Origin of the sequence: Sphingomonas sp. SORGH_AS_0789, assembly GCF_031453055.1 — a bacterium.
Classification (GTDB): Bacteria; Pseudomonadota; Alphaproteobacteria; order Sphingomonadales; family Sphingomonadaceae; genus Sphingomonas.
This window is the reverse complement of the sequence record NZ_JAVIYV010000001.1, coordinates 1,607,501-1,721,101: the sequence shown is the minus strand read 5'-3', so window position 1 is coordinate 1,721,101 and position 113,601 is coordinate 1,607,501. Positions and strand designations below refer to the sequence as shown.

Genomic DNA, 113,601 nt, shown 5'->3' with positions numbered 1-113,601 from the left:
GTCGCTGCGACCGGGATGACGTCCGGGAGTCGACGTCAGTCCGAATCGGACGCTCAGCCGAGCGCCTTGACGATCTCTTCGACCATCTTCTTCGCGTCCGCCAGCAGCATCATGGTGTTGTCGCGATAAAATAGCTCGTTATCGACACCGGCATAGCCGACGCCGCCCATCGACCGCTTGATGAACAGCACCGTCTTGGCCTTTTCCACGTCGAGCACCGGCATGCCGTAAATGGGCGAGGACGTGTCGGTCTTGGCCGCCGGGTTGGTCACGTCGTTCGCGCCGATGACGAAGGCCACGTCGGTCTGCGCGAATTCGGCATTGATGTCCTCCAGCTCGAACACCTCGTCATAGGGCACGTTCGCCTCGGCCAGCAGCACGTTCATATGGCCGGGCATCCGCCCCGCGACCGGGTGGATGGCATATTTGACGCGCACGCCCTCCTTCTTGAGCAGGTCGCCCATCTCGCGCAGGACATGCTGCGCCTGCGCCACCGCCATGCCATAACCGGGGACGATGACGACCTGTTCGGCCTGGCTCATCAGGAAGGCCGCGTCCTCCGCGCTGCCGCGCTTCCACGGCCGGTCGGTCGCCGCCGCAGCCGCACCCCCCGCATCGCTCGCGCCGAAGCCGCCCGCGATCACGCTGACGAAGCTGCGGTTCATCGCGCGGCACATGATATAGGACAGGATCGCGCCCGAACTGCCGACCAGCGCGCCGGTCACGATCATCGCCGTATTGTGCAGCGTGAAGCCCATCGCGGCGGCGGCCCAGCCCGAATAGCTGTTCAGCATCGACACCACGACCGGCATGTCCGCGCCGCCGATGGGCACGATCAGCAGGAAGCCGATGACGAAGGACAGGAGCGTGATCGTCCAGAAGATCCACGGCGCCTGGTCGCGCGTGAACATCGCCACGAGGAGGACGATCGCGCCCAGAAGCCCCGCATTCAGCGCATGACGACCCGGCAGCAGGATCGGCTTGCCGCCCATATTGCCGTTGAGCTTGAGGAAGGCGATCACCGAGCCGGAAAAGGTGATCGCGCCGATCGCGACGCCCAATGCCATCTCGACCCGGCTGACGACATGGATGCTGGCGAAGGGCTGTCCGATCATCGGGACGACCATGTCGGCGATGTCGAAGGCGACCGGGTTGAGGAAGGCGGCACAGGCGACCGCCACGGCGGCGAGGCCGACGAGCGAGTGGAAGGCCGCGACCAGCTGAGGCATCGCGGTCATCGCGATGCGGCGTGCCGTGACGATGCCGATCGCCGCGCCCAGGCCGATGGCGGCGAGGATTTCAAGGACCGCCAGCGTGTCGACACGAAACCGCTCACCCGAGAGCTGAGGATAGCCCTCGATCACGACCGAACCCATGTCGATCATGGGCACATGCGTCACCAGCGTCGTGACGACGGCAATCGCCATACCGATCATGCCGAAGCGATTGCCCCGCTGGCTGGTCGTCGGGCTCGACAGCCCGCGCAGCGCCAGGATGAAGCACACCCCCGCCACCAGATAGGCGAGCGAAACCCAGGGGTTCGCGGCAACGGCCTCGACCGCAGGGGCGAGCGGCGCGGGCGGCACGGGGGCGATCACGAGCGCTTCTCCTTCTTGCGGTACATGGCGAGCATCCGCTGCGTCACCGCGAAGCCGCCGAAGATGTTGATGCTGGCCAGCACCACGGCGCCCAGCCCCAGCCACTTGGCCACGCCCGAACCCGTCGCCCCAGAGGATGCGGCGGACGCGATCAGCGCCCCGACGATGATGACCGAGGAAATCGCGTTGGTCACCGCCATCAACGGCGTGTGCAGCGCGGGCGTCACCGACCAGACGACATAATAGCCGACGAAACACGCCAGCACGAAGATCGACAGGATCGATACGAAGTCCATCTTATTCCTCCCCGAGGTGGCGATTGGCGGCGGTGGCGAGGATATGGCCGGTCACGCCCTCGATGTTTTTCCGGATGTCGATCGCTGCGATACGAAGGGTAATCAGGCCGCGATGTGCGAACCAGCGATCCCTGACCTCGTCGCGTGCCGGTCGATCGCCACGACCATGCGCTTCGCCATCCACCTCAACGACCAGTCTTGCCTCGTGACAGTAGAAATCGGCGACATAGGGGCCTGACGGATGCTGACGCCGGAATTTGAAGCCACCGGGACGTCGGCGGAGCACCTGCCACAACGTGACTTCGGGTGCCGACATCGCCCGCCGCAACCCCCGCGCCCGACCGTCGATCCCTTCGTCGCCCTGTAACACCCTAATTCCTCCCCTTTGAGGGGAGGTGGCGCGCGCAGCGCGTCGGAGGGGTGTCCCCCTCTCGATAACGCGACACCCCTCCGTCAGGGCTTCGCCCTGCCACCTCCCCTTGCAGGGGAGGAATGGGGGTCACGACTGCAACCTCGGGTTCACCACCTGCCCGCCCCGGGTCAGCCGGATCGCGTCGCCGATCTCCGCGTCGAGCACCGGGCACCCGGCATCCTTGTCCCAGAAGGCGGCCAGGAAATTGTGCAGGTTGCGCGCGAACAGCGCGGAGGCGTCGGCGGCCAGGCGGCCGGGCATGTTGCGGTGGCCGATGATCGTGACGCCGTGGCGCGTCACCACCTCGCCCGCCACCGCGCCCTCGACATTGCCGCCCGCCTCGACCGCCAGGTCTACGATGACGCTGCCCGGCCGCATCGTCGCGACCTGCGCATCCGTCACCAGCCGCGGCGCGGGGCGGCCGGGGATCAGCGCGGTGGTGATGACGATGTCCTGCCTGGCGATATGCCCGGCGACCAGTTGGCCTTGCGCCGCGCGATATTCCTCGCTGGTCTCGCCCGCATAGCCGCCGGTGCCTTCGCCCTCGATCCCCGCCACGCCCTCGACGAAGATCGGCTTGGCGCCCAGCGACTGGATCTGTTCCCGGGTGGCCGAGCGGACATCGGTGGCCGACACCTGCGCGCCCAGCCGCCGCGCGGTCGCGATCGCCTGGAGCCCCGCGACGCCCACCCCCATCACGAAGACGCGCGCCGCCGGGATCGTCCCCGCCGCCGTCATCATCATCGGCAAAGCGCGGCCATAGGCGTTCGCCGCCTCCAGCACCGCCTTGTACCCGGCCAGATTGGACTGGGACGACAATATGTCCATCGACTGGGCGCGGGTGATGCGCGGCATCAGGTCCATCGCCAGCGCCTCCAGCCCGGCAGCGGCATAGCCCGCGACCGTCTCGTGCCGCCGGAACGGATCGAAGGCCGCGACCACCCAGGCACCCTGGCCCACCCCGCGCAGCCCCTCGACCTCGGGCGCCTGGACGGCCAGGACGATCCCCGCCCCCGCCAGCACCTCGCCGCGTTCGGCGACGGTCGCGCCCGCCTGTTCGTAATCACTATCGGCGATCCCAGCCGCCTGCCCCGCGCCGCGTTCGACCGCCAGCGTCGCGCCCAGCGCGGTCAGCTTGCGCACCGTCTCCGGCGTGGCGGCGACGCGGCTCTCGTCCCCGGCCGTCTCCCGCAGCACCGCGATATGCACGCCCATCACATCACGCGATCAGCCAGAGGACGATCGCCACCAGAATGGCGACGCCGATCGATCCCCATTTCAGCATTCCGATCATTCGATCATAGGTCGCGACATGCGCCTTCATGTCGCCGGTGCCGGTCTCGTTGGCCGCCATGATCCTCACCCTTGCTGTCGGCATGCGAAAGTGGGTCCTTCCGCATTCACCGGATCAGGAGCTTATTCACCGGCACAGGCGGATCAACCCCGAAATGGCCCATGGGTCGTAACGGCGCAAAATCGAACGCTTGGGTCGCAATATAAGACGTGCCTTTGCGTCGTGTTTCGGACATTGTCCCGAATTAACGCAGATTTTAACAAAGTTGCGCCATCCAGGGGGCAACGGGGACTACGGGACGGTTTATGACGCGCAACGGCCAACGTTTGCTGCTGCTGATCGACGACGAACCTGCGCAACGGCGACTGATTGCCGCTTTGGCGCAGCGCGGCGGCTGGCGCACGCTGTTCGCGACCGATGCCGATATGGCGGCCTCCGTCCTGGGTTCGGTACAGGGGCGCGAGTTGGACGCCGTGCTGATCGATCACTGGGCACCCGGCGCGGATGCCACCGCCCTGATCGCCGATTGCCATGCGCTTCGCCCCGAACTGCCCATCCTGATGCTGACCGCCAATGACTCGGTGGCACAGGCGGTGGCGGCGATGCGCGCGGGTGCGACCGACTTCCTGGTCAAGCCGCTGGCCCCCGAGCGCCTGCTCGGCGCGCTGGAGGCGGCGGTCGCCGCGCAGACCAGCGGCGAGCTTCGCCCGCTGACCGAGAAGATCCCCGCGCTGCTCGCCTTTGACGATATCGTCGGCGACGCGCCCGAATTCCGCGCCGCGCTGGCCGTCGCCGCCAAGGCCGCGCGCGCCCGCGTGTCGGTGCTGCTGGAGGGCGAAGGCGGCGTCGGCAAGGAATCGCTGGCCGAGGCGATCCATGCCGCCTCCCCCCGCGCCGATCGGCCGATGCTGCGCGTCAACTGCGCCGCCACCCCCGCCAACCAGCTCGACAGCATCATCTTCGGCCATGAGGAAGGCGCCTTTGCCGGCGCGTTCGAGCGGCGGATCGGCAAGATGGTCGAGGCGGACGGATCGACCCTGTTCCTCGACGAGATTTCGGGCATGCCGCTCGACACGCAGGCGCGGCTGCTCGACATGCTCCACACCGGGGCGATCGTGCCGCTGGGCGCCCGCCACGCGCGCGAGGTCGATGTCCGCGTCATCGCCGCCTCCGACGGACGCCTGCTGGAAGCGGTCGAGGCGGGGCGTTTCCGCGAGGACCTTTATTACAAGCTCAACACCGTCCATGTCGCGATCCCGCCGCTGCGCGACCGCGCGGACGACGTGCCCGCGCTAGCAAGGCATCTGCTCGACCGGATCGCGCAGCAGCCGGGGCTGCGCTGGCTGGGCATCACCGAGGACGCGCTCGACCTGCTGCGCCGCTATGACTGGCCGGGCAATGTCCGCCAGTTGCAGAACGCGCTCTTCCGCGCCGCCGTGCTGTGCGAGGGCGATGTGCTCAACGCCTCGGATTTCCCGCAGATCGCCTCGCTCGGCGACCGGCCCTCGGCGACGACCGGCGCGGCGAACGGGATGCACAATGGCGGGATCAACCTGTTCCGCCCCGACGGCAATCTGCGCCCGCTGGAGGATATCGAGGCCGATGTCATCCGCCTGGCGATCGGCCATTATCGCGGCCGCATGACCGAGGTCGCGCGGCGGCTGGGGATCGGGCGCTCGACACTCTATCGCAAGCTGGGCGAGCTGGGCATCGACAACGCCGCCTGACCCCTCCCGCGGCGCGGCCGGAGGAGGAGCGCAGGGATCTTACCAGAGCACGCCGTCGACCGGCTTCATCGGTTCGGGTGCGGGGTCGCCGATCGCCTGGAGCAGGTCGATCTCGATCGTCCGGCACATTGCGCTCAGCGGCAGGTCGTGGACCGTATCGGAAAAGGGATCAACCAGATCGTCGCCGATCTGCAACGCGGCCAGGAACATCAGCCCCGCGATCGACGAGCCGACCGGCGTGGCGAAGCCCAGCGTCTCGACCAGCCCGATCGGCAGCAGCACGCAGAACAGCCGGGTGAAGAAGGCCGGGATGAAGCGATACTGGTTGGGCAGCGGGGTGTTCTTCAGCCGCTCCATGCCGCCCTGCGAATTGGCGATGTCGACCAGCACTGATTCCATCTGGGTCTGCTGGATGGTGTCGATCCAGCCCTTGCGGCGGGCATCGTCGATCCGGCGGCCGGTGCCGTCGAGCAGCCCGTTGGCGGTGTTGGTCCGCGCCAGCGCGGGCTCCGCCTCGCCGCGCGACAGGAAGCGCAGCACCTCGGTATCGACAGGCTGCTTGCGCAACTGGCAGCGCAGGGCGTTCACATAGGCGATCTGGCGCAGCACGATCGATCGCTTCATGTCGTGCGCCTCGGGATCGGGCAGGAAGTTGCGCGCGCTGCGTGCGATGTTGCGCGAGGCGTTGATCATCAGGCCCCAGAGCTGCCGCCCCTCCCACCAGCGCTGATAGGCCGAGTTGGTGCGAAACCCCAGGAACAGCGCGAGCGCGGTGCCGAACAGGGTCAGCGGCAGCGACGGCGCCTTGAACGGCAGGACATAATAGGCGACCGTGACGATCACGTCCCAGATGAACAGCGCCAGCAGGGGACGCCATACCTCGGAAATGATGATGCGGGTGCGTGGTACGGCGTCAACGATCAAATCAGGTCTCCCTTGTCATCCACGATGCGCTGCAACGCGATAATGCGCCGAATGGATGCGCGTCCGAAATAAGCGAGCGCCGCGGCGGGGAAAGGGGCGCGGCCCGCCGGAAACCAAACGTCACGAACCGGCCACAGAGTCGCCGCCGTCCGGAAGGCCGTCGAAACGACGCCAAGCCGTTCTTGCGCCTTCGTTTATTCCCCGGTGCCAGGCGCAATGGAACGTCGTGCGGCGCACCGACGCTTGCCCGCCGCACGCCCGGCGGGCATGACGAAAAAATATGAGCGTCACGCCCCCGCCCCGCATCCTGATCGTCGCCGGTTCCGATTCAGGCGGGGGCGCCGGGATACAGGCGGATATCAAGACGGTGGCGATGCTGGGCGGCCATCCGATGACCGCGATCACCGCCATCACCGCACAGAACACGCTGGGCGTGCAGGCGGTGCACCCGGTGCCGACCGCGATGGTGATGGCGCAGATCGACAGCGTGCTGGCCGATATCGGCGCGGACGCGGTCAAGATCGGGATGATCGGATCGGCCGAAACCGCGCATGCGCTGGCCGACCGGCTGGAGACGCTGGACCTTCCGGTCGTGTTCGATCCCGTGATGATCGCGACCAGCGGGTCGGTGCTGGCCGATGCCGATGTCATCGCTGCCTTTCGCCGGTTCTTGGGGCTGGCCGCGCTGACCACCCCCAACCTGCCCGAACTCGCCGCGCTGGGGGGCGAGGCGATGGTCCGGCACCAGACGCGCGCGCTGCTGGTCAAGGGCGGCCATGGCGAGGGCCCGGTGATCGAGGACCGGCTGGTCGCGCCCGGCGGCGAGCAACGCTGGCAGCATCCCCGGCTCGACACGCGCTCGACCCATGGCACCGGCTGTACCCTGGCCAGCGCGATTGCGACCGGGCTGGGCCAGGGCATGGCGCTGGCGGATTCGGTCGACCGCGCCATCGCCTTCGTCCAGGCCGCGCTCGCCGCCGCACCGGGGCTGGGCCAGGGGCATGGCCCGATGGGGCATGGGCTGGGCATGGTCCCCTTCTATCACCTGCTCGCCGCGATCAGCCGCGAAGGCTGGGACGCCGCCGCCTTTGCGGCGCGCTGGGGGTAGCCCCATTCCTCCCCTGCGAGGGGAGGAATGGGCATCTTCCTATCCCGCTCGCACAACGATAAAGCCCCCGCCATGGTCGATCACAGCTTTCCCATGCCCCTGTGCGGCGTGGACGAGGCGGGGCGCGGGCCGCTGGCGGGGCCGGTGGTCGCGGCCGCCGTCATCCTTCCCGAGCGGGACTGCCCCGGCGGCATCAACGATTCCAAGAAGCTGACCGAAAAGACCCGCGCGCGCCTCTGTGCCGAGATCCGCGCCTGCGCGGTGGTCGGCGTGGGGATCGTCCATCCCGAGGAGATCGACCGGCTCAACATCTATTGGGCGACGATGAAGGCGATGACGCTGGCGGTCGACGCGGTGGTCGAGACGCTGGGCGGCCACCCCGCGCATGTGCTGGTCGACGGCAACCGCCTGCCCAAATGGGGCTATGCCGCCACCGCGATCGTCGGGGGCGATGCCAAGTCGCTGGCGATCGGCGCGGCCTCGATCGTGGCCAAGCATGTCCGCGACGAGATGATGATCGCGGCGGCCGAGCAATGGCCCGCTTATGGCTGGCACAGCAACAAGGGGTATGGCTCGGCGACGCATCTGGCGGCGCTGCGCGAACATGGCCCCTCGCCGCTCCACCGCCGCAGCTTCGCCCCCGTGGCGCAATGTTATCTGGACCTTTGATCCCGCGATCGGACAGGGCGAGGATTTTACGGGCGACCCGAGTCGCAATCGCCACACCCCGTCCCTTGGGGGCAGAGTTATCCACACCCCCAATATCTGCCACGAAATCGCAACACGTCGCCGAATCTGGCGGAATCACGCGAGTCGTGCATGCGAATCGCCTCTTGACGTGTGACTCATTCCGGGTGGATGCGAGGGTTCGAGGGTAGAAGGAACGTAGCATGGGGGTGATCCAGACGGTGGCAAAGCCGATCGGGACGCGGCCGGTATCGGCGCACCGCGAAAGCGACCTGCCGCTCGACCAGATCCTGATGGGCGACTGTATCGCGGCGCTCCGCTCGCTGCCCGACAAGTCGGTCGACATGGTGTTCGCCGACCCCCCCTATAACCTCCAGCTCGGCGGCGAGCTGTTCCGCCCCGATGGCAGCCATGTCGACGCCGTCACCGACGCCTGGGACAAGTTCGACACCTTCGCCGCCTATGACGCCTTCACCCGCGCCTGGCTGGCGGAATGCTACCGCGTCCTCAAGGACAATGGCTCGCTCTGGGTCATCGGCAGCTATCACAACATCTTCCGCGTCGGGACCGCGGTGCAGGATCTGGGCTTCTGGATCCTCAACGACATCATCTGGCGCAAGTCCAACCCCATGCCCAATTTCAAGGGCACCCGCTTCACCAACGCGCACGAAACGCTGATCTGGGCGTCGAAGGGCGAGAAGGCGAAATACACCTTCAACTATCGCTCGATGAAGACGCTGAACGACGAGATCCAGATGCGGTCGGACTGGGAATTCCCGATCTGCGGCGGTCAGGAGCGGTTGAAGAAGGACGGGCACAAGGTCCACCCGACCCAGAAGCCCGAGGCTTTGCTCTATCGCATCCTGCTGGCCTGCACCCGGCCCGGCGACGTGATCGCGGACCCCTTTTTCGGCACCGGCACGACCGGCGCGGTGGCCAAGCGGCTGGGCCGCCGCTGGATCGGGATCGAGCGCGAGCCGACCTATTGCGCCGCCGCGATCGAGCGGATCGAGGCCGCGCTGCCGCTCGACGAAAGCGCATTGGCGACGATGCAGAGCCCCAAGGCCCAGCCCAAGGTGGCGTTCGGCACGCTGGTCGAAAATGGCTATCTGATGCCCGGCATGCCGCTGATGGATGCCAAGCGCAAATGGCGCGCGACGGTCCGCGCAGACGGCTCGCTGCTGTCCGATTGCGGGCAGGCGGGGTCGATCCACCGGCTGGGCTCGCTGCTTCAGAACCGGCCGACCTGCAATGGCTGGACCTTCTGGCATTACGAACTGGAAGGCGCGCTGAAGCCGATCGACGCGATGCGCCAGACCTGGCTGCTGGCCACGCAACCGTAAAACGATCCTCCCCGGCACGGGGAGGGGGACCACCGCAAAGCGGTGGTGGAGGGGGATCGCCGCACGGGACGACCTATGTGGCAGCCCCCTCCGTCAGGGCTTCGCCCTGCCACCTCCCCGTGCCGGGGAGGATTTTAGGACAAGATCATGCACCTGCGCCCCATCCAGTTCGTCGATACCCCTGTGGGCCTGGAAGACGGCAGCGCCCTGCGTCTGGCGGGCGGGATGCAGTGGTTCTCGGCCTATGAGGTCCGCGAAGGAACCAGCCGTCGCATCGTCCCCGTTGCGCGCTTCGCAGCGGAACTGGGCGGCTCGCCCCGTGCCGACGCGCAGCACGCCGCCTTCACCGCTCCCCGTGCGCCCTGGGTGATGGGGCCGCGCACGCTGCGTTTCGACCAGCCTCAGGTCGCCGCCATCCTGAACGTCACCCCCGACAGCTTCTCCGACGGCGGCAAGCATGTCGGCGACCCCGCCGCGGCGGCGGACAGCGGCATGGCGATGGCGGCGATCGGCGCGAGCGTGATTGACCTGGGCGGCGAGTCCACCCGCCCCGGCGCGGCCACCGTGTGGGAAGGCGACGAGATCGCCCGCACCGCCCCCGTCATCGAGCGACTGGCGCGCGGCGGCGCATTGGTGTCGATCGACACGCGCAAGGCCGCCGTCATGGAGGCGGCGCTCGCGGCGGGGGCGGGCATCGTCAACGATGTCGCCGCGCTCCTGTGGGACGACCGCGCGCTGGAGGTGGTGGCGAAGGCGGGCTGCCCCGTGATCCTGATGCACTCCCCCGACCCCGACAAGGGCGGGCACGGCCGGGTCGGTTACGGCGATGTGCTGACGGACGTGTTCGACTGGCTGGAGGCGCGGGTCGCGGCCGTGGTGGCCGCCGGGGTCGATCGGTCGCGGATCATGGTCGATCCGGGCATCGGCTTCGGCAAGTCGCTGGCCGACAATCTCGCGCTGATCAACGGGCTGGCCCTGTTCCACGGCCTGGGTTGTCCGATCATGCTGGGCGCCAGCCGCAAGCGGATGATCGGTGCGCTGTCGAACGAAGCCCCGGTGGATGCCCGGCTCGGCGGCTCGCTGGCGCTGGCGCTGAAGGGGGCGGAGGCGGGGGTGCAGCTGATCCGCGTGCACGACGTGGCCGAGACGGTGCAGGCGCTGCATGTCTGGCGCGGCCTGCGCGACCGCGCCCTGATGGGATAGCACGGGGGACAAGCCCCTCGCTTTTCGCGCCCCGAACGCCCACATAGGGGCCATGCAGCGTCCCCAGCCCCAGATTATCCGTGTCATCGACCTGGAGACGACCGGACAGGCCCCGCCCACCCACGGCGTGTGCGAAATCGGGTGGCAAGATGTCGCGCTGGGCAAGGACGGCCGTTGGGAGCTGGAGGGCGAGGGCGGCAATATCCTGGTCAATCCCGGCCGCCCGATTCCGCCGATCACCCAGGCGATCCACCATATCCTGGACGAGCAGGTCGCCGACGCCCCCTGGTGGCATGATGTCGCGCGGCGCGTTCTCGACCCCTGGCCGCGTCGCCTGGCGCTGGCGGCGCACCGCGCCGATTTCGAGCAGCAATATTGCACCCCCGCCATGACCCAGTCCGCCGACTGGATCTGCACTTGGAAATGCGCGCTGCGCCTGTGGCCCGACAGCCCCAGCTTCTCCAACCAGGTCCTGCGCTACTGGCGCAAGCCCGCCGGGCTGGTGCATGAGCGCGGCCTGCCCATCCACCGCGCCTTTCCCGACGCCTATGTCACCGCGCACCATCTGCGCGACCAGCTGAACGAGGCGGGCCTGGCGCAGCTGCTGGAATGGTCGCGCAGCCCCGGCCTGTTGCCGCGCGTCCGCTATGGCCCCGATCGCGGCAAGGACTGGCGCGAGATCGACGAGGATTCGCTGATCGGGTTCCTGACCGACCGCGATCCCGATGTCCGCTTCACCGCCGAAACCGAGATGGCGCGGCGGCAGGGCGGCGGTCATGTCGGCCGCACCAGCCCGCAGCAAATGCTGCTGTAACGGCAGCGCAACTTCTCTGGTATCCACGACATTCCTCCGATAAGGCGTCGCGTCATGCAGGAGGGATCTCCCAAGCCGAGCGCCGATAATCCGATCGGCCGCATCCTGATCGCCGCGATGGTGACGGGGTTCATCGCGCTGATCATGGCCGCGATCGCGGCGGGCTATGCCATTCGCCAGACCAATCGGCATGGCGACTGGGTGGTCCACACCTATCAGGTCGAAAGCGTCCTCACCGAAGTGCGCCGCCTGGCCGAACAGAAGGAAACCGCGCGGCGCGGCTATATGCTGGCGGGAACGCCCGCCTTTCTGGCCAGCTTCGACCAGGCGCATGACCAGCTGATTCCGCGCCTGGCCGACCTCAAGCGCCTGACCGCCGACAACCCCGCCCAGGCGATCCCGATGCGCGCGGTCGAGCGCCGCCTGGCCGAGCTGGACGCCGCCCAGCGTGCGACCAACACGCTGGTCCAGGACGGGCTGGGGGCCGAGGCGCTGCGCCATTTCCGCGCCGACAGCGGGTTGCAGCGGATGCAGAAGCTGCGCGTGATGTTCAACCGGATGGGCCATGAGGAGCGGCGCCTGCTCCGCCTGCGCGACGGCGAACAGACCGCCAGCCGCCGCCTGTTCTCGGCGGTGGTCGGTGTCGCGGGGCTGTTGCTGGTGCTGGTCGCGGTCGTCTCGTTCCTGACCGTGCGCCGCTATACCCGCGACCTGACCCGGTCCCGCGCCGAGCTGGCCGACCTCAACGCCACGCTGGAGGAACAGGTCAAGGAACGCACCGCCGACCTGGCGCTGGCTAACGAGGAGATCCAGCGTTTCGCCTATATCGTCAGCCACGATCTGCGCTCGCCGCTGGTCAACGTGATGGGCTTCACCGCCGAGCTGTCCGCCGCGACCGAGCCGCTGGCCGCGCTGATCGACCGCGCCGAGGCGGAGGCGCCGCAGATCGTGACCGAGGAAGCCCGCCTCGCCGCGCGCGAAGATCTGCCCGAGGCGATCGGCTTCATCCGTACCTCGACCGCCAAGATGGACCGGCTGATCAACGCCATCCTGAAGCTCAGCCGCGAAGGACGCCGGGTGCTCGCGCCCGAGATGATCGCGCTCGACCAGCTGGCCGAACAGATCACCGACTCGATTCGCCATGTGATCGACGATCGCGGCGTCACCGTCACCATCGCGCGGCCGATGCCGGTGGTGGTCAGCGACCGGATCGCGCTGGAGCAGATCCTGTCCAACCTGATCGAGAATGCGACCAAATACCGCCACCCGACCCGCCCCGCCGAGGTGCATGTCTCCGCCGAGGAGACGCGCGGCCGGGTGATCGTCGCGGTGCGCGACAATGGGCGCGGCATCGACCCGCGCGATCACCAGCGCATCTTCGACCTGTTCCGCCGCTCGGGCCAGCAGGACCAGCCGGGCGAGGGCATAGGCCTGGCCCATGTCCGCGCGCTCGCCTATCGCCTGGGCGGTACGATTTCCGTCGAATCTCAACTGGGTGAAGGCGCGACCTTCTTCCTGTCGCTACCAGCCACCCTTTCCATCGAAAGCGCCTGAATGAACGACCATCGCTCTGTCGGCATCGTCATGATCGAGGACGACGAAGGCCATGCCCGCCTGATCGAGAAGAATATCCGCCGCGCGGGCATTCTGAACGACATCCGCCATTATACCGACGGCACCAGCGCGCTCGACTATCTGTTCAACGCGCCCGACGGCCCGGCGAAGAACGGCCCGGCGCTGGTCCTGCTCGACCTGAACCTGCCCGACATGAGCGGCACCGACATCCTGGCCAAGATCAAGGCGGAGGCCAGCCCGCTCAAGCGCACCCCGGTCGTCGTGCTGACCACGACCGACGACAAGGTCGAGATCCAGCGCTGCTACGACCTGGGCTGCAACGTCTATATCACCAAGCCGGTGAATTACGAGAATTTCGCCCAGGCGATCCGCCAGCTGGGCCTGTTCCTGTCGGTGATCCAGGTGCCTGAGGTCGAGGGCTGAGCCCCGCCCCCCGATGACGGACGCGGTCGCGCCCCACATCCTCTATATTGACGACGACGATGCGCTGCGTCGGCTGGTGTCGCGCGCGCTCGGGCGGCACGGCTATGCGGTGTCGTGCGCGGCATCGGGGGACGAGGGCGTCGCGCTGGCGGCGGCGGGCGATTTCGATCTGGTCGCGGTCGACCATTATATGCCCGGCATGGACGGGCTGGAAACGCTGGCCGCGATCACCGCGCTGCCCGACCCGCCGCCGGTCGTCTATGTGACGGGCTCGGACGAGGGGCGGATCGCGGTCGCCGCGCTGAAGGCCGGGGCGGCGGACTATGTGGTCAAGTCGGTCGGCGAGGATTTCTTCGCGCTGCTCGCCGCCAGCTTCGCGCAGGTGCTCGACCGCACCCGGCTTGAACGCGCCAAGGCCGTGGCCGAGGCCGAACTCCGCGCCTCCAATGCCCGGCTGGAGGCGATGCTGAGCGAGGTCAATCACCGCGTCGCCAATTCGTTGCAGCTGGTGTCCGCGATGATCGGGTTGCAGAAGGGCAGCCTGACGGATGCGCAGGCGCGCGAGGCGCTGGAGGATACGCAGCGCCGCATCCGGGCGATCGCGCAGGTGCATCGTCGGCTCTACACCGCCAACGATGTCGATCAGGTCGACCTGCGCGACTATCTGGGCGCGCTGGTCGAGGAACTGGGCGAGAGCTGGTCGCACCATAGCTGTCCGCGCACTTTGACCCTGTCCGCCGAGCCGATCCGGGTGAAGACCGACCGCGCGGTGTCGATCGGGGTGATCGTGACCGAGCTGGTCACCAATGCCTGCAAATATGCCTATCCCGACCGCGCGGGCGAGGTGCGCATCTTCCTGAGCCGCGTCGAGCAGGGCTGCGAGCTGGTGGTCGAGGATGACGGCTGCGGCATGGCGGTGGACCAGAAGCCGCAGGGCACCGGGCTGGGCGCCAAGCTGATCCGCGCAATGGCGCAGAGCCTGCAGACGACGCTGGATTACGACCCGAACCATGCCGGGGTCCGGGCGGTGTTGCGGATGGCGGTCTAGCGGGTCCGGCCCTTGGCCTTCGACTTCGCTCAGGCTGAACGGAGGTTGGATTTCACCGCACCTGTTCCCTCGCCCCGTTCAGCCTGAGCGAAGTCGAAGGCCACGCTCGCCCCTCCCCCAATCCGCCGCCAGCCCTGGCGCGCCGCCCGGTTCAGGGCTTGCGGAACTTGTAGACGAACTGGTCGGTGCGCCCGCGAATGGCGGGGTCGAAGACGTTCTTGCTGTGGTCGTCCTCAGGGTTGCGCAGGACGCGGCTCTCGCCGACGAAGCGGAAGCCGACCGACTGGACTTGGCGCTTCACATAGTCGGGGTCGATCCGGTGCGTCGTATTGGTGTCGGCCAGCCCCTTGCCCACCGTATCGGCGTGATCGATGATGACATAGGTCCCGCCCGACTTGAGCAGCTTGAACACCGCCTGGTCGAAGGCGCGCAGCGCGGGCTCGCCCGCATCCTTGTTGGCGACGTCATGGTAATTCTGGACGGTCCAGAACAGGTCGATCGGCTGGTCCGCCGCGGGGATGTTCACCGCCTGCACCTGCACGGTGGCGTTGGGCAGGTTCAGGGCCTGGATCGCGCCCAGCGACTTTTCGGCATAACGCTGCGCGGCGGCGGGCCAATAGGCATAGACATGCCCCTTCGGCCCGACGATGCCCGACAGGATACGGGTCCAATAGCCCTTGCCCGGCAGGTAATCGATCACCGTATCGCCCGGCTTCACGCCCGAGAAAGCGAGGACGGCGGCCGCCTGGCGCCGCGCGTCGTCGCCCGCCTGCTCGGCCCGCGCCGGATCGGCGAGCGCGGCGGTGATGTAGGCCGGGACGGCGGCAGGCTTGGCGGACGCGGCAGGCTTTTGCTGCGCGACCGCGACGGTCGCTCCCGCCGTCAGCATCAGTCCCAGTGCGATCGCCTTCATGCCTGCTCTCTCCTATGTTCTGATGCCGTCATCCCCCACCGCCGTTCAGTCTGAGCGTAGTCGAAGCCCAAGGGAAACGCGTGGCCTTCGACTTCGCTCAGACTGAACGGAGCGGGGGAATGGATAGTCCCGCTTACACGTCCAGATTCGCCACGTTCAGCGCGTTGTCCTGGATGAACTCGCGGCGCGGTTCGACCACTTCGCCCATCAACCGGCTGAACACCTCGTCCGCCGCCGCGACATCGTCCGAGGTCACGCGCAGCATCGAGCGGACGGCGGGATCGAGCGTGGTTTCCCACAGCTGCTCGGCATTCATCTCGCCCAACCCCTTGTAGCGCTGGATCGCCAGGCCCTTGCGGCCCGAGGTCAGGATCGCGTCGAGCAACTGGCTGGGCCGCGCCACGCGGGTCTCGCCGCGCGCCAGCGTGGTGCTGTGGCCCTCTTCGTCGGTCGGCACGACATCGGCCGAGGGCTCGGTCGCGGCGCTGCGCAGCGGCACCAGCTTGCCCGCCTGCGCGAAGCTCTCCGCCTGTTCGGCGGCCAGCGTGTGCAGCTTGCGCGCCTCGGCCGAGGCGATGAAGCTGGCCTCGACGATGTGGTGATCGGTCACGCCGCGCCACAGCCGCTCGAAATGGACGCCGCCATCCTCGGTCAGCCGCGCCGACCAGCGCGCCTCATGATCGCCCGATTCCAGCCGCCGCGTCGTCTCGGTGACGGTCGCCATGCGCTGCTCGCGGGTCAGCACGGGGTCGAGCGCACCGGCCAGCGCCAGCACCTCGATGATCGACGCGTCATAGCGGCGCGGCACATAGCGCATCAGGGTCCGCATCCGCCGCGCATGATCGACCAGCGCCTTCAGGTCGTTGCCCGACCGCGCGCCGCCCGGCCCCTCCAGCACCATGGTCGAGACGCCCGCCTCGACCAGATATTCGTCGAGCGCGGTGTCGTCCTTCAGGTACACCTCCGACCGTCCCTTGGTCGCCTTATAGAGCGGCGGCTGGGCGATATAGAGGTGCCCGCGCTCGATCAGCTCGGGCATCTGGCGATAGAAGAAGGTCAGCAGCAGCGTACGGATATGCGCGCCGTCGACGTCTGCATCGGTCATGATGACGATCTTGTGGTAACGCAGCTTGTCCGCGTTGAAATCGTCGCGGCCGATGCCGGTGCCCATCGCCTGAATGAGCGTGCCGATTTCCTTGGACGAGATCATGCGGTCGAACCGCGCGCGCTCGGTGTTCAGGATCTTGCCGCGCAAGGGGAGGATCGCCTGGAAATGGCGGTTGCGCCCCTGCTTGGCCGAACCACCGGCCGAGTCACCCTCGACCAGGAAGAGTTCGGACTTGGCGGGATCGCGCTCCTGGCAATCGGCCAGCTTGCCGGGCAGCGAGGCGATGTCCATCACGCCCTTGCGCCGGGTCAGCTCGCGGGCGCGCTTGGCGGCCTCGCGCGCGGCGGCGGCGTCGATGATCTTGGCGACGATCGCGCGGGCGTTCTGCGGATTTTCCTCCAGCCAGTCGGCCAGCTTGTCGGCGATCAGCGATTCCAGCGGCTGGCGCACCTCGGAGGAGACCAGCTTGTCCTTGGTCTGGCTGCTGAACTTCGGATCGGGCAGCTTCACCGAGACGATCGCGGTCAGGCCTTCGCGCATGTCGTCGCCGGTCAGCGTAACCTTCTCCTTCTTCAGAAGGCCCGACTTGTCGGCATAATTGTTGAGCGTGCGGGTCAGCGCCGCGCGGAACGCCGCGATATGGGTGCCGCCGTCGCGCTGGGGGATGTTGTTGGTGAACGCCAGGACGTTCTCGTAATAGCTGTCATTCCACTCCAGCGCGACGTCCATGCCGATCGCATCGCGCTGGCCATGGATGGCGATGGGTTCGGGGAAGAGCGGCGACTTGGAGCGGTCCAGCCACTTCACGAAGGCGGCGATGCCACCCTCATAGTATAGCTCGACGGTCTTGGGCTCGTCATGGCGCGCATCGGTCAGGAACAGGCGGACGCCCGAGTTCAGGAACGCCAGCTCGCGATAGCGATGCTCCAGCTTGTCGAAGTCGAACTCGGTGATCTTGAAGGTGGAAGGGGAAGGCAGGAAGGTGACGCGGGTGCCCTTCTGCCCCGGCTCGGCCTTGCCGACGACCTTCAGCGGCGCGACCGCATCGCCGTGCGCGAAGCGCATGTAATGTTCTTCGCCGTCGCGCCAGATGGTCAGGTCCAGGAACTCGGACAGCGCGTTGACCACCGACACGCCGACGCCGTGCAGGCCGCCCGACACCTTATAGGCATTGTCGTCCGACGTGTTCTCGAACTTGCCGCCCGCATGGAGCTGGGTCATGATGACCTCGGCCGCCGAAACGCCCTCTTCGGGGTGGATGCCGGTCGGGATGCCGCGGCCATTGTCGGTGACGCTGACCGAACCGTCGGCGTTCAACTGGATGTCGATGCGGTCGCAATGCCCCGCCAGCGCTTCGTCGATCGCATTGTCGCTGACCTCGAACACCATATGGTGCAGGCCCGAACCGTCGTCGGTGTCGCCGATATACATGCCCGGCCGCTTGCGCACCGCGTCGAGGCCCTTCAGCACCTTGATCGAGGAGGCGCCGTACTCATTCGTCTGGGGGGTATCTGCCATAGCGAGTATATAGGAATTCCGGCCCTCAAGGGGAAGCGAAATGGAAGGCGGCGGAACCCTTTCGCGCACCCCCGCACGCCGCCGGTCCGGGGGCGTCGAAACCGCCCGGCTGACGGGAATGTCACGCCCCGGTCGGGAGCGGGCAAGCCGCTCGCGCGTAGAATCCCCGCATCATCCGATGGGAGAGATATGATGACCGGCAGAACCCTGCTCCTGGCGACGGTTATGGCCGCGCTGCCCGTCTCGGCCCGACCGATGGGCCGCGACTATCCCGGCTGCGATCTGGCGCAGCAGCACCGCCTGCGCGCGCCCACCGGCGGCAAGGTCCGCGACCCGCGCCAGGCGCATGTCGCGATGCGCGCCAATATCCTGGAGGCGGACATCGGCAATGCCCGCAAGGCGCGCCGTCTGTCGCAGACCGAGGCGCAGGCCCTGTGGCACGATGTCGAGCAGGTTCGCCGCGACGCCGATCGCTTCGTGGCCCGACAGGGGTTCCTGAGCGCAGGCGAGACGGCGAGTCACGACCGCGCGCTCGACAGGGTGGCGGTGAGACTGTGCCGGTGAGGTGATGGGCTCTGCGAGGCACCATTGCCCTCCCCCATCCCCTCCCGCTTGCGGGAGGGGGGGCGTTGCGGGGCGACGTTCGGTGCACGCCGATAGCGGCCCCTGCCGTTGAACCGGAGCATGCCCCTCCCGCCAGCGGGAGGGGAGTCTCACCGAGCCTCCCGCAAATTTAGGGCGGATCGACATTCAGGTCTGCTTCTTCCCCTCTCCCCTGGACAGGGGAGAGGGTTAGCGAAGCTTGCCAGCCTGCTGGCTAGCGCAGCTTGGGTGAGGGGTTGAGCGAGCCCAAGGGCTCGCGCGCTGCGCGCATGCACCCCTCACCCAGCTCCGACTAAGCCTTTGCTTTCGCAAAGACCAAGTCTGCGCAACCCTCTCCCCTCTGCGAGGGGCGAGGGAAGGCAAGGCATTGCTGAATGCCGATCCCCCTAGAAAACGACCCGAGTCGCCTCCCCCGGCACATCGGCGAACAGCGCAGGCTCGGTCCCGGTCATCCACACCTGCCCCCGCCCGGACAACCGCTCGAACAACGCGGCGCGGCGGGACGGGTCGAGATGCGCCGCCACCTCGTCGAGCAGCAGCACCGGCGGCACCCCGCGCCGCTCGGTGACGAGGTCGGCATGCGCCAGCACGATGCCCAGCAGCAGCGCCTTCTGCTCGCCGGTCGAACATAGCGCCGCCGCCTGTCCCTTCGCCACATGCGTCACCGCCAGGTCGGCGCGGTGGGGTCCCACCAGCGTCCGTCCCGCCGCCGCATCGCGCCTGCGCCCCATTGCCAGCGCATGGGCGAAGGCGGCCGGGTCCACCGCCTCCCCCTGCAACGCCAGCGCGGCACGCGCGAACACGCTGTCGGGCACCTCCTCCAGCCGCTGGTCGAGCGCCGCGACCGCCGCGACGCGCGCGGCATCGACCGCCGCGCCATGCTCGACCATCCGCGCCTCCAGCGCGCTCAGCCAGTCGGGATCGACCGGGCCGTCGCTGGCGAGCAAGCGGTTGCGCTCGCGCATCGCCGCGTCATAGCGGGTCGCGTGCATCCCATGCGCCGGGGCCAGCGCCAGCACCAGCCGGTCGAGGAAGCGCCGCCGCTCCGACGCGGGCTCGACGAACAGCCGGTCCATCGCCGGGGTCAGCCACAGGACGGACAGCCAGTCGGCCAGCGCATTGGCGCTCGTCCCCGCGCCCTGCACCCGCACCACCCGCCGCTCGGGCGAGGAAGCGAGCGCGCCGGTCGCGATCTCGACATCGCCGTTCAGGGTCGCGGCGACGCCGAACCCGCCCTTGCCCCCCTGCCGCGCCATCGCCGACAGCGCCGCGCGCCGCAGCCCACGGCCCGGCGCGAGCAGCGACACCGCCTCCAGCACATTGGTCTTGCCCGCCCCATTCTCGCCGGTCAGCACGACGAACCCCGCACTGGGGTTCAGCGCGAGGTCGGCATGATTGCGGAAATCGGTGAGGATCAGGCGGGTGAGCATCGGGTCCGCCTTAAACGATCCTCCCCAGCATGGGGAGGTGGCAGGCCGAAGGCCTGACGGAGGGGGGCTTCCACACGGGACATCCCCCGCGGCGATCCCCCTCCACCACCCTGCGGGTGGTCCCCCTCCCCGCGAGCGGGGAGGATTTGGGTCTTACACCCGCATCGGCATCAGCACGTAGAGCGCAGGCGCCTTGTCATTCTCGCGGATCAGGGTCGGCGCGGCGGCGTCCGCCAGGTGGACTTCGACCAGGTCGCTGTCGATCTGCGCCAGGATGTCGAGGAGGTAGCGGCTGTTGAAGCCGATCTCGAAGCCCGGCGCGGTATATTCGCCCGGCACCTCTTCCGATGCGGTGCCGTTTTCGGGGCTGGTCACCGACAGGGTGATCCGGTCGCGGTCCAGCGCCATCTTCACCGCGCGGGTCTTTTCGGTCGCGATGGTCGAGACGCGGTCGACGCCCTGCATGAACGCCTTGGGGTCCAGCTTCAGGATCTTGTCGTTGGCGGTCGGGATGACGCGGCTGTAATCGGGGAAGGTGCCGTCGATCAGCTTGGAGGTCAGGATCGCCTGGCCCAGGTCGAAGCGGATCTTGGTGCCCGACAGCGACACGCCGACCGAGCCGTCCACCTCATCGAGCAGCTTGCGCAGCTCGGCGACGCATTTGCGGGGCACGATCACGTCGGGCATCCCCTCGGCGCCCTGCGGACGCTCGATGGTGACGCGCGCCAGGCGGTGGCCGTCGGTGGCGGCGGCCTTCAGCACGGGCGCGCCGTTATCCTCGGCGACGTGCAGGAAGATGCCGTTCAGATAATAGCGCGTCTCTTCGGTCGAGATGGCGAAGCGGGTCTTGTCGATGATCTGCTTGAGGAGTTCGACCGACAGCTCGAACTGGGTGGGCAGTTCCCCTTCCGCGATGACCGGGAAGTCGTCGCGCGGCAGGGTGCCCAGCGAGAAGCGCGCGCGGCCCGCGACGATGGTCATGCGCCCCTCGGCGGCGGTCAGCTGGACCTGCGCGCCCTCGGGCAGCTTGCGCGCGATGTCGAACAGCGTGTGCGCCGACACGGTGGTCGAACCCGGCTGGTCGACGGCGGCGGCGACGCTGTCGTTGATCTGGAGGTCGAGGTCGGTCGCCATCATGCGCAACTGACCCTCGGCCGTCGCCTCCAGCAGCACGTTGGAGAGGATCGGAATCGTGTTCCGCCGCTCCACCACCGACTGGACATGGCTCAATCCCTTGAGCAGCGTTGCGCGTTCGATCGTCGCCTTCATCTCGAAATCCCCCGCCGGAACGACCGCATGGTCCGATTCCGATAGTGATAAATGGCCTTGGTTCCTACCCGCGAAGAAGGGGCCGGAGCAAGGCTCCGACCCCTCCAACATTGGGGTAAAACCACCGTTAATGTGGAAAACCCGCGATCCTTTAGAAACGCAGGCCCAGGCCGGCCATCAACTGGTGGCGGTTCGGGTTGATGCCGACGCCGTCCAGTTCGTCATAATGCGAGTAGCGATATTCGCCCTTCACGAAGGTGTTCGGGCTGATCGCATATTCCAGGCCCGCGCCCAGGCGATAGCCGCCGACTTCCTGCGAATTGACGGTGGTGACGCCCGCCGTGGTGTAGCGCGCATCGAACTTGGCGTTGGTGTAACCGGCCTTCAGATAGCCCAGCGCGACCGGCGAGATCACATAGCCGACGCGCGCACCGGCATAGAGATCGCGTCCCGCGCCCAGGCGGAATTCGTCGCCCGCGACGCGGATGCCGTTGCTGCGCGTGTCCGAGCTGCTGCCCGAAATCTCGCCCTCGGCGCCCAGGATCACCGGGCCTGCCGGGATGTCATAGCCGATGCCGGCGCCGTAGAGCACGCCGTCGCTCGAACTCTTGTCCTGTCCCTGGCGGTCGTTCAGGCTGTCATAGCCGATCAGCCCTTCGACGCGGAAACCCGTGAAGGGCTGGCCCGTGGTCGTCTGGGCGGCGGCGGGGGCCGCAGCGGCGATGGCGGCCGAGGTCGCCAGGGCGGCGAGCATGAGCTTACGCATAACTTACTCCGTTACTGTACAGGCCGCCGTTACAGGTGGCGGTCGCACGCTCAATGACGGGAAAGCGCCTGCGTTGCATGAACCTCAGCTAAACAGGAAAAAGCGTTGCATACGCGCAACAGCCGCGACAGGGATGCGGCCATGGCGACCCCCGATGCCCAGCCTGCCCGACGCGGCCGCGACTATATCGCCCGGCATGGCGAAACCGTCTTCAACCGGATCGGACGCATCCAGGGCGACCGGGTCGACCTGCACACCCCGCTGACCCGCAAGGGCTTTGCCCAGGCCGATGCGATCGGCACGATGCTGCGCGAACGGCTGGGTGAAGGTCCCGCGCTGACCCTCTGGTCCTCGCCCGCCGGCCGCGCGTTGCAGACGCTGGCGGTCATCGCCGAGCATCTGGAGCTGGACTGGCACCGGACGCATCAGGACGTCCGGCTGATCGAACTGGGGTTCGGCAGCTGGGGCGGCCGCACCCTGGCCGAGCTGACCGCGACCCATGGCTCCGTCGTCCATCCGCATGGCATGGCGGTGGCCGCCCCCGATGGCGAGACCTATGTGGCGATGGCCCAACGGCTGGGGCGATGGATGGCCGATACGCACGACCATGACGGCGATCGCCTGATCCTGATGCACGGCCTGTCCAGCCGGGTGCTGCGCGGGCTGCTGCTGGGCCTGGCCGACGACGTGCATTGCGGCGTGCCGGTCGCCGAGCGCCTGCCGCAGGGGTCGATCGTGATGATCGAGCGGGGGCACGAGACGCTGGTCCACCGGCCTTCGGCATGAGACGGCTGGCGCTGATCCTGCTGTTCGCCGCCGCGCCCGCCTCCGCGCGCGAGACGATCGGCATCTACAAGGGCTGGGGCGCGTTTCGCGATCCGGGCCGCTGCTATGCCATCGCCCGACCGGTGCTGGCCAATGGGCGGACCGGCGGTTTCGCCAGCGTCGGCACCTGGCCCGCCAAGCGACTCCGCGCCTCCTTCGCGCTACGGCTCAGCCTGCCGCGCGACCGCGAGACGCCGGTGACGCTGTCGATCGGCGAGCGGCGCTTTCCGCTGGTCGGCACCGACCGACTGCTCTGGGCGCCCGATGCCGCGACCGACCATGCGCTGGTCATGGCGATGCGGTCGGGGCGCAGCATGAGCGTCTCGGCGGTCGATCCCGGCCGCCGCCCCTTCGCCGACACCTATGCGCTGGCGGGCGCGGCGGCGGCGATCGATGCCGCGACTCTGTCCTGCGTGACGCGTCCTTAGCCATCCATCGGGTGCCTCCTCGTACCAGTGGAAATGGATGCGATTTTGCGCTATGGCCACGCGATGCAGACAGTTTCGGCCGCCCCCATGCCCATCCCCGGGCACATCGATCCCGTGCCCGTGCCGCGCGGCGTGCAACCGCGCCCCGATGGCCGAGTCGACCTGATCGGGCTGACCAAGGACCAGTTGCGCGAGGCGCTGCTGTCCGGCGGCATGGAGCTGAAACAGGCCAAGCTGCGCTCCAAGCAGATCTGGCACTGGCTCTACAATCGCGGCGCGACGCGTTTCACCGACATGACCGACATCGCCAAGGCACAGCATCCCTGGCTGGAGGAACGCTTCGTCATCGGCCGCCCCGACGTGGTCGAGGCGCAGGTGTCGAGCGACGGCACGCGCAAATGGCTGCTCCGCTCGCCCGACGGGCAGGATTACGAGATGGTGTTCATCCCCGACGCGGATCGGGGCACTCTGTGCGTGTCGAGCCAGGTCGGCTGCACGCTCAACTGCCGTTTCTGCCACACCGGCACGATGCGCCTGGTGCGCAACCTGACCGCCGGCGAGATCGTCGGGCAGGTGATGCTGGCGCGCGACTCGCTGGGCGAATGGCCCAGCCAGCCCGAGGGGCGGATGCTGACCAACATCGTCATGATGGGCATGGGCGAGCCGCTCTATAATTTCGACGCGGTGCGTGACGCGCTGAAGCTGGTGATGGACGGCGACGGCCTGGCGCTGTCCAAGCGTCGCATCACCCTGTCGACCAGCGGCGTCGTCCCGATGATGGCGCGCGCGGGGGCGGAGATCGGCGTCAACCTGGCCGTGTCGCTCCACGCGGTGACCAAGGACGTGCGCGACGAGCTGGTCCCGCTCAACAAGAAATACGGCATCGAGGAACTGCTTCAGGCCTGTGCCGACTATCCCGGCGCCAACAATGCCCGGCGCATCACCTTCGAATATGTGATGCTGAAGGACAAGAACGACTCGGACGCCGATGCGCACGAGCTGGTCCGGCTGCTGCGCCATTACGACTTGCCCGCCAAGGTGAACCTGATCCCGTTCAACCCCTGGCCGGGCGCCGATTACGAATGCTCGACCCCGGAGCGGATCCGCCGCTTCTCCGACATCGTGTTCGAGGGCGGCATCTCGGCGCCGGTGCGCACCCCGCGTGGGCGCGACATCGACGCGGCCTGCGGCCAGCTGAAGACCGCCGCCGAGAAGAAGAGCCGCGCGCAGCTCGACCGCGAGGCGGAAGAGAAGTTCGCGGCGCTGGGCTGATCTTTTCCTCCCCTGCAAGGGGAGGTGGCAGGCCGAAGGCCTGACGGAGGGGTGTCGCGCTATCGAGAGGGAGCGGCAGGTCGGATTGCCCCCGGCAATCCTCGAACCTGCGGGGTAGGTTCGACCTGCCACTCCCCTCCGACGCGCTTCGCGCGCCACCTCCCCTTGCAGGGGAGGAATGCCCAAGTGCTTGCCGCCCGCCCTCGGTTGAGGCACGGAAGCTCCGCACCATGCGTTACCCGCCCCGATGATCGACTGGACCTTTCTCGCGCTTGCCGCCGCCGGGGGCTTTGTCGGGGGTGCGATGAACGCGCTGGCGGGCGGGGGGAGTTTCTCGACCATGCCGACGCTGATCGCACTCGGCCTGCCCTCCACCATCGCCAACGCCACCTCGAACGTCGCGCTGCAACCCGCCGCGATGGCCAGCGTCTGGGCCTATCGCCATGGGCTGGAGCCGGTGATGGGCGTGTCGATGCGCCGGATGGCGGCGATCACCTTCTGCTTCGCGCTGCTGGGCAGCGTGCTGCTGTTCCTGACGCCGCCGCGTGCCTTCGACCTGATCGTGCCCTGGCTGTTGCTGACCGCGACGATCGCCATTGCCGCCGGGCGCCATGCCTCGGACTGGCTGGCGCGGATCGCCCGGCCCGGCCCCCGCGCGCTGATCGGCGCCCAGGCGGTGCTGGGCATTTACGGCGGCTATTTCGGCGGCGGCATCGGCATGATGCTGACCGCCGCCTGGGGCTTGCTGTCGGGCCGCAACCCGGCGCAGCTGGCCGCGCCGCGCACGCTGATGCTGGCGACCGCCAACGCGGCCGCCACGCTGGTGTTCGTCGTCACCGGCATGGTCGCCTGGGCCCAGTGCCTGCCGATGCTGGCGGGCGGGATAGCGGGCGGGTGGAGCGGTGCGCTGATCGGGCGCAAGCTGCCCCCCGGCCTGATCCGTGGCTGGACGCTGCTCCTGACGACGGTGACGACGGCGGTGTTCTTCTGGCGCGGCTATGCCTGACTGGCTTTGAGCAGCGGCATGGCGGGCATCGACTCGATCTCCGCCACCAGCGCCCGCATCGCGACCTCTTCCTTGCGGAGCCACTGCGCGATCTCGAAGCGCAGCTCGGCGGTGGCGTGGCGATAGCCGACCCAGTCCTTGACGATCGCCTCGATCGGCCAGCGCGATACGAAGCCCGAGATACGCTGGCGATAGGCGGGGACATGCGCCTGCAAGGCCAGCCAGCCAGCGCCGCCGGGCGTATGGGCCAGCCGCTCGGCGGCGGGCAGCGCCGTACCGGTCAGCCAGGTCGCGCGCTGGCGACTGACATTGGAGATCAACCAGCGGTTGCGACTCAGCGCAACGGGATCGGGCGCGGACGCGCCGCACAGGGCGCGATGTTGGGTCATGACGCGCGTCAACTCTTCGCGCATGTGCAGCCATTCGGACAGCATAAGGGGTGCCTCGACACAATCGGGACCGCATGGCGCCCTGCCCTGGTCGAGCCCCACCCCGGCCCGGACCGCCGCAAGGAACATGCGGTGAGAAATAGAGTTTGCGCCAGGATCGACCCACCCCCGGCCATCCCGCGCCATCGCACCAGCATATTATCGAATCATCACATGCCTCCCATTGGGCAGGCATTTTTGGCTATATAATCTAAATCAACGTTTAATGGCCGCGCTGGCCGCCTCCCCCGCGGGTCGATGGTGAAGCCAGTCGCGGTGCAGCAGCCTTCTTCCCTCTCCCCTGGACAGGGGAGAGGGTTAGCGAAGCTTGCCAGCCTGCTGGCTAGCGCAGCTTGGGTGAGGGGTTGAGCGAGCCCAAAGGCTCGCGCGCTGCGCGCATCCACCCCTCACCCAGCTCCGACTAAGCCTTTGCTTTTGCAAAGGCCAAGTCTGCGCAACCCTCTCCCCTCTGCGAGGGGAGAGGGACGGACTGGCATCGCCGAATATCGATCCGCCTTAATCGGGCCGCCGCATCTCGAATCGGGCCGCCTCGGTCACCTCGAAATAATCGACCGGGCCGCCGCCGCGCAGGATCGGGCGGGCGCGGGCGGTCTGGTAGATTCCGTTCTCGATCAGATCGGCGGCGATATGGATGCCCACCGCCTCGCCGATGACCAGCCACTGGTCGAGCGCGCGCCCCTCCTTGGTCTCCAGCCGGACGAGCTGGGTCAGGCGGCATTCGAACGACACCGGGCTCTGGGCGACGCGCGGTGCGGCGACCAGCCGCCCGTCCTCCGCCGCCACGCCCGCCAGCGCGAATTCGTCCACCTCCGCCGGGACATGCGACGCACTGGCATTCATCGCATCGGCCAGCGTCATGGTGGCCAGGTTCCAGGTGAAGACCTTGGTCTCCGCGATATTGGCGACCGAATCCTTCCACCCCTGCGACGAAAAGCCGATCAGCGGCGGACGGTAGTTGAAGACGTTGAAAAAGCTGTAGGGTGCCAGATTGTTGACCCCCGCCGACGACCGGCTGCCGATCCAGCCGATGGGCCGGGGGGCGACGATCGCGTTCAGGGGATCATGGGCCAGCCCATGGCCGTTGACGGGTTCGTAGAAATGCCAGTTGTCGATCATGGATGGTCACCGAAAGGGAGTGCGAATGGAAGCCGGAACGCCGACCGAGCCGGAAAGACCCCGGGAGGGGCCCGGAACCGTCATCCGTCGTCATGGATGGGTGACGCGGGTCTGGCACTGGGTCAATGCGGTCGCGGTGCTGATCCTGCTGGGATCGGGGCTGGGCATCTCCAACGCGCATCCCCGGCTCTATTGGGGACGCTATGGCGCGAATTTCGATCACGCCTGGGCCAGCCTGCCGCATTTCCCCGGCTGGATCACGATTCCCGCGCGCTACAACCTGGCCATCTCGCGCCGCTGGCACCTGTTCTTCGCGCTGGTGCTGGGGTTCGGGCTGCTCGCCTATATGATCGGGGGGCTGGCGACCCGGCATTTCCAGCGCGACCTGCGCATCCGGTCACGCGAGCTGCGCGCCGCCGCGATCCGGGCGGACCTGGGGCGGCATCTGGCCTTCCGCTTTCATGACGAAAAGGACCCCCGTGCCTATAACCTGTTCCAGAAGCTCAGCTATGTGCTGGTCCTGTTCGTCGCATTGCCGCTCGCCATCCTGACCGGGATCGCGTTGTCGCCGGGCATGAACGCCGCCTGGCCCTGGGTGCTGGAGATATTGGGCGGGCGGCAATCGGCGCGCTCGATCCATTTCATCACCGCCAGCGTGCTGACGCTGTTCACCATCGTCCATCTCGTGCTGGTCATCCTGGCGGGTGCGGGCAACGAGATGCGTTCGATGATTACCGGCCGCTGGAGGGTCCCCGAATGAGCGCGCTGATTCGTCGCCGCACGATCCTGACCGGCGGGGCCGGGCTGTTGCTGGCCGGGTGCGACCGGATCATCGAGCAGCCCACCGCGCGCAAGATCCTGTTCGCGGGCGAGGATATGCAAAAGGGGTTGCAGCGGGCGCTGATGGACCGGGGCGCGCTGGCGCCGGAATATCGCCGCGACCAGATGTCGCCCTATTTCCGCACCAACGGCACGTGCGATCCGGGGACGCCCGAATATGCCGCGCTGGTGGCGAATCGCTTTCAGGACTGGCGGCTGAAGGTCGGCGGACTGGTCGGCACCCCCCTCTCGCTCTCGCTGCGCCAGATCGGCGAGTTTCCGGCCCGCCGCCAGATCACCCGCCACGATTGCGTCGAGGGCTGGAGCGCGATCGGCGAGTGGATGGGGCCGATGCTGGGCAATGTGCTGAAGGCGGCGAATATCAGCAGCCGGGCGCGCTATGTCGTCTTCACCTGCGCCGATCTCTATGGCGGCCAGCCCTATTACGAATCGCTCGACCTGATCGACGCCTTCCACCCGCAGACCATTTTGGCCTGGGGCATGAACGGGCGGATGCTGGACGTCGGCCACGGCGCGCCCTTGCGCCTGCGGGTCGAGCGGCAGCTGGGCTACAAGCACGCCAAATATCTCATGGCGATCGATGCGGTCGAAAACCTGTCCAACATAGGTTTGGGCAAGGGCGGCTATTGGGAAGACCATGTCGATTATGACTGGTACGCCGGAATTTAAGGCACTAGTCGGTGCCATATGGCGCTGATCGATCTCTTTCTGTCGCGCGCGGTCCGCAAGGGCCGCCTGTCCCTCACCCATCATGACGGCACCGTCCGTGAATTCGGTACGCCCGATCCCGGTTATCCCGACGTCGCGATCCGCTTCACGGACTCGCGGGTGGCGGGGCAGATCGTGCGCAACCCCGCGCTGGCGGCGGGCGAATGTTTCATGGACGGTCGCCTGCTGGTCGAGAAGGGCGATGTCCGCGACCTAGTCGAACTGCTGACCGCCAACGACAAATGGGAAGCGGGCCGGGCCAATCTCAACCCGTCCTGGCTGGTGCGGGCGGCGGGCGCGGTCAAGCACCGGGTCGACCGGATCAATATGGAGCGGCGGTCGAAGAAGAACGTCGCGCATCATTACGACCTGTCGGGCACGCTGTACGAGCTCTTCCTCGACACCGACAAGCAATATAGCTGCGCCTATTTCACCGACCCGCAGAACGACCTGGAGCGGGCCCAGCGCGACAAGAAGGCGCATATCGCCGCCAAGCTGGCGATCGAGCCGGGGATGAAGGTCCTCGATATCGGCTGCGGCTGGGGCGGCATGGCGCTGTACCTGCACCAGAAATGCGGCGCCGAGGTGCTGGGCGTCACCTTGTCCGAGGAACAGCTGAAGGTCGCGCGCGCGCGGGCCGAGGCGCTGGGCGTGTCGGACAAGGTGAAGTTCGAGCTGATCGACTATCGCCGGGTGGAGGGGCGGTTCGACCGCATCGTCTCGGTCGGCATGTTCGAGCATGTCGGCCCGCCGCAATACCGGACCTTCTTCCGCAAGTGCCGCGACCTGCTGACCGAGGATGGGGTGATGCTGCTCCACACCATCGGGCGCTTGAGCGGACCGGGCGTCACTGACGACTGGACGACCAAATATATCTTCCCCGGCGGCTATAACCCGGCCCTGTCCGAGATCGTGCGCGCGCAGGAGGGGATGCGCATGTTCCTGACCGATGTGGAGGTGCTGCGCTGTCATTATGGCTGGACGCTCGACATCTGGTACGAGCGGACGGTGGCGGCGAAGGACCGGATCGTCGAACTCTATGACGAGCGTTTCTACCGCATGTGGCTCTTCTACCTGGCGGGCGCGGGCGCGGCGTTCCGCAATGGGGGCCTGTGCAACTATCAGGTCCAGCTGACGCGCGGCCGCCTGTCGGTGCCGGTCACGCGCGATTACATGTTCGAGGGCGAACGCGCGCTGCGGGACTGAAGTCCCCCATCTTCCCCTCTCCCCTGGACAGGGGAGAGGGTTAGCGAAGCTTGCCAGCTTGCTGGCTAGCGCAGCTTGGGTGAGGGGTTGAGCGAGCCCAAGGGCTCGCGCGCTGCGCGCATCCACCCCTCACCCAGCTCCGACTAAGCCTTTGCTTTCGCAAAGACCAAGTCTGCGCAACCCTCTCCCCTCTGCGAGGGGCGAGGGAAGGAAAGGCATCGCTGAACGTCGATCTTCCCTAGCGCGGGGCCAGCCGCCGGATGTCCAGCACATCGACCCCGGCCAGCGTGACCGGCCCGAACCGGCCGCCCGCTTCGGCGATGATCCCCTGTGTGGTGGAGCGGACCCGCGTCCACGGGATTTCCTGCACCACCAGCCGACGGCCGCGCAGCTTGATCGCCGCGACCCGGCCGTCGGTCGCCACCGCCAGCGCGCCCTGCCCGTCGGCGCCGACCACCGCGCCCGACACCGCAAAGCCCGCCAGCGCCGCCTCGGCCGCCGCGGCGACCTCTTCGGGCGAGCCGACGCGCCGGTCGCGGCGGCGGCGGACCAGCCAGCCGATCCCGACGCCGCCCAGGGCCATGCCCACGCCCACCCCGGCGAGCGCCCAGCCCGCCAGCGTGCCGGTGACGGGCAGGATCATCCCGCCGCGCCCGACAAGGCTTCCAGCGTCGGGCGAAGGCCGGACAGGTCATAGCCCGCGCCCTCGGCCTGCATGACGATCAGCGTGGGATTGCGCCCCGCCTTGGCCGCCGCCAGCGCCCACAGATTGCAGCTGCGCGTGCCCGAGCGGCAAAACGCCAGCACCGGCCCCTTGGCCTCGACTAGCGCCTGGGTCATCTGGTCGACCATCTCGTGGCTGAATCCGCCCGGCGTCACCGGGATGGCGGTATAGGCCAGCCCCTGATCCTCCGCCGCGGCCCGGATCGCATCGCCGGTCGGCTGGCCGGGCTCCTCGCCATCGGGACGGTTGTTGACGATGGCGGTATAGCCTGCCGCCTTGATCGCCGCGACATCCTCGGGAAGGATCTGGGGGGCGACGGCGACGCTTTCGTTCAGAGGACGGATCATGCGGCTCACCTATTCAATGGGCCGTTTCACCGCAACATGCGACACGCCCCATTCCTGTCGAAAAGACGCATCACCGTGCGCATGGCTCCGTCGCGGGGGGAACATCCGCGCCCGCGCCACGTCTGGCCATGATGTATCGTTTGCAGGAGGCCCGTCCATGTCGCTGATCGATCGTCGCCAGGGGCTATGGGGTCTGGCCGCGCTGGGCATCGCCACCACCTTGCCGCTGGCCTGGCGCCGCGCCCAGGCCGCCGCCCCCATCCGGCCGGGCACGCTGGCGGTGGTCGAGAAGGGCGCAGGCCGCGTCGCCTTCTACGGCGTGCCCGACGGGCGCCTGCTGGGCAGCGTCGCGCTGGGCGTACAGCCGCACGAGATGGTCGCCGACCCCGCCGGCCGCTTCGCCTATGTCGGCGGCTACGGGGTCAAGGGCTGGCAGGCGGCGGGCGAAGGCGGGCATCAGCTCTGGGTGATCGACCTCCAGCAGCGGCGACTGGCGCGGACGATCGACATGGCACCCTATCGCCGCTGGCACGGCATGCGGACGGATGCGAGCGGAAGGCTCTATGCGCTGTCCGAAACCGACAGCATGCTGGCCCGGTTCGACCGCCCCGCCACCGCCGAGACGCCCGACCGGATCATCCCGGTCGGCGGCGCGCGCAGCCATTATTTCGTGGTGAAGCCCGATGGCAGCCGCGCCTATATCGCCGATACGATGAGCGGCATGGTCATCATGGTGAACCCCGACGATGCCAGCTTCGCGCCGGTCAAGCAGCATATCGGCGCCGCCCCCGAGGGACTGGCGCTCAGCCCCGACGCGCGCACCCTCTATGTCGTCGACCGCCCGGCGGGCATCCTCCATGCGCTCGACGCGGTCACGCTCCAGCCCCGCGCCCGCACGACCCTGCGCGGCGAGGCGGTGCGGGTGATCGTGCAGGGCGACGGCCGCCTGATCGTTTCGAACCAGGCCGACAAGAGCCTGACCCGCCACAACCCCGCCACCCTGGCCGAGGAAGCCCGCCTGCCCCTGCCCGCCGCCGTGCCAGGGCTGAACCTGCCCGATGGCGGGTCGATCCTCTATGCCGCGCTGGACGACGACCGGATCGCGATGATCGATCTGGCGCGCTGGCAGGTCATCGGCACCTTCGCGACCGGCGATGCGCCCGACACGGCGGTTCTGCTGTGACGTGCGCGATCCCGTCACCGGCTCTTTGCCTGACCGCCGCTTTGCGGTAGCGGTGCGGGGATGGCGGCCAAAATCTCCTGCGATGTTGCGATCATTGGCGCGGGGCTGGCGGGCGGCCTGATCGCGCTGGCGCTGAAGGCGCGCCACCCGTCGATGGACGTGCGCCTGGTCGATGCGGGCGAGACGATCGGCGGCAACCATCTCTGGTCCTTCTTCGGCAGCGACGTCGCCAAGCGCGACCGCTGGATCGTCGAGCGGGTCGTGGCGCATGGCTGGCGTAGCTATGACGTGGCCTTCCCGGCCCATGCCCGCACCCTCGACCAGACCTATTATTCGATCGAGAGCCACCGGCTCGACGCCGAGGTGCGCCGCGTCCTCCCCCCGGAAGCGCTGATCCTGGGGCGCAAGGTGCTGGCGGTGTCGGCCACCGCGGCGGTCTTCGCCGATGGCGACCGGGTGGAGGCGACCGGCGTCATCGACGCGCGCGGCGCGGGCGACCTGTCGGCGCTGTCGTGCGGATGGCAGAAATTCGTCGGGCAGGAACTGCAACTGGCGCGCCCGCATGGCTGCGAACGGCCGGTGGTGATGGACGCCACCGTCAAGCAGGTCGACGGCTATCGCTTCGTCTATGCGCTGCCCTTCGCCGAGGACCGGATCTTCGTCGAGGACACCTATTACTCCACCTCCTCCGAGCTGAACCGCCGCGCGATCGTCCAGCGGATCGAGCGTTATGCCGACAGCCGCGGCTGGATCACGCAGGCCGTCGTGCGCGAGGAGGCGGGGGTGCTGCCGGTCGCGATGTGCGGCGATTTCGACGGGTACTGGCGCAGCGGCGGGGCCCGGACGCCCAAGGCCGGGATGCGCGCCGGGCTGTTCCACCCGACCACCGGCTATTCGCTGCCCGATGCGATCCGCATGGCCGCGATGCTGGCCGAACGCCGCGATTTTGCCGGGGCCGATCTGCACGACGCGACCTATCGCATGGCGCGCGCCGCCTGGGATGCGCGCGGCTTCTACCGGATGCTCGACACGATGTTGTTCAAGGCCGCCGAGCCCGATGAGCGATACCGTGTCCTCGAACGTTTCTATCGACTCCCGCCCGACCTGATCGGGCGCTTCTATGCGGGGCAATCGACCATGGCCGACAAGGCACGAATTCTGACCGGACGGCCGCCGGTGCCGATCCTGCGCGCCATCGCCGCGCTGCGCGGCCATTCGGGGGGCCGCGCATGAAGACCGCGGTCGTCATCGGATCGGGCTTTGGCGGCCTGGCGCTGGCCATCCGCCTGCAATCGGCGGGCGTGCAGACCACCATCGTCGAGGCGCGGGACAAGCCCGGCGGGCGCGCCTATTATTGGGAGCGCGACGGCTTCACCTTCGACGCGGGGCCGACGGTCATCACCGATCCGGCGTGCCTGGAGGAATTATGGGCGCTGACCGGGCGCACCATGTCCGAGGACGTGCAGCTCGATCCCGTCAGCCCCTTCTACCGGCTGAACTGGGTCGACGGCACCAATTTCGACTATAGCAACGACGACACCCAGCTGCGTTCCGAGATCGCCAAGCTGAACCCCGACGATATCGCGGGCTATGGCCGGTTCCTCGACTATGCGGCGGGCGTCTATCGCGAAGGCTATGAGAAGCTCGGCCATGTCGCGTTCCTCGACTTCGCATCGATGATCAAGGCCGCGCCCTCGCTGATGAAATATCAGGCGTGGAATTCGGTCTACACGATGGTGTCGAAGTTCGTGCAGTCGGAAAAGCTGCGCCAGGCGCTGTCCTTCCACACGTTGCTGGTCGGCGGCAATCCGATGACGACCAGCGCCATCTATGCGCTGATCCACAAGCTGGAGCGCGACGGCGGCGTCTGGTTCGCGCGTGGCGGCACCAACCGGCTGGTGGCGGGCATGGTTGCGCAGTTCGAGCGGATCGGCGGCGTCCTCCGCCTCGGCGATCCGGTCACGCGGATCGAGACGCTGGGCGACCGCGCGACCGGCGTGGTGACGAAGAGCGGCCTGACCATCCAGGCGGATGCGGTCGCGACCAATGCCGACATCATGCACAGCTATCGCGACCTGCTGTCCGACAATCGCTCGGCGCGGCGGACGGTCAATGCGCTGGAGCGCAAGCGCTACTCGCCGTCGCTGTTCGTCGTCCATTTCGGGATCAAGGGCGCATGGCCGGGCATTCCGCACCACATGATCCTGTTCGGCCCGCGCTATAAGGGCCTGCTGACCGACATCTATGATACCGGCGTGCTGTCGGAGGATTTTTCGCTCTATCTCCACCACCCGACCGTCACCGATCCCAGCCTGGCGCCGGAGGGCCATTCGACCTTCTATGCGCTGGCCCCGGTGCCGCACATGGGCAAGTTCCCGATGAACTGGGACGAGGTCGGGCCGATCCTGGAGAAGCGCATCCTGGACGAGGTGGGCCGCCGCCTGATCCCCGACATCCACGAACGGATCGTGACCAAATTCCATTATGCGCCGTCGGACTTCGCCACCGACCTGAACGCGCATATGGGCTCGGCCTTCTCGCTCGAGCCGATCCTGACCCAGAGCGCCTATTTCCGGGTCCATAATCGCGACGATTCGATCCCGAACCTGTATTTCGTCGGTGCGGGCACCCATCCGGGCGCGGGGATTCCCGGCGTGGTCGGAAGCGCCAAGGCGACGGCGGCGCTGATGCTGGAGCGCAAGTAAAGGCTCCCCTCCCCCTCCGTTCCGCCCGGACGGAGGGAGAGGGACCGGCGGCCGCATCTCATAGCGGCACACCCACGCACACCCAAAAAGGCCGATCCGGTCACAAGGCCGCCATGATTGCACGGGATCGAACCGATGTAGTAACGACACCGGGAAAGATCACGATGCGCCGTCTTGCCTGCCTGCTATCGGCCACCCTGACGGCGGCCGCGCCGTCGCCATCGGAACGGGTGATCGCCCCCGATGGTCGCGAGACGCTGTCGGTCAACGGCATATCGCGCACCGTGCTGGTCGATCCGGCCGCACTCGGCATTCCGATCATCACCCAAAGCTATGCCCAGGCGGCGGGGATGAAGCCCGGCATGATCGAGATCGGCTTTCGCGTCGGGCCTGTGAGGATCGATGGCCATTCCGCCGTCGCCAGCATCCGGTCGGGCTCCGGCGAGCCCTTCAAGCGGCGGATCGCCTTTGCCGAGCCGGCCTATGCCAAGGGCTTTGACGGGGTGTTCGGCCCCGCCAGCCTGGCCGATCCGGTCATCCGCTTCCGCCTGCGCGATCCGCAACCGGGCGAGCGCGTCGTCAGCCTGCCGATGGTCGGGGGCGGCGGCATGTTCGGCAACTGGGGGTCGCGCTATGTGGTCATCACGATCGAGGGCGAGCCGATGCGGGTCATCCTCAACCCGCGCAATCCGCGCAGCACGACCAATGCGGGCGGTGCGGTGCGGCTGGCCCGCGCCTATGGCGGGCAATTGTCGGGCACCCCGACGGAGCAGGAGATCGTCTTCGGCGTGACGCGCCCGATCCGGACGATGACGTTGCGGACGCCGGTGCAGGTCGGTCCGTTCGCGATGGCGCAGCTGGGCGTGCGGACCGTCGATTTCGGCAGCACCGCCACCATCGCCGATGCCGACGCGCCGGGCGATCCGGACGAGGTCGTCGTGACCGGCAAGGGCAAGCACGACCCCAAAAGGGACTGGCTGTCGATCGGTGCGGACCAGCTGAACCGCTGCTCCGCGATCATATTCGACAAGCCCGCGCGGCAGGTCCGGCTGAGCTGTCTCTGATCCCCCCTCCCCGCACCGGGGAGGCGGTTCACGCCAGCAGCGCGTCGGCTTCTTCGGCCTGCTCGACCTCGGCGGCCTGGCGGGCCCACATCTCGGCATAGAGGCCGCCCCAGGCCAGCAATTCGCCATGCGTGCCCCGCTCCGCCACGCGACCGCCGTCGAGGACGACGATCTGGTCGGCATGGACAATGGTCGACAGCCGGTGCGCGATGACCAGGGTGGTGCGCCCGCGCTCGATCGCCTGGAGCGTCGCCAGGATATCCGCCTCGGTCCGGCTGTCGAGCGCGCTGGTCGCTTCGTCCAGGATCAGGATGGGCGGATCCTTCAGCAGCGTGCGCGCGATCGCCACCCGCTGCTTCTCGCCGCCCGACAGCTTCAACCCGCGCTCGCCGACCCGCGTCGCATAGCCCTGGGGCTGGCGCTCGATGAAGTCGGCGATGGCGGCGCCCTTCGCCGCGCGCTCCACCTCGGCCTGGTCCGCGCCCTCGCGGCCATAGCCGATATTATAGCCGATCGTGTCGTTGAACAGCACCGTGTCCTGCGGGACGATCCCGATCGCGGCGCGCAAGCTATCCTGCGTGACGGCGCCGACCGCCTGCCCGTCGATGGTGATCGCGCCCTGGTTCACATCGTAGAAGCGATAGAGCAGCCGCGCGAGCGTCGACTTGCCCGCCCCCGACGGCCCCACCACCGCGCAAGTGGTCCCCGCCGGAATGTCCAGTGTCAGCCCCTTCAGGATGGGCCGGTCGGGTTCATAGCCGAAGACCACCCGGTCGAAGCGGACATGCCCGCCCGTGACGGCCAGCGGCGCCGCGCCGGGGGCGTCGACCACCTCGGCGGGCGTGTCGATCAGGTCGAACATCGCGCCCATGTCGATCACCCCCTGGCGGATGGTGCGATAGACCATGCCGAGCAGGTCGAGCGGGCGGAAAAGCTGCGACAACAGGGTCGAGACGAACACCACGTCGCCCGGCGAGGCCGCACCCCGGCTCCATTCGCGCACGACCCAGGCCATGGCGAAGCCCAGCATCAGGCTGGTGATCGCGGCCTGCCCGACGTTCAGCCAGGCCAGCGAGTTCTCCGACTTGGTCGCGGCGCGCGCATAGGCCGCGACGCCATTCTCGTACCGCTGCGCCTCGCGCTCCTCGGCGTTGAAATATTTGACCGTCTCGAAGTTCAGCAGCGAGTCGACCGCATGCGCGACCGCGCCGGTGTCGAGGTCGTTCATCCGTGTGCGCAGCGCATTGCGCCAGTCGGTCACCTTGCGGGTGAAGACGATATAGCCGACCACCATCACCAGCGTGGTGACGACCAGCACCGGCCCGAAGCTGCGCCCGAAGATCGTCAGCACCAGCCCCAGTTCCAGCACCGTCGGGGCGATGTTGAACAGCAGGAAATAGAGCATCGTGTCGATGCTCTTGGTCCCGCGCTCGACCACCTTGGTCACCGCGCCCGTCCGCCGCTCCAGATGGAAGCGCAGCGACAGCCGGTGGAGGTGGCGGAAGACGTCGGCGGACAGCCGCCGGGTCGCGTCCTGCCCCACCGTCTCGAACACCGCGTTGCGCAGATTGTCGAACAGCGTCGTGCCGAACCGCGCCGCCGCATAGCCGACGACGAGGAGGACGACGAGCATCGTCGCGCTCCGGTCCCCACCCGCCATCCGGTCGATCGCATATTTCAGCGTATAGGCCGCACCCAGCACCTGGATCAGCTTGGACACCACGACCAGCGCCATCGCCCCGACGATCCGCGCACGCAGGGCGGGCGCTCCGGCAGGCCAGAGATAGGGGAGGAAACGGCGAAGCGTCGGGATCAGCGGCCGGTCAGGCGCACCGGCGGTAAGGTCGAGTGGCGGCATGTCGACCCCATGTCGGCGGAACGAGGGCGAAGTTCAATGGGGGCTGTCGCTGGGAGATCGCGGACGTGTAGCCAGCGGCGCTCCCTCCCCCATCCCCTCCCGCCTGCGGGAGGGGGGCGGCCAGGGGCGCCCGTTCACTACTTTACCGAGAAGCAAGGTCTGCGAGTAACGGCCTGTCCTGTAAGACTCCCCTCCCGCAGGCGGGAGGGGTTGGGGGAGGGCAAGGGGTCTCACCGAGCCCCCGGTCGCCCTTACAATCCCTTCACGAACTCCGCGCCATGCTTCACCTCAGCGGTCGAGGCCTTCAGCGTATCCCCGATCGGCTCGGCGCGGCCCCCCAGGCACGGGCCCAGGAAATTCTCCGCCACCGCGTTGAAGGCGATGTTGTTGGCGGGCCGGGCAAAACCATGCCCTTCGTCCGGGAAGAGGACATAGGTGACGGGGATGTTCTTCGCCGCCATCGCCGAGACGATCTGGTCGCTCTCCGCCACATTGACGCGCGGATCGTTGGCGCCTTGCCCGATCAGCAGCGGCTTCTTGATCCGGTCGACAAAGGTCAGCGGCGAACGTTCCTTCAGCAGCGCGCGGCCTTCCTCGGTCGTGGGGTCGCCCATCCGCTTGTAGAATTGCTGCTTGCCCGCTTCCCAATAGGGCGGGATCGTCTTCAGCAGCGTGAACAGGTTCGACGGGCCGACGATGTCGACGCCGCACGCGAACTTGTCCGGGGTGAAGGTCAGGCCCGCCAGCGTCGCATAGCCGCCATAGGATCCGCCCATGATCGCCACCTTGTCGGGCACGGCCACGCCCTGCTTGACCGCCCAGTCGACCGCGTCGATCAGGTCGTCATGCATCTTGCGGCCCCATTGCAAGTCGCCCGCCGAGATGAAGTTCTTCCCGAAGCCGGTCGAGCCGCGGTAATTGACCGACAGCACCGCATAGCCGCGATTGGCGAGCCACTGGTGATAGCCGTTATAGCCATAGCCGTCGCGCGCCCAAGGTCCGCCATGGACGAACAGCACCATCGGCACCGGCCCGGTCACGCCCTTGGGCCTGGTCAGGTACGACACCAGCGTCATGCCGTCGCGCGCCGGGATCTCCACCGCCTCCATCGGCACCAGCGGCGCATCGGCCAGTTCGGGGCGGCTGACATAGAGTTGCGTCAGCTTCTTCGCCTTGCGATCGTACAGCCAGGTCGAGGCGGGGGCGGTGACGGGATCGAAGGTCACCAGCCATTTGTCGTCGGCATCGGTGCGCGACCCGATCGCGAACTCACCCTTGTTCTGCGCCTTCAGAAAGGCGAGGTCGGCCTTCACCGCGTCGCCGACCGGGACATAGTCGCGCTTCAGGTAATTGACCGAATAAGCCTCGACCCGGCCGGTCCTGGGATTGAACAGACCGCCGCCGACATCGGCCTTGGGGCTTTCGCCGATCACGGCCATCTTGCCGCTGCCCATGTCCTGCGCCATCAGCGCGGCGGTGTTCCGGCCCCGGCTGTCCATCCAGTAGAGCGTCTTGCCGTCCACCGTGAAGCCCAGCGGCGAGGTGGTCAGCGAATCGTCCAGCCCGAACTGCACGACCGGCGTCGCCTCGACGGTGGTGCCGTTGACCCGGTAATAGTCGGAACCGCCATCGGGCCGCGCCTTGGCCGCCATGCGCAGGTGCAACTGGTCGTCGGCCAGGAACCCGGCATAGCCGTCATTCTGCATCACCTTGGTCAGCGCGCCGGTGGTCAGGTTCAGCTCGTACACGTCATGCCAGCGCGGATCGCGATTGTTGACGCCGACCAGGATACGGTCCCTGATCGTCTCGCTGGTGCCGACGATCTGGACGCGCGTCTTCTCGAACGGGGTCAGCGCCTTTTGCTCGCCGGTCGCGACATTGACGCCGTAGAGCAGGAAATTCTCATCGCCGCCCTTGTCGTTGACGAACAGGATCGACTTGGAATCGGGCGACCAGAAGGCCTGGCGGATCGGCCGGCCCTTCTCGGCGGTCAGCGGCCTGGCCTGGTCGGGCGTGGCGATCGGCGCGACCCAGACGTTGAGCACCCCGTCGCGCGGCGCGATGAAGCTGATCCACTTGCCGTCGGGAGACAGCTGGCCGCCGACCTTGGTCGGATTGCCGAACAGCTTGGCACGCTCGATCAGCGGCACGTCCGCAGCCATCGCCGATTGCGCCACCATCATCGCGGCCCCGGCCGCCAGCAAAGCCTTGAACACCATATCATGCTCCCACCCTATGACTGTGTTGGTGAAGCATGACACTGCGGTCGCCATCCGACAAGCGCGATTTTGGAACCGCTGGCCGCCGCCCGGCGTTTTCAGGACCAAGTGGAGGCGGTGATATGCAGCCGATTTTCTATGTGATGGCGATCCTGGGCTGCGGCGACGGCAGCACCGATTGCACCGAGGCCCGAATGGTCCCCGCGCGCTATGAAACCATGGCCCAGTGCCGCGCCGATCTGGCCAACCGGATCGCCGCCAACACCGACGTCCCCTTCCCCGTCATCGGCGCGGACTGCCGCCGGGTCGGCGCACAAATGGCGAAGGCCGAGCGCAAGCCGTCGCGGGGGTGAAGGCTCCCACGCCGTTCAGCCTGAGCGGGATATGAGATCAGCGGAGGGAGCGGATCAGCGCGGCCGGGTCCATAAAGTCGGGTCGCGTGGGACGATCGTCATGCTGCCCCGGCGCGCCGCCTGTACGCTGGCGGCGGCCATGAAGCGCAGCTTCTCCGCCTTGCTGGTCCCGACCCGCGTGTCCCATGCCCGCCGTCCGCGCCGGGCGACCTTGCGCCCGATCGCGCCATAGATCGCCGCCGCCGACAGCACCGCCCAGGCCGAGCGATAGGAGAGCGCGGGCGTCCCCATCCGAGCGCTCGCCTCGAACCGCGCCGCCTGGTCGGTCAGGCGGCGGGCCAGCGCGCTCAGCCCCGGCCGGTGCGAGGGCGCCATGATCGCGTCGGGCGCGATGCTCTTATAGGCCAGCCACTGGCGCGGCAGGTAATGCCGCCCCGCGCCCGCATCCTCGGCGATGTCGCGCGCGATATTGGCGAGCTGGAACGCCATCCCCAGATCGCAGGCCCGGTCGAGCACCGCCTCGTCATCGGGTGCCACGCCCATCGTCACCGCCATCATGCAGCCGACGACCCCCGCGACATGATAGCAATAGCGATAGAGGTCTTCGTCGCTGTCGGGCCGCCAGTCCTCGGCATCCAGCGCGAAGCCCGCGATCAGGTCGCGCGGCCAGCGATGCGGCATCCCCGTCTCCGCCGCCACGACGCGCAACGCGTCGAACGCCGGATCGCCCACGACCCGCCCCGCCAGCGCCGCCTCGGTCTTGTCGGTCAGCTCGGCCAGCCGCGCGGGCGCATCGGCGACGCGGGTCATGCCATGGCCGTGATCCTGTCCGTCGGCCATGTCGTCGCAGCGACGGCACCAGGCATAGAGCAGCCAGGCGCGCTCGCGCGTCGCCGGATCGAACAACAGACTGGCCGCCGCGAAACTCTTCGAGCCCTTCGCGATCGATTCGCGCGCCGCCGCGACCAGCCTTGCACGCTCGTCGGGGTCGGCGGCGTGGTTCACAGATCGTCCGCGTTCATGCGCACGATCGGCTGGGTCGGGACATGCGCGGTCATCTTGGCCAGCAACCCGTCGAGCGTGGTATCGACGATCAGCAGCTCGCGGTGCTGCGGCCGGAGGAACCCGACCTCGCCCATCTTGTCCCAGAAGGCGACGAGATGATCGTAATAGCCGCCCGTGTTGAGCAGCCCGACCGGATCGGCATGATAGCCCAGCTGCGCCCAGCTGAGCGCCTCCCACAGCTCGTCCATCGTGCCGGTGCCGCCTGCGATGGTGATGAAGCCGTCGGACAGGTCCGTGAACGCCTTTTTGCGCTCGTGCATGCCGGGCACGACGTGCAGCTCGGTCAGGCCGCGATGCGCGACCTCGGCATCCACCAGCGCCTGCGGGATGATGCCGATCACCTCGCCCCCGGCCGCCAGCGCCGCATCGGCGACCGCGCCCATCAGGCCCAGCCGTCCGCCGCCATAGACGACGCCGATCCCCCGCTCCGCCAACCCGCGCCCGACGCTCCGCGCCATTTCGATATAGACGGGGTCGCTGGGGGTCGCCGACCCGCAATAGATGGCCAATCGCTTCATGGTGACGAGCGCTAGGCGATGGGGCGGAACGGGGCAAGCGGGTTACGGCGAACCGCCTGTTCCTGCCCGCCCACCACCCGTACCGCATGGAAAACGGGCGACGCGGTCGGCCCGCATCGCCCGCCACATCCATCGGACCAAGTCGGATCGACATTCAGCGACGCCTTTCCGTCCCTCGCCCCTCGTAGAGGGGAGAGGGTTGCGCAGACTTGGTCTTTGCGAAAGCAAAGGCTTAGTCGGAGCTGGGTGAGGGGTGGGCGCTCGCCAAGCGAGCGCGCGAGCCTTTGGCTCGCTCAACCCCTCACCCAAGCTGCGCTAGCCAGCAGGCTGGCAAGCTTCGCTAACCCTCTCCCCTGTCCAGGGGAGAGGGAAGAAGAAGCCATCCTCACTGTCGATCCGCCCTTGGCGCTTACTTGCCGCGCAGCGTGTTGAGCAGCGCGATGCCGACCACCCCGCCCAGCGCGGCCGAGGCCAGCGGACGCTCGCGGACGAAGTCGCGGACCTGATCGAACAGCGGACGCACCGCCTGGTCGACGCTGGTCTTGGCGTCGCCGAAAGCCTTCTGGGCCTTGCCGCCCAGCTGTTCGCCCTTGCCTTCGGCCTGCATGGTCTTGTCGCCCAGCACGCCGCCCAGGCCTTCCTTGACCTGACCGCCGAAATTGGTGGCTGTGCCGTTGATCGTGTCGGTGTTCATCGAAAGATCTCCTTTCATGAGGCAGGAATGATTGGGGCATCAAACCCGCGAGGCCGCCGATGTTTCCGAAACGGCCGCGATGGAGAGCCGGGATCGACCGGCGCGCGTCGTCGCGCCCTTTCCCCATCCGCCTAGCGTCGCTACATGCACGGCGATGGTCGCCGACCCCCTTGCCAAGCTCCACGAAGTTTTCGGGTACAGCCAGTTCCGGGGTGTCCAGGAACAGGTGGTCGACCGTGTCCTGAATCGCCAGCGGACGCTGGCGGTGATGCCGACCGGCGCGGGCAAGTCGCTCTGCTACCAGCTGCCCGCCGTGATGATGGACGGATGCTGCGTCGTGGTCAGCCCGCTGATCGCGCTGATGCACGACCAGTTGCGCGCGGCCGAGGCGGTCGGCATCCGCGCCGCCACGCTGACCAGCGTCGACCAGAATCGCGCCGAGACGGTCGCGCGATTCCGCGACGGCCAGCTCGACCTGCTCTATGTCGCCCCCGAACGCGCGTCGTCGGGGCATTTCCGCGAGCTGCTGGCCTCTGCGCCGCTCAGCCTGTTCGCGATCGACGAGGCGCATTGCGTCAGCGAATGGGGGCACGACTTCCGCCCCGACTATCGCCTGCTCGAGCCGTTGATGGATGCGTTCCCCGACGTGCCGCGGCTCGCGCTGACCGCGACCGCCGACGCGCATACCCGCGCCGATATCGCCAAGCAGCTGGGCATCCCGGTCGAGGGGATGATCGTCTCGGGCTTCGACCGGCCCAATATCCGCTATGCGATCAGTCCCAAGGCCAATGTGAACCTGCAGATCGCACGGGTGGTCGCCGACACGCCCGGCCCCGGCATCGTCTATGCCCAGACGCGCGCCGCGACCGAGAAGCTGGCCGAGGCGCTGGCCCGCACCGGGCGGCCGGTGCGCGCCTATCATGCCGGGCTGGACCCCGCGATCCGCGCCAAGAACCAGGCCGATTTCGTGGCGAGCGAGGATATGGTGATCTGCGCCACCGTCGCCTTCGGCATGGGGATCGACAAGCCCGATGTGCGCTTCGTCGCGCATGCCGGGCTGCCCAAGTCGATCGAGGCCTATTATCAGGAGACCGGGCGCGCGGGCCGCGACGGCGATCCGTCGGTCGCGCATCTCTTCTGGGGCGCGGAGGACTTCGCCCGAGCGCGCCAGCGCATCGCCGAGGTGGAGCCCGAACGCCAGCCGGGCGAGCGCGCGCGGCTGGCGGCACTGGGAGCGCTGGTCGAGACGGGCGGGTGCCGCCGCCGCATCCTGCTGCGCCATTTCGGTGAGGATTTGGCCGAGGATTGCGGCAATTGCGACAATTGCCTGGGCTCGCCCGATGCGGTCGATGCGACGACGACCGCGCAGAAATTCCTGTCCGCGGTGTTCCGCACCGGCCAGATGTTCGGCGCGGGCTATATCGAACAGGTGCTGACCGGCCAGTCGACCGAGCGCAGCCTGATGAACGGGCATGAGGCGCTGTCGGTGTGGAATATCGTCGACGGCGACGAGGTGGCGCTGCTCAAGCCGGTCCACCGCGCGCTGCTGCTGCGCGATGCGCTGCGCACCAATCATCATGGCGGGCTGGAGTTCGGACCCGCCGCGCGCGCGCTGATCAAGGGCGAGGCGCGGCTGTCGCTGGTCGTGCCGCCCAAGCGCGAGCGCAAGGGCCGTCGTGCCGCGCCGGTTGCCGCCAACCCGGCGGACAATCCGCTGTTCGAAGCGCTGCGCGCCAAGCGGCGCGAGCTGGCGCAGGAGGCGGGGGTGCCGCCCTACGTCATCTTCCATGATTCGGTGCTGCGCGACATGGCGGCGCAGCGCCCGACCAGCCGCGCGGCGCTGTCGCTGCTGTCGGGCATCGGTGCGCGCAAGCTGGACGCCTATGGCGAAGCCTTTCTGGCGGTGATCCGCGACGCCGGTTAGTATCGCCCCCGTTATGACCTACACCAGCCCTGCCCCGACCCTGACCACTGAGCGACTGACCTTGCGCGGTCATCATCCCGACGATCTCGGCGCGCTGTCGGCGATGTGGGCCGAACCGGCGGTGTATGAGATGATCGGCGGCAAGCCCCGTCATCCAGAGGATGTGTGGATACGGCTGCTGCGCTCGATCGGGCAATGGACAGCATTCGGCTATGGCGCCTGGGTGGTATGCGACCGAGCGACGGGCGATGTGCTGGGCGATATGGGCCTGCTGGAATCGCGCCGTGAGATCACCCCGGCGCTGCTTGTGCCCGAGGCGGGCTGGACCCTGGCGACGGCGGCGCATGGCAAGGGCTATGCCGGTGAAGCGATGCGCGCGATCTTGGACTGGGCGGACGGGCAAGGTATCGGGCAGACCTGCTGCATCATCGATCCGGGCAATGCGGCGTCGATCCGACTCGCGGAGAAGCTGGGTTACGCCGCGCCGATCGAGGGTGTGTATCACGACCGGCCGATCCGGATTTTCCACCGGGGGCAAACCCAGCCCTCCGTTCGCGGGGAGCGGAGTCGAAGGGTACGGGAATACGCTCGCGGATAGGGTCGGGCGTGGGCTTCGACTTCGCTCAGCCTGAACGGGCGCGGGGGTTCGCGCGAAAGCGCGGAGATGCGGACCCGCCCTCCGTTCGCACTGAGCGAAGTCGAAGGGCACGGGAATACGCTCGCGGATAGGGTCGGGCGTGGGCTTCGACTTCGCTTAGCCTGAACGGGGCGGGGGTTCGTGCCGAGGCGTGGAGACGCGGACCCGCCCTCCGTTCGCGAGGAGCGAAGTCGAAGGGCACGGGAATGTGCTCGCGGATGGGGTGGGGCGTAGGCTTCGACTTCGCTCAGCCTGAACGGGCGCGGGGGTTCGTGCGAAGGCGCGGAGATGCAGACCCGCCCTCCGTTCGCACTGAGCGAAGTCGAAGTGCACGGGAATGTGCTCGCGGATGGGGCTGGGATTTGCGCGGGGGCGTGGAGAGGGAGTGCCCGGCCGAAGGCCGCCTCTCTTCACCGACGGTGCGGCAGGGGCGACGGACGAACCGGCGCCTGACGCCCGTGCCCACCCAAACCTCTCTGCGCCTCCGCGCCTCCGCGCGAACAAAAGGCCAAGGACCGGACGATCGCGGTTCAAGCCCCGCCCCCAATGGGTTACACTGTCCACCGTGACGCTTGCCCTGATCCTGTCCGCCATCGCCATGACGCTGATCGTCGGCGTCCGCTATCTGCTCGCCTCGGGCGCGTTCGCGCTGGCGACGCGGGCGCGGCATCCGAACCTCTATACCGGGCTCGACCCGCAGATCCGGCGCGAGATCGGATGGAGCCTCGCCTCCGCCGCCATCTATGGCGTTCCCGCCGGGGTCGTCGCCTGGGGATGGCAGAATCGCGGATGGACGCAAATCTATGCCGACATCCATGCCTGGCCGCTCTGGTACTGGCCGGTCTCGATCCTGCTCTATCTGGTCGCGCACGACACCTGGTTCTATTGGACGCATCGCTGGATGCACCGCCCGGCGGTCTTCAAGGCCGCGCATGCCGTCCACCATGCCAGCCGCCCGCCCACCGCATGGGCGGCGATGGCGTTCCACCCGATCGAGGCGGTGACCGGCGCTGTGGTAATTCCGCTACTCGTTTTTCTTATTCCGATTCACGTCGCCGCACTCGGCTTGGTGCTGACGATCATGACCGTTATGGGCGTCACCAACCATATGGGCTGGGAAATCTTCCCGCGCTTCATGTGGCGGGGGCACCTGGGGGGGTGGCTCATTACCGCAAGCCACCATCAACGGCATCATGAGCAATATGGGTGCAACTATGGACTCTATTTCCGTTTCTGGGACCGGCTCTGCGGCACCGACCGCGGCCTTGGCGATTTCGAGCGCGCCCATGCGCAGGCCGCGCGCCGTGTCGCTGGCGCTGATGCTGGCCGCGCTGCCGCTGATCGGCGCCGCGCCGGTCAGCCGGCTGGACATCGCGATTGACCAGTTGCGCTCGGCCAAGGGTTCGATCCGCCTGTGCCTGACCGCCGACCCCGACAATTTCCCCGCCTGTGTCGATGATGCGCGGGCGATGACCCGCTCGGTGCCCGCGGGCCAGCGCGCCATCCATCTCGATGGCCTGCCCTATGGCAATTATGCCGCCGCCGTCATCCATGACGAGAACAACAATGCCAAGCTGGACACGCTGGCGGGCATCCCGCGCGAAGGCTTCGGCTTTTCGCGCAATCCGGCGATCCGGTTCGGCCCGCCGCGTTTCACCGCGGCCCGTTTCGCGCTCGATTCTGTTGCCGAAACACAACAGATCAGGATGCGGTACATATTCTGACACATAGCGCCGGAGCGAAATCGTTACCGTAGCGTTGCATTTCGGATAACCGATTCAGGGAGTTTTCCGTCTTGCGCCTTTTCTCGCGCTCCATCCTACGGGGTGCCGCCCCGCTGATCGCCCTGGGCGCCGCCTCCCTCTCGATGCCCGCCCAAGCCCAGGACAATGCGCCGGCCACCAACCCGGCGGCAGCCGAAATGGCGGGGCAGCTCGGCAAGAACACGATCACCATCGGCCTGGGCGCGGCCTATCTGCCCGATTACGAAGGGTCGAAGGATTATTCCTTCAGCCCCGCGCCCGCCGCGCTCGCCTATATCGACGGGCATACCATCACCTATATCGGCAACCGCCTGTCGGTCGACCTGATCGGCGACAAGGCGAATCGCGACTGGGACATTCAGGCCGGGCCGATCGGCGTGGTCAATCTGGACCGGACCACCAGCTCGGGAATCGACAATCCCCGCGTCCGCGCGCTGGGCAAGATCGGCGCGGCGGTCGAGCTGGGCGGCTATGTCGGCATCGGCAAGATCGGCGTCATCACCAGCCCCTATGACCGGCTGTCCGTCTCGCTCAGCTATCGCCACGACGTAACCGGCGTGCATGACAGCGGCATCTGGCAGCCTTCGGTCAATTATTTCACCCCGCTGTCGACCAAGGCGGCGGTCGGGCTGTTCGCCACCGCCGAACATGCCGGACGCGGCTATGCCCGCCGCTATTTCTCGATCACGCCCGACCAGAGCGCGGCGAGCGGCCTGCCCGTCTATAACGCGCGCAGCGGGTGGAAGGACTGGTCGATCGGCGGCCTCGCCACCTATTCGATCACCGGCAATCTGCTGAAGGGCTGGAAGGTCGTCGGCGGGCTGACCTATGGCCGGGAACTGGGCAATTTCGCCGACAGCCCGATCGTGTCGCAGGTCGGTTCGCGCAGCCAGTGGCTGGGCGCGCTGGGGCTGGCCTACACCTTCTGACGAAAGCGAGGCGGGTCGGGAGCGACCGACCCGCCCCTCCCCTCATTCCTGCGGGCATTCGTCCGGGCGCGTGACCGGAGCCCCACCCATATACCATTGGCTGCGGTCGCCCATCGTCTCGCGGTCATGGTAGCAGACCTGCGCCTTGCCCGTCCTGGTATCCAGCGCCACTGTCCAGTTGTTGTCGGCGCAGTCATGCGGGGTGCAGCCATGCGCGGCGATCCCGGACTTGCCCTGCGCAAAGATCGGCACCGTCACCGCGCCGCGCGACATGATCCGCCGGACCAGCGACTGGTCGCCGACCGCATCGTGCAGCGCGCTCGCCACCTCGGTCCGGTCGAAGAAGCTCACCCCGTCGACCGCGTCACCCGGATAATGGCCGATATAGGCGGTCAGCGGGTTGACCTGCGCCACGCCGGGGATCGGCGTCGGCCGTGCGGTGCCCGGCGGGGTGAAATTGCCCGGCGCCACGTCGGAGTCCGCATCCCCGTCCTTGCTGCCGCAAGCCGCGAGCGCCAGCAGCGCGAGGGGGGCGATCAGGGCAAGACGGCGCATCATACTCTCCTGAAAACATTCTTCTTTTGCAGTCGCGGGAACGCATCGACGCCGCGACCGGTTGCCGGGACATGACGCCCCCTGCCCCCCATGATGCCGCGCTCGATCGCTTTGTCGAGGCCCAGCGGACCCAGCATGGCATCGCCCTGGCCGAACTGCGCGCCGGGCGAAAGCGAAGCCACTGGATGTGGTTCGTCTTTCCCCAGATCGCCGGGCTGGGGCGCAGCGAGACCGCGCGCTTCTACGCCATCGCGGACGCGGTGGAGGCGCGGGCCTATCTGGCGCATCCGCTGCTCGGGGCCCGGCTGTACGAGGCCGTGGCGGCGGCGGTGGCCGCGCCCGGATCGGCGGAGGCGATATTCGGCGGTATCGATGCCATCAAGCTGCGATCCTCGCTGACCCTGTTCGCGGCGGTGGCGGACGATCCGGCCCCGTTCCGCCATGGGCTGGAGCGGTTCTTCGGAGGACGGCCGGACCCCGCCACGCTCGAACGGCTGAACCGCCCGGCGGGGTGACGCCGGGCGATCGCCTGGTGTGGCTCAGCTCTTGATCGTGACCGGGCCGGGGCCGGTGACGCTGGCCGACTGGTCGGCGGTCATCACGATCGTCCATTGCGCAGTGCCGTCGCACACCGCGTTCCAGCTCGGATTGCCATTGACCGGGGCGGCCTCCTTCATCGCGGTGACCGACTGACAGCTCGCCCCCGACGGCCCGGCATCGCGGATCGCCCGGAACAGGACGCCGCGCCGCTGCCCCTCGGGAAGCGCACGGATCTTGGCGCCCAGCGCGTCCGCACTCATCTCGCTGCCATTGGTGGTCACGGCCGCGCTGCTGGTGTTGCCGGCTTCGGTCGAGGACCCGCAGGCGGCCAGCGGGAGCGCGGCGGCCACAACGGCGAGGGCGATGGTGGAACGCTTCATGATCTTCCTCCTCCAAATCGAACGCAGCGGCCGCGGGCGCGCGACCGTATCGCTTGCATAACGACTATCGGCGATCCCGGTTGCGCGGCCAAGACAGCTTCTGCATGACGGGATCATGAGCGACATTCACCTGCACGAGAGCTGGTTGCTGCCCTTACGCGGCGAGTTCGACGAACCCTATATGAAGGCGCTCAAGACCTTCCTCGCCGACGAGCGCGCCAGCGGCCAGCGGGTCTTCCCCCGGCCCAAGGACTGGTTCCGCGCGCTCGACCTGACCCCGTTGCCCGAGGTGCGCGTCGTGATCCTGGGGCAGGACCCCTATCATGGCGAGGGACAGGCGCATGGCCTGGCCTTCTCGGTCCAGCCGGGCGTTCGCCCGCCGCCCAGCCTGGTCAACATCTACAAGGAGATGGCGACCGACCTGGGCATCGCGCCGCCCTCCCACGGGCTGCTCGACCATTGGGCGCGGCAGGGGGTGTTGCTGCTCAACTCGGTGCTGACCGTGCGGATGGGCCAGGCCGCCTCGCATCAGGGGCGCGGGTGGGAGCGGTTCACCGACGCGGTCATCCGCGCCGTCGCCGCCAAGCCCGAGCCGGTCGTCTTCATCCTGTGGGGCGCCTATGCCCAGAAAAAGGCGGGCTTCGTCCGCGAGATGGGTGCGGGGCGGCATTGCGTCCTGACCTCGGTCCACCCTTCGCCCTTGTCGGCACGCGGCGGCTTCTTCGGATCGAAGCCCTTTTCGCGCGCCGACGCCTTTCTGGTCGAGCATGGCCGCGAGCCGATCGACTGGGCGCTGCCGCCGCTGGACTGATCTGTAATCACACTGGCATCATTTCCGCCAAGCGCGCATAGGGCCCGCCATTCCACCGATCAGATAAGGGACAAGGGCGATGGCCGACGACGACTATGTCTATGACGAAGCGACCGGCGAATGGATCAGCGCGGCCGATGCGGCGGCCAGGGCCGGGACGGCCGATGACGACGCGGTCGTCGTGCGCGACTCGGTCGGCAATGTGCTGAGCGACGGGGATCAGGTGACGCTGATCAAGGACCTGACCGTCAAGGGCGCAGGCCAGACGCTGAAGCGCGGCACGCTGATCAAGTCGATCCGCCTGACCGGCGACGCGCAGGAAATCGACTGCAAGTTCGACGGGATCAAGGGGTTGGTCCTGCGTGCGGAGTTTGTGCGGAAGCGGTGAACCTTGACATTGGACAGGTGATTGTACAATTCTACACGTATGCAGGCTGTCTCCTATTCCGAAGCGCGCGAGAATCTGAAGGCGATGATCGACAAGGTCGTCGCCGACCGCGCGCCCGTGGCGATCACTCGCCAGCGGGGCGAAGGCGCCGTGCTGATTTCGGCCAGCGAATGGGCGTCGATCGAAGAGACGCTATACCTGCTGCGCTCGCCCAAAAACGCCCAGCGCCTGCTGGAAAGCATTGCCGAGTTGGAAGCGGGCGGCGGCGAAACGCACGATCTTATCCAGCCGTGAAGGTCCCGTTCTCGTCACGATCATGGGCCGAGTATCTCGACCTCCATGCTCATGACGCGAAGCTGTTCGCCAAACTCAATGCGCTGATCGAGGAATGCCGCCGTCACCCGTTCAAGGGGACTGGCAAGCCCGAGCCTTTGGGCGGCAACCTGTCAGGCTGGTGGTCGCGCCGGATCAGCCATGAACATCGTCTGGTGTACCGGGTGGCGGGCAGCGGCGACGAGCAGGTGCTGCAAGTAGCGCAGTGCCGGTATCATTATTGATCCGAAATGGATGCGATTGTGATGGGCGTCGCTTGCCACGCCGCTCAACGCCCATCACCTCAAAGATCACGGTCCAGCGACAACCTTCTCGCTTCGTTATGGCCGCTGATGTCATGTCTATCAGGCTCTACTGCTCAGCGCTAGAAGCGAGAAGCGGCATTGACGAAGACTCGGTTTCATGATTTCTTCATCAAGTCAGGGCGGTCGTTCCAGCGACCGCCCTGACAAACGGCAGGCATCCCCGCCGGTGCTGTGGTCAGCCTCGGGAATCTATGGGGCCGTTAGCTCAAGGTCAACCGCCACGATGCCTGGGTGGTCGTGCGGAGCTATGTAAGATGGCCAATACAGCGCAAATTCAGTGCATCAACAAGACCAGCCGATATAGCGCGTACGAGCGCATTTCGCATGTCGGCGGCGCTTTTCCCAGCCGATGGAAACTGACGCAGGAAGAGGCCATTGCGGCGATCGAGTCCGGTCAGTGGCAATTTTACGTATCGGTAGGCGGTCAATCGGCGTGGGTCATCGTCGCCCGCTCAGCCGCAGGCAATAAGTATCTGAAGACGCAAAACGATGGCGAGCAGCCCAACAATTTGTTGAGCCTGCCCGAATGCCCCTAAGCTGAAATTCCCATGGCCTTCGACTTCGCTCAGGCTGAACGGAGGCTGGGAATTGGGGCCGCATCCTTACCGGGTGCGGCCCCTTTTCGTTACTCCGCCGGCAGGTAAACCTCCCCGCCCTTCTCGCGGAATTTCTCGCTCATTTGCTGCATCCCCGCCTCGGCGTCCTCCGCCGCGACGAAGGTTTCGACCGGGGCATTCTGCTTGGCGGCGAACTCGCGCACTTCCTGCGTGATCTTCATCGAGCAGAATTTCGGGCCGCACATCGAACAGAAATGCGCGGTCTTGGCACCCTCCGCCGGGAGCGTCTGGTCGTGGTAGGATTCCGCCGTGTCGGGGTCGAGCGACAGATTGAACTGGTCGCGCCAGCGGAACTCGAAGCGGGCGCGGCTCAGCGCGTCGTCGCGCATCTTGGCGGCCGGGTGCCCCTTGGCCAGATCGGCGGCATGGGCGGCCAGCTTGTAGGTCACGACGCCGACCTTCACGTCGTCGCGGTCGGGCAGGCCCAGATGCTCCTTGGGCGTGACGTAGCAGAGCATCGCCGTGCCGTACCACCCGATCATCGCCGCGCCGATGCCGCTGGTGATATGGTCGTAACCCGGCGCGATGTCGGTCGTCAGCGGCCCGAGCGTGTAGAAGGGCGCCTCTCCGCACGCCTCCAGCTGCTTGTCCATATTCTGCTTGATCTTGTGCATCGGCACATGGCCCGGCCCCTCGATCATGACCTGCACGTCCTGTTCCCAGGCGCGCTTGGTCAGCTCGCCCAGCGTGTAGAGCTCGGCGAACTGCGCCTCGTCATTGGCGTCGGCGATCGCGCCGGGGCGCAGGCCGTCGCCCAGCGAATAGGCGATGTCATAGGCCTTCATGATCTCGGTGATCTCGTCGAAGCGTTCGTAGAGGAACGACTCCTTGTGATGCGCCAGGCACCACTTCGCCATGATCGAGCCGCCGCGCGACACGATGCCGGTCACGCGCTTGGCGGTCAGCGGGATATAGGGCAGGCGCACACCCGCATGGATGGTGAAATAGTCGACGCCCTGCTCGGCCTGTTCGATCAGCGTGTCGCGGAAGATTTCCCAGGTCAGTTCCTCGGCGATGCCGCCGACCTTCTCCAGCGCCTGATAGATGGGGACGGTGCCGATCGGCACCGGCGAGTTGCGGATGATCCATTCGCGCGTGTCGTGGATGTTGCGCCCCGTCGACAGGTCCATGACCGTGTCCGCGCCCCAGCGGATCGACCAGACCAGCTTGTCGACCTCGGACGCGACGTTCGAGGCGACCGCCGAATTGCCGATATTGGCGTTGATCTTGACCAGGAAGTTACGGCCGATCGCCATCGGTTCGGATTCGGGGTGGTTGATATTGTTGGGGATGATCGCCCGGCCGCGCGCCACTTCGTCGCGGACGAATTCGGGGGTCACGTAATCGGGGATGGCAGCGCCGAAGCTCTCGCCGTCGCGGACATATTCGCGCAGCATCTCGCGGCCCAGATTCTCGCGGGTCGCGACATATTCCATCTCGGGCGTGATGATGCCTTTGCGGGCATAGTGCATCTGGCTGACGTTCATGCCTGCACGGGCGCGTAACGGGCGGTTCAGCCCGGTGCGCGGGAATTGCGGCACGCCGCCCGAACGGTCGGGGCCGAGCTGGCCATTGTCCTCGGGGCGGATCTCGCGACCGTCATAGGCTTCGACATCGCCGCGCGCCTCGATCCAGTCGCGGCGGATTTGCGGCAGGCCCGCCATGATGTCGATGCGCGCATTGGGATCGGTATAGGGGCCGCTGGTGTCATAGACGCGCAAGGGCGGCTCGCCCGAAGACGGGTCGAGATGGATTTCGCGCATCGCGACGCCCAGGGGCCCGACATGAATCTTCTTCGACCCACGAATGGGGCCGGTGGTGACGCCAATTTCAGCCTTTGCGGGGATATCTGCCATAGTCCACTCCATGCGGAGGAAACGGACCATGAGAGACGGGGCCGCTCCCTCCCTACGCCGGTGTCAGCCGGATCAGGTTCAGCGGGTCGGGGGCTCTTGCCCCCCTCTCAAGCGCAGGTCAGCGCTCCCCCGGGGATGGACCCTGCATAAGCGCAAATCGCGCCAAGCAGAAGGGCTTTCCGCCGAAATGCCCCGCGCGCCCGGGCGGACGCATGAAAGCCCCGGTCGGCCAGGGGCTGGCGGCCGACCGGGGCGATCACCCTTTGCGGGACAGCAATGCGTCAGCCGCTGGCCGCGCTGGTCCGTACATTGCCGTTCAGGCCGCTCGGGAAGAAGCCGCCGCCGGTCACCGCCGCCTTGTTGAGATAGACGACGTTCAGCACCTGCTGCGGCGTGCGGACAAAGGCGACGGCGTTGGAATCGGCGGGCACGATGTTGGACACCGTCTGGCCGTTGACGGTGTTCGGACCGATCCCCTGGTCGAGATCGGACGAGCCGTCCAGGCTGTCGCGCGCGTCCGAAATCTGCTGCGCCGCCGTGCGCAGGGCGGTGGTGCTCAGCCCCTTGCGATACAGGACCGAGCGGACCAGCCCCGCATGATAGGCCTCGGCCGCGTGGATGCCCGCCGCCGCCTCGACAAAGGTCTTGTTGGAGAGCAGCGTGACACCGCCCATATAAGCGGTGACGCCGACATCCTCGAAGATATAGGCGGCGAGCAGGAAATTCTCGTCCGAGGCATAGGGGTCGAAGGTTCCGGTCGACCCGATCACCCCGGCCGCGCGCGCCGCCGCCGTGAAGGCGCCATTGGCATCGCCCGACAGGTTGATCGCGGGCTGCGCCACCGCGCTGGAGCCCAGGGCGTTGCGCAGGAAGGTGACGTGCGCGATCTCGTCATAGGCGATCTCGCGGGCATATTGCGCCACCAACGGGTCCTGAAACGCGACCTGGCGCGGCTGTCCGCTGGTGCTGGTCGCGACCGAGCCTTGCGTCCCCGTCCCGGCCTGAAGCGAGGCGGACAGGCCCGCGCCGAACGCGGCATAGCTGTAGAATTGCGCCTCCAGATATTCCAGCTGAAGCGCGAAGTTCAGGACATCGGCGTCGGTGACCGAACCCGCCGTCGCGGTCGGGGTGGGCGTCGGCAGGACGATGACGTCGTTATCGTCGCTGCCGCAGGCGCCCAGCATGGCCAGCCCGCCCACCGCACCGGCCCCGGCGGCCATACGCATGAAACGGCGACGATCGGACCGGCGCTTGGCCGAAGCCTCTTCGATCACATCGAGAATGAAGCGTTCTTCGCTCATGATGAAAAATCCTCTCGGAACGAGGAAAAGGGGGGGATCAGTTGGCCGCGCTGGCGCGCAGCGTGCCGTTGACGCCGGCGGGGAAGAATCCGCCCAGCGTGGCCGACGCCTTGTTGAGATAGACGATGTTCAGCACCTGCTGCGGCGTGCGGCTGAACGCGATCCCGTTGGAGTCGAGCGGCACGATGTTGGACACCAGCTGTCCGCCGACCGTGGTCGCGGCAATGCCCTGATCCAGGTCGGTGGTCCCGTCCAGGCTGTCGCGCGCGTCCGAGATCTTGCCCGCCGCGGTGATCAGTGCCGGGGTCTGGATACCCTTGGCATAGAGCGTCGTGCGGACGATCGCGGCGTGATAGGCTTCGACCGCCAGGATGCCGGCGGCGGCCTGGAGGAAGGTCTTGTTGCTGATCAGCGGCGAGGCCCCCTTATAGGCGGTCACGCCGACATCCTCGAAGATGTAGGCGCCGAGCAGGAAATTCTCGTCCGAGGCGTAAGGATCGAAGGTCGCGTTGGAGTCGATCACGCCCGACGCGCGTGCGGCTGCGGTGAACGCGCCGTTCGCGTCGCCTGAGATGTTGATCGCGGGCTGCGCCACCGCCGAGTTGCCGAGCGCGGTGCGCAGGAACGCGACATGCGCGGCTTCGTCGGCCGCGATCTCGCGGGCATATTGCTCGACGATCGGGTCGGTGAACGTCACCTTTTTGCCGCCGGTGACCGCGCCTTGCGTGCCCGTGCCGGTCAACTGGCTGGAGGCGAGGCCGGTGCCGTTGGCGGCAAAGGCATAGAATTGCGCTTCGAGATATTCGAGGTTCAACGCGAAGTTCAGGATATCCGCGTCGGTGATCGTCGACTGGGCCCCCGCCTTGCTGGTCAGGGTAAAGGCCGCGACGCCGGCGGCGGCGGCGCCCATCGCCGTCTTGAAGAACGCGCGTCGTTGATCGCGGCGCTGGGCCCGTGCGTCGAATGCATCGAGCAGGTGTGCGCTTTCGGTCATCATGCTCCTCCCGGTATGGAACCCTCGCAAGTCTATCTGTCGGATCTTTGCCAACAGATGGACTTGCAAGAGGGTCAAGCGGGAAGACTTTTCAGGGTAAAGCCCAACGCCCGACCGAAAAGCGAAACGTTACGTCCCCAGGAAAAGACGCAACTCTTTTCACCTGTCCGGTTAGACCGCGATTCGATACGACGAAACGTTCAAGGAGCAAGACGAACCGATTGCGCCTCGGCCAGATAGACCGCGAACATATCGTCCGGATCGCTCCATTGTGCGACCGGGGTCCAGCCACCAGCGCGCAGCAGGATCTTGGCGTCGCGGGGGCCGTATTTGTGGCTGTTCTCGGTGTGGATCGTCTCGCCCGCGGCCATGGCGAAGGGGCGGCCCTCGATGGTGAAGGCGACGTCGCGGATTGCGGCCAGGTGCATCTCGATCCGCGAGCGGTCGTCGTTCCAGACCGCGCGGTGGCGGAAATCCTCGACCGGGATGGTGCCGTCCAGCTCGCGGTTGATCCGGTCGAGCAGGTTGCGGTTGAACGCTGCCGTCACGCCCTGCGCATCGTCATAGGCGGGGACCAGGATTTCGCTCGACTTGGCGCGGTCCATCCCGATCAGCAACATCGCCCCCTCGCCCAGCGAACCGCGCATCGCGCGCAGCAGGTCGGTCGCCATGGCAGGCGTCATGTTGCCGATGGTCGAGCCGGGGAAGAAGCCCAGCTTGGGCGCCTCCGCTACCATCGCGGGCAGCGCCAGCGGGTGCATGAAATCCCCCTCCAGCGGATGGATGGGCAGATCGGGAAAGGCCTGTTGCAGATTGCGCGCGGATTCGCGCAGGAAGTCGCCCGAAATGTCGATCGGCACATAGGCCGACGGCTCGACGCAGCGCAGCAGCACCGGCGTCTTGGTCGAGGAGCCCGATCCGAACTCGACCACCGCGCGCCCCTTGCCGACATGCGCGACGAGGTCGGGGCAGATGGTCTTCAGGATCGCGGTCTCGGCGCGGGTGGGATAATATTCGGGCAGGTCGGTGATCGCCTCGAACAGCTCGGACCCCTTGCGGTCGTAGAACCAGCGGGCGGGGATGGCGCGGGGGCGGCGCTCCAGTCCGGCGAGGACATCGGCGCGGAAGGCGGGATCGGTCAGCGACATCTGACCATCCTCGATCTCGGGCTTCAGCATGATTACAGGTCCTTTGCCAGACGGACGCCGGTGAACTGCCAGCGCTGATGGGGGTAGAAGAAGTTGCGATAGGAGGCGCGGGCATGGCCGCGCGGCGTCGCGCAGCTGCCGCCGCGCAGGACGAACTGCCCGTTCATGAACTTGCCATTATATTCGCCGACCGCCCCTTCGACGGCGCGAAAGCCGGGATAGGGACGATAGGCGCTGCCGGTCCATTCCCAGACATCGCCGAAAAAGGCGGGGCCATGGGTCGCGGGACGCGGCTCGACCACGCCGCCCGCCTCCATCTGGTTGCCCCCCGCCGGATCACGCGCGGCGGCGGCGGCTTCCCACTCCATCTCGGTCGGCAGGCGCGCGCCCGCCCAGCTGGCAAAGGCATCCGCCTCGTAGAAGCTGACATGCGTCACCGGGGCGGCGGGATCGACGGCGCGGCGGCCGTCCAGCCCGAAACGGGTCCAGCCGCCGTCGCGCTCTTCCCAATAGAGCGGCGCGGCGATCCCCTCCCCCTTCACCCAGGCCCAGCCGTCCGACAGCCAGAGCCGGGGATCGCGGTAGCCGCCATCGGCGATGAACTGCGTCCATTCGGCATTGGTGACCGTGCGGTCGGCGATGGCATGAGGATGGAGCAGAACGTCGTGGCGCGGCCCTTCGCAGTCGAAGGCGAAGCCCTGTCCGTCATGGCCGATCCGGACCACGCCCGCCTGCCCCTCGATCCAGCCGATCGGGCCGGGCATCGCGACGGGGGCCTTGGGCTCGGGCGGATAGAGCGCGGGCTCCAGCGGGTTTTCGGAGAAGAGGTGGAGGATGTCGGTGACGAACAGCTCCTGATGCTGTTCCTCGTGATGGCATCCCAGCGCGACCAGCTCGCGCGCCGCGTCGGGCAGGTCGGGCAGCGCCGCCAGCAGCGCGGCATCGACATGCGCGCGGTACGCCCGCACTTCGTCCAGCGTCGGGCGGGTGATCATCCCGCGACGATGGCGCGCGTGGCGTTTGCCTTCCGCCTCGTAATAGCTGTTGAACAGGAAGGGAAAGCGCGGATCGTGCAGCCGATAGTCCGGCACATGGTCGCGCAGCACGAACGTCTCGAAGAACCAGGTCGTGTGCGCCATGTGCCACTTGGCGGGCGAGGCGTCGGGCATCGACTGGACGGTGGCGTCGGCGTCGGACAGCGGCTCGGCCAGCGACAGGGTCAGCGCGCGGACGGCGCGATAGCGGGATGCCAGTTCGTCGGCAGGCGTCGGCGCCGTCGCGGGCGACGGTACGAGGGTCGGCATTCGGCTGCTCCCCGGATTGCGGGGAACAGCGACCGGCCCGTTACCGTCTCGCCCGCACCCCTCCTGGAACCCAAAGAACGTCCGATGCGCCGTTTTTGTTCACCACCCGTGCCGCGACGAACAGCCAGTCCGACAGGCGGTTGAGATAGGCGAGCGCGGACGGATTGGTCGCCTCATGCTCCGCAAGCGCGACGCCCGCGCGCTCGGCCCGCCGCGTGATCGCGCGCGCCAGATGCAGATGCGCCGCCGCCGGCGTGCCGCCGGGCAGGATGAAGCTGGTCAGCGGCGCCAGCTGCGCGTTCATCGCGTCGATCTCGTCCTCCAGCCGCGCGACCTGTTCGGGCAGGATGCGCAGCGCCCCCTCGACATGGTCGGGCGTGGCGAGATCGGCACCCAGGTCGAACAGGTCGTTCTGGATCCGCGTCAGCTGCTCGGCGAGCGGCCCCTCCATGCTCAGCAACGCGACGCCGATCGCGCTGTTCGCCTCGTCCACCTCGCCGATCGCGATCAGCCGCGCATCCGCCTTGGAGCGGCGCGACCCGTCGACCAGCCCGGTCGTGCCCGCATCGCCGGTGCGGGTGTAGATCTTCGTCAGCTTGACCATCGGATCAGGTCCGCCCCGCCAGGAACAGCAGCAGGACGACGATGGTGATCGCCAGCGCCTGGAAGAAGATGCGCTGCTGCATCATCCGGTTGGATTTCAGCTGCGACGCGGTCGGCCCCTCGCCCTTCGCCTCCGCCGTGGCTTCCTGCAGGAAGGTGATGATGCCGCGCACCAGCGCGACCAGGGTGGCGAGCATCGCCGCGATCAGCAGGATCACGAGAAATGTGGTCATGGCGCGGAGCTTACGCCTCCCCCAGCCGAAATCCAGCGGGAAGCATATTGCGGCGCAGCGCGTCCGCCAGCGCGCGACCATCCTCGCCGCCCTCGCGCATCGCCGCCAGCGCGGGCGCGCCGTGGCGCTTGGCGAGCCGCTGGCCATCGGCACCCAGGATCAGCGGATGATGATGATAGAGCGGCGTCGGCAGGTCGAGCAGCGCCTGGAGCAGCCGGTGGACATGGGTGGCGTCGAACAGGTCGACCCCGCGCACCACATGGGTGACGCCCTGCGCGGCATCGTCGACCGTCACCGCCAGATGATAGCTGGCGGGCGCATCCTTGCGCGCCAGGATGACGTCGCCATGCGCCAGCGGATCGGCGGCGACGATGCCCGCGCGGTCGTCCTGCCAGCTCAGCGGCCCGGTGCGCCCGGCGGCGCGCGCCATGTCGAGACGCCAGCCATGCGGCATCGCCATCCGCGCGGCGCGCACCTCGGGGGACAGATGGCGGCACGTCCCCGGATAGACCGCCACGGCCCCATGCGGCGCCGACAGGCTGGCGGCGATCTCGGCACGGGTGCAGAAACAGGGATAGAGCAGATCGGCCAGGCGCGCCTGCGCCGCCGCATACAGGTCCAGCCGCTCCGACTGGAAGGACAGGTCGTCCCATTCCAGCCCCAGCCATTCCAGGTCGCGCAGGATCGTGTCTACATGTTCGGGTCGGCTGCGCGTGCCGTCGATATCCTCGATGCGCAGCAGGAAGCACCCGCCGCCCGCGCGCGCCAGATCGTGCGCGCGCACCGCCGACAGCGCATGGCCCAGATGCAGCCGCCCGGTCGGGCTGGGCGCGAACCGCGTGACGGGGCGGGTGGCGGGCGGGTGGGCTCCGCTCATCGCCCGCCCCCTTGACCGCGTTTCCCATCCCATGTTCTCATAGCGTCCAGTGTCATAGCCATGTCACGCGCCTGCGCGAATAGCGTCGGCGTACCACGAAGGGAGGAGCTGTGTTTCATCCCGACCTGATCCGACACCCGGACAGTTGTCCGGCACTCGTGCTGAATGCGGACTATACGCCGCTGTCCTATTATCCGCTGTCGGTCTGGCCCTGGCAGACCGCGGTGAAGGCCGTGTTCCTCGACCGGGTGGATATCGTCGCCCATTATGAGCGCGAGGTGCGCAGCCCGACCGCCAAGGTCAAGCTGCCCTCGGTCATCGCGCTCAAGCAATTCGTGAAGCCGTCGCAATTTCCGGCCTTCACCCGCTTCAACCTGTTCCTGCGCGACCGCTTCTCCTGCCAATATTGCGGATCGCATCGCGACCTGACCTTCGACCATGTCATCCCGCGCGCGCAAGGGGGCCGGACGACGTGGGAGAATGTCGTCACCGCCTGCGCGCCGTGCAATCTGAAGAAGGGCGGGCGCACCCCGCGCCAGGCCGGAATGCCGCTGCATATCGAGCCGATCCGCCCGACAAACTGGCATTTACAGGAACATGGCCGCAGCTTCCCGCCCAATTATCTGCATGAAACATGGCACGACTGGCTGTACTGGGACGTTGAGCTGGAAGCGTAACGAACCTGGGAGTCGGCGATGCGGGAATGGGCGATAGGCCTCGGGATGGTGGCGATGCTGGCGACGGCGGCGTGCGGCAAGAAGGAAGAGAATCGCGCCGAAGCCGATCGCGCCGCCGCCAAGGCGGGCTTCGTCCCCCCCTCGGTCACGTCCCGCGTCGATTTCGGCAGCATGATGGCGCGCCGCTTCCGCGAACTCGACCGCGACGGCAACGACATCATCACCGCCGACGAAATGCCCGCGAGCCGTTCGCGCTTGTGGGAGCTGGACCGCAACAAGGACGGCGAGATCACCGAAAGCGAGTTTTTCGAAGGGATGCTGGCGCGCTTCGACCGGATGGACCTGAACCGCGACGGCACCGTGACCTCCGAGGAACGCGAGGCGTCGCGCACCGAACGCCCCGCCACCCCGACCAACCCAGTGGCGACGGGCGCGACCAGCGGCGCGCCGGGGAATATGAACTGAGCTGAAGGGCGCCGCCGCCCGCTCCCCGTCAACAGGGATCGGCGCTGGGAAGGAACGGCCCCGATTGGTCCCGCTCGCCGTCATGCACCGGATCGATCGCCAGCACGAGGCGGCGACCGCCACCGGGCGGCGCACGGTGGAGGACCCTGGGCGGGTCGAGCAGCATCCGCCCCTTGAACACGCCCACCGCCCCGGTCGGCACCTCGCAGATCGCGTCCGGCCCCTCGGCGCAGCACCATTGGAGGCCGGGGCCGATATAGGTGCATCGCAGCGCGATGGGGGTGCGGTCAGCGTGGAACTGGTGGCCGATCCCGCCCTCGCTGACCGCGAGCCGGACGCGCAGGCAATCCTCGCCGGTCAGCGCGGCGAGACGCCGGACGAGACGGTCGATGTCCGCCCCCAGCATCTCGCGCACCGCCCGCGCATATCCCGCCGCGCGCAAGGCGGCCTCCACCGACCCGCCGAGATCGGTCTCGACCGACAGGCTGTCGACACCGTCCAGGTCGAGCGCGTCCAGCGCCGCCCGGAGCGGCGGGGGCAAGCGACGCCACCAGATGGCCAGAGCCGTATCGGGCCGCGCGATATGATCGAGCAGCGCACTATCGCCGCCAATGGCGACCCGCCGCGCCATGCCGATCGCGGTCATCGTCCCGGCGTTACGGCTGATAGGGCAGCGACGACTGGTGAAGGATGATCCGCACCCTCCCATCCTCACATTGCTTGAACACGAAGCTCTTGTTCACGAAGATATGGCTGTCATCCTCGCCGATGAAATGCACGTTGCACTGCACGATTGCCAGGTCGCCGTGCAGGATATAGTCGAGCTTGCTGTACCAGACCTTCACCCAGGGCTTCAGCTTGAACCCCTTGTCGTCGGGAAAGTCCGCATTGCCGCCGACGAAATAGGAGAGCGCTCCCTCCTTGGTCGGGCGATAGGTCTTCGCGCCGAAGGTCAGCGTCGGCTTGAACAGCACCTTGCCATGGTCGTAATCGTAATTGTCGCTCAGGATCCGGGATGCGAAGGCCCCGACATCGCCGCCCTCGGCATGAACCCGGCCGACCGCCACCACATTGTCGCACCAGGTCTGTAGCGCCGTGTGGACCAGCTCTTCGGTGAACATCGTTCCTGCCTTTCTCCAATGGTCGGGATGCCGTTCGCGACCACGCGGGAGCGCGTCGACCAGCCAGCATCCCGACCCGCTTTTGCCCTTTATGATATTACATATCATCACTAGTCTGTAAGGAAATCTTGCTGCGGCGGACACTTCGACAGGCGACGCGCCACACCGCATGCCAGCACGCAATTTTGCAGTCCGATGACACAGGATATTATACCAAAATTGCGGTCCGCAATCGGTTGACGCCCGCCCTATTGCGTTGCAGCAATGCGCGCATGACGAAACTGCCTCCCATCGCGAACAATCCCGATATCCGTTTCCTGGGCGCGCAACTGGGCGACGTGATCCGTCGCTATGGCGGCGATGCACTGTTCGAGGCGACCGAGGCGATTCGCCGCGCCTCGGTCGATCGATACCGGGGACTGGGGGAGGACGGCTCGGTCGACCTCCAGCTGGAACGCCTCGCGCTCGACGAGACGCTGGATTTCGTGCGCGGCTTCATGCTGTTCTCGATGCTCGCCAATCTGGCCGAGGACCGGCAGGGCATCGCACGCGAACCCGGCACCGACATTGCCGAGGTGCTGGCGACGCTGGCCGACAAGGGCATCGACCGCGACGCCGCGATGGAGCTGCTGGGCCGTTCGCTGGTCGTCCCCGTCCTGACCGCGCACCCGACCGAGGTGCGGCGCAAGAGCATGATCGACCACCGCAACCGCATCGCCGAGCTGCTGGCGATGCGCGATGCCGGACGCGACGTCACCCCCGACGGCGACGATGTCGAGGCCGCGATCGGCCGCCAGATCGCGCTTTTGTGGCAGACCCGCGTGCTGCGTCGCGAGCGGCTCTATGTCACCGACGAGGTGGAGACCGCGCTGTCCTATCTGCGCGACGTCTTCCTGCCGGTGCTGCCCGCGCTCTACCAGCGCTGGGACAAGGCGTTCGGCACGCGCGTTCCCGCTTTCCTTCGCACCGGATCGTGGATCGGCGGCGACCGCGACGGCAATCCCTTCGTCACCGCCGAATCGCTGACCACCGCGCTGGCGCGCGCGGCCGAGGCGGTGCTGGGCCATTATTGCGACGCGATCCATGCGCTGGGGGCCGAGCTGTCGATCTCGACCGGCCATGCCGAGGTGGACGAGGCGGTGCTGGCGCTGGCCGAGGCGAGCGGCGACGAGGCGCTCAGCCGCTCGGACGAACCCTATCGCCGCGCGCTGTCGGGCATCTATGCGCGGCTCGCCGCGACGCATCAGGCGCTGACCGGCAAGCCCGCGCCGCGCCCCGGCCGCCTGACCGGCGAACCCTATCCCGATCCCAAGGCGCTGCGCACCGATCTGGTCGCGATCGCACGCGGGCTGGCGGCGCGCGGCGACGGCGCGCTGGCGAGCGGCGGCGCGCTCGGACGGCTGATCCGCGCGGTCGAGACGTTCGGCTTCCACCTCGCCACGCTCGACCTGCGGCAGAATTCGGCGGTGCACGAACGGGTCGTCGCCGAGCTGCTGAAGGTCGCAGGCGTCGAGGCGGATTATCTCTCGCTGGACGAGGAAGCGCGCGTCGCGCTGCTCCGCCGCGAACTGGCCAATGCCCGGCCGCTGTTCAGCCATTATGCCGAGTATTCGGACGAGACGCGCTCCGAACTGGCGATCGTCCAGGCCGCCGCCGATGCGCATGCCCGGTACGGCCCCAAGTGCATCACCAACTATATCGTCTCGATGGGCAAGTCGGTGTCCGACCTGCTCGAGATCAACCTGATGCTGAAGGAATTCGGCCTCTACCGCCCCGGCGAGCCCGCCACCGCCGCGATCATGGCGGTGCCCCTGTTCGAGACGATCGAGGATCTGGAGGCGGGGCCCGAGATCATGCGCGCCTATTTCGCGCTGCCCGAGATCGCCGCCATCGTCCGCGCGCGCGGGCATCAGGAGGTGATGATCGGCTATTCGGACTCGAACAAGGATGGCGGTTACCTGACCTCCACCTGGTCGCTGTCCAAGGCGTCGAGCGCGTTCCGCCCGGTGTTCGACGCGGCGGGGGTGCAGATGCAGCTGTTCCACGGGCGCGGCGGCGCGGTCGGGCGCGGCGGCGGCAGCGCCTTTGCCGCGATCCGCGCGCAACCGCACGGCACGGTGCAGGGCCGCATCCGCATCACCGAACAGGGAGAGGTGATCGCGGGCAAATATGGCACGCGCGACTCCGCGCTGACCAATCTCGAGGCCATGGCCTCGGCCACCCTGCTCGCCAGCCTGGAACCCGAACATCTCTCCCCGGCCGAGAATGCGCGCTTCACCGCCGCGATGGAGCAATTGTCGGCGACCGCCTTCACCACCTATCGCGGCCTCGTCTATGGGACGGAGGGGTTCCGCACCTTCTTCCGCCAGATGACCCCGATCGCCGAGATTGCGGGCCTGAAGATCGGCAGCCGCCCGGCCAGCCGCAAGAAGTCCGACGCGATCGAGGACCTGCGCGCCATTCCCTGGGTGTTCAGCTGGGCGCAGGCGCGCGTCATGCTGCCCGGCTGGTTCGGCGTCGGCACCGCCATCGCCAATTTCGAGGACAAGGCGCTGCTGGCCGACATGGCCAAGAACTGGCCGTTCTTCGCCGCGACGCTGGCGAATATGGAGATGGTGCTCGCCAAGTCGGACATCGGCATCGCGCGCCGCTATGCCGGGCTGGTCGAGGACGAAGCCTTGCGGGATTCGATCTTCGGGCGCATCCATGACGGCTGGCACCGCGCGCGCGACGGGCTGCTGACCGTGACGGGGCAGACGCGGCTGCTGTCGGACAACCCCGCGCTGGAGGCGTCGATCCGCCTGCGCCTGCCCTATATCGAGCCGCTGAACCTGCTCCAGATCGAACTGATGAAGCGCCACCGCGCGGGCGAGGACGATCCGCGCATCGGCGAGGGCATCCTGCTGTCGATCAACGGCATCGCCACCGCGCTGCGCAACAGCGGGTAAGAGCGTGACCGATTTCGTGGTCCGGTACGAAGGGGGCCTGCGCTGCCGGGTGGAGCATCCCGAGTCCGGCGCGGTGCTGGTCACCAACGCCTCGCGGGAGCTAGGGGGCAGCGGCGAAGGCTTTTCGCCGAGCGACCTTTTGTCGGTGTCGCTGGGCGGTTGCGTGCTGAGCATCATGGCGATGGCGGGGCGCGTCGCCGGGCTGGAACTGGCGGGCGCGACGGCGACCGTCACCAAGGAGATGGGCAACGCCCCGCGCCGGATCACGACCCTGGCCGTGACGGTGCGCGTACCGGGCCGCTATGACCCGGCGCAGCGCAAAAGGCTGGAAGCGGCGGCGGCGGCCTGCCCGGTCCATGCGGTGCTGGGCATCGACGCGCCGATCACCATCCTGTGGGACGAGGACTGACGCCTCGTTGTTTTTTCATTCCTCCCCAGCGCGGGGAGATGGCAGGCCACAGCGATGCCCTTCCTTCCCTCGCCCCTCGCAGAGGGGAGAGGGTTGCGCAGACTTGGTCTTTGCAAAAGCAAAGGCCTAGTCGGAGCTGGGTGAGGGGTGGGCGCTCGCTCCGCGAGCGCGCGAGCCCTTGGGCTCACTCACCCCTCACCCAAGCTGCGCTAGCCAGCAGGCTGGCAAGCTTCGCTAACCCTCTCCCCTGTCCAGGGGAGAGGGGAAGAAGACACGATACTGAATGTCGATCCGCCGGGGAGGAATTCAGCGCCCGACCTGCCGCGCTTCCTCGGCGGTGAAGCCCTCGACCATCGCGCGGAAGGTCGCCTCCGCCACATCGGGGTTCACCCCCTGCCGCGCGGCCTTTTCGCGGATGCGCGCCAGGATCTGGCGGATTCGCGCCTCATCGCGCACCGTCGCGGCGGAGGTCTTGAACCGCCCGGCCTGCGCGACATAGCGCGACCGCTCGGCCATCAGGCGCAGGATCTGGTCGTCGATCCGGTCGATATTGGTCCGCACCTCGCCCAGATTGCGGCAACACGGCGTCGGCGTGGGGCTCGCGGCTGTCAGCAGGGCGGCCGCTACGGGCCAGAGCATCGATCGCATATCCGATTCTCCCGGTGGAAGCGGACGGACGGATACGCCCCCAGGCTTCGACCGGCCAAGCCCGCAGCCTTCGATCGGCCGCGCGGGCGGGTGTGGCTGTCGTGGATCGCTCAGGCGAGCGCGCGTTGCCGCTCGCCGCGTTCATGCGCCAGCAGCCATTGCTTGACCGCCAGCCCGCCCGCAAAGCCGGTCAGCGTGCCGTTCGCGCCGATCACCCGGTGGCAGGGGGTGACGATCGACAGCGGATTGCGGCCATTCGCCGCCCCCACCGCGCGGGAGGCTCCCGGCCGCCCGATCGCGGCGGCCAGCGCGGCGTAGCTGCGCGTCTCGCCGTAAGGGATGGCGTTCAGGCCGGTCCACACCGCTTTCTGAAAGTCCGTGCCCTCGGGATCGAGCGGCAGGTCGAAGGTGCGGCGCCGTCCCTCGAAATAGTCGCGCAACTGGCGCACCGCCTCGGCCAGCACGGCATGGGCGGGATCGTCGCGCCGTTCGGGCAACCGGACCCGCCCTGCCCTCTCCTCGGCCCACAGGACGGCGCGCAGGCCGCGCTCGCTGGCGACAAGGGTCAGTTCGCCGACCGGCGAGGCCATGGTGCATTCGCTCAACATGGGGCCGACCCTAGCCGATCCCCGCGCCCCGCGCGTCCCGCTTCTTGCGGTCAAACCATGAAGGGCGCGGCGATCTCGGCCGTGACGCGCAACAGCCGGCCGGTGGCGCGGTCGAGCAGCGCCCAGGTCGTCACCGCCTCCACCTTCACCTGCCCCTCGGCATCCAGAAAGCGGACATGCCGATCGAACCGCGCGCCCTTGGGCGGGTTGGGGACCCAGGTTTCCGCCGTCACCGTCTCCCCCGCCACGACATTGCCGCGATAGTCGATCTCGTGCCGCGTCACGACCCAGACATGCGCCGCGACATGTTCGGGCGGCGCGACCGCTTCCCAATGGGCGGTGGCGATCGCCTGAATCCACTGGACCCAGACGGCGTTGTTCACATGGCCCAGCTCGTCGATATGGTCGGGGCCTGCGGTGATCTGGATCGAAAAGCGGCTCATGCCTGTTCGTTCGGCTCCCTGTATCTCTGCCACAGCGCGCGGACGCCCCAGCCGATCGCGGCGGCGACCATGACCAGCGCCGCCGCCATCAGGATATGGCGCAGGCTGGGCCGGTAGCGCGCCGCCAGTTCCTGGAACGCCTCGCCGAACAGATAACCGATGCCGACGAAGATCGAAGCCCAGCATGCGGCGGATGCGGCGTTGACCGCGACGAACAGCCGGGTCGACACCTGGCTGGTCCCGATCGCGACCGGGCTGATCGTGCGCAGGCCATAGAGGAAGCGGAAGGCGAAGATGAAGCCGACCGGATAGCGTTCCATCATCCGCGTCACGCGCGCATAGACCCGTCGCTTGCGCAGCTTGGCCACCCAGCGCCCGTCGCGCGACCGGCGGCCGATGGTGAAGAAGATCTGGTCGGCGACGAACGATCCGATCGCCGCGGCGATCAGCGCGGCGGGCCAGCCGACCAGCCCCTGATGCGCCAGGATGCCGCCGGTGACGACCGCCGTCTCCCCCTCCAGCCCCGCGCCCAGCGCGATCGCCGCCACGCCGTAGCGCGCGACGATCGCCTCGATGCTCAGGATTCCACTCCCATCTGCCACAGGACGAAGGCGTGTTCCTCCGCGCCTTCGCGCAGGGACTCGAACCGGCCCGACTTGCCGCCATGCCCGGCGCCCATGTTGGTCTTGAGCAGCAGCAGATGGTCGTCGGTCTTGGTCGCGCGCAGCCGGGCGGCCCACTTCGCGGGCTCCCAATAGGTGACGCGCGGATCGTTCAGCCCGCCCGAGATGAACATCGGCGGATAGGCCTGGGCCCGGACATTGTCATAGGGGCTGTAGCTGCGGATCAGCTCGAACGCCGCCTTGTCCTCGATCGGATTGCCCCATTCGGGCCATTCGCCCGGCGTCAGCGGCAATTCGGCGTCCATCATCGTGTTGAGCACGTCGACAAAGGGCACGTCGGCGATCACCGCGCCCCAGAGGTCCGGGTCCGAATTGACCACCGCGCCCATCAACTCGCCGCCCGCCGAGCGACCCGCAATCGCGATCTGCCCCTGGCTGGTCCAGCCGCCCGCGATCAGCCCCTTCGCCACGTCGACGAAATCGTGGAAGGTGTTGGTGCGCTTCTCCAGCTTGCCGTCCAGATACCATTGCTGGCCCAGATCGTCGCCGCCGCGAATATGCGCGATGGCATAGGCGAAGCCGCGATCGAGCAGGCTCATGCGGCCCGTCGAGAAGCCCGGCGGAATGGCATAGCCGTAGGCGCCGTACGCATAGAGGAACAGCTTGCCCGACCCGTCGCGCGGGAAATCCTTCGGGTACACGATCGACACCGGCACCATCGTCCCGTCGCGCGCCGGAATCTTCAGCCGCTCGGTCCGGTACTTGTCCGCGTCATAGCCCGACGGAATCTCCTGCACCTTCAGCACGGTCAGCCCGCCGGTCGCCACGTCGTAGTCATAGACGGTGCCCGGCGTGACCATCGACTCATAGCCCAGGCGCAGGACCGACACGTCGTACTCGGGATTGTCGCCCAGGCCCGCCGTGTAGCTCGCCTCGGGGAATTCGATCCGCTGCGGTACGGTCGGCGCGTCGTAGCGGTGGATGGCGATCCGGTCCAAACCGTCCTCGCGCCCCTCGACCACGAAGAAGTCCTTATAGCATTCCACCCCGGTCATGTAGAAATGCGGGTTCGGCCCGATAAGCTCGTGCCAGTCGCCGGGCGCCTCGATCGAGGCGGTGCAGAGGCGGAATTGCGGGTCCACATCGTTGGTGTGGATGAACAGCGTGCCGTCATGCTCGTCCACATCATATTCGCGGCCCTCCTTGCGGGGGGCGACCAGGATCGGTTCGGCAAGGACGTTATCGGACGGGACCAGCCGCACCTCGCTGGTGACATGGTCGCCGGTGGCGATCACGATCCAGTTGCGCGCGGAGGTCTCGGCAACGGCGACGCGGTAGCCCTCGTCATCCTCGTGGAACAGCTCGACATCGTCCGCGACCGGCGTGCCCAGCCGGTGGAAGCGCGCATTGTCGGTCCGCCACTGGGCATTGGCCACGCCGTAGAGGAAACCGCTATCGTCGGCGACCCAGACGATCTCCGACAACATGCCGGGAATGACTTCCGCCAGGTGTTCGCCGGTGGTCAGGTCCTTGATCCGCACCTCGAACCGTTCGGAGCCATTGTCGTCGATCGCATAGGCGAGGTAGCGGCCATTGTTGCTGATCGAGAAGGCGCCCAGCCGGAAATATTCCTTGCCCTCGGCCAGCGCCGGTTCGTCGAGCAGCAGCTCGTCGGGACCGCCCGCGACCGGCTTGCGCCACCATTTGCGATATTGCCCGCCCGTCTCGAACGCGGTCCAGTAGAGCCAGTCGCCATCCTTTTGCGGCACAGAGGATTCGTCCTCCTTGATCCGCCCCTTCATCTCTTCGTACAGCCGGTCGATCAGCGGCTGGCGCGGGGCCATGACCGCCTCGAAATAGGCGTTCTCCGCCTCGACATAGGACAGGACGTCCTTGTCGGTGACTTCCGGGTAAGCGGGGTCCTTCAGCCAGGCATAGGGATCTTCGATGGTGATGCCATGCGCGGTGAAGCTGTGGGCACGGGTTTCGGCAACGGGCGGAGTCAGCGCAACGGGTTCGGTCATCACCCGGATGTAGCTAGGGTTGGGGTCTGCCGGAAGAGGCGGCGGGTCCGCTATTTCTCATGCCATCCCTCCCGTTCACGCTGAGCGAAGTCGAAGCGTATGTTCCGCGCTTGGCCACGAAGGGAATCCCGTGGCCTTCGACTTCGCTCAGGCTGAACGGTGGGCGGGGTTACCGGGCCTTCCACCCATCCGCCAGCGTCCAACGATCGCGCCAGTGCAGGACCGGCGTCTCGCCCTCCCATTCCACCGGCAGCCAGATATAGCGCCCGTCAATCGCATTTTCCGGCCGCCAGCGATCCGCCATGAAGATGAAGCGCGGCTCGCCCCCCGGCCGCTCGGGCGGCAGGGGCAGGACGAAGGTCGATTGCGAGTGGAAGGTCGTCTTCCGGTCCACCTCGCTGCCGCGCACCGGATTGCCCAGCGAGCGCCACGGCCCCGTGACCGCGTCCGCGACATAGACCCGCCCCGGATTGGGCCGCCAGCCGGTCAGCCCCGAGGCGAACATGTAATAGCGCCCCTTCGCCTTGAAGAGCGCGGGCGCCTCGTTGCCGCCATCGGGCAGCGCGCGGACATAATAGCCGTCATGCCGGGTCCAGTCGGGCGCCAGCCGGGCGATCTGCAGCGTCGCATTCTCTTCCGAGGCATAGATGTGCCACGCGGTGCCGCCATCGACGAAGACGGTCATGTCGCGCGCCATCTGCCCGCCGGGAAAGTCGCGCGCCAGGATCGTGCCGGGCGCCTTGTCCTCGGCCGTCGCGTTGGCGGGCCAGATGCCGGGATTGACCCGGCCCGCACGCAGGAAGCGGAACGGCCCCTGCGGCCGGTCGGCAACCGCGACGCCCGCCTGCGCCGCACCGTAACCGCGCCCCTTCAGCTCGAGATGGAACCACATCACGAATTTGCGGGTGCGCGGATTATAGACCACCTTGGGCCGTTCCAGGATACAGCCCCGCGCGATCGGGCTGGCGGGATCGTCGGACACGGACAGCGCGACCCCTTCGTCGCGCCAGTTCACCAGATCGGTCGAGCTATAGGCATGGACACCGACCAGCGCGGTATTGCCGCCTTCGCCCTCGGTTTTGTGCTCGCCATGCCACCACCAGCGTCCGCCGTGCCGCAACAGCCCGCCGCCATGGGCGTTGATCGCCACCCCCTTCGTGTCGTTCCACACCTCTCCGGGCCGGAAGGCGTCCAGCCCGGCCGCCCGCGCGCCACCGCCCCCGATCAGCGCCGCCGCGCCCGCCCCCACCAGGATGCCCCGCCGGTCGATCATCATCCGATCCTTCCAAATGCCATTCGCGGCGGATCGTATATCGTCTGACAAATTCCTCAAGCCCTCCGAGAGGCTCGACGCTGTACGGGCGGAGGGCTAGACCGGCCCCGTTTCCCATTGCTGTCAGGCCGCTTCCCATGTCCCACTCCGCCCGTCTTGCCGCCCTTCGTGCCGAACTGGCATCCCTTGGCCTTGACGGTTTCGTCGTCCCGCTGACCGACGAGCATATGAGTGAATATGTCGGCGACTATGCGCAGCGGCTGGGCTGGCTGACCGGGTTCGGCGGTTCGGCGGGCAGCGCGGTGGTGCTGGCGGACAAGGCGGCGATCTTCACCGACGGCCGCTATACGCTCCAGGTGCGCGAGCAGGTGTCGGGCGACGACTATGCCTATATCCCCGTGCCGCAGGACAGCGTGGCGGGCTGGCTGGGCCGCGAGACGGCGGCGGGGCAGCGGATCGGCTACGACCCGTGGCTGCACACCCGCCAGCAGGTCGCCGACATGACCGCCGCGCTGGCCGATCGCGACGCGGAACTGGTCGCGGTCGGCGCCAATCCGATCGACGCGATCTGGACCGACCGCCCCGCCCCTTCGCCCGCCGTGATGACGGTGCAGGACGATGCGGTGGCGGGCGAGAGCGCGGCGGCCAAGCGTGCGCGGATCGGCGAATGGCTGGCCGAGCAGCGCGCCGATGCGGTGGTGCTGTCGGCGCTGGATTCGATCGCCTGGACGCTCAACGTGCGCGGCACGGACGTCGCGCATACGCCGGTCGCCCTGTCCTATGCGATCGTCCATGCGGATGGCGAGACCGACCTGTTCGTCGTGCCGGACAAGATCACGCCCGAGGTCCGCGCGCATCTGGGCAATGCGGTGCGGCTGCACGACCGCGCGGCGTTCGAGGGCTATCTGGGCGGCTTTGCGGGCCAGCGCGTGGTCGCCGATCCCGAACGCGCGGTGGCGGCGATTGCGCAGGCGCTGGAGGCGGGCGGGGCCAAGGTGCTGGCGCTTCGCGATCCCGTCGTGCTGACCAAAGCGATCAAGAACCCCGCCGAGGTCGCCGGGCACCGTGCCGCCTCGGTCCGGGACGGCGCTGCGATGGTGAAGTTCCTGCGCTGGGTCGAGAGCGAATGCCCCAAGGGCGGACAGACCGAACTGTCCGCCGCCGCGCAACTGCTGGCATTCCGCGAGGCGACGGGGCTGCTCAAGGACACCAGCTTCTCAACCATCTCGGCGACCGGGGCGCATGGCGCGAGCCCGCATTATCACGTCACCGAGGAATCGAATGCGGCGATCGAGCTGGGGCAGCTGTTCCTGATCGATTCCGGCGGGCAGTATCAGGACGGCACCACCGACATCACCCGCGTCATGCCGATCGGTGCGCCCACGGACGAAATGCGCGACCGCTTCACCCGCGTGCTGAAGGGGCATATCGGGCTGGCGACGGCGGTGTTTCCGGACGGGACGCTGGGCGGGCACCTCGACTCGCTGGCGCGGCGGCCGCTCTGGGAGGTCGGTCTGGATTATGCGCACGGCACCGGGCACGGCGTCGGCGCGTACCTGTCAGTGCATGAGGGGCCGCAGCGTATCGCCGCGCCCAACTATCCCGGCGGTGCCGCGATGGAGCCGCTGCGCGCGGGCATGATGCTGTCCAACGAGCCGGGTTATTACAAGGCGGGCGAGTATGGCATCCGCATCGAGAATCTCGTGCTGGTCGAACCGCGTGAGATTGCGGGCGCAGACCGGGACATGCTGGGGTTCGAGACGCTGACCCTGTGCCCGATCGAGCGGACGCTGATCGTGGCGGACCTGCTGACGGCCGGGGAGCGGGACTGGCTCAACGCATATCATGCGCGAGTAGCGGAGGTCTTGGCGGCCGAACTGGAGGGTGCGGATCGGGACTGGTTGCTGGAGAAGTGTGCGGCCATCTGATTTTTCACGCGAAGCCGCGAAGGCGCGAAGAAGACGGAAGAAGGTTGGTTCGCGCGGAGGCGCGGAGACGCGGAGGTGTCTCGCCCGCCGCGCCAGCGGCCCTTTTATCTCTGACGCTGACGAATAGAGGGCGCTGCGCGCGGCTTTATAGCAGGACGACATGAGTTGAACCCACTCCTCCCCTTCAGGGGAGGGGCACGGGGTGGGGGGCTTCCGCCAGCGTGCGGCCTGTGGCGAGGCCCCACCCCAACCCCTCCCCTGAAGGGGAGGAGCTTACGCCGTTTCAAGTCAATGTCATCCTGTTCCAAACCTCTCTGCGTCCTCTGCGCCTCTGCGCGAATAAAACTTCTTCTCCGCGTCTCCGCGTCTCCGCGCGAACCAGTCTTCTTCGCGCCTTCGCGGCTTCGCGTGAACAATAACGCCGCGCGGGAGAGGCCTCCCACGCGGCGTTTTGCGCGCCTCACGCGGCAAAGGAACTGGGCCCCGGCCTCCGCCGGTGAACAGGTATTCCCCTCCCCTTACCGCCCCAGCAGGACCCGCGCCTGGCCCGCGATCTGGGCCAGCATCGCGGCGTTGGGTTGGGCCGCCAGGCGGGCCCGGTCGATCACCGCCTTGAACTGACCCACACGCGCCGCATTGCGCTCCAGCCAGGCTTCGACCGCCGCTTCGGGGTCGGTCGCGCCCGCCCGGCCGAGGAAGTCGAGCCGCTGCTGCTGGAAATCGCGCGCCAGCCCTGCGATCAGCAGGCGTTCCCACGGATCGCTGGGGTTGATCCGCGCCGCTTGCCCCTGTGCCCAGTCGAGCCCCAGCGCCTGGCCCAGACGGGTAAAGGCATGGGTCAACCGCGTCTCGTCCAGCGACAGCCGCTGGCCCAGATCGGCCAGCCCCACCGCACCGTCGAGTTCGGACACCCGCACCACCCGCGCCGCGAGTTCGGCCGGAGCCCCCGCCTCTTCGAGCACGGCAACGACCCGCGCGCTCTGCGCCTTGGCCTCGTCACGCAGCAGCGCGGGCGTTTCGGCCGCCAGCCGCTCGATCCCCGGCTGCAATCGCTCCAGCGCAGCACCCGGCGCGGTGCCCGCCGGCATCGCGCGCAGCAGGTCGGCGATCTGCGACCGCGTGGCGCGCGCCACCTCGTCGAACAGCGCGATGCGGGCGGCTTCGGGCATCGCCGCCGTCTCGATCGCGGTCCACAGGCCGTCCAAGTCGAACAGCCGCTCGACCACGACGAACATCGCCGCGATGTCGGCCATCGCCGCGCCTTCCTCCTCCGCCAGTTCGAACGGGTGGAGGATGCCCATCCGGTTGACGATGCGGTTGGCGAGCTTGGTCGCGACGATCTCGCCGCGCAGGCGATGCTGGTCGATCGCCTCGCCGAACGCTTCGCGCATCGCGGGCGGGAAGGCCGCATGCAGATCGGGGCGCAGTTCGTCGTCCAGCGCCAGCGGGCTGGTCTCGATCGCGTCCTGCAGGGTCAGCTTCGCCGTCGCCAGCAGCACCGCCAGTTCGGGCCGGGTCAGCGGAATGCCGTCCTGCCCGCGCCGCAGCAGCACGTCGTTGCTGCCCAGCCCCTCGACCGCGCGGTCGAGCCGTCCGGCGCTCTCGAAAATCTCGATGACGCGGACATAGCTGGGCATCGCGCCCGCACCGTCCGCCTCGGCGATCGACAGGCCGAGCGTCTGGAGCCGGTTATCCTCCAGCACGATATGCGCCACGTCATCGGTCATCGCGGCGAGCAACCTGTTGCGCTCGTCCTCCGCCAGACGGCCCTCGATCATCTCGCGGTTCAGCGCGATCTTGATGTTGACCTCGTTATCCGAGCAATCGACGCCCGCCGAATTGTCGATGAAGTCGGTGTTGATCCGCCCTCCCCGCTCAGCAAAGGCGATGCGCGCGGCTTGGGTGACGCCCAGATTGGCGCCCTCGCCGATCGCGGTGACGCGCAGATCCTCGGCATCGACGCGCAGCCGGTCGTTGGCCGGGTCGCCGACCTGGACGTTATTCTCCGCCGCCGCCTTGATGTAGGTCCCGATGCCACCGAACCAGAGCAGGTCGGCCGGGGCTTTCAGGATCGCCGAGATCAGCGCCGCCGGTTCCAGCGACGTGGCGGTGATGCCCAGTGCCTCGCGCACTTCGTCCGACAGCGGGATGGTCTTGGCCGAACGCGGGAAGACGCCGCCGCCCGCCGAGATCAGGCCCGTGTCGTAATCCGCCCAGCTCGACCGGGGGAGCGCGAACATGCGTGCGCGTTCGTCCCAGCTGGTCGCGGGATCGGGATTGGGGTCGAGGAAGATGTGGCGATGGTCGAACGCGGCGACCAGCTTGATCGCCTTGGACAACAGCATCCCGTTGCCGAACACGTCCCCCGACATGTCGCCGCAGCCGACGACGCGGATGGGCTGGGTCTGCACGTCCACGCCCCGCTCGGCGAAGTGGCGCTGGACCGAGACCCAGGCGCCCTTGGCGGTGATGCCCATCGCCTTGTGGTCGTAACCCTGGCTGCCCCCGGAGGCGAAGGCGTCGCCCAGCCAGAAGCCGCGCTCCAGCGCCAGCGCATTGGCCACGTCGGAGAAGGTCGCGGTGCCCTTGTCGGCGGCGACGACGAAATAGGGGTCCTCGCCGTCCAGCACGCGCACGCCCGCCGGGTGCACCACCGCGCCCTCGACGATATTGTCGGTGATCGACAGCAGCGCGCGGATGAACACGCGGTAGCTTTCCTTGCCCTCGGCCGCCCAGCCGTCACGGTCGGTGACGGGCGACGGCAGCTGCTTCGGGTAGAAACCGCCCTTCGCACCCGTGGGCACGATGACCGCGTTCTTCACCCGCTGCGCCTTCATCAACCCCAGAATCTCGGTGCGGAAGTCGTCGCGGCGATCCGACCAGCGCAAGCCGCCACGCGCCACCGGACCGGCGCGCAGGTGGATGCCCTCGACGCGGGGGCTATAGACCCACACCTCACGCCAGGGCAGCGGCGCGGGCAGGCCCGGAATCCTGTGGCTGTCCAGCTTGAACGCCAGCGCCTCCTTGCCCGCCTCGGCAAAGGCGTTGGTACGCAGGGTCGCCGCGATCATGTCGCGGAAGCTGCGCAGGATACGGTCGTCGTCGATCGCCGACACGGCATCCAGCCCCGCCGCGATCGCGGCATCGGCGGCGGCGAGGTCGCCGGTCGCCTTCGGATCATGCGCCGCCGTGAACCGCTCGATCAGCGCGGTCGCCAGTTTCGGCGCCCGGCGCAGCGCGTCGACCACGGTGGTCAGCCCATAAGGCAGCCCCGCCTGGCGCAGATAGCGGAACCAGGCGCGGAACAGCACCACCGCCTGCGGGCTGAGGCCGACATCGACGATCAGCCGGTTGAACGCGTCATTCTCCGCCTTGCCCTCCAGCACGGCGGCGATCGCCCCCTCCAGCACCGCCGCGCCCTTGGGCTCGGTGGTCGCCTCGGTCTCGACGATGAAGTCGTGGACGAAGGGATCGGCATCGTCGCGCAGCCGGGTCGGCAGCTCGCCGATCACGCGGAAGCCGAAATTTTCCAGCACCGGCACCGCGTCCGACAAGGGCAGCGCGCCGTTCAGCTTGTAGATCTTCAGCTGGCGATCCTGCCCCGGCTGGACCGGGAACAGGCGCACCGAGCGGCTCCCCTCATTCTCCAGCGACGACAGGCGCAGAATGTCGGCGGCGGCTTCGGCCGCGTCGCTGACATTGCGGTAATTGGTCGGGAAGCCATTGGCCCAGCGCAGGGCGAGGCGCGCCGCGCGCGGGGCGGGCACCTGCTCGGCCAGCGCCGCCTCGACATCGGGCATCCAGCCGCGCACCATCTTGCGCAGCCGCTCGGACAGCGCCGCCGTGTCGGGCAGGCGACCGTCCTGGCGCAGGTCGATCGTATAGCGGATCAACGCAACGACGCCGTCCTCCAGCGCGATCGACCAGTTGAGCAGCGAGCCATTGGCCGCCTCGCCCAGCATGTCGCCGATCGCGACGCGCCGCGCGGTGGTCAGCTCGTCGCGCGGCAACCAGACGAAGGCGAACAGGTGCCGCTGCAACACCGACCGGATCAGCACCAGCTCGGGCCGCGGCCGGTCGGCCAGCGACATGGCGGTCAGCGCCAGCTGCTCCAGCGCCTCGGCCGGGAAGGCGGTGACCAGATCATGCGGCAACGCGGTCAGCGCATGGGTCAGCGCCTTGCCGGTATGGCCGCGCGGGTCGAAGCCGAACTTGGCCTGGAGCGCGGCGAGCCGCGTGCGCAGCACCGGCACCTCATGCGGCGGGCTGGCGAGCGCGGCGCTGGTCCACAGACCCGCATGGATCGACAGGCCGACGACGCGGCCCTCCTCCATCACCGGCACCAGCACCAGGTCAAGCGGCACCGACCGATGCACGGTCGAGATCGCATTGGACTTGAGCAGCAACGGCGCCGCGCCGCCCTCGACGAAATAGTCCAGCGCCCGCTGACGCGAGGTGTCGGCGAGCAGCGGCACCTTGTGCGGCGTCCGCGCCACGCCCAGCGCGGGTGCGTCGCGGCCGTCCTCGAACCATTTCTCATGGCCCAGCAGCGTCAGCTTGCCGCCCAGGAACCACAGCAGCAGCGCGGCCCCCTCGCCATTCTTCTCGCCCAGCGTGGTCGCATCGGCGGCCAGCGCGTCCTGCAACCCCGACCAGTCCACCACGGCGGCACGGACATCGGCCAGCACGGCGCGCAGATCGTCGACCAGCCCGCGCCGGTCGCGCGCATCGGCGCGTTCCATTTCCAGATAGATGAAGGATTCGGACCGGCCGCCAGTGCCGATCGCCTGAAGCTCGCCCTCGGCATCGCGGGTCACGGGCAGGACGGGGTGGATCACCCGGTCGATCGCGATTCCGTCCGCGCCGACCATCGCCGCGATCGAATCGACCAGGAAGGGCATGTCGTCATTGACGATGGCCAGCCGCATCCGGCGGTGCGTGTCGTCGCCCGACATCGGCTCCAGCGCGATCGACGGCTCTCCCGGCGACCGCTGCTGGGCCACCCCCGCGACGAAGGCCGCCGCGGCAGCCACCTCCGCGGGGCCGAACCCCTGCAATTCCGCCGGAAGGGCGCCCTGGGTCAGCCGTGCGGCAATCGCGTCGGCCATCGGATGCGACATATTCGGTGCCATGGGTGCAAGTCCTAGGCTTGGGCTTCGCGCCGCTCAACCCTTTGCCGACAGAGAAAAGATGTTGCGCCGCAGCGCAATTTTCATTGCGAGGCGCGCAATACCCTGTCGGCCAGCCGCTCGTCATCGACGACAGATCCCAGGACGGCGATCCGGCCGCCCTGCGTCACCCGCCCGACCAGGACGACCGGGCTTCCGACCGCCGCGCCGGTGTCGAACGCGACATGGCCCAGCGGCGCGGAATCGGCGCGCGCGCGACGCACGGGCGGCTCGGGCGCCTCGTCCCACAATGCCCCACCCGTCGCGGGCGGCTCCGCCTGCGCCATCGAATCGAGCAGCGCGGAATCGAGCGTCGCCTGCAACAACGGATCGGCCAGCTCCTTCCAGCTGACGACGCCGTGGATGAAGTCGATCGTCCGGCCGTCAGACGAATAAGGCAGCAGGATCGCACGGTACAGCGTGGTGCGGCCGCGCGCGTTGACGAACTCCGCCTCGAACCCGGCGGGCGCCTTGGTGCTCAGGATCTGGCCATAATGCCCGACCATCCGCGCCAGGAGCGACCCCTGCGGCAGATCCGCAAGCGTTCCGGGCCGCCCGTCGAGATCGCCCTCCCCGCGCAAGGCCTGGCCGATATAGGCGATCGCCGGATCGCCCGACCGCCCCCGAAAATCCAGCAGCACCGAATTGCCCGCGAAATCGGCGATCGCCTCGGGATCGAGCGCGGCGATCGGCGGATAGGGCGCGTCGCCCAGCAGCGAGGCCCAATGGTGATAGGCGCGCGCATGCAACCGCCGCTCCACCCCGCCCAGCGCGAACAGCACGTCGTCAGCCTCTCCCACCCCGCTCGTGTCGACGGGGAGAGCCTCGTTCAGATCCGGCCCGGTGGTCATGACTGTCATCCTCGCTATCCAGTCCAGTCATGGCGCCGTTATCGTTAACGACATGTAAAGATGCCAAAGCCGCTTGCCAGCCCCCAACAGACCTGTTAAGCGCCGCCACCTCGACCGGACACCAGCCGGTTCGACCGATGAAGGGCCGCTTTAGCTCAGCTGGTAGAGCATCGCATTCGTAATGCGGGGGTCACAGGTTCGAGTCCTGTAAGCGGCACCATCTCCCATAAGCTTTTGAAAAAGCTTATGGTTTCACAAAAATCATTGCTTGCAACGGCTGTCTGCTACAATCGTAGCGAGGCAAGGATGAGCGCGTACCTGCTCAAGCGTGATGGCGGGACCTATTACTTCCGGCGTTCGATCCCGCTAGCCCAAAGGCAGCGGTTCGGTGGAAAACGCGAATGGGTTCGGTTGCCGGGCGCAAATGACCGTAACGAGGCCAAGAGGCTCATACCCGCCTGTCTGATCGCCCTTGATAGGCGATGGAAGTGGATATCTTGAACGCATCCGCCCGGGACCCACCAAAGCCCTTTGGCGCTCCTGTCGCATCGACCAGCCCCATAGATACCAAGCTGCTACCGAAGCGCCCGACAATGTTTCTATTAGGTGTTTGATCCCATGGTTTGTTGGTGCGATCCTTTCGTTTGGCATGGAAGGAGGCCGTATGGGACAGGTCCATCACGGGAGCGCCAAGACCACGCGCGCCGTCCGATCAGCAATACAGCGCGCCAAGCTTCGCTCGCGACGCCGAGCCGTGAGTTGGGGATCAGCCCGAAGACGGTCGCGAAGTGGCGGAAGAGGGCAAACGTCGAGTATCTAAAAACCGGGCTGAAGGCCCCTCATTCTGCGACCTTGTCCGAGGCTGAAGAGGCGATGGTTGCGAGCACCGGCTCAACAAACCGGACCATCCGTCGACCAGCGGACAAGTCGAGCGGATGAACCGGACCATCAAGGAGGCGACCGTCAACGCTTCCACTACGACAGCCACGACCAACTGCGGACACGCCTTGCCGCTTCATAGCCGCCTGTAATTTCGCCCGCCGGCTCAAGACATTCAGCGGGCTCACACCTTACCAATACACCGCCAAGGCCTGAATATCAGAGCCAGATCGGTTCATCGTCAATCCGATCCACCAGATGCCGGGACTGAACACCTAGAAAGCGTAACGTAGCGTGGCCTTCACGTCGGCCGGGCGGCCATAGGCCAATTGATTGTAGAAGCCGATCTGCGAATAGTACTTCTTGTCAAAGATATTGTCGGCGTTGACCTGCACGGACAACCTGTCCGTCACCGGATACCGCGCCATGAGATTGACGAGTGCATAGCTGTCGATCCGCAATCGCTCGGCATTGCGGGTGACGGGATTGGTCGTATCGGTGTAACTCGCCCCCTCCCAGTTGACACCCCCGCCGATCGTGAGGCCCTTCAAGCCGCCGTCACGCAGCTCATAAGTGGTGAAAAGGCGCAACAAGCGATCGGGATAGTTGCTGTTGACCCTATTATCGTTTTGGTCGCGCACCTTGAACTGGGTATAGTTCACGCTGACCGCCCAACCCGGCCTGATCTCGCCATTGGCTTCGGCCTCGAAACCGGTGCTTCGCGCGCCCTTTGCGGCATAATAGGCCTGGTTGATCGTGCCGGGTATCAAGTGGCCGGGATCGATCTGCGCCAGATTGTCCTGCTCCACCCGGAATACCGACAAGGCGGTCTTTAGCCGTCCGCCGAAGAAGCTGCTCTTCAGGCCGACTTCGTAATTGACCCCGGTGACCGCCGGAAGATAGCCGCCCTTGCGGTCCTGGGCATCCTGCGGCTGGAATATCTTCGTGTAGCTGACATAGACGGTGTGATTGGGCGTCACGTCATAGAGGATACCGGCATAGGGAATGAACTCGTTCCGGTTGCCATAGTCGGCGACCGTGCCATAGGATACGCCCTTCCGCTCCCATGAGGCGAGGCGCGCGCCCAGAATGACCTTGAGCGGATCGGCGAGCGACAAGCGGGTCGCCGCGAAATAGCCCCATTGCCGGGTGCTGACATCGACCAGTTGCGAGCGCGCACCCCATGTCGGCTCGGGGTAGGAGCCGTCCCATATATTGAAGTCGCCCGCCGGCGCTTCGTTGCTGCTATCGTATCCAAAGAAACCCAGCTTCTGCCTGGCGTAGCTCGCCCCGGCGATCACGTTATGGCGGCGCCCGAACAGTTCGAACGTACCGGTCAGGCGAGCCGTCAGGTCCAGCTGCGACAACCGGCTGTCATATCGTGCCGGGATCGGCACGAGGCCAAGACCGGTGGTGCGATCCGGTTGGCCGTACAGGTAGAGGAGCCGCATATCGCCGCTGTTCTTGCTGTAGTTCCCATAGAGACGGAGCGTCCAGTCGCGCCCGAAATCCTGCTCCAGGTTCACAAAGGCGGTGCGCTGCTTCGAATCCCAACGCGTCCAGTCGGCACCGATGGTCTTCGACCGCGGCCAGTCGGTCCGGCTGCCGTCCGCATACCATGTCGGGAGCCCGCCCCACAGCGTCGCGCGGGGGCTGTTGGCTTGGTAGCTGGCGCCCGCACTGAGCCGCGTCGATGGCGAAAGGTCCGCGTCCACCACCCCGTAGAGCACGATCTTCCGGTTGCCGAGCAGATCGACATAGGAGTCGGAATCCTGAAACCGGGCAACGCCGCGAACGCGAACGCTGCCGTCGCGGGTTACCGGACTGCTGACATCGGCTTGCACGAGATAATCGTTCCAGCGCCCGGCCGATGCCATGAACGAACCCGTCAGATGGTCGCTGGTGGCGTGCTTGCGAATGAGATTGATCGAGGCGGACGGATTTCCGGCCCCGGTCAAAAGCCCGGTGGCGCCGCGCACGATCTCGATACGATCGTAGATGGACAGGTCCAGTTCGGACTCGCCCGCGCTATAGGCCGCCATATATTGAAGCGGCATCCCGTCGATCTGGTAGTTCTCGATGTCGAAACCGCGCGCCGCGAAGACGTTGCGCGAACTGTCGAACGCCTTGGCGGAAAGGCCGGCGGCATTGTTGGCGACATCGGTCAGGCTGCGGAGCTGCTGGTCGTCGAGTCGTTGGGACGTCACCACCGTCACGGACTGCGGCGTCTCCTGGATGGTGAGGCCGAGCCCGGTCGCAGAATCAAGCCGGTCGTTGGTGGTGTAGCGGCCGATAACGGTGATATCGTCGCGGTCCTTCGACTGATCGTCGCTGGTCGCACGGCTTTCCTGCTCACCCCGCTGTGCGCGTGGGGACTGCGCTGATTGTGCCACCGCGATCGAAGGAATTGCCACGCTCGCCAGCAGAGAGCCCAATATGAACCGGCACCACATAACCGGCGCGTGCGCAGCAAAATCCATTTCATCACCCCTTGATACCGGTTCGCATTAGCAAGGAGGTGTCTTCGATTCAAGTTCGGCATGTCTGCGCCTCGGGATCCCCATGTTACCCTCCCGGGCAAGCAGCGCATGGCGGATCGGCGTCGTTGTGCAGCATCCCCGTCATCGCGGCCGCCCACTCGCGCCACGTCGTCCCGTAACGCGAAGCGACCATGCCCCTTTCGCCCGCTCACCGAAACCAGCCGTATACGCTCGTTCGGATATAAGGTGGTCCGGCGCCGACTCCGTCCCTGTGATGACGGAGGTGATCGTGCGCTTCGTCGATGCGAAGGACCTGACCCATGACGCTTCCTGCCCTGACGCTGGCGACCGGCGCCCTTTGCGTGTCGGGGTCCGCGAGCGCCATCCCGGTGCGCGGCGCCCATGCCGGTCCGGGTGTTCACAGCCAGGGAGAGGGCCGTTGATCGCATTGTCGCTGGTCGCGATACTGGCGACCCCGTCGCTGCCCGTGCAGCGATCGGTGCCCCTGCCGCCGGATTTCGAGATGGCCTCGATCGCGATCGAGGATGTCCATGCCTTCGCCCCGCCCGAAGCCGCCGCCGCTGCCGCTGCCGCCCCGGACGGCGACGCCGGCGAGGCGGAGGAGATCGTGGTGACCGCAAGCCGACACCGCGCGAGCGATCCGCTGCGCGCGGTGAACGCCGCCGCCTTCGCGCTGTCCGAGAAGGTGGACGACGCCATCCTGGAGCCCGCCGCCCATGTCTATGAGCAGGCGGCGCCACGGCCGGTCCGCACCGGGCTGCGCAACTTCTTCGCCAATCTGCGCGAGCCGGTCGCCTTCGTGAACTTCCTCCTTCAGTTCAAGTTCGGCAAGGCGGCGGAGACGGTGGGTCGCTTCGCGATCAACTCGACGATCGGGCTGGCAGGAGTGGTCGACATGGCGCGCCGGTGCCCCTTCCGTCTTCCGCGCCGCCCCAACGGCTTTTCGGACACGCTGGGCTTTTATGGCGTCAAACAGGGGCCATTCCTGTTCCTGCCCCTGCTCGGGCCGACCACCTTGCGCGATCTCGTCGGCGGTGCGGTCGATGGCATCGCCTCGCCGGTCGCGATCGGGGGGCCGTTCCGCAACCGCGCCTATATCGTCATCAGCAACGTCGTGCGGACGCTCGATCGCCGCGTCGAGATGGATGAAGAGTTGCGCGAGATCAGCGAACAGCCCGATCCCTATGCCGCCCGACGGGATCGCTATCTCGACCAGCGCGAGGCGCGGGTGCGGCGATTGAAGGGGTTGGGCGACCCGGATGCCGTGGTGGAGGAAACGCCCTATGGCCAGGTCGATCCATCCGCCCCCCTCCCTGCCTGCCCGCGCCGAAAGGCCAGCCATGCGGGATGATCGCCCCTGCCCCGCTGCCTTCGAAGCGCAGGATCGCGGAGCCCCCGCCCCGCCCCTGTCCCACCCGGCATGCCGCCCCGTTCCGGGCGGCTGGATCATAGGACGACCGATGCGACTGCTCGCTTTTTGCCTGACCTCCCTCCTCCTCTCGGCGACGCTGATCCCGAACACCGCGCATGGACAGGGTTGGACCTGGAACGGGTGACGGACCTCGCCGTCGCGATTCAAAGGCAATGCCCCTTTCGCTCCGTCTGCTGAGTGAAGGCAGCGTGAAAAGCCCGCGTGCGGATCAGGGGCAGGCGGATCAGGGGCAGGCGGATGAAGGACGGGTATGTGATGGATCGACTGGCCTATGTCGCGACGGGATTGCTGATATGCGTGGGCGTACCGGCGCTGATCCTGACCAGCGCGGAAGCCTTTCCGCAGGTGAGCGTGCAGGCGCCCGAGACCGGGGCGTGCCTCCGTACCGGCGGGGTCAGCATCCTTGTCGACGGCACGCCCTATTGCCGCCAGCCAAATCGCCCCGCCATCGACGAGCAACATTTCCCCCGGCCACGGCCAGGTATCGCGGTCATGTCCAACCCCGCCAGCGCCTATTGCGAGGAACTGGGCGGCACGCTGGAGACGGTGGACGCGCCGGACGGCCAGACGGGCTATTGCCATTTGCCGAACGGCGCGGTGGTCGAGGAATGGGCGCTGTACCGTGGCCGGTAACCGCCATGGGGCCGCGATGCTGCGGCAGGACTTTTGCCGTGCAGGGGATCACGCCCCGCCGCCCGCCCGCATGCCTCCGCGGCGGGTGACGGCGGCGAATTCCTTTTTCAACGATCCGTCACTAAGGAGTTCGATACGATTCACTCCCATCATGTCGGTGCCGATGTCATCAAGCGGGCTCGAAGCAGTCTATCTGGCCAACCGCGACAAACTTGTCCGGTTCCTGGTCGCGCGCGGTGCGGGCGATTCCGCCGAAGACCTGGTGAATGATCTTTGGCTAAAGATTTCAACACTTTCGCCGGGACCGATCGCCAATCCCATGTCCTATCTGTTTCGCGCCGCCGATACGTTGATGATCGACCGCTATCGGGCGCGCCGCCAGGCGGAGCGCCGCGACCAGGACTGGTACGACCTGAGCAGCGACGGCGAAACCTCGGGCGAACCGGCGGGCGAGCGGGTGATCGGCGCGCAGCAGGAAGTGACCAGGGTGGCGGCGGTGCTCGCAAAGCTGGGCGCGCGTCGGGAAACGATCTTCCGCCGCGCCCGGATAGACGGCGTGTCGCAACGACAGATCGCGACCGAACTCGGCGTCAGCCTCAGCACGGTGGAGGCGGATCTGCGGATCGCCACCCGCGCATTGATCGAATTGAAGGAAGACCTGCGATGAGCATCACCCACGCCATCGCGATCGAGGACAAGGCACGATGACCGGCAGGAAGGTCGAGGACCATGCACTGGATTGGGCCATCCGTGCCGCCGATCCCGATTTCGACGATTGGGACGGGCTGACCGCGTGGCTGGAGGCCGATCCGCTGAACCCGGACCGGTATGACGATGCGACGGTGGCCATTGCCGAGGCACGCGACCGCGTCGCGGCCCTGCCCGTCCAGTCCGCCACCGTCCAGGCCGTGCCGGTCGCCGCCAATGATGCAGGCGCGGCGCGGCGTGGCTATTGGCGCTGGGGCGGCGGGGCCGTCGCCGCGATGCTGGCCGTGGTCGTCGGCACCTCGGTCTGGAACGGCCGGTCGCAACCCTATGCGGTGGAAACCCGCCCCGGCGAGCAGCGCGCGATCGCGCTGGCCGATGGCAGCCAGATCATCATGGCGGGCGGCTCGCGCGTGACGCTGGACCGCGCGAACGCACGGGTGGCGGTCGCGGATCGTGGCGAGATTCTGTTCCGGGTCCGGCATGACGCGGCGCATCCCTTCCGGGTGACGGCCGGGGAGACGACGATGGTCGATCTGGGCACCGTCTTCGACGTGAAGCGCGATCCGCAGCGGACGCGCGTCGCGGTGGCGGAGGGCGCGGTGATGATTGATCCGAAGGGCGCGGGGCTTCGGCTCGATCCCGGTCAGGCGGTGGTGGTGACGGGCGGCCGCTCCTTCCGTCGCGAGCGCGCCGAGGATGTCGGGGGCTGGCGCGAAGGGCGGGTGACGTTCGACGGCGCATCCCTGTCCGACGTCGCCCGCGATCTCAGCCGTCAGATGGGCCATGCCGTGCGCGCCGACGCCTCCGTCGCGGATCGGCTGTTCAGCGGCACGGTCGATCTCCGCTCGCTGAACGACGATCCGGCGCTGCTGGGTCGCCTGCTGGCGGTGAATGTCCGCACGGACGGCCAGACCTGGGTGCTGGGCGGCGATCGGTGAGGCCGGCCGCCGGGTGGGTCGCGGTCGGGCTGTTGACGACCGCGACCGCGACGTCTGCCGCCGCCGCCGCGCCGACGCTGGCGATCGATCTGCCCGCCGGCAGCGTCAGCAGCCAGGTGCTGGCGCTGGGGCGGCTGGGCGGCGTCAGCGTCGTGGTGACCGATGCGCGGCTATGGGGAAAGCCGGTGCCCGCGCTGCGCGGACGGATGACCGTGCTCGCCGCGCTGCGCCTGATCGCCGCGCGCTGCGGCGGCGCGGTCGAGCCGATCGATGCCGCGCTCTTCCGGCTGGTGCCGGGCCGCGCAGCGGGGCACCGCACGCCCCCGCCCAGCCCCCGCCCGCCCGCCCCGGCACCCGCGCCTCCCGCCCCGCCCACGCCCGATATCGTCGTGGTGGCCAGCAAGCGCGACCTGCCCCTCGATCATGTCGCGGGCCAGATCATGCGGATTTCCGGGCGGGATCTGGAATTCGGCGGCGCCGGAGGGACCGAGCGGCTGACCTCTCGCCTGTCGACCCTGGCGTCGACCTATCTGGGGGCCGGGCGCAACAAGCTGTTCATACGCGGCATCGCCGATTCCAGCTTCACCGGCCCCACCCAGGCGACCGTCGGCCAGTATTTCGGCGACCTGCGCCTGGGCTATAATTCCCCCGACCCCGATCTCCGGCTGGCCGATCTGGCGGCGGTCGAGGTGCTGGCCGGGCCGCAGGGCACGCTATACGGCGCCGGTTCGCTCGGCGGCCTGATCCGGCTGGTTCCCAATCCCGTCGAGCTGGACCGCACCGGCGGATCGGTCGCGGTGGGCGCCTCCGCCACCAAGCATGGCGCGCCGGGATATGACGCGCAGGGGGTGCTCAATCTGCCGATCGTGACGGATCGGCTGGGCATCAGGCTGGTCGCCACGGCGGTCGAGGAAGGCGGCTACATCGACAAGCCGCTGCTCGGTCGCCACAATGTCAACACCACGCGCATCGCGGGCGGGCGCGGCACCGTGCACCTGAAGATCGCCGACCATTGGAGCGCCGAACTGATCGGGATCGGCCAGCGTATCCGCGGGGCCGACAGCCAATATGCGGATTGGAACGGCGCCCCCCTGACCCGCAACACCAAGGTCGTCGAGGGGTTCGGAAGCGACTTCCGCCAGGGCCAGTTCGTACTGAACGGCCGGATCGGAGAGGTGCGGTTCAGTTCCTCGACCGGCATCACCGCGCATGACCTGACCGAACGTTACGACGCGACGGTGGCGGGCGACGACCCGACGGTCTTCCTCCAGACCAACCGGACGCGCATGTTCGCCAACGAGACGCGCGGCTGGGTCACGCATGCCGACGGATCGGGATGGCTGCTGGGCCTGAGCTATACCGACAATCGCTCGCGGCTGTCGCGCGCCTTCCTGTCGCTCGGCGACCGCCAGCAGCTTCCCGGCGTGTCGAACGCGGCGCAGGATGCCACCGCCTATGGCGAGGCGAGCGCGCGATGGACGAAGAGCCTTTTGGTGACGGGCGGCCTGCGCGTGAACCGATCGGTGCTGACGGGGGCGGCCGAGGACACGCTGGTGCAGAGCGGGCCCGAGGTAGGGGCGACGCTGGCCTCGCGACGGAAGCTTTCCTTGTTGCCTTCCGCCTCGGCCCTGCTGGACGTGGGGGCCGATGCCGCGATGTTCCTGCGCTATCAGCAGGGGTTTCGGCCCGGCGGGTTGACGATCTTCGACGGCTATGTCCGCCGCTTCAACAGCGACCATGTCGCGACGATCGAGGCGGGCTATCGCCTGGGTCACGCCGGGCGAAGCCCATTCGCCTTCTCCCTCACGGTCGCCCATACCGACTGGCGCAATATCCAGGCCGACTTCGTCGATGCGGGCGGCCTTTTGTCCACCGCCAATGTGGGCAATGGCGACATCTGGACGGTGGAGACGACCGCCTCCGCGCGGGTGGCGAAGGGGCTGCGGGTCGACACCGCGCTCTCGCTCAACGACAGCAGCATCAACGAACGCACCCCGAAATCGTCTACGACCGACGACGTGGCGAGCACAGGCGCAGGCGCTGGCGCTGGAGGGGGCGTGACGGCGCGGCTGGGGCCCATTCCGAACATCGCCAACGTCACCGCGCGCATCGGGCTGTCCTATGACGCCGCGCTATCCGATCGCACGCGGCTGAAGGTCGATGGCTGGGCCCGCTATGTGGGCACCTCGCGGCTCGGGGTCGGACCCGAGCTGGGTGAGGAGCAGGGCAATTTCCTCGACAGCGGCCTCACCGCCCGGCTGGGATGGGATCGCTTCGGCCTGACGGCGGGCGTCACGAACCTGACCGATACGCGCGGCAACCGCTTCGCGCTGGGAACCCCCTTCTTTACCGGCAAGGGACAGGTCACGCCGCTGCGCCCCCGGACCTTCCGCATCGGGCTGGACGCCGCTTTCTGACGATTGTTTTTACGGTATCGGCCGTACCGCTCCGTCATCCCATTGCCCGGCCTCGAAAGCCGACCGTCGAATACCGGCGAGCGGTTCATTCAGCTACCGGCAATACGGAGTAAGGAATAACCCGTCTTCGGAATGACAATCTCCATGACGGGAAAATTCCCGGCTTCGTTGTGAAGGACAAATATATGAAGCTCAAAGTATTTCTGATGACCAGCCTGGTGTCCGCGGGCGCGGCGATGCTTGCGACTCCCGCCCAGGCGCAGGCCAATAGGCAAGGCATCGCCAACCCTGCCTCGGAATATTGCGTCTCGATCAAGGGAACCTCATTCTCGCGCAAGACGCCATCGGGCGAGATCGGCTATTGCCGGTTGCCCAACGGCCGGACCGTGGAAGAGTGGAAGCTGTTCCGCGAAAGCCAGAAGCGTCCCCCCGCCCCGAAGCCGCGCAACGACGCGTCCATGGCCAATCCCGCATCGGTCTATTGCGACAAGATCGGCGGCACCAACATCGACCGCCACACGCCGCAGGGCGATGTGGGGCTGTGCCGCCTGCCCAATGGCAAGACGGTCGATGCCTGGGCGCTGTACCGGCGCGACGAGGGCAAGCCCGCCCCGGCCCGCCGCGATCGCGTCGGTCTCGCCAATCCGGCATCGGGTTACTGCCTGAAGCAGAAGGGACGCCTGGAAATGCGCGAGGGGCCGGGCGGCACGACGGGCTATTGCCATCTGCCGAACGGACGCGTCGTGGAGGAATGGCGCCTGTATCGCGAGCAGTAATCGGTCAGGCTCGCCAGGAGCCTTTATGAATAGCGGCCGCGCGTTTCGACGCGCGGCCGTTTTCGTTGCGTCATGGGCGGGATCACGACAGAAACGACCAAGCACAAAATTCCCCCGCCCAAGTTTTTCCAAAAAATTTTTCCGGGGACCCAAGGCATATTGGAAATGGTGTCGTCTTGCGAGTGTAGGGGGACGCAGACTGGTGCAGCCCACTCGAAACAAGTTTCATTTCGAAGGACGATTTTCCATGACCCTGGTTAGCACGTTCGCGGCCGCTCGTCTCGGTGCGTACCGGTATTCGACGGCCCTGGCCGTCAGCATGATTGCCACCATCGTCGCCGTTGCCCCCGCGGCCGCGCAGCAGTCCGAACCCGGCCCCTATGCCGTCGCCCGCGCCGGCGTGCAGGTCGACTCGGACGTCAAGACCAACCGGGTGCTGGCCAAGGGCCAGACCGTGTCGAAGACGGCGCCGACGCTGCCCAAGAATATCGACAACAATTCCGGCTTCACCGGCGAACTGGGCCTGGGTTACGACTTTGGCGGGTTCCGCCTGGAAGGCACGGCGGGTTACGACACCGCCAGCGTCAATCCCAAGGCCCTGGGCGACAAGAATTATGTCGCAGGCGGCCGTGCCAAGTCGTTCGACCTCGGCGTCTCGGCCTATGTCGACCTGATCCAGGACGGCCCCCTCAAGCCGTTCGTCGGCGGCGGCATCGGCGCTTCGCGCGTCAAATATTCGGCCTATCGCGAAGCGCGCAGCGCCAATCCCGGCACGCTGAAGCCGAGCGCGGACATCGTCGGCACCGACTGGGGCTTCCGCTGGCACCTGGACGCGGGCGTCAGCTATGACGTGGCGCCGATGACGTCGATCGAAGTGCTCGGCCGCTATGCGAAGACGTCGGGCCTGCGGATGAAGGGCGTGACGCTCGATCAGGATCTCAGCCGCTCGACCACCGACTATAAGCTGAAGAGCTCGTCGACCTCGCTCATGATCGGCCTGCGCCAGAAGTTCTGATCGCACGCCGACCCAATGCGAAGGCGCCGTCCCTGCTCTGGCCGGGACGGCGCCTTTTTTTGGCATGGCGGGCCCGCGCCCCGTCAGTCGGCACCCCGCTCCTCCGGCGGCGTCTCGCGCGGCGCGGCGGCGGGGGCGTCCAGCCCCCTGGCCTGGGCCTTGCGACGTTTCAGATTTTCCCGCAGCTGCGCCGCCAGCCGTTCCGCGCGTTCGTCTTTTGTCATGACAAAATGCATATTCCGGCAAACGGCCGCTTGACAACGCCCGCCGGATCGTCTCTAGGCGCGCTTCCCGCGGTGAAACGCGAGTGCTGCCGTAGCTCAGTGGTAGAGCGCATCCTTGGTAAGGCTGAGGTCGTGAGTTCAATCCTCACCGGCAGCACCATTTTCCCCCGCCCGTGACCGGGCCGGGGCGATCCCCCAGCTTTTGGGACCCATCGCAAAACTTGGTTGGGATCGTTTCGCGGCTTCGCTAGCTATGACCCAATGAAATTTCGTTTTTCCTTTGGAGCCCAGGTCTTCGTCGGCATGGCCGTCGGGCTGCTGCTCGGGCTGTTCGCGCGCGCGCAGAATGTCGCCGGACTGGCCGAGGCGTTGCGGATCATCGGCGAGAGCTTCGTCCAGCTGCTCAAGGTGCTGGTCGTCCCCCTGGTCTTCACCGCCATCGTCGCCTCGATCGCCGCTTTGCGCGACCTGAACAATGCTGCGCGGCTGGTCGCCGCCACCTTCATCTGGTTCGCGATCACCGCGCTGATCGCGGTCACCATCGGGCTGACGCTGGGCACCGTCCTGCAACCCGGCCTGCATGCCGGAGTCGCGGCGGGCAGCGCGGTGCGGCCCGACACGGCGGGCTCGTGGCTCGACTTCCTGCGCGGGCTGATCCCGTCCAACATCCTGGGCCTGTCCGCCTCGACCAGCGCGGGCGATGGCGGCGCGCTCAAGACCGGGCTGTCGTTCAACATCCTCCAGATCATCGTCATGGCGGTCGCGATCGGCGTCGCGGCGGTGCGGGTCGGCGACAAGGGCGAGAGCTTCCTGTCGTTCAACGCCTCGGCGCTCGCCATCTTCCGGCGCATCCTGTCCTGGGTGATCCGGCTGACCCCGATCGGGTCGGGCGCGCTGCTGGGCAATGCCATCGTCCGCTATGGCTGGCAGTCGCTCTCCGCGCTCGGCAGCTTCGCGCTGGCGGTCTATATCGGGCTCGGCCTCGTCCTGTTCGTCGTCTATCCGCTGCTGCTGCTGGCCAACGGGCTGTCGCCGAAGCGATTCTTCGCCGCCGCCTGGCCCGCGATCCAGCTGGGCTTCGTCTCGCGCTCGTCGATCGCCACCCTGCCCGTGACCGAGGATGCGGTGGAGCGGCGGCTGGGCGTGCCGCGCGCCTATTCGGCCTTTGCGGTGCCCTTTGCCGCGACGACCAAGATGGACGGCTGCGCGGCCATCTATCCCGCCATATCGGCGCTGTTCGTCGCGCAATATTACGGCCTGCCGCTGCATGTCGGCGATTATGTGCTGATCGTGCTCGTCTCGGTGCTGGGTTCGGCGGCGACCGCCGGGCTGACCGGCGCGGTCGTGATGCTGACCCTGACCCTGTCGACCCTGGGCCTGCCGCTGGAGGGTGCGGGGCTGCTGCTGGCGATCGACCCGATCCTCGACATGGGGCGGACCGCGATCAACGTGGCGGGCCAGGCGCTGGTCCCGACGATCGTCGCGCACCGTGCGGGCCTGATCGAACAGACGCCCCCCGCAGACCGCTTGCCGGAGGTGCCGCAAACGGGGTAAACTGCGCCATGAGCTTGCGCGCGGTGTTCTGGCAAAGTAATACACGCGAGTGGCAGACCGCCGGAACCCTGTGATGCGCCCCGACCCTTTCAATCCCGACCGTACGCCCATCAATCGCCCCTATGAGCCGGTGGGGCCCAACTATCCGCTCTACGATGCCGAGACCCAGAGCTGGTCCTTCGGCACCGACGAGGACGAGGCGCCCGCCGAACGCCCGCGCCGCCGCATCCATTGGGGCCGGTGGATCGTGCGCGGTACGGGGGTGGGCATCATCCTGCTGGTGCTGGCGATCATCTGGCTGGCGGTCACCGCACCGCTGTCGCGCTCGCTCCAGCCGCCGACGCCGCCGTCGATCACGCTGACCGCCGATGACGGCACCCCGATCGCACGGCGCGGCGCGATCATCGGTGCGCCGGTCGACGCGGCCAAGCTGCCCGCCCATGTGCGCGAGGCGTTCATGGCGATCGAGGACCGGCGCTTCTACTCGCACTGGGGCATCGATCCGCGCGGCATCCTGCGCGCGATGTGGCACAATGTCGGATCGGGCGGCGTGCGCGAGGGCGGATCGACCATCACGCAGCAGCTGGCCAAGAACGCCTTTCTCGATTCCGACCGGACGGCGGGCCGCAAGATCCGCGAGGCGATGATCGCCTTCTGGCTGGAGGCGTGGCTGACCAAGGACGAGATCCTGTCGCGCTATCTGTCCAACGTCTATTTCGGCGACAATGTGTACGGCATCACCGCCGCCTCGAAACATTATTTCGGGCGAACGCCGGACCGGCTGAACATCGGCCAGGCGGCGATGCTGGCCGGGCTGGTCAAGGCGCCCTCGCGCCTGGCCCCCACCACCAATCTGAAGGGCGCGCGCGCGCGCCAGGCGGTGGTCGTCGCGGCGATGGAGGATGCGGGCTTCCTGACCAAGCGCGAGGCCGACGCGGTCCAGCCGCAGCGCGTGCTCGCCTCGCGGCCCGAGACGCTGCCCTCGGGCACCTATTTCGCCGACTGGGTGCTGCCCGAGGCGCGCGACCAGGCGGGCGAAATCAAGACCGAGGCGACCGTCCAGACGACGCTCAACCCCCGGCTCCAGCGGATCGCCGAGCGGACGGTGCGCAGCGCCGGGCTCAACCAGGCGCAGGTCGCGCTGGTCGCGATGCGCCCCGATGGCCGCGTCGTCGCGATGGTCGGCGGCAAGGACTATTCCAAGAGCCCCTTCAACCGCGCCACCCAGGCGCGGCGCCAGCCAGGCTCGGCGTTCAAGCTGTTCGTCTATCTGGCGGCGCTGCGTTCGGGCATGACCCCGGACTCGACCATCGAGGACGAGCCGGTCGACATTGCGGGCTGGAAGCCGCGCAACAGCGACGGGCGCTATCTGGGCAAGATCACGCTGCGCCAGGCCTTTGCCCGCTCGTCGAACGTCGCCGCCGCGCGGCTGACCCAGGCGGTGGGCGTGAAGGCGGTGATCAAGGCGGCGCGCGACCTGGGCATCACCACGCCGATCGCCAACGAGGCGACGATCGGCCTGGGCACCTCCACCGTCAGCCTGCTGGAGCTGACCGCCGCCTATGCCGCCGTCGCCAATGAAAGCTATCCGGTCGTCGCGCGCGGCCTGGGCGATGTGAAGGACAAGGGCTGGTATCAGGCGCTGACCAACCGCAAGACGGGCTTCTCGTCCGCCGTGCATGACGGGATGCTCGACCTGCTGTCCTCCTCGATCAAGACGGGGACGGGGCGGCAGGCGCTGCTGACCGTCGATGCCTATGGCAAGACCGGCACGACGCAGGATTCGCGCGACGCGCTGTTCATCGGCTTCGCGCGCGACCTGGTGGTGGGCGTGTGGGTCGGCAATGACGACAACACGCCCAACCCCGGCCTGTCGGGCGGCGGCGTGCCCGCGCGGATCTGGCGCGCCTTCATGCAGTCGGCGCTGGACATTCCGCCGGTCGCGGCCCCGGTGGTCGAGCAGGAGGTCGATCCCGACGCGATCGCCAACGGCATGGAAGAGGAAACCCTACCGATCGAGGGCGACCCGGTCGGGGACATCATCCAGGGCATGGGGCTGGACCTGCGCACCGGTGAGGACGGATCGATCACCGTCGGCCCCGGCCGCCGCCGCCCCGACCGCGCCGGCCCGCCCCCCGAGGACCGCCGCCCGCCCGACGAGCGCGATGGCGAGGGCGAGGAGTAACGGGGGCTCTTCCGGCGGGAGGGGCTTCGCGCGAACGGGAGATGGTTCACGCGAAGCCGCGACGGCGCGACGAGGAATGGCTCGGCGTTTGATCGCAGCGCTTCGCTTGCGACGTCCGGTAACCACCACCCCGGCGAAGGCCGGGGTCCAGTTGCCGAGCAGTCGTCGCGGCCTACCAACGCCACCCCGACTGGATCCCGGCCTTCGCCGGGATGGTGCTCATAGAATGTGAGGCGGATCGACATTCAGGGCCTCCTTCCCTCGCCCCTCGCAGAGGGGAGAGGGGAAGAAGGCGCAATGTCGGTCCGCCCCAAGGCGTTTAATCCCGACAGGCGGATACGGGAGTTACCGAGGGAAAGGGACATGAGGGCTTGCCCTGCCCGCCCCTTGCCCGTTAAACGCGGCGTCATTCGCAAGGACCCGGTGAAATTCCGGGTGGCTATTCCGGCCGCCGATCCGCCGGACAACAGACAGCATGGCTTTTCCCTTCCCGCTCGCGAACCGCCGAGCGGCCTTGCCATGCGCCTGATCCTGGTTTTCCCATGACTGTTACAAACTACCGAACCCCCTGGTTCTCGAGCCTCGGCGAGGCGCGTCGCGACGTGCTTGCCGGGCTGGTCGTCGCGCTCGCGCTGATTCCCGAGGCGATCGGCTTTTCGATCATATCGGGCGTCGATCCGCGCGTCGGCCTCTATGCCTCGGTCGCGATCGCGATCGTCATCTCCTTCCTCGGCGGGCGGCCCGCGATGATCTCCGCCGCGACCGCCGCCGTCGCGGTCGTGGTCACGCCGCTGGTCCGCGACCACGGTGTCGATTACCTGTTCGCCGCGACCATCCTGATGGGGCTGATCCAGATTGCCGCCGGTGTCCTGCGCCTCGACCTGGTGATGCAGTTCGTCTCGCGCTCGGTCATCACCGGCTTCGTCAACGCGCTCGCCATCCTGATCTTCATGGCGCAGCTGCCGCAACTGACCGGGGTGACCTGGCACAGCTATGCGATGGTCGCGGGCGGGCTCGCCATTATCTACCTCTTGCCGCGCGTGACCAAGGCGATGCCCTCGCCGCTGGTCGCGATCCTGGTGCTGGCCGGGATCAGCATCGCCATGGGCCTGCCGGTGCGCACCGTCGGCGACATGGGCCGCCTGCCCGAAGGCTTGCCCAGCCTCGCCCTCCCCAACGTGCCGCTGACCTTCGAGACGTTGCGGATCATCCTGCCCTATTCGCTGACCATGGCGGCGGTCGGCCTGCTCGAATCGCTGCTGACCGCGCAGATCGTCGACGACATGACCGACAGCGACAGCGACAAGCGCCGCGAATGCATGGGCCAGGGCGGGGCGAACATCGCCGCCGCGCTGGTCGGCGGCATGGGCGGCTGTGCGATGATCGGCCAGTCGGTCATCAACGTCACCTCGGGCGGGCGCAAGCGGCTGTCGACGCTGACCGCCGGTGTGGTGCTGCTGGTCCTGCTGGCCGGGCTCGGCCCGGTCGTGGGGCGGATTCCGATGCCCGCGCTGGTCGCGGTGATGATCATGGTGTCGATCGGCACGTTCAGCTGGAACTCGATCCCCAACCTGCGCCGCCACCCGCCGACCTCCTCGGTCGTCATGCTGGTCACGGTGGCGGTGGTCGTGGCGACCCGCGATCTGGCGCAGGGGGTGCTGGCGGGCGTGCTGCTGTCGGGCATCTTCTTCGCGGGCAAGGTCCGCCGCCTGTTCGCGGTCGAGCGGATCGAGGATGCGGGCACCGTGCGCTACCGGGTGACGGGGCAGATCTTCTTCGCCTCTGTCGACCGCTTCACCCGCGCCTTTCGAGCAGAGCCGGGCCGGACGGTCGTGATCGACGTGTCGGCGGCGCATTTCTGGGACATTTCGGGGGTCGGCGCGCTCGACAAGATCGTCGCGCGGCTGCGGCGCGACGGAGCCGGGGTCGAGGTGATCGGCTATAACCAGGCGAGCGCCGACCTGGTCGACCGCTTCGCGCTGCACGACAAGACGGGCGTCGAACTGGGCATCGCGCCGCACTGACGCCCGGCCGGGGGGAGCGGTGTTGACGCATGGGTCCGCCTCCCCCAAACGCCTGTCCCATGCGCTTTTTCTCGGACAACGCCGCCCGTATCCATCCCAAGGTGATGGAGGCCATCGCCAGCGCCGACCAGTTGGACACCGCCTATGACGGCGACCGCTGGTCGAAGGCGCTGGACGGCCGATTGTCCGAACTGTTCGGCACGCAGGTCGAGGTCCTGTGGGTGCCCACCGGCACCGCTGCCAATTGCCTGGCGCTGGCCGCGCTCTGCCCGCCGCATGGCGGCGTCGTCTGCCACCGCGACTCGCACATCCAGAATGACGAGGGCGGCGCGCCCGAATTCTACACCCACGGCGCCAAGCTGATGCTGGCCGATGGCGAGGGGGCCAAGCTGACCCCCGACACGATCCGGACCGTGATCGATGCCATCGCCGACGACGTCCACCGGGTCCAGCCGCACGCCGTCTCGATCACCAACGCGACCGAATATGGCCGCGTCTACAACCCCGACGAGGTCGCCGCGATCGGTGCGCTGGCCCAGCAGCGAGGCCTCGGCTTCCACATGGACGGCGCGCGCTTCGCCAATGCGGTCGCACGGCTGGGCTGCACGCCCGCCGCGCTGACCTGGCAGTCGGGGGTGGAGGCCCTGTCCTTCGGCTTCGTCAAGAACGGCGCGATGAGCGCCGAGGCGCTGGTCTTCTTCAAGCCCGGCCTTGCCGATGCCACCCGCCGCCGCCGCAAGCGTGCCGGGCTGTTGATGTCCAAGGGCCGCTATCTGGCGGCGCAGGTCCTGGCGATGGTCGAGAACGACCTGTGGATCGCCAATGGCGCGCTGGCCAATGCCTGTGCCGAGCGGCTGGGCGGCGCGGCGGGCGAGCGGCTGGTCCACCCGGTCGAGGCGAACGAGGTCTTCCTGCGCGTCACGCCCGAAGAGGCCGCGAGCCTGCGCGCGCAGGGGTTCGACTTTTACGACTGGGCGGAGGGTGAGATTCGCCTCGTCACCGCCTGGGACACCGATGCGCAGGCGGCCGTTCGCCTCGCCGACGCGATCGCCCGGCTATGAGCGAGTTCGACACGGCCCCCCGCTCGACCCGCGCCGCCGTCCTGATCCCCTTCGCCATCGTCACGCTGATCTGGGGATCGACCTGGCTGGTGATCCGCGACCAGATTTCGGTCGTCCCCGCGACCTGGTCGGTCAGCTATCGCTTCCTCGTCGGCGGGCTCGCCATGGGCGCCTTCGCGCTCGCCCGGCGGGAGAGTTTTCGGCTGGGCACCACCGGCTGGCTGTTCGCCGCGGGGATCGGAGTGTTCCAGTTCGTCCTGAACTTCAACTTCGTCTACCGGGCGGAAGCCTATATCACCTCCGGGCTGGTCGCGGTCGTGTTCGCGATGCTGCTGATCCCCAATGCGGGCTTTGCGCGCCTCTTCCTGGGGCAGCGCATGGGGCGGCAGTTGCTGGTCGGCTCCGGCATAGCGATGGCGGGGGCGGCGCTGCTGTTCGTGCACGAGGCGCGGGTCGATCCGGCGGGACCCGCGCGCGCGCTGACCGGCATCGCGCTGACCATCATCGCGATCCTGTCGGCGTCGACCGCCAATGTCATGCAGGCGACCAACACCGCCAAGCGTTTCCCGATGCATGCGACGCTCAGCATCGCGATGCTGACGGGCGCGGCGCTGGATGCGATCATCGCCTATAGCCTGAACGGCCCGCCGGTGTTCGAGATGCGCGCCGGCTATGTGCTGGGCATCCTCTATCTGGGGCTGTTCGCCTCGGCGCTGGCCTTTCCGCTCTATTACCGCGTGCTGCGCGCGATCGGCCCGGCCAAGGCGGCCTATTCCAGCGTCATCGTGCCGGTGATCGCGATGAGCCTGTCGACGGTGTTCGAGGGCTATCGCTGGTCGCTGCTGGCGGGTGCGGGGGCGGCGGTGACGGCCGCCGGGCTGGTCATGGCGCTCAAGGCCCGCAGGCCCAACCGGTAATCGGGATAGCGGGGCCGCCAGCCCAGCACCCGCTTCGCCTTGCCATTGGCCACCCGCCGGTTCTCGGCATAGAAGCCCCGCGCCGCCGCCGACAGGCTCTCCAGCGGGACCAGCGGCGGCGGCGGCATCCCCGCAAGCGTGGCGGCATAGGAGACGACGGCATCCTGGTCGCAGGGGAAATCGTCGGCCAGGTTATAGGCCCCCGCCGGGCCGTCGAACCCGGCGATCACGCCCGATACGATATCGGCGATATGCACCCGGCTGAACACCTGTCCCGCCAGCCCGACGCGGTGCGCCCGACCGCCGCGAACCCGGTCGATCGGCGAGCGGCCGGGGCCATAGATGCCGGGCAGGCGAAACACCCGCGCGCCCAGCGCCTGCCAGTCCGCATCCGCCACCGCCCGCGCCGCGCGGCGGCCCGAGCCGATCGGTGCGGTCTCGTCCACCCACGCGCCGCCGGTGTCGCCATACACGCCGGTCGAGGACAGATAGCCGATCCAGGCGTCCGATTTCACGAGGTGCGCGCCATAAGCGACCAGCACCGGATCATGCTCGCCCTCGGGTGGGACGGAGGACAGGATATGCGTGGCGGCGGCGATCTCCGCCTCCACGTACTCCCGGTCGTCGAAGCGGAGCGTGCCGCCGCGTCCGTCGCGGGTGGTGCCCGAAACGGACCAGCCGCGCCCTTCCAGCAGCGCGGCCAGATGACCGGCGGCATAGCCCATGCCGAAGACGAATAGCTTGCTCACCCTACCTCCGTTCGCACTGAGCGAAGTCGAAGTGCATGCCCCGGACGGGCCACCTGGCCAAGGTCATCCCTTGGCCTTCGACTTCGCTCAGGCTGAACGGATGGGGGGCGGCTTGGCTGCGGAGGACGGTGGCACGCATCACTTCGCCGCCATCGGCCCCTTGTAGAGCGTGCCGAAATAATCGCCCTTGTTCCACACCGGCCGCTCGGGCGCATCGGCGATCTCGCGGGCGATGGCATAGTTCACGCTGACGAAGCGCGGCCCCTGGCTCCAGTCGATGCCCTGGTCCACCTCGTCGCCGGGGCGGTGATAGCGGTGGCTCATGAAATCCTCGACCGCCGCCTTGCCCGGCCCCGCCTGCCCCGGCCACAGGAAGACCGAGGGGATGCCCTTCTGCACGAAGCGGAAATGGTCGGAGCGGACGAAGATCCCCTCCTCGGGCATCGGATCGGGCGCGACCGGCAGGCCCATCGCCCCAACCGCCTTGCGCACGATCGGGCCCAGCGTCGATCGGTCGGCGCCGAACACCACCATGTCCTCGAACTTGTAGGTCAGGATCGGCATGTCGAGATTGACGTCGGCGACGATCGACTTCAGCGGCACGGTCGGATGGTTGGCGAAATAGTCGGAGCCGACCAGCCCCTTTTCCTCCGCCGTCACCGCCAGGAACATCACGGTCCGCTTGGGCGGGGTGGCGGCGGTCTTGAACCGCTTGGCCTCCTCGATCAGGCTGGCGATGCCGATCGCATTGTCGAGCGCGCCATTGTTGATCCGGTCGCCATCGCCGCCTTCGTTGGTGCCGATATGGTCGAGATGCGCCGACAGGACGACCACCTCGTCCTTCAGCCTGGGGTCGCTGCCGGGGATCAGGCCAATGACGTTGCTGCTGTCCATCGGCTTGAACCGGGTCTTGGACGCCACCGTCAGCTGCCCCCTGGCGGTCAGCGGCTTATAGGCGGGCTTCGCCGTGGCGGCGGCCTTCATCACCGCGTCCCAGCCCTTGCCGAACAGCTTGGCCGCGCCCGCCTGCGACAGGGTGCCCAGCACCGGGGTCGACGGGGTCATGGCATGCGCGGTGCCGTCCGGGTTGGCCCAGGTCACGCGCGGCGCGTCATAATAGCGCGCCAGCGTCGAGAAGGGCCGCTGGCGGGGCCCGGCGCGCGGCATGTCGATCTGGATCGCGCCGACCGCGCCCTTCGCCGCCGCCAGCGAGGCCTTGTTGCCCGCCGATCCGAAAAAGGCGCGCGCTTCGCCGTCCAGCCCCTCGGGCGTGCCGGGGACGAAGGCGACGATCTTGCCGCGCACATCGACGTTCCGGTAATCGGTCAGCCCATATTGCGCTGCGTCGATGCCATAGCCGACGAAGACGACCGGCGCCGACACGCTGGTCTCGCGCCGGTCGGGCACGGGCGAGGGCACGAAGTCCTCGGCGAAGACCAGCTCCTGCGGCTGTCCGTCCGCCGGCGTCCACAGCGCGCTGCCCTTGTCGGCGACATTGTACGCGACCAGCGGCACCTTTTGCAGATAGCCGCCCTGGTCGCCGCCGGGCCGCAGCCCCGCCGCATAGAATTGCGCCGCCACATATTGCGCGGCGATGTCATAATCGCGCGTCCCCGCCTCGCGCCCCGCCATCGCGTCGGAGGCCAGGAACAGGACATGCGCCTTCATCGCGGCCTGATCCTCGGGCAGCGGTGCGGTGATGACGGCATTGCGCTCGGCCGCGCTGCGCTGCGCCGCCGGTGCCGAGGCGGTCGGGGCGGCGGCCTGGAGGTGCAGATGGTCATGGTCGTGGGCGACAGCGGCGGTGGACAGGAGAAGCAGCGGCAAAAGGGCCGTCGAACGCGACATGCAGAACCTTTCCAGAGAAGTATGACACAGGCGTAACAGGCCATATCGCCCGATCAACCCCGGCCACGGCGCGGGCCTGTGCTTTTTCGGGTACGGCCGATGGTGGTCCAATGCGCTGGCCGTGGCTATATTCCCGTCATGGACATCCAGCGTAGCGCCGCCCAGCCCAGCATGACCCCGGCCGCCATCCGGCGCGAGGATTATGCGCCGCCCGCCTGGCGCGTGCCCGAGACGCGGCTCGACTTCACGCTCGACCCCGCCGAAACCCTGGTCCGCGCGACCCTGTCGGTGGTGCGCGACGGCGCGCATGACGAACCGCTGCGGCTGGACGGCGCGGGGCAGGTGCCGCTGTCGGTCAAGGTCGACGGCGTGGCGGTGAACGACTGGCGGATCGAGGGCGAACAGCTGGTCGTCCCGCTGCCCGGCGATTCCCATGAAGTCGAGACCGAGGTGGCGATCGCGCCCGACCACAATACCCAGCTGATGGGTCTTTATGCCTCGGGCGGGAATCTGTGCACCCAGTGCGAGGCGGAGGGGTTTCGCCGCATCACCTTCTTCCCCGACCGGCCCGATGTCCTGAGCGTCTATCGGGTGCGGATGACCGCCGACCGGGGGCGCTATCCGGTGCTGCTCGCCAATGGCGATCCGGTGGCCAGCGGCGAGAATGACGACGGCACCCATTGGGCGGAGTGGCACGATCCCTTCCCCAAGCCCTCCTATCTCTTCGCGCTGGTGGCGGGCGACCTGGCGGTCAACGCCGCGACCTTCACCACCATGAGCGGTCGCGAGGTGCGCTTAGGCATCTGGGTCCGCGCCGCCGACCTGCCCAAGACCACCCATGCGCTCCATGCGCTGAAGCTGTCCATGGCCTGGGACGAGCGGGTCTATGGCCGCGAATATGACCTGGACGTGTTCAACATCGTCGCGGTCGACGATTTCAACTTCGGCGCGATGGAGAATAAGGGGCTGAACATCTTCAACAGCCGCTACATCCTCGCCGATCCCGACACCGCGACCGATTACGACTATGACGCGATCGCCGCCGTCGTCGCGCATGAATATTTCCACAACTGGTCGGGCAACCGGATCACCTGCCGCGACTGGTTCCAACTGAGCCTCAAGGAAGGCTTTACCGTCTATCGCGACCAATGTTTCTCCGCCGACCAGGGATCGGCGGCGGTCAAGCGGATCGAGGATGTGCGCGGCCTGCGCGCCAGCCAGTTCCCGGAGGATTCGGGCCCGCTCGCCCATCCGGTGCGCCCGGAAAGCTATATCGAGATCAGCAACTTCTATACGGCGACCATCTATAACAAGGGTGCCGAGCTGATCCGCATGATGGCGACGATGCTGGGCCCGGTGAAGTTCCGCGCCGCGACCGACCTGTACTTCACCCGCTTCGACGGGACGGCGGCGACCTGCGAGGATTTCGTCGCCTGCATGGAGGAGGCGGGCGGCGTCGACCTGTCGCAGTTCCGCCTCTGGTATAGCCAGGCGGGAACCCCGCGCGTCTCGGCGGGCCTCTCGCACGAACCCGGCGGCGGTCGCGCGACGCTGCGCCTGGCCCAGCATGTCCCCGCCACGCCGGGGCAGGCCGTCAAGCAGCCGATGGTCCTGCCGCTCAAGGTCCGGCTGTTCGGTGCGGAGACGGGCCGCCCGCTGACCGACGAGCGGCTGATCCTGCTCGACCAGGTGGCCGAGACGATCACCTTCGAGGCGGTGACCGAACGGCCCGTCCTGTCGATCAATCGCGGCTTTTCCGCCCCCGTGGTGGTCGAGAGCGACCGGACGGCGGAGGATCTCGCCTTCCTGTCGGCGCATGACGACGATCCCTTCGCCCGCTATGAGGCGATGCAGCAGCTGATGCTCGACACGCTGGTCGCGGGCACGATCCATGGCGAGGTGCGAGCCGAGGCCGTGGTCGACGCGGTGACCCGTACGCTGGCGGCCGAGGGGCTGGAGCCCGCCTTTCTGGCCGAGGCCGTGCTGCTGCCGTCCGAGAATTTCATCGGCGACCAGCTGGCGACGGTCGATCCCGACGCGATCCATGCCGCGCGCGAGGCGCTTCGCCGTCGCCTGGGGCAGGCGCTGGAGCCCGAATGGCGACGGCTCCATGCCGAGCTGGCGCAGGATGCCTATGTCTATTCGCCCGAGGCCAAGGGGCGGCGTCGGCTGCGCAACGTCGCGCTCGGCTATATCGCGGCGAGCGGCGCGGAGGATGCCGCCGCGCTCGCCTTCGCGCAGTTCGAGGGGGCCGACAACATGACCGATCGGCAGGCGGCGCTGACCACTTTGGTCAATTCCGACGCGCCCGAGCGCGAGGCGGCGCTGGCGCAGTTCCATGCGCGCTATGCCGACAATCCGCTGGTCCTGGACAAATGGTTCCAGACCCAGGCGCTGTCGTCGCGCAGCGACACCGGCGCGATCGTCGAGCGGCTGGCCGGGCATCCCGACTTCACGCTCGCCAACCCCAACCGCGCCCGCGCGCTGGTCGGGGCGTTCGGGATGAACCAGCGTGCGCTGAACGCGGCGGACGGTTCGGGCTATCGCTTCCTGGCCGACCAGCTGATCGCGCTCGACCGGCTCAACCCGCAAACGGCGGCCAAGCTGTTGCCGCCGCTGGGCCGCTGGCGGCGGTTCGACGCGAAACGCTCCGCCCTGATGCGCGCCGAGCTGATGCGGATCATCGCCACGCCGGGGCTGTCGAAGGATCTGTTCGAGCAGGCGTCGAAGAGCATCGAATAATCCCATTCCTCCCCAAGCTGTGCTTGGGGAGGGGGACCGCCGCGAAGCGGTGGTGGAGGGGCATGCTCGCTGGCGGGGACACCCCTCCGTCAGTCCTTTGGACTGCCACCTCCCCTTGCAGGGGAGGAATTTATTGCGTCTTTGCCTTCAAAAATCCTTCCATCACGATCCACTGGTAGAAGGCGTCGAACCAGCCGGTGCTGGTCGTCTTCTTCGGATACATGCCGAAGCCGTGCCCGCCCTGGCCATAGAGGTGGAACTCGACGGGCTTCTTCGCCGCTAGCCACTGGTCGATCAGGCCGAAGCCCTTGCCCGCGAACAGCGGATCGTCGGCGGCGATCGCGGCGAACATCGGCGGCGCGTCAGCGGGGACCGTCATCGGCTGGAGCGGGCCATAGATGTCGCCGACAAAGGCGGGCCTGGCCCGACCGTCGAGCACCGTCGCCACGGTCAGCATCGCACCCGCCGAAAAGCCGACCATGCCGATCCGGTTGGGGTCGACCTTCCACTCGTTCGCGCGCTGGCGGACCAGGGCGAAGGCGGCGCGCGAGTCGGCGATCTGGGGGGCCAGGCCCTTCAGCGCCTCTTCGGGGCTGGGCCGCGCGGCGGGGCGCGCCACGCTGGAGAACATCGCCGCCATCGACTTTTCGAATTCGCCCATATCCGCGGGCGTCTGGTTCAGCCGGTATTTCAGGACGAAGGCGGCGATGCCGCGATCGGCCAGCGCCTTGGCAACGTCCCAGCCCTCATTCTGCATCGACAGCGTGCGGAAGCCGCCACCGGGCGCGACGATCACCGCCGCGCCGGTCGCCTTGGCGGGATCGGGCAGGAAGGAAGTCAGCGTCGCTTGCGTCACGTTGCGCGCGAAGACGCTGTCATATTGGCTGTGCCAGCTTTCCTTGTTCTTCGCACCGGGCAAGGGGCCGGTGTTCAGCGCAATGGCACCCGGCTGAGCGGGGATGGCGATCGGCACCATCTTGTCGCTCTGCGCGAAGGCGGGTGCCGCCACCGAGAGCGTTAGCAAAGCGGCCAGCGCATGGCGGGCCCAGCGTTTGGACTTCATATCCCCTCCTGTCCTCCGTGGGTTATGTCCCTACGGTCGGACGGGGATGGTACGCTTCGGGGCGTGGGGTGCAAGGGGTAATGTTAAGGCTAACAGTGGGGTGGGGCGTGGGCTTCGACTTCGCTCAGCCTGAACGGCTGTTGTATTCAGCCTTGGCCCCCACAGCCCGTTCAGCCTGAACGTAGTCGAAGGCCAAGGGAATCTCTCAGAACAACCGCCCCCCATCGGGCACCGCCTGATCCGGCCCGATCAGCACCACCTGCCCCTCCACATCGGGAAAGCCCAGGGTCAGCACCTCGGACATCATCGGCCCGATCTGGCGCGGCGGGAAATTGACCACCGCCGCCACCCGCCGCCCGACCAGTGTCTCGGGCGTGTAATGCCGCGTGATCTGCGCCGAGGATCGCTTGACCCCGATGACGGGACCGAAGTCGATGGTCAGCTTGATCGCGGGCTTGCGCGCCTCCGGAAAGGGCTCGGCGGCGATGACGGTGCCGACGCGGATGTCGACCGCCAGGAAATCCTCGATCCCGATCCGGGGTGCGGGCGCGTCAGAAGTCGACATTGTCGTAATGCGACGGCGGCGTGACCATCTCCATCCGCTCGGACAACAGCGGGCGGAAGGAGGGGCGGCTCTTCAACCCGCGATACCAGCGCGCGGTCTGCTCATGCCCCTTCCAGTCGATGCCGCCCAGATAATCGGCGACCGAGATCTGCGCGGCGGCGGCGAGGTCGGCCAGGCTCATCGTCGCGCCGCCCAGCCAGTTGCGATGGTCGAGCAGATAATCGGTATAGTCGAGATGCCCGACCGCCGCCTTCATCGCTTCGCGCAGGCCCTTGGCATCGGGGCTGCCGGTGCGCGCGACGCGCTTGACCATGCGCTCGTGCAGCAGCGGGCCGGTCACGTCCTGATAGAAATGCGTGTCGAACCACGTCACCAGCCGCCGAATCTCGGCCCGGCCGACGGCGGTGCCGTTGATCATCGCCGACTTCTCGACCGTCTCCTCGAAATATTCCGAGATCGCCATGGAATCGACCAGCAGCACGCCGCGCTCCTCGTCGACCATCACCGGGGTCTGCCCGGCGGGGTTCATGTCGAGGAACTCGTCGCGCCGCTGCCACGGCGACTCGCGGACCAACTCATATCCGACGCCCTTCTCGCCCAGCAGCAGCCGGACCTTGCGCGAAAAGGGACAGAGCGGGAATTGATAGAGTTGCCACATGCCGCCCATCTAAGCGGCCGGGCATGGTTACGCCAACCCCGATGGCGATGTTTTCACCCGCCCGCGCGACGCAGGACGGCACAGTCGCCGCCACCCGACCACGACGCCGCTGACCGACAGGATCAGCCCGGCGATCGACCAGAGCCACATCCACGCCGTCCAGCCGGGCCGCCACGCGGTCAGCCACGGCCAGTCCCAGGTGTGCAGCAGCGTATAGGCCCAGCGATAGGCCCGCCGGACGCGGTCCTGCCGCTCGACCACCGCCCCGCTCATCGGGTCGAGATAGAGCCAGGTTGCCGCACGATCGTCGAACCGCATCCGCACCACCGGCAGCCTGGCGGTATTGGTCCAGTAGAAATCGGGCCGCTCCAGCCGCGCCACCCCCGTCACATGCCCACCGGGCACCAGCATGGCGGCGGCGTCCGGTCGATCGATCGGCGCGGCCGGGGCCAGCGTCGCCTGCTCCAGCCAGCGCGGATGCGGTCCGGCCGGATCGATCGCGATGCGCCGCCATCCGCCATCGCCGCTCCACACGACGCTGCGCGCAGGGCCCGCCATGGCGGCGAGCCGGTCGAGCGCCACCGGCTCGCCCGCCTGCCCGGCATAGGCGCGCATCGCCTCCACCGGCGCGGTGCCCCCGGCAAAGACGCGTCCCGGATCGACCGACAGCCAGCCGCTGACGATCCAGCCGGTCAGCAGCACGCCGCCCAGCAGCCCGCTGACATGATGCCAGACCATCCAGCCGCGATAGGGCGTCACCCGCCCGCCGCGATAGCGACGCCGCCCCAGCCGCATGCGCAGGATGCCGATCCACATCCCGGTCAGCGCGACCGCGATGCACGGCCCCGACACCCACATCACCACCTGCCGCCACAGCCCGCCGTCGCGGCGCAGGATCGTCGGATAGAGCCAGTGCGGCACCGACCCCAGCCAGTTCCAGATGCGCTGCGTCCGCGTCGTCCGCTGCACCGGCTGGCCGGTCAGGCTGGAGACATAGATCTCGGTCCCGGCGGCATCGGCCAGCGTCGCCTTCCACAACAGACGGTGCCGGTCGAAGCCGCCCGCCACGGTCCACTGGTCATGCCCGATGGGCGCGACCGCCACGACCGCCGCCCCCGCGAACCGCGCCGCGACCCGGCGGGCATAGGCGGCATCGACCGGCGCGACGCGAGCCCCCGTCCGGGCGGAGCGGATGTGCGTCTCGCCCCCCGCCCCTTCGATCCGCCAGACCGGCACACCGTCGCGCATCTCCAGCGTGATCCGCCGTGCGGTCGCGCCGTCCGGCGGCGGCCGATCGACCCGGCCCCAGTCGATCGGCTCCGCCCCGGCCGCCATCTGGGCAGGGGTCAGCGCGGGATAGGGGACGTAGATCATCACCAACCCGGAGGCGAACCACATCGCGAAGAACAGGCAGGCGGCGATCCCGGCCCAGCGATGGACGAGAAAGGCGAACCGGACGGCCGCCCTTCCCCATGACGCGTCAGAACGTCGCACGAAGGCCCAGGTCCAGCGAGCGCGGGCGCCCCAATATCCATTGCTGGTCGCCATAGGCGGTGACCGCATAGGCCTTGTCGAACAGGTTATAGACGCGCAGGTCGACCGCCATGCGCGGGCTCAGCGCATAGGACAGGGTGGCGTCTACCGTCGCATAGCCGGGGATGCGAAACGCATCGGCATTGTCGGAGAAGCGCCGCCCGACATAGCGCAGCCCCGCCCGCGCCTGCATGCGGGCCGTGGCATCCCAGCGCAGCCAGAGATTGCCCAGCGCCTCGGGCACATTGGGCGGCGTCCGGCCGCTATAGTCCGCGCCGCCCGAGCGGAAATCGTCGAACCGCGCATCCAGCATCGTCGCATTGGCATCGATCCCGAACCCCTGGGGCAGATCGACCGAGACCGCCGCCTCCACCCCTTGCGCCGAACGCTGACCGACCTGCTCGACCGGGCTGGAGATAGTGCGCTGCGCCAGCAGCCCCGTCTTGACGATGCGATAGGCCGCCAGCGTCGCGGTGCCGCGTCCGCCCAGGAACAGCCACTTGGCGCCCAGCTCGACCTGGTTGCCCTTCGCATTGCCGAACTGCACCTGCCCGCTCGACACGGTGGTCAGCGTGGCCAGCGGATCGACGCCGGTGGCATATTGGCCATAGAGCGACAGGGTCGGCCTCGGCTGATACACGATGCCCGCCCGCCAGGTCGCGTTGCGGAAGGTCTTTTCAAAGGCGAAGCGATCGGTCCGCGTGCCGCCCGGATAGGCGATCGCCCAGCGGCGGACCTGATCCTCCTCGTAACGGAAACCGCCGACCACCGACCATTTCGGGCCCAGCGTCACCCGATCCTCGGCAAACACCGCCAGCGCGACGGTGCGGGTGCGGTATCGCGGCGCGATTCCCTGCGTATCCAGGAAGCGGCCGGGATCGAAGGCGAAGGGATCGACCGCATCGACCTGCGCATCCGATCCGAAGTCGTTCTCATGGGTGAAGCGCACCAGATTGGCGTCGACCCCGACGACCAGCGCATTGGCGATGCCCGGCGCCAGCGGCGTGCGCAGCGTCACGCTCGCCTGGTCGCCCCATTGGGTCTGGTCGTGACGGATGCCGTAATTGTCGCTCCGCCGGATCGTGCCGGGCGTACCGCTCGCCCCGTTGGCGCACGTGCCGTTGGTACCGACCCAGCAATAGCTCTCCAGATTGCGCCAGAATCGATCGCTGGTCAGATAATAGGCGATGTTGGAGACGCTGACCGCCGCGCTCGGCGTCCAGTCGACCTGTACCGAGGCACGGTCGTCGCGAAACCGCATCCGCCCGTCCCCGACATTATAGTTGCGCGTCCGGATCGCCGGGTCGAGCCGCCCGCCGATCAGCGGCGTCCCGAAATAGCCGATCGGCCGCTGGTCGCCATGATCGCCGCGGATCGTCACCGCCAGCCGTGGCGAGGGGGTCCACTTCACCGTGCCCGACAGCGCGAAGCTGTGCGAATCGCCCCGATCGACATAGCCGTCCGACCGACGATAGCTGGCATCCAGCCGATAGCCCAGCGTGGCCCCCGCCGGCCCCCCGATCCCGGCCGCCAGCCGGACACTGTCCTGCGCGCCATAGCCGATCTCGGCCTGCCCCTCGGTCCGGGCGGTGGGCTTGCGCATCACCACATTGACCGCGCCGCCCAGCGCGCCCTGGCCATAGAGCACCGACGCCGGGCCGCTCAGCACGTCGATCCGCTCGACCATCCAGGGATCGGTCGGAAAGGTGATCGTCCCCGCCGCCGGGAACAGCCGGACCCCGTCGATCAATTGCAGGACCGAGCCCTGTCCGGAAAAGCCACGCGCCGCCAGCGCGGTGCCGCCATTGCCGGGATTGGCGACGCTCGACAGTCCGGGGGCCCGTGTCTCGGCCTCGACGATCGACTGGTCGCCCCGCGCACGCACCAGGTCGCCGTCGAGCGAGGTGATGCTGGCGGGGGTTTCGAGCGGGGTCAGCCCCAATCGGCTGCCCGTGGCATTGGGCCGGTCCATCGCCGGTTTGTCGCGCGTGCCGACGACCAATATCGTGGCGTCGGTGCCGGTCGGCATGCCCCCCTGCTGCGCCCAGGCGGGCATCGCCATGCAGGACCACAGGGCTCCACCCGCAAAGATGAGACCACGGTTCGATAATATGTGATGATATAACATTATTTGCTCATAGCGTCTTGTCGCGAACAAGCCGAGGCCTTCCGTTCGTTTCGAACGGCCGGATGCCATGCGCGCTGGACGCCTTTCCGCACTCGACATGGCCACCCATGCGCCTCCGCCACCATTGGCGTCGCTCGTCGGAAAAGACCTAGCCACGGCCATCCCCTGGGCCCGGCATGAGCGACCTGACGCCGGCAGGTCTCCTGGCTCACGGGTCATCGCGAACCATGCGCCTTCCCAGGTTGCCCCAGTGGCTGGACCGGCTCGCCACCGGTCCCTGCATGTCCGCTCACCGCTTACAGTTGCAGGGACAGCCTCGGATTCGGGCGGTCACCCGCCCTCACCGCGTTCCCTTTTAATTCCCCTGTTCGGGGAAACCGGCGCGATCACGACCGGAATATTCCGGCCGCGTACTGATTGCGGCAATCGGCGGGGCGGGTCAAGCATCTGCCCCCAGGAGCGGCTTTGCGCTATCCCGGGCCCATGACCCGCAAGATCCGCTATCTGACCGCAACGATGCCCGACGGCTATGTGAAGACCATCGGCCCGACTTCAGCCCCGTTCACCCATTACTGGCGGATCGTCGCCGATCTGGGCGGGGGCCGGACGGAGGTGTTCTGGGGTCACGCGAAATCGCGGAAAGAAGCCATGGCGCACGACGCGTCGCTGGCCGAAGCGGCACGCAAGCGCGGCTGGGTGGGGCACAGATTCGAGGTGGCGGAATTGGCGGAGAGCCAGGATCCGCCAGCGGCCCTGCCGCCGAGGGGTGGCGGGCGTCGTCGCTGAGGCGTGAACGCGCCAATCCGCCACCGGCTATGCCGTGGCGGTTTCGTATGGGATGATGTTGGGTGTGTATGGTTGCGGGGGCAGGATTTGAACCTGCGGCCTTCAGGTTATGAGCCTGACGAGCTACCGGGCTGCTCCACCCCGCGATTGAGCTGAGCCGCACGGCGGCACGCTTCATGCGTGGTGTCGTGGGGCTGAGCGCCCCGGGCTGAGTGCCCGAGGAAACAAGTGAATGGGTTTTTGTGTATACGCGGACTATAATGCCTGGCGACGCCCTACTCTTCCACTGCTTGAGCAGTAGTACCATTGGCGCAGTCGGGTTTCACGGCCGAGTTCGGGATGGGATCGGGTGGGACACCGACGCTATGGCCACCAGGCAATAGAGTCCGCGAATACTGACCCCGCTTTGTGGGCGGGGTGATGGGTATAAAATCGATGCACCTGGCTTGATAATGACCGCACCCTTTTGCCGTCAGCCCAGGGCTGATGGTGGGGGTGTGGAGCTCTCAAGCGCGAATAGGACAATTAGTATCGGTTAGCTCCATGCGTTACCGCACTTCCACATCCGATCTATCGAGGTCGTGGTCTTCGACCGTCCTGAGAAATCTTATCTTGAGGGAGGCTTCCCGCTTAGATGCTTTCAGCGGTTATCCCGTCCGTACATAGCTACCCTGCTGCGCCGTTGGCACGACGACAGGTACACCAGAGGTACGTTCAACCCGGTCCTCTCGTACTAGGGTCAACTCCTCTCAAATTTCGACGCCCACGGCAGATAGGGACCAAACTGTCTCGCGACGTTCTGAACCCAGCTCACGTACCACTTTAATTGGCGAACAGCCAAACCCTTGGGACCTGCTCCAGCCCCAGGATGTGATGAGCCGACATCGAGGTGCCAAACAACCCCGTCGATATGAGCTCTTGGGGGTTATCAGCCTGTTATCCCCGGCGTACCTTTTATCCGTTGAGCGATGGCCCTTCCACGAGGGACCACCGGATCACTATGACCGACTTTCGTCTCTGCTCGACTTGTCAGTCTCGCAGTCAGGCTGGCTTATGCCATTGCACTCTAACAGCCGGTTTCCAACCGGCCTGAGCCAACCTTCGCGCGCCTCCGTTACTCTTTAGGAGGCGACCGCCCCAGTCAAACTACCCGCCACAGAGGGTCCCTGTACCGGTTTCACGGTACGAGGTTAGACATTAAACAACAACAGGGTGGTATTTCACCTATGGCTCCACATCGGCTGGCGCCAATGCTTCAAAGCCTCCCACCTATGCTACACAGTTCTTGTCCAATGCCACTCTGAAGCTGCAGTAAAGGTGCACGGGGTCTTTCCGTCTAACCGCGGGTACTCCGCATCTTCACGGAGAATTCAATTTCGCTGAGCATGTCCTGGAGACAGTGGGGAAGTCGTTACGCCATTCGTGCAGGTCGGAACTTACCCGACAAGGAATTTCGCTACCTTAGGACCGTTATAGTTACGGCCGCCGTTTACCTGGGCTTCATTTCAGAGCTTGCACTCCTCCACTTAACCTTCAGGCACCGGGCAGGCGTCAGGCCCTATACGTCGTCTTGAAGCCGACTTAGCAGAGCCCTGTGTTTTTGCTAAACAGTCGCTACCCCCTGGCCTGTGCCCCCCATGAGAGCTTGCGCTTACATGGGGCCTCCTTCTTCCGAAGGTACGGAGGCAATTTGCCGAGTTCCTTCAGGACACTTCTCTCAAGCGCCTTGGTATACTCTACCTGACCACCTGTGTCGGTTTCGGGTACGGTCTATACGGTGGGGCTATTTCCCGGGACCTCTTCGAGGCACGTCCAATCCGATAAGGACGTACAACACACGAGATCCGTCACACACCACCAGGCCCACGAATATTAACGTGGTTCCCATCGACTACCCCCTTCGGGCTCGTCTTAGGGGCCGGCTCACCCTGCGCGGATTAGCCTTGCGCAGGAACCCTTGGTCTTTCGGCGAGAGGGCATCTCACCCTCTTTATCGCTACTCATGTCTGCATTCGCACTTCCGATACCTCCACGACCCATTACCAGATCGCTTCGCAGGCTTACGGAACGCTCCGCTACCGCGTGTACAAAGTACACACCCTAAGCTTCGGTGCGTGTCTTGAGCCCCGTTACATCTTCGCCGCAGAAACCCTTGTTTAGACCAGTGAGCTGTTACGCTTTCTTTAAAGGATGGCTGCTTCTAAGCCAACCTCCTGGTTGTTTTGGGATTTCCACATGCTTTCCCACTTAGACACGACTTGGGGACCTTAGCTGTAGGTCAGGGCTGTTTCCCTTTTGACGACGGACCTTAGCACCCGCCGTCTGTCTCCCGAGTATCACTCATAGGTATTCGGAGTTTGGTTAGTATTGGTAGATCTCGCGACCCCCGCAACCATCCAGTGCTCTACCCCCTATGGTGTCCGCTCGAGGCACTACCTCAATAGTTTTCGCGGAGAACCAGCTATTTCCCGGCTTGATTGGCCTTTCACCCCTAAGCACAACTCATCCGGTAACTTTTCAACGTTAATCGGTTCGGACCTCCAGTGCGTGTTACCGCACCTTCATCCTGGTCATGCATAGATCGCCGGGTTTCGGGTCTAATACTTCAAACTAAAGCGCCCTATTCAGACTCGCTTTCGCTGCGCCTACACCTATCGGCTTAAGCTTGCTTGAAACATTAAGTCACAGACCCATTATGCAAGAGGTACGCAGTCACCCCATAAAGAGGCTCCTACTGCTTGTAGGCAATCCGTTTCAGGTACTGTTTCACTCCCCTCATCGGGGTGCTTTTCACCTTTCCCTCACGGTACTAGTTCGCTATCGGTCATGTACGAGTATTTAGGCTTGGAGGGTGGTCCCCCCATGTTCAGACAGGATTACACGTGTCCCGCCCTACTCGAGTCCTGACACATCACTTTCGCATACGGGGCTGTCACCCGCTA

Annotated in this window: 103 protein-coding genes, 3 tRNA genes, 2 rRNA genes, 1 pseudogene, 2 riboswitches and 1 other annotated feature (1 of these 112 running past the window's edge); of the genes and pseudogenes, 57 read left to right on the top strand and 52 right to left on the bottom strand. The window is 67.4% G+C overall.

What is annotated here, in order from left to right; genetic code table 11:
* Window positions 1–53 precede the first annotated feature (53 nt).
* From QE360_RS08010 to QE360_RS07990, 5 genes are all read right to left on the bottom strand, one after another.
* Window positions 54–1,598, bottom strand: a complete 1,545-nt coding sequence (locus tag QE360_RS08010; protein ID WP_405052579.1) for an NAD(P)(+) transhydrogenase (Re/Si-specific) subunit beta — start codon at window positions 1,596–1,598, stop codon at window positions 54–56.
* Window positions 1,595–1,894, bottom strand: coding sequence for a proton-translocating transhydrogenase family protein (locus tag QE360_RS08005; protein WP_307101104.1), 300 nt, complete (start codon window positions 1,892–1,894; stop codon window positions 1,595–1,597). Before QE360_RS08005 ends, QE360_RS08010 begins: the two co-directional genes overlap by 4 nt.
* A 1-nt stretch (window position 1,895) precedes the next feature.
* Window positions 1,896–2,264 carry a DUF559 domain-containing protein gene (locus tag QE360_RS08000; RefSeq protein ID WP_309700624.1) on the bottom strand — a complete coding sequence of 123 codons (369 nt, stop codon included), beginning with the start codon at window positions 2,262–2,264 and terminating at the stop codon, window positions 1,896–1,898.
* Window positions 2,265–2,393: 129 nt separating this feature from the next.
* On the bottom strand, window positions 2,394–3,515 hold the full coding sequence (locus tag QE360_RS07995; protein ID WP_309704102.1) for an NAD(P) transhydrogenase subunit alpha: 1,122 nt from the start codon (window positions 3,513–3,515) through the stop codon (window positions 2,394–2,396).
* A 10-nt stretch (window positions 3,516–3,525) separates the two neighbouring features.
* Complete coding sequence (locus QE360_RS07990; protein ID WP_307101107.1) at window positions 3,526–3,660, bottom strand: aa3-type cytochrome c oxidase subunit IV; 135 nt, start codon at window positions 3,658–3,660, stop codon at window positions 3,526–3,528.
* A 245-nt stretch (window positions 3,661–3,905) separates the two neighbouring features.
* On the opposite strand from QE360_RS07990, the gene QE360_RS07985 reads away from it, so the two are divergent.
* Window positions 3,906–5,327 (top strand): sigma-54 dependent transcriptional regulator, encoded by a 1,422-nt coding sequence (locus QE360_RS07985; protein ID WP_309697777.1) that lies wholly within the window; start codon window positions 3,906–3,908, stop codon window positions 5,325–5,327.
* Between the two features lie 39 nt (window positions 5,328–5,366).
* Here the strand turns inward: QE360_RS07985 and QE360_RS07980 are convergent, their stop codons facing one another.
* Window positions 5,367–6,251, bottom strand: a complete 885-nt coding sequence (locus QE360_RS07980; protein WP_307101110.1) for a bestrophin family protein — start codon at window positions 6,249–6,251, stop codon at window positions 5,367–5,369.
* A gap of 280 nt (window positions 6,252–6,531) precedes the next feature.
* Between QE360_RS07980 and thiD the strand changes: the two genes are divergently transcribed.
* The 8 genes from thiD (at window position 6,532) to QE360_RS07940 (ending at window position 14,452) form a co-directional block, all read left to right on the top strand.
* A complete protein-coding gene (thiD, locus tag QE360_RS07975; protein ID WP_309697781.1) occupies window positions 6,532–7,359 on the top strand; it encodes a bifunctional hydroxymethylpyrimidine kinase/phosphomethylpyrimidine kinase in 828 nt (275 codons plus the stop codon).
* Between the two features lie 72 nt (window positions 7,360–7,431).
* Window positions 7,432–8,028: a ribonuclease HII gene (locus tag QE360_RS07970; RefSeq protein WP_309700623.1), complete on the top strand. Its 597-nt coding sequence runs from the start codon at window positions 7,432–7,434 to the stop codon at window positions 8,026–8,028.
* Between the two features lie 221 nt (window positions 8,029–8,249).
* Window positions 8,250–9,389: a site-specific DNA-methyltransferase gene (locus QE360_RS07965; protein ID WP_307101120.1), complete on the top strand. Its 1,140-nt coding sequence runs from the start codon at window positions 8,250–8,252 to the stop codon at window positions 9,387–9,389.
* 147 nt (window positions 9,390–9,536) lie between these two features.
* Complete coding sequence (folP, locus tag QE360_RS07960) at window positions 9,537–10,592, top strand: dihydropteroate synthase (RefSeq protein WP_309700621.1); 1,056 nt, start codon at window positions 9,537–9,539, stop codon at window positions 10,590–10,592.
* 52 nt (window positions 10,593–10,644) lie between these two features.
* Window positions 10,645–11,406: an exonuclease domain-containing protein gene (locus tag QE360_RS07955; RefSeq protein ID WP_309700619.1), complete on the top strand. Its 762-nt coding sequence runs from the start codon at window positions 10,645–10,647 to the stop codon at window positions 11,404–11,406.
* Window positions 11,407–11,460: 54 nt separating this feature from the next.
* Window positions 11,461–12,960, top strand: coding sequence for an ATP-binding protein (locus tag QE360_RS07950; RefSeq protein WP_309700617.1), 1,500 nt, complete (start codon window positions 11,461–11,463; stop codon window positions 12,958–12,960).
* Window positions 12,961–13,404, top strand: a complete 444-nt coding sequence (locus tag QE360_RS07945) for a response regulator (protein ID WP_309700615.1) — start codon at window positions 12,961–12,963, stop codon at window positions 13,402–13,404.
* 13 nt (window positions 13,405–13,417) lie between these two features.
* Entirely contained in the window at window positions 13,418–14,452 is a 1,035-nt protein-coding gene (locus tag QE360_RS07940) for a histidine kinase dimerization/phosphoacceptor domain -containing protein (protein ID WP_309700613.1), read from the top strand.
* A 151-nt stretch (window positions 14,453–14,603) separates the two neighbouring features.
* Here QE360_RS07940 and QE360_RS07935 read toward each other — a convergent pair whose 3' ends face one another.
* Both QE360_RS07935 and gyrB read right to left on the bottom strand, forming a co-directional pair.
* Window positions 14,604–15,365, bottom strand: a complete 762-nt coding sequence (locus QE360_RS07935) for a methyltransferase (protein WP_309700611.1) — start codon at window positions 15,363–15,365, stop codon at window positions 14,604–14,606.
* 133 nt (window positions 15,366–15,498) lie between these two features.
* Window positions 15,499–17,991, bottom strand: a complete 2,493-nt coding sequence (gyrB, locus tag QE360_RS07930; RefSeq protein WP_309700609.1) for a DNA topoisomerase (ATP-hydrolyzing) subunit B — start codon at window positions 17,989–17,991, stop codon at window positions 15,499–15,501.
* A 189-nt stretch (window positions 17,992–18,180) separates the two neighbouring features.
* Here gyrB and QE360_RS07925 point away from each other — a divergent pair, with 189 nt between their 5' ends.
* On the top strand, window positions 18,181–18,555 hold the full coding sequence (locus QE360_RS07925) for a hypothetical protein (RefSeq protein ID WP_309700607.1): 375 nt from the start codon (window positions 18,181–18,183) through the stop codon (window positions 18,553–18,555).
* Between the two features lie 425 nt (window positions 18,556–18,980).
* Here the strand turns inward: QE360_RS07925 and recF are convergent, their stop codons facing one another.
* The 3 genes from recF to QE360_RS07910 form a co-directional block, all read right to left on the bottom strand.
* Complete coding sequence (gene recF / locus QE360_RS07920; protein ID WP_309700605.1) at window positions 18,981–20,024, bottom strand: DNA replication/repair protein RecF; 1,044 nt, start codon at window positions 20,022–20,024, stop codon at window positions 18,981–18,983.
* A gap of 153 nt (window positions 20,025–20,177) precedes the next feature.
* Window positions 20,178–21,293, bottom strand: a complete 1,116-nt coding sequence (gene dnaN / locus QE360_RS07915; protein ID WP_307101139.1) for a DNA polymerase III subunit beta — start codon at window positions 21,291–21,293, stop codon at window positions 20,178–20,180.
* A gap of 151 nt (window positions 21,294–21,444) precedes the next feature.
* On the bottom strand, window positions 21,445–22,059 hold the full coding sequence (locus QE360_RS07910) for an outer membrane beta-barrel protein (RefSeq protein ID WP_309697803.1): 615 nt from the start codon (window positions 22,057–22,059) through the stop codon (window positions 21,445–21,447).
* A 141-nt stretch (window positions 22,060–22,200) separates the two neighbouring features.
* On the opposite strand from QE360_RS07910, the gene QE360_RS07905 reads away from it, so the two are divergent.
* The 4 genes from QE360_RS07905 to QE360_RS07890 all read left to right on the top strand — a co-directional run bounded on the left by QE360_RS07905 (window position 22,201) and on the right by QE360_RS07890 (window position 25,590).
* Complete coding sequence (locus QE360_RS07905) at window positions 22,201–22,845, top strand: histidine phosphatase family protein (protein WP_309700601.1); 645 nt, start codon at window positions 22,201–22,203, stop codon at window positions 22,843–22,845.
* The gene (locus QE360_RS07900) at window positions 22,842–23,312 is read left to right on the top strand and encodes a hypothetical protein (protein WP_309700599.1); all 471 of its coding nucleotides are present in this window, start codon (window positions 22,842–22,844) and stop codon (window positions 23,310–23,312) included. Before QE360_RS07905 ends, QE360_RS07900 begins: the two co-directional genes overlap by 4 nt.
* Window positions 23,313–23,399: 87 nt before the next feature.
* Window positions 23,400–24,584, top strand: a complete 1,185-nt coding sequence (rlmN, locus tag QE360_RS07895) for a 23S rRNA (adenine(2503)-C(2))-methyltransferase RlmN (RefSeq protein ID WP_309700597.1) — start codon at window positions 23,400–23,402, stop codon at window positions 24,582–24,584.
* A 247-nt stretch (window positions 24,585–24,831) separates the two neighbouring features.
* Window positions 24,832–25,590: a sulfite exporter TauE/SafE family protein gene (locus tag QE360_RS07890; protein WP_309700595.1), complete on the top strand. Its 759-nt coding sequence runs from the start codon at window positions 24,832–24,834 to the stop codon at window positions 25,588–25,590.
* On the opposite strand, the gene QE360_RS07885 is transcribed toward QE360_RS07890, so the two are convergent.
* Together QE360_RS07885 and QE360_RS07880 are read right to left on the bottom strand one after the other, a co-directional pair.
* Window positions 25,581–25,979, bottom strand: coding sequence for a hypothetical protein (locus QE360_RS07885; RefSeq protein ID WP_309700593.1), 399 nt, complete (start codon window positions 25,977–25,979; stop codon window positions 25,581–25,583). The two genes, QE360_RS07890 and QE360_RS07885, sit on opposite strands and share 10 nt — an antisense overlap.
* Window positions 25,980–26,534: 555 nt before the next feature.
* The gene (locus QE360_RS07880) at window positions 26,535–27,155 is read right to left on the bottom strand and encodes a flavin reductase family protein (RefSeq protein WP_307101151.1); all 621 of its coding nucleotides are present in this window, start codon (window positions 27,153–27,155) and stop codon (window positions 26,535–26,537) included.
* Window positions 27,156–27,180: 25 nt separating this feature from the next.
* On the opposite strand from QE360_RS07880, the gene QE360_RS07875 reads away from it, so the two are divergent.
* The 3 genes from QE360_RS07875 to QE360_RS07865 are packed head-to-tail and all read left to right on the top strand — an operon-like array spanning window position 27,181 to window position 29,909.
* Window positions 27,181–27,915: a cytochrome b/b6 domain-containing protein gene (locus QE360_RS07875; protein ID WP_309700591.1), complete on the top strand. Its 735-nt coding sequence runs from the start codon at window positions 27,181–27,183 to the stop codon at window positions 27,913–27,915.
* Entirely contained in the window at window positions 27,912–28,664 is a 753-nt protein-coding gene (locus QE360_RS07870; protein WP_309700590.1) for a molybdopterin-dependent oxidoreductase, read from the top strand. Before QE360_RS07875 ends, QE360_RS07870 begins: the two co-directional genes overlap by 4 nt.
* Before the next feature lie 18 nt (window positions 28,665–28,682).
* Window positions 28,683–29,909, top strand: a complete 1,227-nt coding sequence (locus QE360_RS07865; RefSeq protein WP_309697818.1) for a cyclopropane-fatty-acyl-phospholipid synthase family protein — start codon at window positions 28,683–28,685, stop codon at window positions 29,907–29,909.
* A gap of 238 nt (window positions 29,910–30,147) precedes the next feature.
* On the opposite strand, the gene QE360_RS07860 is transcribed toward QE360_RS07865, so the two are convergent.
* Entirely contained in the window at window positions 30,148–30,552 is a 405-nt protein-coding gene (locus tag QE360_RS07860) for a hypothetical protein (RefSeq protein WP_309700588.1), read from the bottom strand.
* Window positions 30,549–30,980, bottom strand: a complete 432-nt coding sequence (locus QE360_RS07855) for a TIGR01244 family sulfur transferase (protein WP_307101161.1) — start codon at window positions 30,978–30,980, stop codon at window positions 30,549–30,551. The genes QE360_RS07860 and QE360_RS07855 overlap by 4 nt, the downstream gene beginning before the upstream one ends.
* 157 nt (window positions 30,981–31,137) lie before the next feature.
* Here QE360_RS07855 and QE360_RS07850 point away from each other — a divergent pair, with 157 nt between their 5' ends.
* The 4 genes from QE360_RS07850 to QE360_RS07835 all read left to right on the top strand — a co-directional run bounded on the left by QE360_RS07850 (window position 31,138) and on the right by QE360_RS07835 (window position 35,932).
* The gene (locus tag QE360_RS07850) at window positions 31,138–32,163 is read left to right on the top strand and encodes a YncE family protein (RefSeq protein ID WP_309700586.1); all 1,026 of its coding nucleotides are present in this window, start codon (window positions 31,138–31,140) and stop codon (window positions 32,161–32,163) included.
* Window positions 32,164–32,223: 60 nt separating this feature from the next.
* On the top strand, window positions 32,224–33,396 hold the full coding sequence (gene crtY / locus QE360_RS07845) for a lycopene beta-cyclase CrtY (protein ID WP_309700584.1): 1,173 nt from the start codon (window positions 32,224–32,226) through the stop codon (window positions 33,394–33,396).
* Complete coding sequence (locus QE360_RS07840; RefSeq protein WP_307101167.1) at window positions 33,393–34,868, top strand: phytoene desaturase; 1,476 nt, start codon at window positions 33,393–33,395, stop codon at window positions 34,866–34,868. The genes crtY and QE360_RS07840 overlap by 4 nt, the downstream gene beginning before the upstream one ends.
* Window positions 34,869–35,032: 164 nt before the next feature.
* Entirely contained in the window at window positions 35,033–35,932 is a 900-nt protein-coding gene (locus QE360_RS07835; RefSeq protein WP_309700581.1) for a hypothetical protein, read from the top strand.
* 28 nt (window positions 35,933–35,960) lie between these two features.
* On the opposite strand, the gene QE360_RS07830 is transcribed toward QE360_RS07835, so the two are convergent.
* Both QE360_RS07830 and QE360_RS07825 read right to left on the bottom strand, forming a co-directional pair.
* Window positions 35,961–37,790, bottom strand: a complete 1,830-nt coding sequence (locus QE360_RS07830; RefSeq protein WP_309700579.1) for an ABC transporter ATP-binding protein/permease — start codon at window positions 37,788–37,790, stop codon at window positions 35,961–35,963.
* Window positions 37,791–38,041: 251 nt separating this feature from the next.
* Complete coding sequence (locus QE360_RS07825; RefSeq protein WP_309700577.1) at window positions 38,042–40,009, bottom strand: S9 family peptidase; 1,968 nt, start codon at window positions 40,007–40,009, stop codon at window positions 38,042–38,044.
* A gap of 122 nt (window positions 40,010–40,131) precedes the next feature.
* Here QE360_RS07825 and QE360_RS07820 point away from each other — a divergent pair, with 122 nt between their 5' ends.
* Window positions 40,132–40,362: a hypothetical protein gene (locus QE360_RS07820; RefSeq protein WP_307101176.1), complete on the top strand. Its 231-nt coding sequence runs from the start codon at window positions 40,132–40,134 to the stop codon at window positions 40,360–40,362.
* 54 nt (window positions 40,363–40,416) lie between these two features.
* On the opposite strand, the gene QE360_RS07815 is transcribed toward QE360_RS07820, so the two are convergent.
* From QE360_RS07815 to QE360_RS07805, 3 genes are all read right to left on the bottom strand, one after another.
* On the bottom strand, window positions 40,417–41,367 hold the full coding sequence (locus QE360_RS07815) for a phytoene/squalene synthase family protein (protein WP_309700575.1): 951 nt from the start codon (window positions 41,365–41,367) through the stop codon (window positions 40,417–40,419).
* Entirely contained in the window at window positions 41,364–41,945 is a 582-nt protein-coding gene (locus QE360_RS07810; RefSeq protein WP_309700573.1) for a TIGR00730 family Rossman fold protein, read from the bottom strand. Before QE360_RS07810 ends, QE360_RS07815 begins: the two co-directional genes overlap by 4 nt.
* A gap of 409 nt (window positions 41,946–42,354) precedes the next feature.
* On the bottom strand, window positions 42,355–42,639 hold the full coding sequence (locus QE360_RS07805) for a CsbD family protein (RefSeq protein WP_307101183.1): 285 nt from the start codon (window positions 42,637–42,639) through the stop codon (window positions 42,355–42,357).
* A gap of 154 nt (window positions 42,640–42,793) precedes the next feature.
* Between QE360_RS07805 and recQ the strand changes: the two genes are divergently transcribed.
* The 5 genes from recQ (at window position 42,794) to QE360_RS07780 (ending at window position 47,892) form a co-directional block, all read left to right on the top strand.
* Window positions 42,794–44,563 carry a DNA helicase RecQ gene (recQ, locus tag QE360_RS07800; protein ID WP_309700571.1) on the top strand — a complete coding sequence of 590 codons (1,770 nt, stop codon included), beginning with the start codon at window positions 42,794–42,796 and terminating at the stop codon, window positions 44,561–44,563.
* Window positions 44,564–44,576: 13 nt separating this feature from the next.
* Window positions 44,577–45,161 (top strand): GNAT family N-acetyltransferase, encoded by a 585-nt coding sequence (locus tag QE360_RS07795; RefSeq protein ID WP_309700570.1) that lies wholly within the window; start codon window positions 44,577–44,579, stop codon window positions 45,159–45,161.
* A 637-nt stretch (window positions 45,162–45,798) separates the two neighbouring features.
* Complete coding sequence (locus tag QE360_RS07790; RefSeq protein ID WP_405052675.1) at window positions 45,799–46,581, top strand: sterol desaturase family protein; 783 nt, start codon at window positions 45,799–45,801, stop codon at window positions 46,579–46,581.
* Window positions 46,487–46,924: a DUF2141 domain-containing protein gene (locus QE360_RS07785; RefSeq protein WP_309700568.1), complete on the top strand. Its 438-nt coding sequence runs from the start codon at window positions 46,487–46,489 to the stop codon at window positions 46,922–46,924. Before QE360_RS07790 ends, QE360_RS07785 begins: the two co-directional genes overlap by 95 nt.
* A 71-nt stretch (window positions 46,925–46,995) precedes the next feature.
* Window positions 46,996–47,892 carry a MipA/OmpV family protein gene (locus tag QE360_RS07780; RefSeq protein ID WP_309700566.1) on the top strand — a complete coding sequence of 299 codons (897 nt, stop codon included), beginning with the start codon at window positions 46,996–46,998 and terminating at the stop codon, window positions 47,890–47,892.
* Between the two features lie 42 nt (window positions 47,893–47,934).
* On the opposite strand, the gene QE360_RS07775 is transcribed toward QE360_RS07780, so the two are convergent.
* Complete coding sequence (locus QE360_RS07775; RefSeq protein WP_309700563.1) at window positions 47,935–48,450, bottom strand: hypothetical protein; 516 nt, start codon at window positions 48,448–48,450, stop codon at window positions 47,935–47,937.
* Between the two features lie 68 nt (window positions 48,451–48,518).
* On the opposite strand from QE360_RS07775, the gene QE360_RS07770 reads away from it, so the two are divergent.
* A complete protein-coding gene (locus tag QE360_RS07770) occupies window positions 48,519–48,962 on the top strand; it encodes a DUF1810 domain-containing protein (RefSeq protein ID WP_309700561.1) in 444 nt (147 codons plus the stop codon).
* Window positions 48,963–48,986: 24 nt separating this feature from the next.
* Here the strand turns inward: QE360_RS07770 and QE360_RS07765 are convergent, their stop codons facing one another.
* Window positions 48,987–49,367 (bottom strand): hypothetical protein, encoded by a 381-nt coding sequence (locus tag QE360_RS07765; RefSeq protein WP_309697853.1) that lies wholly within the window; start codon window positions 49,365–49,367, stop codon window positions 48,987–48,989.
* Between the two features lie 115 nt (window positions 49,368–49,482).
* On the opposite strand from QE360_RS07765, the gene ung reads away from it, so the two are divergent.
* From ung to QE360_RS07740, 5 genes are all read left to right on the top strand, one after another.
* Window positions 49,483–50,178, top strand: coding sequence for a uracil-DNA glycosylase (gene ung, locus QE360_RS07760; protein WP_309700559.1), 696 nt, complete (start codon window positions 49,483–49,485; stop codon window positions 50,176–50,178).
* Window positions 50,179–50,257: 79 nt separating this feature from the next.
* Entirely contained in the window at window positions 50,258–50,566 is a 309-nt protein-coding gene (locus tag QE360_RS07755) for an alkylphosphonate utilization protein (RefSeq protein ID WP_309700557.1), read from the top strand.
* A gap of 39 nt (window positions 50,567–50,605) precedes the next feature.
* The gene (locus QE360_RS07750; protein WP_058733588.1) at window positions 50,606–50,860 is read left to right on the top strand and encodes a type II toxin-antitoxin system Phd/YefM family antitoxin; all 255 of its coding nucleotides are present in this window, start codon (window positions 50,606–50,608) and stop codon (window positions 50,858–50,860) included.
* Window positions 50,857–51,123, top strand: coding sequence for a Txe/YoeB family addiction module toxin (locus tag QE360_RS07745; protein ID WP_309700554.1), 267 nt, complete (start codon window positions 50,857–50,859; stop codon window positions 51,121–51,123). The genes QE360_RS07750 and QE360_RS07745 overlap by 4 nt, the downstream gene beginning before the upstream one ends.
* A 335-nt stretch (window positions 51,124–51,458) precedes the next feature.
* Window positions 51,459–51,740 carry a DUF3892 domain-containing protein gene (locus QE360_RS07740; RefSeq protein WP_309700552.1) on the top strand — a complete coding sequence of 94 codons (282 nt, stop codon included), beginning with the start codon at window positions 51,459–51,461 and terminating at the stop codon, window positions 51,738–51,740.
* A gap of 89 nt (window positions 51,741–51,829) precedes the next feature.
* Here QE360_RS07740 and thiC read toward each other — a convergent pair whose 3' ends face one another.
* From thiC to gluQRS, 8 genes are all read right to left on the bottom strand, one after another.
* A complete protein-coding gene (gene thiC / locus QE360_RS07735) occupies window positions 51,830–53,677 on the bottom strand; it encodes a phosphomethylpyrimidine synthase ThiC (protein WP_309700550.1) in 1,848 nt (615 codons plus the stop codon).
* A gap of 45 nt (window positions 53,678–53,722) precedes the next feature.
* Window positions 53,723–53,813, bottom strand: a riboswitch (TPP riboswitch).
* A 145-nt stretch (window positions 53,814–53,958) separates the two neighbouring features.
* A complete protein-coding gene (locus tag QE360_RS07730) occupies window positions 53,959–54,978 on the bottom strand; it encodes a ferritin-like domain-containing protein (RefSeq protein WP_309700548.1) in 1,020 nt (339 codons plus the stop codon).
* Between the two features lie 37 nt (window positions 54,979–55,015).
* The gene (locus QE360_RS07725) at window positions 55,016–55,972 is read right to left on the bottom strand and encodes a ferritin-like domain-containing protein (protein WP_309704100.1); all 957 of its coding nucleotides are present in this window, start codon (window positions 55,970–55,972) and stop codon (window positions 55,016–55,018) included.
* Window positions 55,973–56,172: 200 nt separating this feature from the next.
* Window positions 56,173–57,150 carry an L-histidine N(alpha)-methyltransferase gene (egtD, locus tag QE360_RS07720; RefSeq protein WP_309700546.1) on the bottom strand — a complete coding sequence of 326 codons (978 nt, stop codon included), beginning with the start codon at window positions 57,148–57,150 and terminating at the stop codon, window positions 56,173–56,175.
* 2 nt (window positions 57,151–57,152) lie between these two features.
* Window positions 57,153–58,424, bottom strand: coding sequence for an ergothioneine biosynthesis protein EgtB (egtB, locus tag QE360_RS07715; RefSeq protein ID WP_309700543.1), 1,272 nt, complete (start codon window positions 58,422–58,424; stop codon window positions 57,153–57,155).
* 40 nt (window positions 58,425–58,464) lie between these two features.
* Window positions 58,465–59,028, bottom strand: a complete 564-nt coding sequence (locus QE360_RS07710; RefSeq protein ID WP_309700541.1) for a cob(I)yrinic acid a,c-diamide adenosyltransferase — start codon at window positions 59,026–59,028, stop codon at window positions 58,465–58,467.
* A 4-nt stretch (window positions 59,029–59,032) separates the two neighbouring features.
* Window positions 59,033–59,260, bottom strand: a complete 228-nt coding sequence (locus QE360_RS07705) for a twin transmembrane helix small protein (protein WP_307101213.1) — start codon at window positions 59,258–59,260, stop codon at window positions 59,033–59,035.
* Window positions 59,261–59,270: 10 nt separating this feature from the next.
* Window positions 59,271–60,137 carry a tRNA glutamyl-Q(34) synthetase GluQRS gene (gene gluQRS / locus QE360_RS07700; RefSeq protein ID WP_309700539.1) on the bottom strand — a complete coding sequence of 289 codons (867 nt, stop codon included), beginning with the start codon at window positions 60,135–60,137 and terminating at the stop codon, window positions 59,271–59,273.
* 110 nt (window positions 60,138–60,247) lie between these two features.
* Between gluQRS and QE360_RS07695 the strand changes: the two genes are divergently transcribed.
* Together QE360_RS07695 and QE360_RS07690 are read left to right on the top strand one after the other, a co-directional pair.
* On the top strand, window positions 60,248–60,814 hold the full coding sequence (locus QE360_RS07695) for an HNH endonuclease (protein WP_261270221.1): 567 nt from the start codon (window positions 60,248–60,250) through the stop codon (window positions 60,812–60,814).
* An 18-nt stretch (window positions 60,815–60,832) separates the two neighbouring features.
* Complete coding sequence (locus tag QE360_RS07690) at window positions 60,833–61,279, top strand: hypothetical protein (protein WP_309700537.1); 447 nt, start codon at window positions 60,833–60,835, stop codon at window positions 61,277–61,279.
* Window positions 61,280–61,307: 28 nt separating this feature from the next.
* On the opposite strand, the gene QE360_RS07685 is transcribed toward QE360_RS07690, so the two are convergent.
* Both QE360_RS07685 and QE360_RS07680 read right to left on the bottom strand, forming a co-directional pair.
* A complete protein-coding gene (locus tag QE360_RS07685; RefSeq protein ID WP_309700535.1) occupies window positions 61,308–61,925 on the bottom strand; it encodes a DUF1826 domain-containing protein in 618 nt (205 codons plus the stop codon).
* Between the two features lie 10 nt (window positions 61,926–61,935).
* Window positions 61,936–62,400: a hypothetical protein gene (locus QE360_RS07680; RefSeq protein WP_309700533.1), complete on the bottom strand. Its 465-nt coding sequence runs from the start codon at window positions 62,398–62,400 to the stop codon at window positions 61,936–61,938.
* 272 nt (window positions 62,401–62,672) lie between these two features.
* On the opposite strand from QE360_RS07680, the gene ppc reads away from it, so the two are divergent.
* Window positions 62,673–65,348, top strand: a complete 2,676-nt coding sequence (gene ppc, locus QE360_RS07675; RefSeq protein ID WP_309700531.1) for a phosphoenolpyruvate carboxylase — start codon at window positions 62,673–62,675, stop codon at window positions 65,346–65,348.
* A gap of 4 nt (window positions 65,349–65,352) precedes the next feature.
* On the top strand, window positions 65,353–65,757 hold the full coding sequence (locus QE360_RS07670; RefSeq protein ID WP_309700529.1) for an OsmC family protein: 405 nt from the start codon (window positions 65,353–65,355) through the stop codon (window positions 65,755–65,757).
* Window positions 65,758–66,063: 306 nt separating this feature from the next.
* On the opposite strand, the gene QE360_RS07665 is transcribed toward QE360_RS07670, so the two are convergent.
* From QE360_RS07665 to QE360_RS07640, 6 genes are all read right to left on the bottom strand, one after another.
* Window positions 66,064–66,396, bottom strand: coding sequence for a chorismate mutase (locus QE360_RS07665; protein WP_309700526.1), 333 nt, complete (start codon window positions 66,394–66,396; stop codon window positions 66,064–66,066).
* 119 nt (window positions 66,397–66,515) lie between these two features.
* Window positions 66,516–67,013 carry a methylated-DNA--[protein]-cysteine S-methyltransferase gene (locus QE360_RS07660; RefSeq protein WP_309697887.1) on the bottom strand — a complete coding sequence of 166 codons (498 nt, stop codon included), beginning with the start codon at window positions 67,011–67,013 and terminating at the stop codon, window positions 66,516–66,518.
* Between the two features lie 50 nt (window positions 67,014–67,063).
* Window positions 67,064–67,456 (bottom strand): thioesterase family protein, encoded by a 393-nt coding sequence (locus QE360_RS07655; RefSeq protein ID WP_307101231.1) that lies wholly within the window; start codon window positions 67,454–67,456, stop codon window positions 67,064–67,066.
* Window positions 67,453–68,058: a DedA family protein gene (locus QE360_RS07650; protein ID WP_309700524.1), complete on the bottom strand. Its 606-nt coding sequence runs from the start codon at window positions 68,056–68,058 to the stop codon at window positions 67,453–67,455. Before QE360_RS07650 ends, QE360_RS07655 begins: the two co-directional genes overlap by 4 nt.
* Window positions 68,034–70,103 (bottom strand): S9 family peptidase, encoded by a 2,070-nt coding sequence (locus QE360_RS07645; protein ID WP_309700522.1) that lies wholly within the window; start codon window positions 70,101–70,103, stop codon window positions 68,034–68,036. Before QE360_RS07645 ends, QE360_RS07650 begins: the two co-directional genes overlap by 25 nt.
* 169 nt (window positions 70,104–70,272) lie before the next feature.
* Entirely contained in the window at window positions 70,273–71,379 is a 1,107-nt protein-coding gene (locus QE360_RS07640; protein ID WP_309700520.1) for a glycoside hydrolase family 43 protein, read from the bottom strand.
* Window positions 71,380–71,513: 134 nt separating this feature from the next.
* Between QE360_RS07640 and QE360_RS07635 the strand changes: the two genes are divergently transcribed.
* Window positions 71,514–73,304, top strand: coding sequence for an aminopeptidase P family protein (locus QE360_RS07635; protein WP_309700518.1), 1,791 nt, complete (start codon window positions 71,514–71,516; stop codon window positions 73,302–73,304).
* A 518-nt stretch (window positions 73,305–73,822) separates the two neighbouring features.
* On the opposite strand, the gene QE360_RS07630 is transcribed toward QE360_RS07635, so the two are convergent.
* Together QE360_RS07630 and QE360_RS07625 are read right to left on the bottom strand one after the other, a co-directional pair.
* Window positions 73,823–78,424, bottom strand: a complete 4,602-nt coding sequence (locus tag QE360_RS07630; RefSeq protein ID WP_309700517.1) for an NAD-glutamate dehydrogenase domain-containing protein — start codon at window positions 78,422–78,424, stop codon at window positions 73,823–73,825.
* 92 nt (window positions 78,425–78,516) lie between these two features.
* Window positions 78,517–79,323: a hypothetical protein gene (locus QE360_RS07625; protein WP_309700515.1), complete on the bottom strand. Its 807-nt coding sequence runs from the start codon at window positions 79,321–79,323 to the stop codon at window positions 78,517–78,519.
* A gap of 144 nt (window positions 79,324–79,467) precedes the next feature.
* On the opposite strand from QE360_RS07625, the gene QE360_RS07620 reads away from it, so the two are divergent.
* From QE360_RS07620 to QE360_RS07615, 3 genes and pseudogenes are all read left to right on the top strand, one after another.
* Window positions 79,468–79,543: transfer RNA gene (locus tag QE360_RS07620), tRNA-Thr, on the top strand.
* 26 nt (window positions 79,544–79,569) lie between these two features.
* Entirely contained in the window at window positions 79,570–79,824 is a 255-nt protein-coding gene (locus tag QE360_RS19130) for a DUF6538 domain-containing protein (RefSeq protein ID WP_405052674.1), read from the top strand.
* Between the two features lie 380 nt (window positions 79,825–80,204).
* Window positions 80,205–80,481, top strand: a pseudogene (locus QE360_RS07615) (IS481 family transposase); the annotation flags it as partial.
* Here the strand turns inward: QE360_RS07615 and QE360_RS07610 are convergent.
* Window positions 80,478–82,682, bottom strand: coding sequence for a TonB-dependent siderophore receptor (locus QE360_RS07610; RefSeq protein WP_309700513.1), 2,205 nt, complete (start codon window positions 82,680–82,682; stop codon window positions 80,478–80,480). The pseudogene QE360_RS07615 and the gene QE360_RS07610 sit on opposite strands and share 4 nt — an antisense overlap.
* Before the next feature lie 320 nt (window positions 82,683–83,002).
* Between QE360_RS07610 and QE360_RS07605 the strand changes: the two genes are divergently transcribed.
* From QE360_RS07605 to QE360_RS07570, 8 genes are all read left to right on the top strand, one after another.
* On the top strand, window positions 83,003–83,125 hold the full coding sequence (locus QE360_RS07605) for a hypothetical protein (RefSeq protein ID WP_309700510.1): 123 nt from the start codon (window positions 83,003–83,005) through the stop codon (window positions 83,123–83,125).
* Window positions 83,122–84,054, top strand: coding sequence for a VacJ family lipoprotein (locus QE360_RS07600; protein WP_309700508.1), 933 nt, complete (start codon window positions 83,122–83,124; stop codon window positions 84,052–84,054). The genes QE360_RS07605 and QE360_RS07600 overlap by 4 nt, the downstream gene beginning before the upstream one ends.
* 318 nt (window positions 84,055–84,372) lie before the next feature.
* Window positions 84,373–84,768: a DUF333 domain-containing protein gene (locus tag QE360_RS07595; RefSeq protein WP_309700505.1), complete on the top strand. Its 396-nt coding sequence runs from the start codon at window positions 84,373–84,375 to the stop codon at window positions 84,766–84,768.
* Between the two features lie 16 nt (window positions 84,769–84,784).
* A complete protein-coding gene (locus QE360_RS07590; protein ID WP_309700503.1) occupies window positions 84,785–85,435 on the top strand; it encodes an RNA polymerase sigma factor in 651 nt (216 codons plus the stop codon).
* Between the two features lie 37 nt (window positions 85,436–85,472).
* Complete coding sequence (locus tag QE360_RS07585; RefSeq protein ID WP_309700501.1) at window positions 85,473–86,414, top strand: FecR domain-containing protein; 942 nt, start codon at window positions 85,473–85,475, stop codon at window positions 86,412–86,414.
* The gene (locus QE360_RS07580; protein ID WP_309700499.1) at window positions 86,411–88,831 is read left to right on the top strand and encodes a TonB-dependent receptor plug domain-containing protein; all 2,421 of its coding nucleotides are present in this window, start codon (window positions 86,411–86,413) and stop codon (window positions 88,829–88,831) included. Before QE360_RS07585 ends, QE360_RS07580 begins: the two co-directional genes overlap by 4 nt.
* Window positions 88,832–89,016: 185 nt before the next feature.
* Window positions 89,017–89,607 (top strand): DUF333 domain-containing protein, encoded by a 591-nt coding sequence (locus QE360_RS07575; RefSeq protein ID WP_309700497.1) that lies wholly within the window; start codon window positions 89,017–89,019, stop codon window positions 89,605–89,607.
* A gap of 247 nt (window positions 89,608–89,854) precedes the next feature.
* On the top strand, window positions 89,855–90,622 hold the full coding sequence (locus tag QE360_RS07570; RefSeq protein WP_309700495.1) for an outer membrane beta-barrel protein: 768 nt from the start codon (window positions 89,855–89,857) through the stop codon (window positions 90,620–90,622).
* Between the two features lie 83 nt (window positions 90,623–90,705).
* On the opposite strand, the gene QE360_RS07565 is transcribed toward QE360_RS07570, so the two are convergent.
* The gene (locus tag QE360_RS07565; protein ID WP_309700493.1) at window positions 90,706–90,846 is read right to left on the bottom strand and encodes a hypothetical protein; all 141 of its coding nucleotides are present in this window, start codon (window positions 90,844–90,846) and stop codon (window positions 90,706–90,708) included.
* 85 nt (window positions 90,847–90,931) lie between these two features.
* On the opposite strand from QE360_RS07565, the gene QE360_RS07560 reads away from it, so the two are divergent.
* From QE360_RS07560 to QE360_RS07535, 6 genes are all read left to right on the top strand, one after another.
* Window positions 90,932–91,006: transfer RNA gene (locus QE360_RS07560), tRNA-Thr, on the top strand.
* 101 nt (window positions 91,007–91,107) lie between these two features.
* Window positions 91,108–92,400: a dicarboxylate/amino acid:cation symporter gene (locus tag QE360_RS07555; RefSeq protein ID WP_309700491.1), complete on the top strand. Its 1,293-nt coding sequence runs from the start codon at window positions 91,108–91,110 to the stop codon at window positions 92,398–92,400.
* 73 nt (window positions 92,401–92,473) lie between these two features.
* Window positions 92,474–94,585 carry a transglycosylase domain-containing protein gene (locus QE360_RS07550; protein ID WP_309700489.1) on the top strand — a complete coding sequence of 704 codons (2,112 nt, stop codon included), beginning with the start codon at window positions 92,474–92,476 and terminating at the stop codon, window positions 94,583–94,585.
* A gap of 413 nt (window positions 94,586–94,998) precedes the next feature.
* Window positions 94,999–95,054, top strand: a sequence feature (sul1 is cis-regulatory element that is thought to sense ions involved in sulfur or methionine metabolism; They are found in Alphaproteobacteria).
* Window positions 95,055–95,127: 73 nt separating this feature from the next.
* Entirely contained in the window at window positions 95,128–96,609 is a 1,482-nt protein-coding gene (locus tag QE360_RS07545) for a SulP family inorganic anion transporter (protein ID WP_309700488.1), read from the top strand.
* Between the two features lie 59 nt (window positions 96,610–96,668).
* Window positions 96,669–97,670: a beta-eliminating lyase-related protein gene (locus QE360_RS07540; protein WP_309700486.1), complete on the top strand. Its 1,002-nt coding sequence runs from the start codon at window positions 96,669–96,671 to the stop codon at window positions 97,668–97,670.
* Window positions 97,667–98,587 carry an EamA family transporter gene (locus QE360_RS07535; protein WP_309700484.1) on the top strand — a complete coding sequence of 307 codons (921 nt, stop codon included), beginning with the start codon at window positions 97,667–97,669 and terminating at the stop codon, window positions 98,585–98,587. The genes QE360_RS07540 and QE360_RS07535 overlap by 4 nt, the downstream gene beginning before the upstream one ends.
* On the opposite strand, the gene QE360_RS07530 is transcribed toward QE360_RS07535, so the two are convergent.
* The gene (locus QE360_RS07530) at window positions 98,497–99,336 is read right to left on the bottom strand and encodes an NAD(P)-dependent oxidoreductase (protein ID WP_309700482.1); all 840 of its coding nucleotides are present in this window, start codon (window positions 99,334–99,336) and stop codon (window positions 98,497–98,499) included. The genes QE360_RS07535 and QE360_RS07530 overlap by 91 nt on opposite strands.
* A gap of 138 nt (window positions 99,337–99,474) precedes the next feature.
* Window positions 99,475–101,184 carry a M28 family metallopeptidase gene (locus tag QE360_RS07525; protein ID WP_309700480.1) on the bottom strand — a complete coding sequence of 570 codons (1,710 nt, stop codon included), beginning with the start codon at window positions 101,182–101,184 and terminating at the stop codon, window positions 99,475–99,477.
* A gap of 138 nt (window positions 101,185–101,322) precedes the next feature.
* On the opposite strand from QE360_RS07525, the gene pepN reads away from it, so the two are divergent.
* Entirely contained in the window at window positions 101,323–103,926 is a 2,604-nt protein-coding gene (pepN, locus tag QE360_RS07520; protein ID WP_309700478.1) for an aminopeptidase N, read from the top strand.
* 130 nt (window positions 103,927–104,056) lie between these two features.
* On the opposite strand, the gene QE360_RS07515 is transcribed toward pepN, so the two are convergent.
* From QE360_RS07515 to QE360_RS07495, 5 genes are all read right to left on the bottom strand, one after another.
* Entirely contained in the window at window positions 104,057–104,989 is a 933-nt protein-coding gene (locus QE360_RS07515; protein WP_309700476.1) for an alpha/beta hydrolase, read from the bottom strand.
* A 205-nt stretch (window positions 104,990–105,194) separates the two neighbouring features.
* Window positions 105,195–105,554 carry a tRNA-binding protein gene (locus QE360_RS07510; RefSeq protein ID WP_309700474.1) on the bottom strand — a complete coding sequence of 120 codons (360 nt, stop codon included), beginning with the start codon at window positions 105,552–105,554 and terminating at the stop codon, window positions 105,195–105,197.
* Entirely contained in the window at window positions 105,541–106,212 is a 672-nt protein-coding gene (locus tag QE360_RS07505) for a glutathione S-transferase family protein (protein ID WP_042487586.1), read from the bottom strand. The genes QE360_RS07510 and QE360_RS07505 overlap by 14 nt, the downstream gene beginning before the upstream one ends.
* A 27-nt stretch (window positions 106,213–106,239) precedes the next feature.
* On the bottom strand, window positions 106,240–107,706 hold the full coding sequence (locus QE360_RS07500) for a PepSY domain-containing protein (protein ID WP_309700472.1): 1,467 nt from the start codon (window positions 107,704–107,706) through the stop codon (window positions 106,240–106,242).
* Complete coding sequence (locus tag QE360_RS07495) at window positions 107,693–109,807, bottom strand: TonB-dependent receptor (protein ID WP_309700470.1); 2,115 nt, start codon at window positions 109,805–109,807, stop codon at window positions 107,693–107,695. The genes QE360_RS07500 and QE360_RS07495 overlap by 14 nt, the downstream gene beginning before the upstream one ends.
* A 241-nt stretch (window positions 109,808–110,048) precedes the next feature.
* Window positions 110,049–110,270, bottom strand: a riboswitch (cobalamin riboswitch).
* An 86-nt stretch (window positions 110,271–110,356) separates the two neighbouring features.
* On the opposite strand from QE360_RS07495, the gene QE360_RS07490 reads away from it, so the two are divergent.
* Entirely contained in the window at window positions 110,357–110,659 is a 303-nt protein-coding gene (locus tag QE360_RS07490) for a hypothetical protein (RefSeq protein WP_309700468.1), read from the top strand.
* A gap of 69 nt (window positions 110,660–110,728) precedes the next feature.
* On the opposite strand, the gene QE360_RS07485 is transcribed toward QE360_RS07490, so the two are convergent.
* The 3 genes from QE360_RS07485 to QE360_RS07475 all read right to left on the bottom strand — a co-directional run.
* Window positions 110,729–110,805 (bottom strand) — tRNA-Met (locus QE360_RS07485).
* A 116-nt stretch (window positions 110,806–110,921) separates the two neighbouring features.
* Window positions 110,922–111,036 (bottom strand): 5S ribosomal RNA (rrf, locus tag QE360_RS07480).
* 128 nt (window positions 111,037–111,164) lie between these two features.
* Window positions 111,165–113,601, bottom strand: a 23S ribosomal RNA gene (locus QE360_RS07475); it runs 385 nt beyond the window's last position.

Coding starts and splice junctions, on each gene's coding strand:
- QE360_RS08005 (WP_307101104.1), bottom strand. CDS start 1,894: ATGGACTTCGTATCGATCCTGTCGATCTTCGTGCTGGCGTGTTTCGTC.
- QE360_RS07990 (WP_307101107.1), bottom strand. CDS start 3,660: ATGGCGGCCAACGAGACCGGCACCGGCGACATGAAGGCGCATGTCGCG.
- QE360_RS07985 (WP_309697777.1), top strand. CDS start 3,906: ATGACGCGCAACGGCCAACGTTTGCTGCTGCTGATCGACGACGAACCT.
- thiD (WP_309697781.1), top strand. CDS start 6,532: ATGAGCGTCACGCCCCCGCCCCGCATCCTGATCGTCGCCGGTTCCGAT.
- QE360_RS07970 (WP_309700623.1), top strand. CDS start 7,432: ATGGTCGATCACAGCTTTCCCATGCCCCTGTGCGGCGTGGACGAGGCG.
- QE360_RS07965 (WP_307101120.1), top strand. CDS start 8,250: ATGGGGGTGATCCAGACGGTGGCAAAGCCGATCGGGACGCGGCCGGTA.
- folP (WP_309700621.1), top strand. CDS start 9,537: ATGCACCTGCGCCCCATCCAGTTCGTCGATACCCCTGTGGGCCTGGAA.
- QE360_RS07955 (WP_309700619.1), top strand. CDS start 10,645: ATGCAGCGTCCCCAGCCCCAGATTATCCGTGTCATCGACCTGGAGACG.
- QE360_RS07950 (WP_309700617.1), top strand. CDS start 11,461: ATGCAGGAGGGATCTCCCAAGCCGAGCGCCGATAATCCGATCGGCCGC.
- QE360_RS07945 (WP_309700615.1), top strand. CDS start 12,961: ATGAACGACCATCGCTCTGTCGGCATCGTCATGATCGAGGACGACGAA.
- QE360_RS07940 (WP_309700613.1), top strand. CDS start 13,418: ATGACGGACGCGGTCGCGCCCCACATCCTCTATATTGACGACGACGAT.
- QE360_RS07935 (WP_309700611.1), bottom strand. CDS start 15,365: ATGAAGGCGATCGCACTGGGACTGATGCTGACGGCGGGAGCGACCGTC.
- gyrB (WP_309700609.1), bottom strand. CDS start 17,991: ATGGCAGATACCCCCCAGACGAATGAGTACGGCGCCTCCTCGATCAAG.
- QE360_RS07925 (WP_309700607.1), top strand. CDS start 18,181: ATGATGACCGGCAGAACCCTGCTCCTGGCGACGGTTATGGCCGCGCTG.
- recF (WP_309700605.1), bottom strand. CDS start 20,024: ATGCTCACCCGCCTGATCCTCACCGATTTCCGCAATCATGCCGACCTC.
- dnaN (WP_307101139.1), bottom strand. CDS start 21,293: ATGAAGGCGACGATCGAACGCGCAACGCTGCTCAAGGGATTGAGCCAT.
- QE360_RS07910 (WP_309697803.1), bottom strand. CDS start 22,059: ATGCGTAAGCTCATGCTCGCCGCCCTGGCGACCTCGGCCGCCATCGCC.
- QE360_RS07905 (WP_309700601.1), top strand. CDS start 22,201: ATGGCGACCCCCGATGCCCAGCCTGCCCGACGCGGCCGCGACTATATC.
- QE360_RS07900 (WP_309700599.1), top strand. CDS start 22,842: ATGAGACGGCTGGCGCTGATCCTGCTGTTCGCCGCCGCGCCCGCCTCC.
- rlmN (WP_309700597.1), top strand. CDS start 23,400: ATGCCCATCCCCGGGCACATCGATCCCGTGCCCGTGCCGCGCGGCGTG.
- QE360_RS07890 (WP_309700595.1), top strand. CDS start 24,832: ATGATCGACTGGACCTTTCTCGCGCTTGCCGCCGCCGGGGGCTTTGTC.
- QE360_RS07885 (WP_309700593.1), bottom strand. CDS start 25,979: ATGACCCAACATCGCGCCCTGTGCGGCGCGTCCGCGCCCGATCCCGTT.
- QE360_RS07880 (WP_307101151.1), bottom strand. CDS start 27,155: ATGATCGACAACTGGCATTTCTACGAACCCGTCAACGGCCATGGGCTG.
- QE360_RS07875 (WP_309700591.1), top strand. CDS start 27,181: ATGGAAGCCGGAACGCCGACCGAGCCGGAAAGACCCCGGGAGGGGCCC.
- QE360_RS07870 (WP_309700590.1), top strand. CDS start 27,912: ATGAGCGCGCTGATTCGTCGCCGCACGATCCTGACCGGCGGGGCCGGG.
- QE360_RS07865 (WP_309697818.1), top strand. CDS start 28,683: ATGGCGCTGATCGATCTCTTTCTGTCGCGCGCGGTCCGCAAGGGCCGC.
- QE360_RS07860 (WP_309700588.1), bottom strand. CDS start 30,552: ATGATCCTGCCCGTCACCGGCACGCTGGCGGGCTGGGCGCTCGCCGGG.
- QE360_RS07855 (WP_307101161.1), bottom strand. CDS start 30,980: ATGATCCGTCCTCTGAACGAAAGCGTCGCCGTCGCCCCCCAGATCCTT.
- QE360_RS07850 (WP_309700586.1), top strand. CDS start 31,138: ATGTCGCTGATCGATCGTCGCCAGGGGCTATGGGGTCTGGCCGCGCTG.
- crtY (WP_309700584.1), top strand. CDS start 32,224: ATGGCGGCCAAAATCTCCTGCGATGTTGCGATCATTGGCGCGGGGCTG.
- QE360_RS07840 (WP_307101167.1), top strand. CDS start 33,393: ATGAAGACCGCGGTCGTCATCGGATCGGGCTTTGGCGGCCTGGCGCTG.
- QE360_RS07835 (WP_309700581.1), top strand. CDS start 35,033: ATGCGCCGTCTTGCCTGCCTGCTATCGGCCACCCTGACGGCGGCCGCG.
- QE360_RS07830 (WP_309700579.1), bottom strand. CDS start 37,790: ATGCCGCCACTCGACCTTACCGCCGGTGCGCCTGACCGGCCGCTGATC.
- QE360_RS07825 (WP_309700577.1), bottom strand. CDS start 40,009: ATGGTGTTCAAGGCTTTGCTGGCGGCCGGGGCCGCGATGATGGTGGCG.
- QE360_RS07820 (WP_307101176.1), top strand. CDS start 40,132: ATGCAGCCGATTTTCTATGTGATGGCGATCCTGGGCTGCGGCGACGGC.
- QE360_RS07810 (WP_309700573.1), bottom strand. CDS start 41,945: ATGAAGCGATTGGCCATCTATTGCGGGTCGGCGACCCCCAGCGACCCC.
- QE360_RS07805 (WP_307101183.1), bottom strand. CDS start 42,639: ATGAACACCGACACGATCAACGGCACAGCCACCAATTTCGGCGGTCAG.
- recQ (WP_309700571.1), top strand. CDS start 42,794: ATGGTCGCCGACCCCCTTGCCAAGCTCCACGAAGTTTTCGGGTACAGC.
- QE360_RS07795 (WP_309700570.1), top strand. CDS start 44,577: ATGACCTACACCAGCCCTGCCCCGACCCTGACCACTGAGCGACTGACC.
- QE360_RS07790 (WP_405052675.1), top strand. CDS start 45,799: ATGACGCTGATCGTCGGCGTCCGCTATCTGCTCGCCTCGGGCGCGTTC.
- QE360_RS07785 (WP_309700568.1), top strand. CDS start 46,487: ATGCGCAGGCCGCGCGCCGTGTCGCTGGCGCTGATGCTGGCCGCGCTG.
- QE360_RS07775 (WP_309700563.1), bottom strand. CDS start 48,450: ATGATGCGCCGTCTTGCCCTGATCGCCCCCCTCGCGCTGCTGGCGCTC.
- QE360_RS07770 (WP_309700561.1), top strand. CDS start 48,519: ATGACGCCCCCTGCCCCCCATGATGCCGCGCTCGATCGCTTTGTCGAG.
- QE360_RS07765 (WP_309697853.1), bottom strand. CDS start 49,367: ATGAAGCGTTCCACCATCGCCCTCGCCGTTGTGGCCGCCGCGCTCCCG.
- ung (WP_309700559.1), top strand. CDS start 49,483: ATGAGCGACATTCACCTGCACGAGAGCTGGTTGCTGCCCTTACGCGGC.
- QE360_RS07755 (WP_309700557.1), top strand. CDS start 50,258: ATGGCCGACGACGACTATGTCTATGACGAAGCGACCGGCGAATGGATC.
- QE360_RS07750 (WP_058733588.1), top strand. CDS start 50,606: ATGCAGGCTGTCTCCTATTCCGAAGCGCGCGAGAATCTGAAGGCGATG.
- QE360_RS07740 (WP_309700552.1), top strand. CDS start 51,459: ATGGCCAATACAGCGCAAATTCAGTGCATCAACAAGACCAGCCGATAT.
- thiC (WP_309700550.1), bottom strand. CDS start 53,677: ATGGCAGATATCCCCGCAAAGGCTGAAATTGGCGTCACCACCGGCCCC.
- QE360_RS07730 (WP_309700548.1), bottom strand. CDS start 54,978: ATGAGCGAAGAACGCTTCATTCTCGATGTGATCGAAGAGGCTTCGGCC.
- QE360_RS07725 (WP_309704100.1), bottom strand. CDS start 55,972: ATGACCGAAAGCGCACACCTGCTCGATGCATTCGACGCACGGGCCCAG.
- egtD (WP_309700546.1), bottom strand. CDS start 57,150: ATGCTGAAGCCCGAGATCGAGGATGGTCAGATGTCGCTGACCGATCCC.
- egtB (WP_309700543.1), bottom strand. CDS start 58,424: ATGCCGACCCTCGTACCGTCGCCCGCGACGGCGCCGACGCCTGCCGAC.
- QE360_RS07710 (WP_309700541.1), bottom strand. CDS start 59,028: ATGGTCAAGCTGACGAAGATCTACACCCGCACCGGCGATGCGGGCACG.
- QE360_RS07705 (WP_307101213.1), bottom strand. CDS start 59,260: ATGACCACATTTCTCGTGATCCTGCTGATCGCGGCGATGCTCGCCACC.
- gluQRS (WP_309700539.1), bottom strand. CDS start 60,137: ATGAGCGGAGCCCACCCGCCCGCCACCCGCCCCGTCACGCGGTTCGCG.
- QE360_RS07690 (WP_309700537.1), top strand. CDS start 60,833: ATGCGGGAATGGGCGATAGGCCTCGGGATGGTGGCGATGCTGGCGACG.
- QE360_RS07685 (WP_309700535.1), bottom strand. CDS start 61,925: ATGACCGCGATCGGCATGGCGCGGCGGGTCGCCATTGGCGGCGATAGT.
- QE360_RS07680 (WP_309700533.1), bottom strand. CDS start 62,400: ATGTTCACCGAAGAGCTGGTCCACACGGCGCTACAGACCTGGTGCGAC.
- ppc (WP_309700531.1), top strand. CDS start 62,673: ATGACGAAACTGCCTCCCATCGCGAACAATCCCGATATCCGTTTCCTG.
- QE360_RS07665 (WP_309700526.1), bottom strand. CDS start 66,396: ATGCTCTGGCCCGTAGCGGCCGCCCTGCTGACAGCCGCGAGCCCCACG.
- QE360_RS07660 (WP_309697887.1), bottom strand. CDS start 67,013: ATGTTGAGCGAATGCACCATGGCCTCGCCGGTCGGCGAACTGACCCTT.
- QE360_RS07655 (WP_307101231.1), bottom strand. CDS start 67,456: ATGAGCCGCTTTTCGATCCAGATCACCGCAGGCCCCGACCATATCGAC.
- QE360_RS07645 (WP_309700522.1), bottom strand. CDS start 70,103: ATGACCGAACCCGTTGCGCTGACTCCGCCCGTTGCCGAAACCCGTGCC.
- QE360_RS07640 (WP_309700520.1), bottom strand. CDS start 71,379: ATGATGATCGACCGGCGGGGCATCCTGGTGGGGGCGGGCGCGGCGGCG.
- QE360_RS07635 (WP_309700518.1), top strand. CDS start 71,514: ATGTCCCACTCCGCCCGTCTTGCCGCCCTTCGTGCCGAACTGGCATCC.
- QE360_RS07630 (WP_309700517.1), bottom strand. CDS start 78,424: ATGTCGCATCCGATGGCCGACGCGATTGCCGCACGGCTGACCCAGGGC.
- QE360_RS07625 (WP_309700515.1), bottom strand. CDS start 79,323: ATGACCACCGGGCCGGATCTGAACGAGGCTCTCCCCGTCGACACGAGC.
- QE360_RS19130 (WP_405052674.1), top strand. CDS start 79,570: ATGGTTTCACAAAAATCATTGCTTGCAACGGCTGTCTGCTACAATCGT.
- QE360_RS07610 (WP_309700513.1), bottom strand. CDS start 82,682: ATGGATTTTGCTGCGCACGCGCCGGTTATGTGGTGCCGGTTCATATTG.
- QE360_RS07605 (WP_309700510.1), top strand. CDS start 83,003: ATGACGCTTCCTGCCCTGACGCTGGCGACCGGCGCCCTTTGCGTGTCG.
- QE360_RS07595 (WP_309700505.1), top strand. CDS start 84,373: ATGAAGGACGGGTATGTGATGGATCGACTGGCCTATGTCGCGACGGGA.
- QE360_RS07590 (WP_309700503.1), top strand. CDS start 84,785: ATGCTGCGGCAGGACTTTTGCCGTGCAGGGGATCACGCCCCGCCGCCC.
- QE360_RS07585 (WP_309700501.1), top strand. CDS start 85,473: ATGACCGGCAGGAAGGTCGAGGACCATGCACTGGATTGGGCCATCCGT.
- QE360_RS07575 (WP_309700497.1), top strand. CDS start 89,017: ATGAAGCTCAAAGTATTTCTGATGACCAGCCTGGTGTCCGCGGGCGCG.
- QE360_RS07570 (WP_309700495.1), top strand. CDS start 89,855: ATGACCCTGGTTAGCACGTTCGCGGCCGCTCGTCTCGGTGCGTACCGG.
- QE360_RS07565 (WP_309700493.1), bottom strand. CDS start 90,846: ATGACAAAAGACGAACGCGCGGAACGGCTGGCGGCGCAGCTGCGGGAA.
- QE360_RS07555 (WP_309700491.1), top strand. CDS start 91,108: ATGAAATTTCGTTTTTCCTTTGGAGCCCAGGTCTTCGTCGGCATGGCC.
- QE360_RS07550 (WP_309700489.1), top strand. CDS start 92,474: ATGCGCCCCGACCCTTTCAATCCCGACCGTACGCCCATCAATCGCCCC.
- QE360_RS07545 (WP_309700488.1), top strand. CDS start 95,128: ATGACTGTTACAAACTACCGAACCCCCTGGTTCTCGAGCCTCGGCGAG.
- QE360_RS07540 (WP_309700486.1), top strand. CDS start 96,669: ATGCGCTTTTTCTCGGACAACGCCGCCCGTATCCATCCCAAGGTGATG.
- QE360_RS07535 (WP_309700484.1), top strand. CDS start 97,667: ATGAGCGAGTTCGACACGGCCCCCCGCTCGACCCGCGCCGCCGTCCTG.
- QE360_RS07525 (WP_309700480.1), bottom strand. CDS start 101,184: ATGTCGCGTTCGACGGCCCTTTTGCCGCTGCTTCTCCTGTCCACCGCC.
- pepN (WP_309700478.1), top strand. CDS start 101,323: ATGGACATCCAGCGTAGCGCCGCCCAGCCCAGCATGACCCCGGCCGCC.
- QE360_RS07515 (WP_309700476.1), bottom strand. CDS start 104,989: ATGAAGTCCAAACGCTGGGCCCGCCATGCGCTGGCCGCTTTGCTAACG.
- QE360_RS07510 (WP_309700474.1), bottom strand. CDS start 105,554: ATGTCGACTTCTGACGCGCCCGCACCCCGGATCGGGATCGAGGATTTC.
- QE360_RS07505 (WP_042487586.1), bottom strand. CDS start 106,212: ATGTGGCAACTCTATCAATTCCCGCTCTGTCCCTTTTCGCGCAAGGTC.
- QE360_RS07495 (WP_309700470.1), bottom strand. CDS start 109,807: ATGGCGATGCCCGCCTGGGCGCAGCAGGGGGGCATGCCGACCGGCACC.
- QE360_RS07490 (WP_309700468.1), top strand. CDS start 110,357: ATGACCCGCAAGATCCGCTATCTGACCGCAACGATGCCCGACGGCTAT.